This is a genomic window from Streptomyces sp. SID12501, assembly GCF_010550245.1.
In the GTDB taxonomy this organism is placed as follows: Bacteria; Actinomycetota; Actinomycetes; order Streptomycetales; family Streptomycetaceae; genus Streptomyces.
On sequence record NZ_JAAGLU010000005.1, the window covers coordinates 57,672 to 173,014 of the forward strand.

General features: G+C 69.7%; 97 protein-coding genes and 3 pseudogenes (2 of these 100 cut by a window edge). 49 read left to right on the top strand and 51 right to left on the bottom strand.

Annotated elements, in window-relative coordinates; genetic code table 11:
- The 5 genes from G3I71_RS06925 to G3I71_RS06945 all read right to left on the bottom strand — a co-directional run.
- Positions 1–311, bottom strand: partial view of a hypothetical protein gene (locus G3I71_RS06925; protein WP_164313035.1) — the 5' portion only. Its footprint begins 199 nt before the window's first position; 311 of the gene's 510 nt are visible here — the first part of the coding sequence; it begins with the start codon at positions 309–311; its stop codon lies off the left edge, out of view.
- Positions 312–524: 213 nt separating this feature from the next.
- A complete protein-coding gene (locus G3I71_RS06930; RefSeq protein WP_164313036.1) occupies positions 525–1,019 on the bottom strand; it encodes a DUF5949 family protein in 495 nt (164 codons plus the stop codon).
- Between the two features lie 152 nt (positions 1,020–1,171).
- Entirely contained in the window at positions 1,172–1,462 is a 291-nt protein-coding gene (locus G3I71_RS06935) for a hypothetical protein (protein WP_164313037.1), read from the bottom strand.
- 233 nt (positions 1,463–1,695) lie between these two features.
- A complete protein-coding gene (locus G3I71_RS06940) occupies positions 1,696–2,481 on the bottom strand; it encodes a hypothetical protein (protein WP_164313038.1) in 786 nt (261 codons plus the stop codon).
- Between the two features lie 296 nt (positions 2,482–2,777).
- Positions 2,778–3,017 (bottom strand): chaplin, encoded by a 240-nt coding sequence (locus G3I71_RS06945; RefSeq protein ID WP_006382607.1) that lies wholly within the window; start codon positions 3,015–3,017, stop codon positions 2,778–2,780.
- Positions 3,018–3,375: 358 nt separating this feature from the next.
- Here G3I71_RS06945 and G3I71_RS06950 point away from each other — a divergent pair, with 358 nt between their 5' ends.
- From G3I71_RS06950 to G3I71_RS06990, 9 genes are read left to right on the top strand one after another with little or no spacing between them, the layout of a single operon-like run.
- Complete coding sequence (locus G3I71_RS06950; protein WP_164313039.1) at positions 3,376–4,497, top strand: DUF3344 domain-containing protein; 1,122 nt, start codon at positions 3,376–3,378, stop codon at positions 4,495–4,497.
- 45 nt (positions 4,498–4,542) lie between these two features.
- On the top strand, positions 4,543–5,724 hold the full coding sequence (locus G3I71_RS06955) for a glycosyltransferase (RefSeq protein ID WP_164313040.1): 1,182 nt from the start codon (positions 4,543–4,545) through the stop codon (positions 5,722–5,724).
- Positions 5,721–7,169: an exopolysaccharide biosynthesis polyprenyl glycosylphosphotransferase gene (locus G3I71_RS06960; RefSeq protein WP_164313041.1), complete on the top strand. Its 1,449-nt coding sequence runs from the start codon at positions 5,721–5,723 to the stop codon at positions 7,167–7,169. The genes G3I71_RS06955 and G3I71_RS06960 overlap by 4 nt, the downstream gene beginning before the upstream one ends.
- A gap of 41 nt (positions 7,170–7,210) precedes the next feature.
- Positions 7,211–8,521 (top strand): O-antigen ligase family protein, encoded by a 1,311-nt coding sequence (locus tag G3I71_RS06965; protein WP_164313230.1) that lies wholly within the window; start codon positions 7,211–7,213, stop codon positions 8,519–8,521.
- A gap of 35 nt (positions 8,522–8,556) precedes the next feature.
- On the top strand, positions 8,557–10,338 hold the full coding sequence (gene murJ / locus G3I71_RS06970; RefSeq protein WP_164313042.1) for a lipid II flippase MurJ: 1,782 nt from the start codon (positions 8,557–8,559) through the stop codon (positions 10,336–10,338).
- Between the two features lie 58 nt (positions 10,339–10,396).
- A complete protein-coding gene (locus tag G3I71_RS06975; protein ID WP_164313231.1) occupies positions 10,397–11,086 on the top strand; it encodes a polysaccharide deacetylase family protein in 690 nt (229 codons plus the stop codon).
- A 5-nt stretch (positions 11,087–11,091) separates the two neighbouring features.
- Positions 11,092–12,276 carry a glycosyltransferase gene (locus tag G3I71_RS06980; protein WP_164313232.1) on the top strand — a complete coding sequence of 395 codons (1,185 nt, stop codon included), beginning with the start codon at positions 11,092–11,094 and terminating at the stop codon, positions 12,274–12,276.
- Entirely contained in the window at positions 12,273–12,926 is a 654-nt protein-coding gene (locus G3I71_RS06985) for a lipopolysaccharide biosynthesis protein (RefSeq protein WP_164313043.1), read from the top strand. The genes G3I71_RS06980 and G3I71_RS06985 overlap by 4 nt, the downstream gene beginning before the upstream one ends.
- Positions 12,923–14,089: a GNAT family N-acetyltransferase gene (locus tag G3I71_RS06990; RefSeq protein WP_343242870.1), complete on the top strand. Its 1,167-nt coding sequence runs from the start codon at positions 12,923–12,925 to the stop codon at positions 14,087–14,089. The genes G3I71_RS06985 and G3I71_RS06990 overlap by 4 nt, the downstream gene beginning before the upstream one ends.
- 22 nt (positions 14,090–14,111) lie before the next feature.
- On the opposite strand, the gene G3I71_RS06995 is transcribed toward G3I71_RS06990, so the two are convergent.
- A complete protein-coding gene (locus G3I71_RS06995; protein ID WP_203729574.1) occupies positions 14,112–15,455 on the bottom strand; it encodes a glycoside hydrolase family 26 protein in 1,344 nt (447 codons plus the stop codon).
- 196 nt (positions 15,456–15,651) lie between these two features.
- Here G3I71_RS06995 and G3I71_RS07000 point away from each other — a divergent pair, with 196 nt between their 5' ends.
- From G3I71_RS07000 to G3I71_RS07010, 3 genes are all read left to right on the top strand, one after another.
- Positions 15,652–16,977, top strand: a complete 1,326-nt coding sequence (locus G3I71_RS07000) for an ATP-grasp domain-containing protein (protein ID WP_164313235.1) — start codon at positions 15,652–15,654, stop codon at positions 16,975–16,977.
- On the top strand, positions 16,977–18,251 hold the full coding sequence (locus tag G3I71_RS07005; RefSeq protein ID WP_164313044.1) for an NAD(P)-binding domain-containing protein: 1,275 nt from the start codon (positions 16,977–16,979) through the stop codon (positions 18,249–18,251). The genes G3I71_RS07000 and G3I71_RS07005 overlap by 1 nt, the downstream gene beginning before the upstream one ends.
- Positions 18,252–18,373: 122 nt before the next feature.
- On the top strand, positions 18,374–19,096 hold the full coding sequence (locus G3I71_RS07010) for a hypothetical protein (protein WP_164313045.1): 723 nt from the start codon (positions 18,374–18,376) through the stop codon (positions 19,094–19,096).
- Between the two features lie 342 nt (positions 19,097–19,438).
- On the opposite strand, the gene G3I71_RS07015 is transcribed toward G3I71_RS07010, so the two are convergent.
- On the bottom strand, positions 19,439–19,666 hold the full coding sequence (locus tag G3I71_RS07015; protein ID WP_164313046.1) for a chaplin: 228 nt from the start codon (positions 19,664–19,666) through the stop codon (positions 19,439–19,441).
- Positions 19,667–19,978: 312 nt separating this feature from the next.
- Complete coding sequence (locus G3I71_RS07020; protein WP_164313047.1) at positions 19,979–20,389, bottom strand: rodlin; 411 nt, start codon at positions 20,387–20,389, stop codon at positions 19,979–19,981.
- Positions 20,390–20,640: 251 nt separating this feature from the next.
- On the opposite strand from G3I71_RS07020, the gene G3I71_RS07025 reads away from it, so the two are divergent.
- The 3 genes from G3I71_RS07025 (at position 20,641) to G3I71_RS07035 (ending at position 22,821) form a co-directional block, all read left to right on the top strand.
- A complete protein-coding gene (locus G3I71_RS07025; RefSeq protein ID WP_164313048.1) occupies positions 20,641–21,051 on the top strand; it encodes a rodlin in 411 nt (136 codons plus the stop codon).
- 116 nt (positions 21,052–21,167) lie between these two features.
- Positions 21,168–22,247 carry an LCP family protein gene (locus G3I71_RS07030; RefSeq protein WP_343242871.1) on the top strand — a complete coding sequence of 360 codons (1,080 nt, stop codon included), beginning with the start codon at positions 21,168–21,170 and terminating at the stop codon, positions 22,245–22,247.
- Between the two features lie 166 nt (positions 22,248–22,413).
- A complete protein-coding gene (locus G3I71_RS07035; RefSeq protein ID WP_164313049.1) occupies positions 22,414–22,821 on the top strand; it encodes a rodlin in 408 nt (135 codons plus the stop codon).
- A 143-nt stretch (positions 22,822–22,964) separates the two neighbouring features.
- Here the strand turns inward: G3I71_RS07035 and G3I71_RS07040 are convergent, their stop codons facing one another.
- Entirely contained in the window at positions 22,965–24,896 is a 1,932-nt protein-coding gene (locus tag G3I71_RS07040; protein WP_164313237.1) for a long-chain fatty acid--CoA ligase, read from the bottom strand.
- A gap of 172 nt (positions 24,897–25,068) precedes the next feature.
- Between G3I71_RS07040 and G3I71_RS07045 the strand changes: the two genes are divergently transcribed.
- Complete coding sequence (locus G3I71_RS07045; RefSeq protein ID WP_343242872.1) at positions 25,069–25,686, top strand: chorismate mutase; 618 nt, start codon at positions 25,069–25,071, stop codon at positions 25,684–25,686.
- Between the two features lie 107 nt (positions 25,687–25,793).
- Here G3I71_RS07045 and G3I71_RS07050 read toward each other — a convergent pair whose 3' ends face one another.
- The 3 genes from G3I71_RS07050 to G3I71_RS07060 form a co-directional block, all read right to left on the bottom strand.
- A complete protein-coding gene (locus G3I71_RS07050) occupies positions 25,794–27,374 on the bottom strand; it encodes a VWA domain-containing protein (RefSeq protein ID WP_164313051.1) in 1,581 nt (526 codons plus the stop codon).
- A 157-nt stretch (positions 27,375–27,531) separates the two neighbouring features.
- The gene (locus tag G3I71_RS07055; RefSeq protein WP_239148982.1) at positions 27,532–28,458 is read right to left on the bottom strand and encodes an ABC transporter permease; all 927 of its coding nucleotides are present in this window, start codon (positions 28,456–28,458) and stop codon (positions 27,532–27,534) included.
- A complete protein-coding gene (locus tag G3I71_RS07060) occupies positions 28,455–31,121 on the bottom strand; it encodes an alpha/beta fold hydrolase (RefSeq protein ID WP_164313052.1) in 2,667 nt (888 codons plus the stop codon). Before G3I71_RS07060 ends, G3I71_RS07055 begins: the two co-directional genes overlap by 4 nt.
- Before the next feature lie 162 nt (positions 31,122–31,283).
- Here G3I71_RS07060 and G3I71_RS50925 point away from each other — a divergent pair, with 162 nt between their 5' ends.
- Positions 31,284–31,967: a GNAT family N-acetyltransferase gene (locus G3I71_RS50925; RefSeq protein ID WP_343242873.1), complete on the top strand. Its 684-nt coding sequence runs from the start codon at positions 31,284–31,286 to the stop codon at positions 31,965–31,967.
- Positions 31,968–32,537: 570 nt separating this feature from the next.
- On the opposite strand, the gene G3I71_RS07070 is transcribed toward G3I71_RS50925, so the two are convergent.
- From G3I71_RS07070 to iolC, 6 genes and pseudogenes are all read right to left on the bottom strand, one after another.
- Positions 32,538–33,239, bottom strand: coding sequence for a 2-phosphosulfolactate phosphatase (locus G3I71_RS07070; protein ID WP_164313053.1), 702 nt, complete (start codon positions 33,237–33,239; stop codon positions 32,538–32,540).
- Positions 33,240–33,378: 139 nt separating this feature from the next.
- Entirely contained in the window at positions 33,379–34,881 is a 1,503-nt protein-coding gene (gene mmsA, locus G3I71_RS07075; protein ID WP_164313054.1) for a CoA-acylating methylmalonate-semialdehyde dehydrogenase, read from the bottom strand.
- 14 nt (positions 34,882–34,895) lie between these two features.
- Positions 34,896–36,800 carry a 3D-(3,5/4)-trihydroxycyclohexane-1,2-dione acylhydrolase (decyclizing) gene (gene iolD, locus G3I71_RS07080; protein WP_164313055.1) on the bottom strand — a complete coding sequence of 635 codons (1,905 nt, stop codon included), beginning with the start codon at positions 36,798–36,800 and terminating at the stop codon, positions 34,896–34,898.
- 59 nt (positions 36,801–36,859) lie between these two features.
- Positions 36,860–37,033 (bottom strand): annotated as a pseudogene (locus G3I71_RS50930) (5-deoxy-glucuronate isomerase); the annotation flags it as partial.
- 68 nt (positions 37,034–37,101) lie between these two features.
- Complete coding sequence (locus G3I71_RS07090; RefSeq protein WP_239148983.1) at positions 37,102–38,058, bottom strand: deoxyribose-phosphate aldolase; 957 nt, start codon at positions 38,056–38,058, stop codon at positions 37,102–37,104.
- The gene (gene iolC / locus G3I71_RS07095) at positions 38,055–39,020 is read right to left on the bottom strand and encodes a 5-dehydro-2-deoxygluconokinase (RefSeq protein WP_164313056.1); all 966 of its coding nucleotides are present in this window, start codon (positions 39,018–39,020) and stop codon (positions 38,055–38,057) included. Before iolC ends, G3I71_RS07090 begins: the two co-directional genes overlap by 4 nt.
- A gap of 201 nt (positions 39,021–39,221) precedes the next feature.
- Between iolC and G3I71_RS07100 the strand changes: the two genes are divergently transcribed.
- Both G3I71_RS07100 and G3I71_RS07105 read left to right on the top strand, forming a co-directional pair.
- A complete protein-coding gene (locus G3I71_RS07100) occupies positions 39,222–40,160 on the top strand; it encodes a sugar phosphate isomerase/epimerase (RefSeq protein WP_164313057.1) in 939 nt (312 codons plus the stop codon).
- Positions 40,161–40,532: 372 nt separating this feature from the next.
- On the top strand, positions 40,533–40,733 hold the full coding sequence (locus tag G3I71_RS07105; protein WP_055525705.1) for an AlpA family transcriptional regulator: 201 nt from the start codon (positions 40,533–40,535) through the stop codon (positions 40,731–40,733).
- Positions 40,734–40,824: 91 nt separating this feature from the next.
- Here the strand turns inward: G3I71_RS07105 and G3I71_RS07110 are convergent, their stop codons facing one another.
- Entirely contained in the window at positions 40,825–41,868 is a 1,044-nt protein-coding gene (locus G3I71_RS07110; RefSeq protein WP_164313058.1) for a zinc-dependent alcohol dehydrogenase family protein, read from the bottom strand.
- Between the two features lie 174 nt (positions 41,869–42,042).
- On the opposite strand from G3I71_RS07110, the gene G3I71_RS07115 reads away from it, so the two are divergent.
- On the top strand, positions 42,043–42,282 hold the full coding sequence (locus tag G3I71_RS07115) for a heavy-metal-associated domain-containing protein (protein WP_164313059.1): 240 nt from the start codon (positions 42,043–42,045) through the stop codon (positions 42,280–42,282).
- Positions 42,283–42,301: 19 nt separating this feature from the next.
- Positions 42,302–44,602, top strand: a complete 2,301-nt coding sequence (locus G3I71_RS07120) for a cation-translocating P-type ATPase (RefSeq protein ID WP_164313060.1) — start codon at positions 42,302–42,304, stop codon at positions 44,600–44,602.
- Between the two features lie 677 nt (positions 44,603–45,279).
- Here G3I71_RS07120 and G3I71_RS07125 read toward each other — a convergent pair.
- Together G3I71_RS07125 and G3I71_RS07130 are read right to left on the bottom strand one after the other, a co-directional pair.
- Positions 45,280–46,578 carry a citrate synthase gene (locus tag G3I71_RS07125; protein WP_164313061.1) on the bottom strand — a complete coding sequence of 433 codons (1,299 nt, stop codon included), beginning with the start codon at positions 46,576–46,578 and terminating at the stop codon, positions 45,280–45,282.
- 250 nt (positions 46,579–46,828) lie between these two features.
- Positions 46,829–49,093: an ATP-dependent RecD-like DNA helicase gene (locus G3I71_RS07130; RefSeq protein WP_164313062.1), complete on the bottom strand. Its 2,265-nt coding sequence runs from the start codon at positions 49,091–49,093 to the stop codon at positions 46,829–46,831.
- A gap of 216 nt (positions 49,094–49,309) precedes the next feature.
- Here G3I71_RS07130 and G3I71_RS07135 point away from each other — a divergent pair, with 216 nt between their 5' ends.
- The 5 genes from G3I71_RS07135 to rbsD all read left to right on the top strand — a co-directional run bounded on the left by G3I71_RS07135 (position 49,310) and on the right by rbsD (position 55,382).
- The gene (locus tag G3I71_RS07135) at positions 49,310–50,374 is read left to right on the top strand and encodes a LacI family DNA-binding transcriptional regulator (protein ID WP_164313063.1); all 1,065 of its coding nucleotides are present in this window, start codon (positions 49,310–49,312) and stop codon (positions 50,372–50,374) included.
- Positions 50,371–51,933 carry a sugar ABC transporter ATP-binding protein gene (locus G3I71_RS07140; RefSeq protein ID WP_164313064.1) on the top strand — a complete coding sequence of 521 codons (1,563 nt, stop codon included), beginning with the start codon at positions 50,371–50,373 and terminating at the stop codon, positions 51,931–51,933. Before G3I71_RS07135 ends, G3I71_RS07140 begins: the two co-directional genes overlap by 4 nt.
- Complete coding sequence (locus G3I71_RS07145) at positions 51,923–53,878, top strand: substrate-binding domain-containing protein (RefSeq protein WP_164313065.1); 1,956 nt, start codon at positions 51,923–51,925, stop codon at positions 53,876–53,878. Before G3I71_RS07140 ends, G3I71_RS07145 begins: the two co-directional genes overlap by 11 nt.
- Positions 53,879–54,081: 203 nt before the next feature.
- Positions 54,082–54,990, top strand: a complete 909-nt coding sequence (locus tag G3I71_RS07150; RefSeq protein ID WP_164313066.1) for a ribokinase — start codon at positions 54,082–54,084, stop codon at positions 54,988–54,990.
- Positions 54,987–55,382: a D-ribose pyranase gene (gene rbsD / locus G3I71_RS07155; RefSeq protein ID WP_164313067.1), complete on the top strand. Its 396-nt coding sequence runs from the start codon at positions 54,987–54,989 to the stop codon at positions 55,380–55,382. Before G3I71_RS07150 ends, rbsD begins: the two co-directional genes overlap by 4 nt.
- 66 nt (positions 55,383–55,448) lie before the next feature.
- Here the strand turns inward: rbsD and G3I71_RS07160 are convergent, their stop codons facing one another.
- From G3I71_RS07160 to G3I71_RS07175, 4 genes are all read right to left on the bottom strand, one after another.
- Entirely contained in the window at positions 55,449–56,096 is a 648-nt protein-coding gene (locus G3I71_RS07160; RefSeq protein ID WP_164313068.1) for a dihydrofolate reductase family protein, read from the bottom strand.
- 371 nt (positions 56,097–56,467) lie between these two features.
- The gene (locus tag G3I71_RS07165) at positions 56,468–57,265 is read right to left on the bottom strand and encodes a sugar phosphate isomerase/epimerase (RefSeq protein ID WP_164313240.1); all 798 of its coding nucleotides are present in this window, start codon (positions 57,263–57,265) and stop codon (positions 56,468–56,470) included.
- 50 nt (positions 57,266–57,315) lie between these two features.
- On the bottom strand, positions 57,316–58,473 hold the full coding sequence (locus G3I71_RS07170) for a dihydrodipicolinate synthase family protein (protein WP_164313069.1): 1,158 nt from the start codon (positions 58,471–58,473) through the stop codon (positions 57,316–57,318).
- The gene (locus G3I71_RS07175; RefSeq protein WP_164313070.1) at positions 58,470–59,627 is read right to left on the bottom strand and encodes a Gfo/Idh/MocA family protein; all 1,158 of its coding nucleotides are present in this window, start codon (positions 59,625–59,627) and stop codon (positions 58,470–58,472) included. The genes G3I71_RS07170 and G3I71_RS07175 overlap by 4 nt, the downstream gene beginning before the upstream one ends.
- A gap of 335 nt (positions 59,628–59,962) precedes the next feature.
- Between G3I71_RS07175 and G3I71_RS07180 the strand changes: the two genes are divergently transcribed.
- Positions 59,963–61,009: a LacI family DNA-binding transcriptional regulator gene (locus tag G3I71_RS07180; RefSeq protein ID WP_164313071.1), complete on the top strand. Its 1,047-nt coding sequence runs from the start codon at positions 59,963–59,965 to the stop codon at positions 61,007–61,009.
- Between the two features lie 78 nt (positions 61,010–61,087).
- On the opposite strand, the gene G3I71_RS07185 is transcribed toward G3I71_RS07180, so the two are convergent.
- On the bottom strand, positions 61,088–61,384 hold the full coding sequence (locus G3I71_RS07185) for a hypothetical protein (RefSeq protein WP_164312999.1): 297 nt from the start codon (positions 61,382–61,384) through the stop codon (positions 61,088–61,090).
- 236 nt (positions 61,385–61,620) lie between these two features.
- On the opposite strand from G3I71_RS07185, the gene G3I71_RS07190 reads away from it, so the two are divergent.
- The 7 genes from G3I71_RS07190 (at position 61,621) to G3I71_RS07220 (ending at position 67,329) form a co-directional block, all read left to right on the top strand.
- On the top strand, positions 61,621–62,016 hold the full coding sequence (locus tag G3I71_RS07190) for a nuclear transport factor 2 family protein (protein WP_164313072.1): 396 nt from the start codon (positions 61,621–61,623) through the stop codon (positions 62,014–62,016).
- Between the two features lie 868 nt (positions 62,017–62,884).
- Positions 62,885–63,325 (top strand): hypothetical protein, encoded by a 441-nt coding sequence (locus G3I71_RS07195; protein ID WP_164313073.1) that lies wholly within the window; start codon positions 62,885–62,887, stop codon positions 63,323–63,325.
- A 2-nt stretch (positions 63,326–63,327) separates the two neighbouring features.
- Positions 63,328–63,963 carry a hypothetical protein gene (locus tag G3I71_RS07200; RefSeq protein ID WP_164313074.1) on the top strand — a complete coding sequence of 212 codons (636 nt, stop codon included), beginning with the start codon at positions 63,328–63,330 and terminating at the stop codon, positions 63,961–63,963.
- A gap of 82 nt (positions 63,964–64,045) precedes the next feature.
- Positions 64,046–64,681, top strand: a complete 636-nt coding sequence (locus tag G3I71_RS07205) for a hypothetical protein (protein WP_164313075.1) — start codon at positions 64,046–64,048, stop codon at positions 64,679–64,681.
- 94 nt (positions 64,682–64,775) lie between these two features.
- Positions 64,776–65,222 (top strand): hypothetical protein, encoded by a 447-nt coding sequence (locus G3I71_RS07210; RefSeq protein WP_164313076.1) that lies wholly within the window; start codon positions 64,776–64,778, stop codon positions 65,220–65,222.
- Between the two features lie 330 nt (positions 65,223–65,552).
- Entirely contained in the window at positions 65,553–66,518 is a 966-nt protein-coding gene (locus G3I71_RS07215; protein WP_164313077.1) for a helix-turn-helix domain-containing GNAT family N-acetyltransferase, read from the top strand.
- A 10-nt stretch (positions 66,519–66,528) separates the two neighbouring features.
- Positions 66,529–67,329, top strand: a complete 801-nt coding sequence (locus tag G3I71_RS07220) for a sugar phosphate isomerase/epimerase (protein ID WP_164313078.1) — start codon at positions 66,529–66,531, stop codon at positions 67,327–67,329.
- A gap of 7 nt (positions 67,330–67,336) precedes the next feature.
- On the opposite strand, the gene aroA is transcribed toward G3I71_RS07220, so the two are convergent.
- Positions 67,337–68,590 (bottom strand): 3-phosphoshikimate 1-carboxyvinyltransferase, encoded by a 1,254-nt coding sequence (gene aroA, locus G3I71_RS07225; RefSeq protein ID WP_164313079.1) that lies wholly within the window; start codon positions 68,588–68,590, stop codon positions 67,337–67,339.
- Positions 68,591–69,085: 495 nt separating this feature from the next.
- Between aroA and G3I71_RS07230 the strand changes: the two genes are divergently transcribed.
- From G3I71_RS07230 to G3I71_RS07255, 6 genes are all read left to right on the top strand, one after another.
- The gene (locus G3I71_RS07230; RefSeq protein ID WP_164313080.1) at positions 69,086–70,933 is read left to right on the top strand and encodes a glycoside hydrolase family 3 protein; all 1,848 of its coding nucleotides are present in this window, start codon (positions 69,086–69,088) and stop codon (positions 70,931–70,933) included.
- 182 nt (positions 70,934–71,115) lie between these two features.
- Positions 71,116–71,784, top strand: coding sequence for a hypothetical protein (locus G3I71_RS07235; protein WP_203729649.1), 669 nt, complete (start codon positions 71,116–71,118; stop codon positions 71,782–71,784).
- A 232-nt stretch (positions 71,785–72,016) separates the two neighbouring features.
- On the top strand, positions 72,017–74,461 hold the full coding sequence (locus G3I71_RS07240; RefSeq protein ID WP_164313081.1) for a nitrate- and nitrite sensing domain-containing protein: 2,445 nt from the start codon (positions 72,017–72,019) through the stop codon (positions 74,459–74,461).
- On the top strand, positions 74,458–74,886 hold the full coding sequence (locus G3I71_RS07245; RefSeq protein ID WP_164313082.1) for a roadblock/LC7 domain-containing protein: 429 nt from the start codon (positions 74,458–74,460) through the stop codon (positions 74,884–74,886). Before G3I71_RS07240 ends, G3I71_RS07245 begins: the two co-directional genes overlap by 4 nt.
- Positions 74,883–75,272 (top strand): DUF742 domain-containing protein, encoded by a 390-nt coding sequence (locus G3I71_RS07250; protein WP_164313083.1) that lies wholly within the window; start codon positions 74,883–74,885, stop codon positions 75,270–75,272. The genes G3I71_RS07245 and G3I71_RS07250 overlap by 4 nt, the downstream gene beginning before the upstream one ends.
- Positions 75,273–75,297: 25 nt before the next feature.
- Positions 75,298–75,858 (top strand): ATP/GTP-binding protein, encoded by a 561-nt coding sequence (locus tag G3I71_RS07255; RefSeq protein WP_164313084.1) that lies wholly within the window; start codon positions 75,298–75,300, stop codon positions 75,856–75,858.
- Positions 75,859–75,941: 83 nt separating this feature from the next.
- On the opposite strand, the gene G3I71_RS07260 is transcribed toward G3I71_RS07255, so the two are convergent.
- The 3 genes from G3I71_RS07260 to G3I71_RS07270 all read right to left on the bottom strand — a co-directional run bounded on the left by G3I71_RS07260 (position 75,942) and on the right by G3I71_RS07270 (position 81,820).
- Positions 75,942–77,414: a S28 family serine protease gene (locus G3I71_RS07260; RefSeq protein ID WP_164313085.1), complete on the bottom strand. Its 1,473-nt coding sequence runs from the start codon at positions 77,412–77,414 to the stop codon at positions 75,942–75,944.
- 118 nt (positions 77,415–77,532) lie between these two features.
- A complete protein-coding gene (locus G3I71_RS07265; RefSeq protein WP_164313086.1) occupies positions 77,533–77,937 on the bottom strand; it encodes a hypothetical protein in 405 nt (134 codons plus the stop codon).
- Positions 77,938–78,049: 112 nt separating this feature from the next.
- The gene (locus G3I71_RS07270) at positions 78,050–81,820 is read right to left on the bottom strand and encodes an ABC transporter ATP-binding protein (protein ID WP_343242885.1); all 3,771 of its coding nucleotides are present in this window, start codon (positions 81,818–81,820) and stop codon (positions 78,050–78,052) included.
- Positions 81,821–82,014: 194 nt separating this feature from the next.
- Between G3I71_RS07270 and G3I71_RS07275 the strand changes: the two genes are divergently transcribed.
- The gene (locus G3I71_RS07275) at positions 82,015–82,230 is read left to right on the top strand and encodes a hypothetical protein (protein ID WP_164313087.1); all 216 of its coding nucleotides are present in this window, start codon (positions 82,015–82,017) and stop codon (positions 82,228–82,230) included.
- A 239-nt stretch (positions 82,231–82,469) separates the two neighbouring features.
- Here G3I71_RS07275 and G3I71_RS07280 read toward each other — a convergent pair whose 3' ends face one another.
- Positions 82,470–83,402, bottom strand: coding sequence for a GDSL-type esterase/lipase family protein (locus tag G3I71_RS07280; protein WP_239149005.1), 933 nt, complete (start codon positions 83,400–83,402; stop codon positions 82,470–82,472).
- Between the two features lie 617 nt (positions 83,403–84,019).
- The gene (locus tag G3I71_RS07285) at positions 84,020–84,880 is read right to left on the bottom strand and encodes a serine hydrolase (RefSeq protein ID WP_203729584.1); all 861 of its coding nucleotides are present in this window, start codon (positions 84,878–84,880) and stop codon (positions 84,020–84,022) included.
- A 326-nt stretch (positions 84,881–85,206) separates the two neighbouring features.
- Between G3I71_RS07285 and G3I71_RS07290 the strand changes: the two genes are divergently transcribed.
- From G3I71_RS07290 to G3I71_RS52625, 3 genes and pseudogenes are all read left to right on the top strand, one after another.
- Entirely contained in the window at positions 85,207–87,540 is a 2,334-nt protein-coding gene (locus G3I71_RS07290) for a glycosyltransferase family 39 protein (protein ID WP_343242886.1), read from the top strand.
- A gap of 234 nt (positions 87,541–87,774) precedes the next feature.
- Entirely contained in the window at positions 87,775–88,584 is an 810-nt protein-coding gene (locus tag G3I71_RS07295) for an endonuclease I family protein (RefSeq protein WP_164313089.1), read from the top strand.
- Positions 88,585–88,825: 241 nt separating this feature from the next.
- A pseudogene (locus G3I71_RS52625) lies at positions 88,826–89,304 on the top strand (transposase); the annotation flags it as partial.
- A 21-nt stretch (positions 89,305–89,325) separates the two neighbouring features.
- On the opposite strand, the gene G3I71_RS07305 reads toward G3I71_RS52625, so the two are convergent.
- The 5 genes from G3I71_RS07305 to G3I71_RS07325 form a co-directional block, all read right to left on the bottom strand.
- Positions 89,326–89,697 (bottom strand): hypothetical protein, encoded by a 372-nt coding sequence (locus G3I71_RS07305; protein WP_239148985.1) that lies wholly within the window; start codon positions 89,695–89,697, stop codon positions 89,326–89,328.
- A 338-nt stretch (positions 89,698–90,035) separates the two neighbouring features.
- Positions 90,036–90,815 carry a SprT family zinc-dependent metalloprotease gene (locus G3I71_RS07310; RefSeq protein WP_164313090.1) on the bottom strand — a complete coding sequence of 260 codons (780 nt, stop codon included), beginning with the start codon at positions 90,813–90,815 and terminating at the stop codon, positions 90,036–90,038.
- A gap of 4 nt (positions 90,816–90,819) precedes the next feature.
- Positions 90,820–94,407, bottom strand: coding sequence for a DEAD/DEAH box helicase family protein (locus G3I71_RS07315; protein ID WP_164313091.1), 3,588 nt, complete (start codon positions 94,405–94,407; stop codon positions 90,820–90,822).
- 159 nt (positions 94,408–94,566) lie between these two features.
- A complete protein-coding gene (locus G3I71_RS07320) occupies positions 94,567–94,935 on the bottom strand; it encodes a hypothetical protein (protein ID WP_164313092.1) in 369 nt (122 codons plus the stop codon).
- A complete protein-coding gene (locus G3I71_RS07325; protein ID WP_343242874.1) occupies positions 94,932–95,285 on the bottom strand; it encodes a hypothetical protein in 354 nt (117 codons plus the stop codon). The genes G3I71_RS07320 and G3I71_RS07325 overlap by 4 nt, the downstream gene beginning before the upstream one ends.
- A 207-nt stretch (positions 95,286–95,492) precedes the next feature.
- Here G3I71_RS07325 and G3I71_RS07330 point away from each other — a divergent pair, with 207 nt between their 5' ends.
- Positions 95,493–96,842 (top strand): tol-pal system YbgF family protein, encoded by a 1,350-nt coding sequence (locus G3I71_RS07330; RefSeq protein ID WP_164313094.1) that lies wholly within the window; start codon positions 95,493–95,495, stop codon positions 96,840–96,842.
- A 156-nt stretch (positions 96,843–96,998) separates the two neighbouring features.
- Positions 96,999–97,127, top strand: coding sequence for a DUF397 domain-containing protein (locus tag G3I71_RS52630; protein WP_343242887.1), 129 nt, complete (start codon positions 96,999–97,001; stop codon positions 97,125–97,127).
- Positions 97,128–97,187: 60 nt separating this feature from the next.
- Here the strand turns inward: G3I71_RS52630 and G3I71_RS07340 are convergent, their stop codons facing one another.
- The 5 genes and pseudogenes from G3I71_RS07340 to G3I71_RS07360 all read right to left on the bottom strand — a co-directional run.
- Positions 97,188–98,393, bottom strand: a complete 1,206-nt coding sequence (locus G3I71_RS07340; RefSeq protein WP_164313095.1) for a restriction endonuclease subunit S — start codon at positions 98,391–98,393, stop codon at positions 97,188–97,190.
- The gene (locus tag G3I71_RS07345; RefSeq protein WP_164313096.1) at positions 98,386–101,004 is read right to left on the bottom strand and encodes a class I SAM-dependent DNA methyltransferase; all 2,619 of its coding nucleotides are present in this window, start codon (positions 101,002–101,004) and stop codon (positions 98,386–98,388) included. Before G3I71_RS07345 ends, G3I71_RS07340 begins: the two co-directional genes overlap by 8 nt.
- Positions 101,005–101,101: 97 nt before the next feature.
- On the bottom strand, positions 101,102–101,782 hold the full coding sequence (locus tag G3I71_RS07350; RefSeq protein ID WP_164313097.1) for an RloB family protein: 681 nt from the start codon (positions 101,780–101,782) through the stop codon (positions 101,102–101,104).
- On the bottom strand, positions 101,782–103,059 hold the full coding sequence (locus G3I71_RS07355; protein WP_164313098.1) for an ATP-binding protein: 1,278 nt from the start codon (positions 103,057–103,059) through the stop codon (positions 101,782–101,784). Before G3I71_RS07355 ends, G3I71_RS07350 begins: the two co-directional genes overlap by 1 nt.
- 118 nt (positions 103,060–103,177) lie before the next feature.
- A pseudogene (locus tag G3I71_RS07360) lies at positions 103,178–103,360 on the bottom strand (thiamine pyrophosphate-binding protein); the annotation flags it as partial.
- Positions 103,361–103,446: 86 nt separating this feature from the next.
- On the opposite strand from G3I71_RS07360, the gene G3I71_RS07365 reads away from it, so the two are divergent.
- The gene (locus G3I71_RS07365; protein ID WP_164313099.1) at positions 103,447–103,623 is read left to right on the top strand and encodes a cold-shock protein; all 177 of its coding nucleotides are present in this window, start codon (positions 103,447–103,449) and stop codon (positions 103,621–103,623) included.
- 97 nt (positions 103,624–103,720) lie between these two features.
- On the opposite strand, the gene G3I71_RS07370 is transcribed toward G3I71_RS07365, so the two are convergent.
- From G3I71_RS07370 to speB, 6 genes are all read right to left on the bottom strand, one after another.
- The gene (locus G3I71_RS07370; protein WP_239148987.1) at positions 103,721–104,140 is read right to left on the bottom strand and encodes a hypothetical protein; all 420 of its coding nucleotides are present in this window, start codon (positions 104,138–104,140) and stop codon (positions 103,721–103,723) included.
- 655 nt (positions 104,141–104,795) lie between these two features.
- Positions 104,796–105,092, bottom strand: coding sequence for a DUF3349 domain-containing protein (locus G3I71_RS07375; protein WP_164313100.1), 297 nt, complete (start codon positions 105,090–105,092; stop codon positions 104,796–104,798).
- A complete protein-coding gene (locus G3I71_RS07380; RefSeq protein ID WP_164313101.1) occupies positions 105,089–105,616 on the bottom strand; it encodes a DUF1308 domain-containing protein in 528 nt (175 codons plus the stop codon). Before G3I71_RS07380 ends, G3I71_RS07375 begins: the two co-directional genes overlap by 4 nt.
- 176 nt (positions 105,617–105,792) lie before the next feature.
- Positions 105,793–108,180 (bottom strand): LamG-like jellyroll fold domain-containing protein, encoded by a 2,388-nt coding sequence (locus G3I71_RS07385; protein ID WP_239148988.1) that lies wholly within the window; start codon positions 108,178–108,180, stop codon positions 105,793–105,795.
- A gap of 143 nt (positions 108,181–108,323) precedes the next feature.
- Positions 108,324–110,018 (bottom strand): thiamine pyrophosphate-binding protein, encoded by a 1,695-nt coding sequence (locus tag G3I71_RS07390; RefSeq protein WP_164313102.1) that lies wholly within the window; start codon positions 110,016–110,018, stop codon positions 108,324–108,326.
- Entirely contained in the window at positions 110,015–111,010 is a 996-nt protein-coding gene (gene speB, locus G3I71_RS07395; RefSeq protein ID WP_164313103.1) for an agmatinase, read from the bottom strand. The genes G3I71_RS07390 and speB overlap by 4 nt, the downstream gene beginning before the upstream one ends.
- A gap of 350 nt (positions 111,011–111,360) precedes the next feature.
- On the opposite strand from speB, the gene G3I71_RS07400 reads away from it, so the two are divergent.
- On the top strand, positions 111,361–112,155 hold the full coding sequence (locus G3I71_RS07400) for a phosphatase (RefSeq protein ID WP_164313104.1): 795 nt from the start codon (positions 111,361–111,363) through the stop codon (positions 112,153–112,155).
- 10 nt (positions 112,156–112,165) lie between these two features.
- Here G3I71_RS07400 and tesB read toward each other — a convergent pair whose 3' ends face one another.
- The 3 genes from tesB to G3I71_RS07415 all read right to left on the bottom strand — a co-directional run bounded on the left by tesB (position 112,166) and on the right by G3I71_RS07415 (position 114,983).
- Positions 112,166–113,047 carry an acyl-CoA thioesterase II gene (gene tesB / locus G3I71_RS07405; RefSeq protein WP_164313105.1) on the bottom strand — a complete coding sequence of 294 codons (882 nt, stop codon included), beginning with the start codon at positions 113,045–113,047 and terminating at the stop codon, positions 112,166–112,168.
- Positions 113,048–113,129: 82 nt separating this feature from the next.
- The gene (locus G3I71_RS07410; protein ID WP_164313106.1) at positions 113,130–114,287 is read right to left on the bottom strand and encodes an acyl-CoA dehydrogenase family protein; all 1,158 of its coding nucleotides are present in this window, start codon (positions 114,285–114,287) and stop codon (positions 113,130–113,132) included.
- A 96-nt stretch (positions 114,288–114,383) separates the two neighbouring features.
- A complete protein-coding gene (locus G3I71_RS07415) occupies positions 114,384–114,983 on the bottom strand; it encodes a TetR/AcrR family transcriptional regulator (protein ID WP_164313107.1) in 600 nt (199 codons plus the stop codon).
- Positions 114,984–115,138: 155 nt separating this feature from the next.
- Between G3I71_RS07415 and G3I71_RS07420 the strand changes: the two genes are divergently transcribed.
- On the top strand, positions 115,139–115,343 hold the 5' portion of the coding sequence (locus tag G3I71_RS07420) for a carboxyl transferase domain-containing protein (protein WP_164313108.1). 1,412 nt of this gene lie beyond the right edge of the window; 205 of the gene's 1,617 nt are visible here — the first part of the coding sequence; the start codon lies at positions 115,139–115,141; its stop codon lies beyond the right edge, outside the window.

A 115,343-nucleotide genomic window follows, 5' to 3' on the forward strand; every position in this document is an offset into this window, starting at 1 on the left:
TTCCCGAGCACCTGCGGCAGCGGTGTCTGCGCCGACAGACCGGGCAGCGCGGCACCCATCGGCACCTGCGGCAGCGCGCTGTCCGGGATCATCCGCCCCTCCACGTACCGCGGTCCCTCGGGCACGCCCGGCGTCAGCAGCGGCAGTTCACCGCCGACCTTGGGCAGGCTCATGTTGAGGGACTTCTCGACGCCGTCCAGCGGTACGGGTACGGGGACCGTGCCGGCCGCGACGGCGGGGGCCGCGGAGCCCACCGCCGCCGCCACGCCGGTGAGGACAGCGGCGGCAAGAATTCGGGTGGTCGACTTCATGACAGTTACGGTCCTTTTCAGGAATCGGGGGGTGTGCGTCCGTATCGCGTAACGATCCTGGGAACCGCATCAGCTGCAGATTCCCCCGTCCGGCGCATTAGTCGTCCGATCGGCCCGGAAGGGCAACCCGGAAGAGCGGCCCGGCCCGGACGGCCGACCCGCCCGTCCGGGCCCCGGACCTCACCGCTCGCCCCGCGGCCGTCGGCTCGGCCGTCAGCGCAGGCTGCGGGCCGGGAGGATGACGTGGGCAGCGGCGGTCAGGGTCTCCTCGGCACCCGCGAAGACGGCCAGCGCCTCCGGCTCGATCGGCTTGCCGGGCTGGGCCTCGGGCCAGGCGCGAGTGGTGAACACCAGGTAGGCGAAGCCCCGTTCGGCGACCGCGGTGAGCCACTCCGGGGGCGGGGTGCACTGGGCGTTGAGCTGCGGCATGTTGAGGACGGCCGAACCGGCCTCGACCAGCAGGCTGACCGGCAGGCTCGGGCGGGTGGAGCCGTCGACGATGTCGCCGCCGACCGGCAGACCGGTGTTGGCGAGGAGCTGCTCGACGGCGACGGCCGAGGCCTCCGGGCCGCCCTCGCCGTCCCCGAGGGAGTAGGCGAGGAGGTAGGGCATGTCGCCGTCGGGGGCCTCACCGCTCCAGGCCATCACGACGAGCGTGCCCAGGTCGGCGATGCGGAAAGGGCGCGTTTCGCTTGAGGTTGAGGTCACCGCGGAACCTTATCGACGGGATTCGGGGCGGCCGGCCGCATTCTCACTCGACCGGGGGATTTCCCGCCGGTATCCACACGAAAGAGGGACGGGACTCGAACAACGCGAAGGACCGATTCCGCCGTGCGGAATCGGTCCTTTCGACAACCGTGTCAGCCCTGGAGGGGGAGTCCGCCGAGCAGCCCGCCGGTCGAGTTGAGGGCGGTCGTCGCGCCCTTCACCGTGCTGAGCGCCGAATCCTTGTTCTCGGTGTCGAGCGCGTTCGACTGGTGCTGGAGCGGCTGCACCTGGTCCAGGTCGAGGGGGCCCTTGGTGAGCGTGTTGACGGCGCCGTTGAGGCTGGTGGGCGTGAGGTCGGCGGTGTCGTAGGCGAACGCGGGCGCGGCGGCTCCGGCGATGACCAGGGACCCGGCAACAACAGCGGCAGCCTTCAGGGACTTCATCGTGTTCCTTTCTTCGGCAACTCATGTCACCAGAGGGAATTCTGTCGCCGTGCCTAACGAGCCCCGGTCGCGACGGAAACCCTGTACGCAGAAATTTCTGCGGCGCAGACGATTTCGGAACACGGAATGCGTCTCAAAGGATTGACGCACAAGCGAAATTGACGCACGGGAAAAAGTACGGCCGCCGTGCCGACCGGGTGGGGTCGGCACAACGACCGGGAGAGCTTCCCTAACTAACGGGCCGGCAGCGGGAGGGGCGGTACCGGGACCGGCAGCGGCGGCACCGCTGCCGGCAGCTTCGGCAGCGGCGGCAGACCCGCCAGGTCCGGCGCCGGCAGCCCGCCACCGAGCAGGGTGGCGGCGACGAAACCGACGAGGCTCGTCAACACGCCGGTGACGGCCGGGACGACGTTCGCGACATCCCCGGACGTGACCGCCGTGAGCAGCGTGTCGACCGACTTCTGCAGCGCGGCGAGCGCGTCGCCCTTGATGTCGAGAGGCCCCTTGGCCGGCTTGCCCGCCTTGCCGTCCTTGAGGCTCAGCGGGAGAGCGGGCGCGGGCGGCAGCGCGGGCACCGCCGGGAGAGCCGGGGTCGTCGGCAGCGCGGGGGTGGTGGGGAGTGCCGGAGCGGTCGGGAGCGCGGGAGCCGCCGGGACCTCCGGTGTCACCGGCAACGCCACCGGCGGAGTGGCCGGGGCCGCCGCCGTGGCCGCTGCGATGGCCGACTTCACGGTGTCGGCCAGCTTCGTCGCCTCGTCCAGCGGCAGCTGACCGTTGTCCGCCTTGAGTACGGCGCCCAGCAGATCGGTGACGGGTTTCAGTACGCCGCCCAGGTCGCCCAGCGACTTCACCTGTGCGAGGAGCGCGTCGGCGTTGGGTACGGGCGCCCGTGAAGCCGAGTGGCCGCGCTCGCGGGCCGCGTCGCCGTCCGCCGCCAGGGCGGCCGGTGCGCCTATGCCGAGCAGAAGGGTGGCGCAGAGCGCGGTGGACGCGAGACGCCGTGCGGGCAGAGCACGCATGGAGGTTTCCTTTCGGTGGTTCGGTGGTTCGGTGATCCGTGTCGGACCATGTCGGACCGTGTGTCCGCTGTCGGATCCACCGTCAGATCCACCGTTGCCGCCTGCAACCGGTCACGCGCGCAAAGTGACGGCCCGTCGGCCGCGTCCCGTACGTCATCGCTGGTGAGGGCCTGTATCGAGGCCCACTCGGCGAGTTGGCCGTCCGGCCCGCCATTCGGGGCAAACGCCGGAAAAGCGAACCGGCCGCCCTCCCTGGAAAGGAGAGCGGCCGGCAGAAGGGTCAGCGTCGACTGATGTCAGTCGTTGACGCAGGTGTTGCCGAACGCCGGGTTCAGCAGACCGATGACGTTGACAGTGTTGCCGCAGACGTTGACCGGAACGTGGACCGGAACCTGCAGGACGTTGCCCGACAGGACGCCCGGGGAGTGGGCAGCGGCGCCGTGCGCGTCGCTGTCGGCGGCGGCGACACCGGCGGTACCCGCCACGGCGGCGACGGCAACGGTGGAAAGGGCAAGGCCCTTCGCGATACGCGACATGGAGAAGTGCTCCTTGGAAGTTGTCACAAACATCCGGGCGGGGATGCCCGGCGCTGTGTCAACGCGTGGCACGCGCCCGGGTTGTGCCGCCAATGGGGTGATCTCTCGAATCGCTCGGCTGCACGATTACGACACAGTTGACATGAATCACCAATAAATACGCATAGCGGCTAGAGTGACCCACCTTCTGTCAGCCGCCCCGGAGCCGCCCAAAGGTCGACCGCCACCTCGAATCCGTCGCGCGAAACAGTCCGGGTGCGCCTGCGGCACACAGGCGATCTCCAGATTTTCCGTCCATCGGTCCACAACCCCTTTCCTCACTCTTTCCCGACTTTTTCCCGAAAGGGCAACGCCGGTCATGTCTGTTTCCCCGGGTCTTCTGCTGCGCCGTGCGATGGTGGGCGTCTTTGCCCTCGCCGCGATCTGGACTCCGGGAGGTACGGCGACCGCCGCGCCGCCCGTCGGCCAGGAGCCCGGCAAGGAGTCGGCGCGCCTCGCGTTCACCCAGCGGTATCGCGCTCTCCAGCACGGCGGGATCGTCCGCGCGGCCAACGCGTCCATCAGCTGCCGCGCCGCCCTCGGGACCTGCGCGGGCATCCGCAGGGGCGAGAGCCTCGTGACGGGAACGGGCGGCGCCAGGGCGGCGGTCAACGGCGACCTGGACATGTTCTACGTCGATGTCGACAGCGACCCGAACACGTACAACTCCAGCCGCGCGGAAGTCCGGGTGCCGCAGGGCGGCAAGGTCTCCTACGCGCGGCTGTACTGGGGCGGCAACCTCAAGGTCGGGGAGCAGAAGCCGCCGAAGGACAACGGGCGGGTGCTGATCGCCGAGCCCGGCGGCCAGTACAAGGAGCTGCTCGCGGACTCGGTCGTCGGGCACCGGGTGGCGCACGGCGCCGACGCGTTCCAGGCCTCCGCCGATGTCACCGAGCTGGTCCGGGACAGCGGTTCGGGGCTGTACACGGTCGCGCAGGTCAATGTGGCGATGGGGAAGTCGGCCGCCGGGGCGTGGGGCGGCTGGACGCTGGTCGTGGCGTACGAGAACGCGGCGGAGCCGCTGCGGCACCTCGTCGTGTGGGACGGATTCGACGCGCTGGGGGACCGGAAGGGTGACGGCACGTTGGTCCGGTTGGCCGAACTGAAGTTCCCGGCGGGCGCGAACGGGCGCGCGGGCCTGGTCGCCTACAACGGGGACCGCGGCAGCGCCGGCGACTCCCTGACGGTGTCCGCCGCAGGGCGTACGACAGCGCTGGGAGACGCGGCCAACCCCCTCGACGACGTGCTGAATTCCACGATCGCCGGCGCCGTCTCGGAGCGTGTTCCGGCGTACGCGAACACCCTCGGCTACGACTCCGACGTGTTCGAACTGGGTACGGCGCTACGGCGCGGCGGTGACCAGCTGGCCTTCCGGCTCGTTTGCCACCGGGACGCGGCGTGGGCGGGCGCACTTTTTGTGGCCGTCGACGCCCGGCAGTAGCCGAGGTGCGTCCGGCACCGCCACCCGTGAGCGAGGAAACCGCGCATGCAACTGATCGCACCGGACCCCGGGCCACGGGTCCTGCACGTCACCCAGCCGGTGGACGGCGGGGCGCCCCGGGTCGTGACGGACCTGGCACGGGCCCAGCTCGCCGCCGGTCTGCACGTCACGGTCGCCTGCCCGGACGGCGGTGACCTCGCCGCGCGACTGCGGGCGCTCGGCGCCGACGTACACCCCTGGCACGCGACCCGCTCGCCGGGACCCTCGCTCGTCGGGGAGGTGCGGCGGCTTCGGCGGGTGGTCGGGGCGGTGCGGCCTGACGTCGTGCACGCGCACAGCGCGAAGGCCGGACTCGCCGCCCGGCTGGCGGTACGGGGGCGAGTGGCGACAGTGTTCCAGCCGCACGCCTGGTCGTTCGAGGCGGTCGGCGGCCCCACCGCCGCGCTGGCGCTCAAGTGGGAGCGGTGGGGCGCGCGTTGGGCCTCCCGGGTGGTGTGCGTGAGCGACGCCGAACGGGCGACCGGGGTGCGCGCCGGGATCGCCGGTCAGTGGCGGGTGATCCCGAACGGGATCGACACCGAGCGCTTCCGCCCGGCTCCCGTGGACTCCGTACGGGCCGGGATTCCGCTGCTCGCGGGGGTCGATCCGGCCGCCCCGCTGGTCGTGTGCGTGGGGCGGCTGTGCCGGCAGAAGGGGCAGGACGTGCTGCTCCGGGCGTGGGACGAGATCGCGCGGCGGGTGCCGGGGGCACGGCTGGTGCTCGTCGGTGACGGTCCGGAAGACCGGCGGCTGCGGGATCTCGCCCCCGACTCCGTGCTGTTCGCGGGGGCGGTCACCGATGCCGTCCCCTGGTACCGGGCGGCCGATCTGGTCGTCCTGCCCTCGCGGTGGGAGGGCATGGCGCTGGCGCCGCTGGAGGCGATGGGCTGCGGGCGGCCGGTGGTCGTCACCGACGTGGACGGCGGACGCGAGTCCCTGCCCGCCGCTCTCGCCCCGCGCTGTCTGGTGCCGGCCGAGAACCCGGCCGCGCTGGCCGGAACCGTCTCCGAACTGCTGCTCGACCCCCTGCTGCGTGAGTCGCTGGGGCAACTGGGGCGTCGGCACGTCCTGTCCGCGCACGACGTACGGCACTCCGCCGAGGCCGTCGCGGGCGTGTACCGCGAGCTGATCACCGCGCACGCCGTGCGGCCCGTGCGCGCCGAGTACAGGGAGTCCATCCACTCGTGACTGCGGAAAGTACCGTCCCCTCCCCCGGCGGAGGGCCTCGGGAGCACGGATTCTCATCAGTGTCGGCCGTCTCGGTCATCCCGCGCCGCGGGTCGGCGGGCGGCTTCAGATTCCCGGCCGGGCGGCGCCCCGCGCCCCGGCCGGCCTCCCCGCTGCCACTGCTCGCCGTCGACAGCAGCGCCGCCCTGCTCGGCGCCCTGGCACTGGCCGAGCCCCAGCGCCACCCCGTTCTCGTCGGCGCGCTGCTGCTCGGTGTGGTCGTGCTGAACACGCGCGCCTCGCTCTACCGGCCCGATTCCGTGCCCGCGTTCCTCGACGAACTGCCCGCCGTCTGCGGCCGGATCGCGATGGGCTGGCTGGCTCTGGCCGCCGTGATCGGGGCGTACGCGTCCGCCGACGCGCTGTCCGCGCGGACCCTCGTACTGGGCTTCGCGGTACAGGCGGCGGCGAGTGCGGCGGGCCGAGCGACCGTCCACTGGCGGCGGCGCCGGGCGCTGCTGCGCCGCCCGCACACGGCCCTCGTCATCGGCCCGGCCGGCACCGCCCGGCGCGTGGCCGCCGCGTTCCTGCGCCATCCGGCGTGCGGGGTACGGCCGGTGGGGCTCGTCACCGACCACCCGGACGGCGGTGCGGGCCTGCCCGTGCTGACCACCGGTGAGGAGGTCCAGCGGGCGCTGATCCAGAACGGCGTCCGGACCGTGCTCGCCGTCCATCCCTCCGTACGGGCCGAACAAGGGCCGCTGCTAAGGGCGTTGGCGGAGTCGGGCTGCACGGTGTGGGAGATCGACGCCGAGTCGCCCTCGTACGAGAGCGCCGAACGGCTCGCCGGGTTCTCCTGCCGGCGGCTCGCGATGGTGCCGGACCGGCCGGGCAGCCTCGGCAAGCGGCTGCTCGACGTCATGGTCTCGGGCACTCTGCTCCTGCTGGTCTCGCCGCTGCTGCTGCTGTGCGCGGTGGTGCTCAGGCTGACCGGCGGACGGGGTGTGGTCTTCAGGCAGGAGCGCATCGGCCTGGACGGGCGCCCCTTCACCCTCCTCAAGTTCCGCACCCACCGCCCGGTCGACGAGATGGAGTCGGCGACCCGCTGGAGTGTCGCCGACGAGCAGCGCATGAACTGGTTCTGCCGCCTCCTGCGCCGCACCTCGCTGGATGAGTTGCTCCAGCTGTGGAACGTCCTCTGGGGCGACATGAGCCTGGTCGGGCCCAGGCCCGAACGCCCGTACTTCGTCGGCAAGTTCAGCCAGACCTACCCCGGCTACGCGGCCCGCCACCGGATGCAGACCGGGATCACCGGGCTCGCCCAGATCCACGGGCTGCGCGGTGACACCTCGATCGAGGACCGCTGCCGGTTCGACAACGCCTACATCGACAACTGGTCGTTGTGGCAGGACATCTGCATCCTGCTGCGCACCTTCGCCACGCTCGTCCGCCCGACAGGAAGCTGAGCGCAGTGAGCCACAGCCCCACGCTGACGTTGCCGCGCCGAGTGCCCTTCCCGTACGTCACGTACGTCGCGTCCTTCGCTCCGCTCCTGCCCGTGATCCTGGTGATCGCCCTGCTCGCGCTGCCCGCCGCGCAGGGCACCGACGGCGGCGCGACCCCGGCCGACGCCGTCTCCGGACTGGTGGTCCTCTACTGCGCGATCCGGCTCGTACGGGAGCGGCGGCGCCCCCTGTCCCGGACGGCCGCCGTGGTGCTCGGGATGCCGGTGGTCGGGCTCGCGGTCGCGGCCGTGGGGGCGTCCTCGCCGGCGGCCGGCCTCGGGGGCCTGGGGCGCTACCTCCAGATCTTCGTGCTGGTCCCGGCGTCCGTGGTGCTGCTGGTCCGCGACCGGCGCGACTTCCGGGTGCTGGCCTGGGCGTTCGTCGGGTTCGCCCTGTTCCAGGGGGCGGTCGGGGTGCACCAGTTCGTGACCGGGACCGGTGCCTCCTACCAGGGCGAGGAGATCCGGGCGGTGGGCACCTTCGGGCCCGCCGACGTGATGGGCATGGCGACCGTGGTGGCCTTCGGGCTGATGTGCGCGCTGGGGCTGGCCCTCGGGGCCACCGCCGCCCGGCAGCGGGCCGTCGCCGCCGGCTGCGCCCTGGTGCTGCTCGCCCCGCTCGCCGTCTCCTTCAGCCGGGGCGCCTGGATCGCCACGGCGGCGGCCTGCACGCTGCAGCTGATGCTGGCCGGGATGCGGCGCGCGCTGAAGGTGGGCGCGGTGGTGACCGCCTCGGCGGTGATCCTGGTCGGCGGCCTCGGCCTCGGCTCGGCGATGCTCCAGGAGCGGATCAGCAGCATCGGCCAAGTCACCGACGCCCCCGACCAGTCGGTCACCGACCGGTACACGATGTGGGCGGCGGCGACCGACATGTGGAGCGAACACCCGCTCACCGGCGTCGGGTTGAAGGGTTTCCCCGAACACCGCGACGGACACGCCTCGTTGGCCCTGTCCTCGGGCAGCGACACGGAGGGCGCGGGCGCCGCGTTCCGCAAGCAGCCGCTGCTGTCCCCGCACAACATGTACCTGCTGGTGCTGAGCGAGCAGGGCCTCATCGGGCTGCTGGCCCTCGGGGGCAGCTGGCTGGCGCTGCTGGTGTGCGGCCTGCGGGGGCTGGTACGAGCCCGGCGGTCGGCGTCCGGCGGCCTCGACTGCGCCCTCGCCGCCTGCGGGCTGCTGATCTGGCAGCTGATCGACTTCCTGTACGCCGACATCGGCGGGCCCGCGACCGTGCTGACCGCCGTCGTCTTCGGGTTCGTCGCCTGGTGGGCCCTCGTCGGGGGCGACGACCTGCCCGAGGCCTCGGCGCGATGAACGCGACGCCGCCTCGGACCGAGGGAGAGACCAGAGTGACGCTGCCCGCGGCACGCGCCGCCACACCGGTCGCGAAGGGACAGGGAAAGGGACAGGGAAGCGGAGACGAGGGGGGACAGGAAGAGGGCTACGACGATGGCAGCGCCGGCGACGTCGGCATCGCCGACCACGAACCCGCCGGACTCGCCCCCGTCTCCCGGAAGTTCCTCGCCAAGGCCACGCTCGTCACGGCCGTCCTCTCGGTCGCGGGCGCCCTGCTCGGGCTGGTCCGGGACCAGTCCCTGGCCCGGCTGTTCGGGGCCGGCAGCGACACGGACGCCTTCCTGGTGGCGTGGACCGTGCCGGAGTTCGCGGCGACGCTGCTCATCGAGGACGGGCTGGCCTTCATCCTGATCCCGGCGTTCAGCATGGCGCTGGCCCGGCGTGCCCAGGGTGCCCCGGGCGATCCGGTTGCGGCGCTGGTCGCCACGACGCTGCCCCGGCTGGCGCTGGCGTTCGCGGCGGTCGGCGCGCTGCTGATCGCCACCGCTCCCTACCTGGTCGAGGGGCTCGCCCCCGGCCTGCCCGACCCGTCGCTCGCCGTGGACTGCACCCGCCTCACCGCCACCTGCGTCCTCAGCTTCGGGCTCGCCGGGTACTGCAGCGCGGCCCTGCGCGCGCACCGGCGGTTCCTGGCTCCGGCGGCGATCTACGTGGCCTACAACACCGGCATCATCGCGGCGATGTTCGTGCTGGGCGGGCGCTGGGGGGTGCGCTCGGCTGCGGTCGGGGTGGCGGTGGGCGGCGCCTTGATGGTCGTAACCCAACTGCCTTCTGTTCTAAGGCAGTTGCGGCGGCGTCGATCGGCCGTGCCGGACGAGATCGTGGTGGAGGAGACGTCCGGTGCGCCGATGGCGTTCGCACTCGTCGCACCCGTCCTGCTCTTCGCGCTGACCCGGCAGTCGCAGGTGCTCATCGAGCGTTTCCTCGCCTCCACCCTCCCCGCCGGGGCCATCTCGCACCTGAACTACGCGCAGAAGGTGGCGCAGATCCCGATGACGCTGTCGCTGATGCTGTGCACGGTCACCTTCCCGGTGGTCGCGCAGGCCATCGCGGAGGGCGACACCGAGCGGGCCCGCAGCCGGGTGGAGCGGGACATCGCGCTGGCCGCCTGGGTGGTGCTGCTCGGGGCTGCCTCGGTCATCGCCTGTGCGCCGCAGATCATCGAAGTCCTGTTCCAGCGGGGCGCGTTCGCTGCCCGCGACACCGAGGCGACGGCCACCGTGATGCGCGTGTACGCGGTCGGGCTGCTCGGGCACACGCTGGTCGGCGCGCTCGTCCGCTCGTACTTCTCCTCGAACCGGCCGACCTGGTACCCGCTGGCCGCGATGGCCACGGGCATCGTCGCGACCTCGTGGATCGGCGCGTGGACGGTCGGCCCGTGGGGGGTGTGCGGGATCGCCGCCGCCAACGCCGCCGGGATCACCCTGTCGGCCGCCCTGCTGCTGTACGGGATGGGCCCGCGCAGTGTGCCGATCCGGAAGCGCCAGGTGCTGGCCGAGCTGAGCAAGCCGGTGCGCGCGGCGGTGTGTGCGACGGCTGCGGGGGCGTTCGTGACCAGCCGGATCGACGGGCCCGTGGCGGGACTCGCCGCCGGTACGGCGACCGTCACCGTCGTCTACTTCCTGCTCGGCCGGCTCATGCGGGCCCAGGCCGTGCAGAGCTTCGTCCTCGCACTCCGTTCCGTACTCTCCATGACCCGAAGGCTTCCGCATGCCCGCAAGCGCACCCGCTCCCACGCCCGCCCCCGTCCCCGCCGCCGCGACCGGGTCCGCTGACCACGACCGTGCCCGAGGCCGAAGAGACGCCCGCCCGGGTTCCGTGCCCTGGGTGGCGATGTACCACTCGGTGGGCGACTGCTCGGACGACCCGTACCGCATCACGGTCACGCCCGAACGCCTCGACGCCCAACTGCGGTGGCTGCACCGGCGCGGGCTGCGGGGCGTTGGCATGGCCGAGCTGCTCGCCGCCCGTTCCCGGGGCGAGGGGCACGGGCTCGTCGCACTCACCTTCGACGACGGGTACGCCGACTTCCTGGCCAACGCCCTTCCGGTGCTGGAGCGTTGGAAGTGCGGCGCGACCCTTTTCGTGTTGCCGGGGCGGCTCGGCGGGGAGAACGCCTGGGATCCGCTGGGCCCGCGCAAACCGCTGCTGACGGCGGAGGGCATCCGTGCCGTCGCCGGGGCCAGGGTCGAGATCGGGTCGCACGGGCTGACGCACGTCGACCTGACGAAGGCCGACGACGAGCTGCTGCGAGTCGAGGTCGCCGAGAGCAGAGCGCTGCTCTCGGAGTTGAGCGGTGCTCCGGTCGGGGGGTTCTGCTACCCCTACGGGACCGTCGACCAGCGAGCCGTCGACGCCGTGCGGGCGGCCGGTTACGGATACGGCTGCGCGATCGACCCGGGCCCGCTCAACGGCGTCCATGTCCTCCCCCGCGTCCACATCGGCGAGAACGACACCGCCGTACGCCTGCATCTCAAGTACCGGCTGCACCGGCTGCGGCGCCGGCCGATCGAGGGGGTGTGACGGCGGTGAAGGCCCTGCACATCATCACCGGCCTCGGGGTCGGCGGCGCCGAGCAGCAACTCCGGCTGCTGCTGCGGCACTTGCCGGTCGACTGCGATGTCGTGACGCTCACCAACCCGGGCTCGGTCGCCGACGGTCTGATCGCCGACGGCGTGCGGGTCGTCCACCTCGGCATGGCCGGCAACCGCGACCTCGCCGCCCTGCCCCGCCTGGTCGACGTCATCCGCTCGGGCGGCTACGACCTCGTGCACACGCACCTCTACCGGGCCTGCGTGTACGGCAGGATCGCCGCGCGGCTCGCGGGCGTGCGGGCGATCGTCGCCACCGAACACTCCCTCGGTGACTCGCAGATGGAGGGGCGGCGGCTGACCGCCGGGGTCCGCGCGCTGTACCTCGCCGGTGAACGGCTCGGCCGCACCACCGTCGCCGTGTCCCCCACGGTCGCCGAGCGGCTCCGCCGCTGGGGTGTGCCCGCGCCCCGGATCGAGGTCGTGCCCAACGGCATCGACCTGACCCGCTTCCGCTTCGACCCGGTCGCCCGCCGCCGCACCCGCGAGCGCCTCGGGCTGCCCGAGGGGGCATACGTCGTCGGCGGCGTCGGACGGCTGACGCCGGGCAAGCACTTCGCCGACCTCATCGGCGTCCTGGCTCAACTCCCGGACAACTACTGGCTGTTGCTTGTCGGCGGCGGCCCCGAGGAGCATGTCCTGCGGCGCACCGCGAGCGAGGCGGGCGTGGCCGACCGGGTGCTGTTCACCGGCGAACGGCCCTACGTACCGGACGGTACCCCCGGCCCCGACCTGCCCTCCCTCACCTCCGCGATGGACCTGCTCGCCTCCCCGTGCCCGGAGGAGGCCTTCGGCCTCGCGGTCGTGGAGGGTCTGGCCGCCGGGCTGCCCGTCCGGTACGTCTCCTGCCCGGCGATCGAGGACCTGCCCCCGGAGTCCGCCGAGGGCGCCCGGCGCGTTCCCGGGGGCGCGGACTCCTTCGCACGCGCCATCGCCGAGGCCCGCGCGCTGGGCCCACGGGACCGCACGCCCCCCGCCGCCGCCCACCACTACGACATCACCCGCAGCGCCGCCCAGCTCATGGACGTGTACACGGCGATCATCCCGGCCTTGAATCCGTCCCCCTCCCCATGCCCGTCTCCATCCCCGTCCCCGTCACCCCAGGGAGCCCCATCCTCATGACCGAGAACGCCAGCAGAGTCACCCGCCTCACTCCCTTCACCCGCACCCGCGCCCTGCCCGCGTGGTACCTCCTCGCGGCGAGCACCGTGCTCGGCGGCCTGCTCGGCGGCGCGTACGGCACCTTCAAGGCGCCCACCTACACGGCCACCAGCTACGTCGTCGCCGTACCGACCGAGAAGTCCGACCCGGCGTCCGCGCTCGGTTTCGCGCAGGCGTACGGGCGGGTCGCCACACAGCTCGCGGTGCTCGGGGACGCCCAGGTGTGGGCGGGCGTACCGATGTCGACGCTGCGCAAGAGCGTGCAGACGGCGACCTCGCCGGACGCGCCCATGGTCGCCGTTTCGGCCACCTCCGCGCGCCCCGACCTCGCCGCCGACATGGCCAACGCCGTGGCCCGCTCCCTCACCCGGCACGCGAACGACACCAAGGAGTCGACCCACGTGGAGCTGCTCCAGTTCTCGCGCGCGGCCAAGCCGGCCGAGCCGTCCTCGGCCCCGGCCACGGTGACCGGGCTGGTCGGCGCGAGCGCGGGCGGGCTGCTCGGCGGGCTGGTGCTGCTGGTGCGACCCCGGCGGCGTACCGAGGAACCGGTGCTCGCGGCCTCCGTACCGGGTCCGGCTGTCGCCGCCGACGCGCACGGCCAGCTGTGACGGTCACTATCACGGGCGCCCTGCGCACCGAAGTCGTCAGCGACGAGGCCGCCTTCGCCGAACTGGCTCCGGCCTGGGGCCGGTTGTACCGGCGGTGCGGCGCGGCGACCCCGTTCCAGAGCCATGCCTGGCTGCACTCGTGGTGGCTGTCGTACGGTGTCCCGGGCCGGCTGCGGATCATCGTGGTCCGCGATCCCGAGGGCGAACTCCTCGCCGTCGCCCCGCTGATGCGCGTACACCGCCCGCTGCCCGCCCTCGTGCCGCTCGGCGGCGCGATCTCCGACTACGGTGACGTGCTCCTCGACGACGACATGGCCGACGAGGCCGCAGCCGCCCTCACCGAGGGCCTCTCCGACGCCGCCCGCACCGCGCTGATCGACCTCCGCGAGGTCCGCCCGGGCGGCGCGGCCGAACGTGTGTACGAGCGCTGGCGTGGCCCGCGCCGCCAGGTCAGGGACTCCGTGTGCCTGGAGCTGCCCGCCGTCTCGATGGACGGCCTGGTCTCCCGCCTCCCCGCCGCCAAGGCCCAGCGGGTCCGCGCCAAGCTGCGCAAGCTGACCGCGCTCGGCGTCGAACGTCGCGTCGTCGGCCCCGACGAGGTGGACGCGGCCCTGGCCCGCCTCCTCGAACTGCACCAACTCCAGTGGCAGGGCAGGAAGGTGACGTCGGAACACCTCCAGCCCCGGTTCCGTGAACACCTCGCCCGGTCCGTCGGGCCGATGGTGCGCTCCGGGGACGCCGTGGTCACCGAGTTCCGCCTCGACGACAGCGTGGTCGCCGTCGATCTGACGCTGCTGTCGGGACGCCTCGCGGGCGGCTATCTGTACGGCGCCCATCCGGGCCTGCGGAAACGCAAGGCCGACGTCGCCGTGATGCTCCTCGACGCCTGCGCCCAGCACACCGGGGCGGGCGGGCACAGCACGCTGAGCCTGCTGCGCGGGGACGAGCCGTACAAGCACCACTGGCGCCCCGAACCCGTCGTCAACCAAAGGCTGTTGCTGGCCCGGAGGCTGACGGCACCGCTGATGTCGGCGGTCGTGTGCGATGTCGCCGCCCGCAGCCGGGGCAAGGAACTCCTGCGCCGACTGCGGGAACGCGACGGAAACGGAAACGGTGGCGGTGGCGGCGGAGGGGAAACCGGAAACGGTGGCGGCGGATCGTGAACGACCCGCCGCCACCGGGCGGTCACCTGTTGCGCGACCACCAGTCGAACTTCAGGCACAGCTTCCCGCCCATCCAGTACTCCACCCAGTCGCCCAGATCCAGCGGCGAGCAGTTGGGCGGCGGCAGCGGAGCCGGCGGGGTGACCGGATCCGTGGGCTTCGGCGGCTCGGGGGTCGGTACCGGCGTCGGGACCGGCGGCACCGGGGTCGGCTCGGTGTCCTTACGGCCCGTCAGGATCTGGCGGTACACCTCGGACGCCTTCGGATTGCTGCCGCACTGCCACACACCGTGCGGGCAGTAGTCGGTCAGCGTGTTGTACAGCGGCTTGTGCTCGTCCATCCACCCGAGCATGCGCCGCATGTACTCCGGATTGTCGCCGTTGCGGAACAGTCCCCATTCCGGATAGGAAATGGGCTTTCCGTGCGCCTTGGCGAAATCCACATGCGCCTGAAGTCCGTAGGGCTCACTCACCTGCTCGTCGAATGAGAGTCCCCGGGGCTGGTCATAGGCGTCCATGCCGATGATGTCGACCGTGTCGTCCCCCGGATAGCACTGCGGCCACGGAATGGCGTCCCTGCCCCGGGTCGGATTGAAATCGAACCGGAATTTCTGGCCCGGCACCGCCCGCATGGTGGTGACGATCCTGTTCCAGTACCTCTTCCAGGCCTCCGGGTCCGGCCCGCAGCGATGGGTGTACGTGATGCCGTTCATTTCCCAGCCGAGCACGATGACCGTGTCCGGAATGTTCAGCGCGACCAGCCGCTCGGCCAGGGCGCGGAAGTGGTGATCGTAGAGACCGGCCGCGCCGCGCCTCAGCTGCACCTGGACCTGACGGTCGGAGACGCCCTCCTCGTTGCGCTCCAGCATGGGCACGTTGAGGACGAACAGCCGGTCCGCCTCGGCCCGCCGCCAGTCCGCCCACACGTCGAGGAAGCCTGGCACCCCCTCGATGTTGCTCCATCGGTCGCCCGGCAGATAGGTGTGGCCGACCTTGAGATCGGCGCCGCCCAGCCAGCGGCTGAGCTCGGCGATCCTGGCCGTGCCCCGTTCGCCGTCGTAGTCGACGTACGCGCCGAAGGCGGGGAGCTTGGGCGGCTCCGGTGGCTCGGGGGGTTCCGGCGGCTCGACCTTGGGAGGCTCGGGAGCCACCGGGGGTTCGGGGGTCACGGGTGCGACCGGGGCCACGATCCCGGTGGGCGGTGTCGGCTGTGTGACCGTGACCGTGTCCGGTACGGGGACGGGAGGATCGGCCACCCCCGCGCCCACGGCGTGTCCCGGCCCCGTCGCCAGGACGGTCGCCGCGGCGACCGCAGCCGCCAGGAACGCCAGCCGTCCGGTGCGGGCCCGTCGCTTTTGTGGGGCCATGCCTGCTCCTTCCTCCACGCGCGTACTCCCTGTTCTCACACTGCCTGTTTTCGCACTGCCTGTTCTCGTCCTGCCTTTTCACCTACTGACACTCAGTCATATCAGTATGAATTCCGCCACCGCGCTTGAGACTTTCGAGTGTTCCGCTCGCCCGCACGAGTGAACCGACCCGAAGGAAACCCGAAAACACATGTCCGTGTCGCTGCTCGACACCCGCGTCCCCGCCGTCCTCGTGCGGACCGACCGGAATCCCTTTCACCACGGAACACTGGGCGCCGTGCGCTCCCTCGGCCGGGCGGGCGTCGACGTACACCTGATCGCCGACGTCGGCGGAAGTCCCGTACGCAGATCCCGTTTCGTACGACAACTGCATCCGCCGCCGCTGCCCGGCGCCACCTCCGCCGACATCGCCCGCGCCCTGCTGCGGGTGGCCTCCCAGATCGCGCGGCCCGCCGTGCTGATCCCGCTCGACGACGCGAGCGCCGTCGCGGTGGGCAGGGCCCGGGCCGAGCTGGCGCCCGCCTTTCTGCTGCCGCAGCAGCCCGGCGCGCTGGCCGAACGGGTGGCCGACAAGGCAGAACTGGCCGCCGTGTGCGCGGCCGTGGGCGTGCCGCACCCCCTGACACTCATCCCGGACAGCGCGACCGAGGCCGCCGCCATGGCCTGGCACCTCGGGCTGCCGGCCGTGGCGAAGTGGAGCCGGCCCTGGCTGCTCCCGGCCGACAGCGACCTGCGCAGCACGGTCGTCGTACGCTCGGCGCGGCAGGCACGGGAGCTGTACCTCCGTACGGAGGAGGCCGGCAGTCGGCTGCTCCTCCAGGCGTTCCTGCCGGCGGGACCGGACCTCGACTGGTTCTGCCACGGGTACGTCGACCGCACCGGGACCGTGCGCGGCGGCGGCCCCGGCCGCAAGCTGCACGCCTGGCCGCGCGGCGCCGGACTGACGGCGGTGGGCCACTGGACCCCGAACGCGTCCGTGCAGGCGCTCTCCGAACGGGTCGTCGGTGAACTGGGCTACCGGGGCATCTTCGACCTCGACTTCCGCCGCTGCGCCACCACCGGCGACTACCACCTGCTCGACTTCAACCCGCGCCCCGGCGCCCAGTTCCGGCTCTTCACCGACACGGCCGGGCTGGACGTCGTACGCGCCCAGCACCTCGACCTGACCCACCGTCCGCTGCCCGAGGGGGCGCCGCGGCCCGGGCGGGCGTTCGTGGTCGAGAACTACGCGCCGCTCAGCGCGCTGCGACCGGCGCCGGCCGGCCGCGAGCTGGCCTGGCACGCGCCGGACGACCTCGGACCCGGCTGGGCGATGTGGGCCCTGTGGGCCCGGCACGCCGCCCGCCGCCTGCCGACCCGGCTGCGCCGGCTGTGCGAACGCCCCGGACCGGACGACACACAGGCACGCGTGGTCCGGCAGGCGGTGGCCGACGCGCCGCAGCCACTGACCGACGACCGCCTGACCGACAGTTCCCTTGCTGACGGCTCCCTCACCGACGACGAGAAAGCGAACAGTTACTGATGTACGACCTGCTGGTGGTGGGCGCGGGCCCCTACGGCCTGTCCATCGCCTCCCACGCCGCCGGCGCCGGGCTCCGGCTGCGCGTCCTCGGCCGGCCCATGGCCTCCTGGCGCGACAACATGCCCCGGGGCATGTTCCTCAAGTCGGAGCCGTGGGCGTCGAACCTGTCCGACCCCGACGACCGCTGGCGCCTGGACACCTACTGCGCCGGTCAGGGCGTCGAGGCACGGCACGGGCAGCCGATCCCGCTGGAGATGTTCGCCTCGTACGGTCAGTGGTTCGCGCGCAACGCCGTGCCCGAGGTCGACGAACGGACGGTGACCCGGGTGGCGCCCACACCCGGGGGCTTCGAGGCGGTGACGGAGGACGGCGAGACAGTGCGCGCCCGGACCGTCGCCCTGGCCGTCGGTGTGCTGCCCTTCGTCGAGATCCCCGCCGCGCTGCGCGGCCTCGGCCCCGACCTGGTCTCGCACAGCAGCCACCACGGCGACCTCGACCGCTTCCGCGGCCGGGACGTCACGGTGATCGGCGGCGGCCAGGCAGCCCTGGAGACGGCGGCCCTGCTCGCCGAACAGGGCTCCCGGGTAAGGGTGTTGGCCCGCGCGGAACAGCTGAGCTGGAACGACGTACCGCCGCCCTGGGAGCGCTCCTGGTGGCGCTCGGCCCGCGCCCCGCACAGCGGCCTGGGCTGCGGCTGGCGCAACTGGTTCTACGCGGAACGCCCCAACCTCTTCCACCGGCTCCCGGAACCGACCCGCGCCCGGATCGCCGCCACGGCCCTGGGCCCGGCGGGTGCCTGGTGGGTACGCGACCGCGTCGAGCCGGCGGTGGAGGTGCTCCTCGGCCAGGAGGTGTCACGGGCGCAGGAGTTGACGGGCGCCGGCGGCGGCGTACGGCTGGACACGGTGACCCGGTCCGGCGAGCGGCGCTCCCTGGAGACCGAACACGTCATCGCGGCAACGGGGTTCAGGGCGACGTGCGACCGGATGGGTCTGCTGGACCCACGGCTCGGCGCCGGCCTGGGCGCGTCGGCGGACGGTTCCCCGGCGGTCGGGCGGCACTTCGAGTCCTCGTACCCCGGCCTGTTCCTGGCGGGCCTGGTGACGGCGTCCGGCTTCGGCCCGTCGATGCGCTTCGTGCACGGCGCGACATTCACCGCGGAGACACTCGTACGAGGGGTTCGGCGCCGGCTGCGGACAGGGGCCCGGGCGGGCGGCGCGACGGTGCCGGGGCAAGGGCGGCGCGAGGGGGTGCGGTCCGCGTCCGCGGGGTAGGCGGTTCGTTCACCGCGGGCCGGTGGGGTCTGGTCGCGCCCACGTGGCGGAGCCGTATATCGATACGGCCCCGCGCCCCTGGATGAGTCCCGCGCCCCTTACGGGGCGCGGGACTCATCCAGGTGTCCGCAGCCTTACACGTGCCTCACTCGTGGGCGCCGGGCTGGCCGCGCCTGCCCCGTCGGTACAGGACGACACCACCGGCGATCATCACGACGCTGACGGCCGAGGCCGCGATCAACTCCTCACGACTGCCGGTCGGCGGCAGGTGGGGCGGCTTCGTCGGCGGCGCGGTGGGAGGCGTCGTCGTGGGCGGACCCGTGGGGGGCTTGGTCGGCGGCTTAGTCGGCGGCTTAGTCGGAGGCGTCGTCGGGGGCTTGGTCGGCGGCTTCGTCGGCGGCGTCGTCGGGGGCTTGGTCGGCGGCGTCGTCGGAGGCTTCGTCGGAGGCTTCGTGGGCGGCTTCGTCGGAGGCGTCGTCGGAGGCTTGGTCGGCGGCGTCGTCGGGGGCTTCGTCGGCGGCTTCGTCGGAGGCTTGGTGGGCGGCTTCGTCGGAGGCTTGGTCGGCGGCTTCGTGGGCGGCTTCGTCGGAGGCTTCGTCGGAGGCTTGGTCGGCGGCTTCGTCGGCGGCTTCGTCGGCGGCTTCGTCGGAGGCTTGGTGGGCGGCTTCGTCGGAGGCTTCGTGGGCGGCTTGGTGGGCGGCTTCGTCGGAGGCTTCGTGGGCGGCTTCGTGGGCGGCTTCGTCGGAGGCTTCGTCGGAGGCTTCGTGGGCGGCTTGGTCGGGGGCTTCGTCGGAGGCTTCGTCGGAGGCTTCGTGGGGGGCTTCGTCGGCGGGGTATCGCCGTAGCCGCCGGAGGTGTTGCCGTAGCCGTTGTCGTGGCCGTAACCGTGGCCATTCCCCTGGCCGTGGCCGTTTCCGTTGCCGTAGCCGGGGTCGTCGTGTGGGGCGCCGGGGGCTCCGTGTGCGGCCGAGCCGTTGGGGGCCCTGCCCGCGTCCGCGTCGGCCAAGGCGGAAATGCCGTAGAGGGACAAGAGGCTCGTCGCGGCGGCCGCCACGACCATCCCCCTGCTCAGACTCTGTCGCATTCTGATTATCTTCCTGCTGGGAGAGGTGAGAAAAAGCCGGCCTTGGCACCGAGAGGCTCTCCAAGACCGGCCCAGACACCGCCGAACGGCTGGTGCTACGACGTCAGTCGTTGACGCAGGTGTTGCCGAACGCCGGGTTCAGCAGCGCGATGACGTTGATCGAGTTGCCGCACACGTTGACGGGAATGTGGACGGGCACCTGGACCACGTTGCCGGAGAGCACACCCGGGGAGTTGGCGGCGAAGCCCTCCGCCTCGGCGTCCGCGAAGGCCGGGGCGGCCATTCCGAGCGCCATGATGGCGCCCGCGATGACAGCAACGCTCTTCTTCATAAGGTTTCCCTTCTCTGCGGTCATGCCCCTATGTCGGCCGAAGACCGAGCGAGCACAGCATGAACGGCTCGCACCATGACCGGCAGTTGTAAAACGAGGGATAGACAGCCGAAGAAACTACGGAACGTGGTCCCATGGTTAATTCACTCGAACGCCCCGAAGCAGCGGAAAACACAGTCCACACGAAAGGCTGAAGGAAATCGGGGAGATGACAAAACGCGGACAGCCCCCGCACCGTGTGCGGAGGCTGTCCGAGCTGCGTTTATGGGCGACCGGACCACTGTTGACGAACGGTCAGCAGATGGCGACAGATCAGCTGTTGCCGACACCGTTCCCGGAGAGGACCGGAATGTCGCTGAGAACGCCGGCCAGCGGCTCGTCACCCTTGGCCTGCGTCGAGTTCTCGGCGCACTGCTGGTTCTGCGGGGCGGACAGGATCGGAATGTCCTGGAGGGCGACCGGCACGACGCCCACGACGGAGCCCACGTTGCCCTTCACGGGCAGACCGACACAGAGCTTGTTCAGCGCGCCCTGCGCCAGGCTCATCTGAGGGCTCATGTCGCCCTTGGTCACGGAGTTGCCGAACTTCGAGACAGCACCGTTCCCGCTGACGGACGTCGTGCCGCCGTCGTCCGCTGTGGCAAGCGCCTGAGTGGCGGTCGCCGCCGAGACTCCGACGACAGATACGGCTACCGCCGCCGCGGCCATTGCCTTCTTCAGCATTTCGCTTTCCTTTCCTGGCAGAGACACATGTTCCTGCTCTCGCATCAACCGGATGGACGGGGATTGGTTTCGCCGCTTCACCCGATTGGCCCGTTCCGGACTCGGAAATTCATGGAAACGCCCGGTTCACGAACCCCTCGTGAACGACCTCCGCCATGGGCCATCAGAGTGAATCGGAGCAACCATGCGCGCCGGAGACAGTTGATCCTGGCGGCTCCGGTGGACGGGGTTTCTTCCGAAGGGACTAGCAAGTGATCAAGAAGGTTATGGCTGCCGCGGCGGTCGCCGCTTCCGTCGTCGGTGTCTCCGCTGCGGTTGCGGCCCCGGCAATGGCGATCGCGAACGACGGTGGCACGACGTCCACCAGTGGCAACGGCGCCATCCAGAAGTACGGCAACTCGGCCACGTACGGCAACATGAGCCCCCAGATGGCGCTCATCCAGGGCTCGCTCAACAAGCCCTGCATCGGTCTGCCGGCCAAGCTCAACGTCGGTTCCGTCGTCGGCGTCGTACCGGTCGCCCTCCAGGACATCCCCGTCCTGTCGGCCCCGCAGAACCAGCAGTGTGTCGAGAACTCGACGCAGGCCAAGGGCGACGAGCCGCTGTCGCACATCCTCAGCGACATCCCGGTCCTGTCCGGCAACGGCGTCGGCAACAACTGACCGGCATCACCAGTACCACCGGCGACGACTGAGCCGGGCGTACGTCCGGGCTCTCTTCGAGCCTTCACCAGCGGGCCGTCGAACTCTCGGCGGCCCGCTGGCCTACGTTGCGTCAGGTGACGACGAGACACCCTTTGTTCCGGTTTTCCCGTCCTTCCCGCCTCCCCCGGCTGTGCGGGATCGCGCTGCTGTGTGCCGCGACCGCGATCGGCTGCGGCACACCCCAGGCGCCGCCGCTGAAACCCGCGGGCGGCGCCACCCTCGCCAAGGCCACCGACATCCTGCTGCTGGGCACGGACGGCCGCGGCACCATCACCGAGAAGGAGCGCCGCAAGTTCCACGCGGGCGGCTTCGCCTGCAACTGCGCGGACGTGATGATGCTCGTCCACGTGTCCGCCGCGCGCGACCGCGTCAGCGTGATCGGCCTGCCGCGCGACTCCCTCGCCACGATTCCGGCGTACAGACCCACACCGTCCTCGAAACAACGCCCCGCGCATCCCGCGAAGCTCAACGGCGCGTACGCGGAAGGCGGCGCCCAGCTCATGGAGCGGACGGTGGAGGCGGCGACCGGGGTGAGTGTCGAGCAGTATCTGCAGCTCGACTTCCGGCGGTTCATCGACGCCGTCGACCAGGTCGGCGGGGTCGAGGTGTGCACGAAACGGCGCCTCAAGGACTCCAAGACCAAGCTGGACCTGGCGCCGGGACGGCATCTGCTCAAGGGTGGGCAGTCCCTGCAGTACGTCCGCTCCCGGCATGTCGACCAGAGCGCCGACCTGGGACGGATCCAGCGGCAGCAGCGGTTCCTGGTCGCGGCGCTGCAACAGCTGACCGCCCGGAAGGTGCTCACCGACCCGGTGGCCATGGGCAAGGTGGCCCGGACACTGCTCGGCCCGGCCAAGGTCCAGCAGGGCTTCGGGAAGGACGGCGCGCAGACCCTGGTCACGCTCGCCGCGGCGCTGAGCAAGGTACCGGCCACGCGGACCGAGTTCGCCACCGTGCCGATCGCCGGGTTCAACCCGCCGATGAAGGACGTCGGTTCGACGCTGCGCTGGGACGCGGCGAAGGCGAAGGCGATGTTCACCAAGGTGCGCGAGGACCGGCCCCTGATCGCGGCCGGTACGGATCCCAAGCCCGGCGATCCGCCGGTGTTCGGGAAGGACGTGCCGGTGCGCGGCAACCGGCTGGCTTGCCCCTGAGCAGGATGGCCGGGCGGACGGACAAGCGGTCTCGTTTCCCCCGTACGGCCGCTCGTACACCTCACCCGCTGGGCCAAATGGGGCAATCACCGCAACCCCGGACGGGGTTGAGCCGTTCTTGATCACGCAGCTCCTCACCGGAGTCCGCTTTTCGAAGGGAATGAACATGAAGAAGCTGTGGGCTACCGCGGCCATCGCCGCCTCCGTCGCCGGTATCTCGGCGACGGCAGCACCCCAGGCCCTGGCGATCGCCAATGACGGTGGCACCACCTCCGTCAGCGGCAACGGCGCCGAGCAGGAGTTCGGCAACTCGGCCACGTTCGGTGACATGAGCCCGCAGCTCTCGCTGGTCCAGGGTTCGCTGAACAAGCCGTGTGTCGGCCTCCCGGCCAAGCTCAACGTCGGTTCCGTCGTCGGCGTCGTGCCGGTCGCCCTCCAGGACATCCCCGTCCTGTCGGCCCCGCAGAACCAGCAGTGTGTCGAGAACTCGACGCAGGCCAAGGGCGACGAGCCGCTGTCGCACATCCTCAGCGACATCCCCGTGCTGTCCGGCAACGGCGCCGGCAACAGCTGAGTCTCCCCGCTCGGTTGCGGCGGCGGGTCACCGGTTCTCCGGTGGCCCGCCGTTCGGCGTTCGTGGCACTGCCTCGGGCTCACGTGCCGTCGACTTCACCTGCCGTCGGGCTCGCTTGCTGTCGGGCTCACTTGCTGTCGGGCTCACTTGCTGTACAGCGCCTCGATCTCGGCCGCGTACGCCTCCCGTACCGCGTGGCGTTTGACCTTGAGGGACGGGGTGAGCAGTCCGTTTTCCTCGGTGAACTCGCCCTCGACCAGGGTGAAGGCGCGGATCGACTCCGCCCGGGAGACCGCCGCATTGGCGTGGTCCACGGCCCGCTGGACGTCGGCCCGCATCCCGGGGTCGCCGATCACCTCGGGCATCGGGGTGTCGACGGGCATCCCCCGGACGGTGAGCCAGTGGGCGACGGAATCGGGGGCGAGGGTGATCAGGGCGGCGACGAAGGGGCGGTTGTCGCCGACGACCATGCACTGGCCGACCGGCGCACGGCTGCGCAGCCGGTCCTCCAGGACGGCCGGGGCGACGTTCTTGCCGCCGGAGGTGACGAGGATGTCCTTCTTGCGGCCGGTGATGGTGAGGTAGCCGTCGTCGTCGAGAGCGCCGAGGTCGCCGGTGGCGAACCAGCCGTCGCTCAGTACCGCGTCCGTCGCCGCCGGGTTGTTCCAGTAGGAGCCGAAGACGACCGCGCCCTTGAGGAGGACCTCACCGTCGTCGGCGATCCGGACGGCGGTGCCGGGGACGGGGAGGCCGACCGTGCCGGGGCGGGGGGCCAGGGGTGGGACGAGGGTGGCGGCGGAGGTCGTCTCGGTCAGGCCGTAGCCCTCGTAGACGATGATTCCGGCGGCGTAGAAGAAGAGGCTGAGGTCGCGGTCGAGCGGGGAGCCGCCGCTGATGGCGTAGTGCATACGCCCGCCCAGCTCCTTGCGGATACGGCGGTACACGAGCAGGTCGTACAGGGCCCAGGCGGCGTACAGGGCGGGGCCGGGGCCCTTGCCGGTACCGGTGCCGAGGAACTTCTCCAGGTACGCCTCCGCGAAGCGGACGCCGATGCGGTGGGCCCGGTCGAAGGAGGCGGCGCGGCCCATCTTCTCGGCGGTCGCGCGGCCGGCGGCGTGGATCCGCTCGAAGAGGTACGGGACGCCCACCAGGAAGGTCGGCCTGAACTCCCGCAGCATCGGGCGGAGTTCGTCGGGCTTGATGCTCGGGAAGTGGCCGATCTCGATGCGGGCCATCAGACAGCCGATCTGAAGGGCCCGGCCCATGATGTGGGCGAGAGGGACGAAGAGGAGGGTCGAGGCGGTCTGGCCGGTGACCTCCTTGAAGATCGGGTGCAGCAGTTCGACGACGTTGGCCGCCTCGGCGTGCAGGTTCGCGTGGGTGAGGACGCAGCCCTTCGGCTGTCCGGTGGTGCCGGAGGTGTAGCAGATCGTCGCGGTGGTGTCGGGGGTCAGGTCCGTGCGCCGCTTGGTCACCTCCTCGTCCGGCACCTCCCGTCCCAGAGTGGTGAGTTCGGCCATCGCGTCCTCGTCCAGGGTGAGGACGCGCGGGGGTTCGGGGTGAGCGGCCGTGCCGGTGATGACGGTGGCCGTGTTGTCCGGCGTTTCCGTGACGACCAGGTGGACTCCCGAGTCCCTTACGATCCAGTCCACTTGGGCTGCGGACGAGGTGGCGTAGACGGGGACGGTCTGGCCGCCGGCCGCCCAGATCGCGAAGTCCAGGACCGTCCACTCGTAGCGGGTACGGGACATCACCGCGACCCGGCCGCCCGGTTCGAGGCCGGCGGCTATCAACCCCTTCGCGGTGGCGATGACTTCGGCGGCGAAGGCGGCGGCGGTGATCGGGCGCCAGGTGCCGTCGTCCGTACGGCGGCGCAGGACCACCGCGTCGGGGGCCTCGGCCGCGTTGGTGTGGGGCAGGTCGGCGATGCTGCCCGTGGTGGGGGTCGTCACGATGGGGGCGGCGCGGGCTTCGCGGACGGTGCCGGTCTTCTCGTCGCGGATCAGCTCGACGCGGTGACGGGCCGCCAGATCGGGGCGCCGCTTCGCCTGCTTCAGATCCCTGCGTACGCCCATGACGCTCGCTTCCGGTGGCTGGTGCTGCTCGTGATCCCGGGTCAAATTACCCGTGCGTAGCGGAAGTTCAATGGGTCGCGCGAAAGCAGATCATTCGGGGCGGATATTTTGCTGCCTGGCGCAGGGCTTCGGTCCGGCGCCGGCTCGACCTCCCCCCACCGAAAGGAACCCCGTGCGGTCTGTTCTTCTCGCCGTGTGCGCGTCGGCCGTCCTGGCCGTCTCCGGCGCGGCACCCGCTGTGGCCGACACCTCGACTCCCGTACGGGCAGGCGCCGTTGCCTCCTCCCCCACGTTCTCTTCGACGTCGCTGACTTCCCTGACGTCGCTGACCGACCTGTTCGCCGAGCGGCTGCTGGTGGCCGACAAGGTCGCCGCCGCCAAGTACGGCACCGACAAGCCGATCGACGATCCGGTGCGCGAGCAGCAGATCCTGGCCGACGTCTCCGCGCGGGCCGTCGGGCTCGGCCTCGACCCGGAGGCGGTGGCCGCCGTGTTCCGGGACCAGATCGAGGCGAACAAGGTGGTCCAGCGTGGGCTGTACGCCCGTTGGGACGCACATCCCGAGCTGCGGCCCGCCGAGCGGCCCGATCTGGTCAAGGAGGTTCGGCCGATTCTGGATCGGATCACCAATGAGTTGCTGGATGCGCTGAGAGAGACGGTGGGGGTTCGGGCGGGAGACTTGTGTGAGGTGCGGCTTGTGCTTGCCGCGGGGCGCTCCGCTCGGGGGTACCGGTTGGATGGGTTGCATGTGGAGGGGCTTGGGAGGGCTGTTCCGTCTGTGTGCGGTTAGCGGGCCTTGGGTTGTCTGTTGCCTGCAGGCCCGCGGGGGCTGGTCGCGCAGTTCCCCGCGCCCCTAAAAGAGGGGAGCTCGTCGCATCCGGTGTTCACCAGCACCGGCTAGTTCTCATAGCGGCCTGCCTGGTCTATTGCCTCGGCCAGTTGGCGTACCGCCTTGTCCTCTGTCTTGTCCGCCAACTTGTTTGCCTTGCTTGCCAGTTCACTCAGGGACGGGGCGCCCGGCAGGGTGGTCCAGTCGTCGGCGCCCTTGCGCAGGGCGTCGGCGAAGTAGGCGGCCACCGCTGTGATCTGGAGGCGGGACGGGGCGTTCCAGAGCGCTTCGTCCAGCGCCTTCGACTCCAACTGGCCCGATTCCTCGTGGGGTTCGCGGGTGTCGGGGTCGAGCCAGCGGACCGTTGCCGTTGCGAGGTGACCCGAGGCGGAGTCTTTGGTGCGGACGGCGTACAAGGCGGTGACCGTGTGGCCGGGGCCCACCTCGCCGCCGTCCACGCGGTCGTCGCGGAAGTCGTCGTCGGCGACCCGGCGGTTGTCGTAGCCGATCAGGCGGAACTCGGCGACGGTCTCCGGGTCGAAGGCGACCTGGGCCTTGGCGTCGCGGGCCGTGAGGTCGATGTTGCGCGGGAGCTGCTCGCAGAACACCTCGCGGGCGTCGGTCTCGTTCGAGACGTAGGTGGTGTGACCGTCGCCCTTGTCCGCGAGGCGTTCCATCAGGGCGTCGCCGTAGTCGCTGCCGACACCGACGCCGAAGAGGGTGATGCCGTGTTCGCGGCGGGCGTCGGAGATGCGGTCGAGGATCGAGTCGGCGTCGGTGTCGCCGGTGTTGGCGAGTGCGTCCGAGACCAGTACGACCCGGTTGGTGGCGCCCTCGCGCAGGCCCTCGACGGCGGTGGCGTAGCCGGTGCGCACGCCTGCGCCGAGGTTGGTCGAGTCGGTCGGTTCCAGTTCGTCGATCGCGTTGTGGACGCGGTCGCGGTGGTCGTCCAGGCGGGTCATCGGGAGGACGGTCTCGGCCTCGTCGCTGAAGGTGACGATGGCTACCGAGTCGTCGTCGCGCAGCCGGTCCGTCATCACGCCGAGGGAGTCCTTGGCGAGGTCGAGGCGGCCGGGCTCGGCCATGGAACCGGAGATGTCGATGACGAAGGTGAGGGCGGCCGGCGGGCGTTCGCTCTCCTGCTCGGCGGTGCGGGTGGCGAGGCCCACGCGGACCAGGGACCAGTCCGCGCGGTCGGTGCGGGCGCCGTCGACGGTGACCGAGAAGCCGTTGCCGTCGGGGCGTTCGTAGTCCTGGCGGAAGCTGTTGACGAACTCCTCGGGCCGGACCGTCGACGGGTCGGGGCGGTGGCCGTCGGCGAGGGTGCGGCGCGCGTAGCCGTACGAGGCGGTGTCGACGTCGAGGGCGAAGGTGGAGAGGTAGTCGGGGGACGGGGCGAAGTCGCCTTCCGTCTCACCTTCCGTGTCGCCTTCTTCGCCGTCGCGGTCGCTCTGTTCGCCGGAGCCGTTGCTCTGGGCCGGCGCGGGGGCGTAGCCCGAGCCGCCGCCGGAGTTCTGGTTGGTGCCCCGGCTGCTGTCGCCGCTGTCCCCCGTCGCACTGCACCCGGTGAGCAGCAGCCCGCTCGCGGCCGTCACCGCTATCAGCGCACCCCGCAGGCGTCGTGTTCGGTGTGTCCGGTTCCGCTCCATCTGCCGTGCCCCCTCCGTCCGTTGGCGTCGGACGACGTCAACTTCTGTGACTGTGACGGTGGAAGGGGCCGGAATGTGCGGTACGGGGTGTTGCGGATGGATCTCGAAGTGGCCACGAGAGGCGGCCGTCGAGACCGGTAGGTGATCCTCCGGTGACCTAGGAGACGACGTCCTTGCGGGCAAAACCCCGGAAGGCCAGGGCGAACAGGATGAGGGCGTACGTTACCGAGACGGCCGTCCCCTGGATCATGCCGCCCCACTCCGGGCGGGGCTGAATGGCGTCGGCCCACGCGAACTGCCAATGCGCGGGCAGGAAGTCGCGCCAGTCGCCGAGAGCGGTCACGGCGTCCAGGACGTTGCCGACGATGGTCAGGCCGACGGCGCCGCCGACCGCTCCCAGGGGGGCGTCGGTCTTCGTCGACAGCCAGAACGCCAGTCCGGCGGTGACCAGTTGGGACACGAAGAGGTATCCCACGACCACCACCAGTCGCTGGGCCGCCGTGCCCGCGGCGAGCGAGCCGCCGGTGGGAATCTCCAGTGGTCCCCAGCCGTAGGCCGCCGTGCCGACCGCGAGGGCCACGACCGGCAGCAGCACCATCGCGGCGAGGCTCATACCGAGGGCGACCGCGAGCTTGGACCAGAGGAGGCGGGCGCGCGGCACGGGGGCCGCGAGCAGATAGCGCAGGGAGGACCAGCTGGCCTCCGAGGCGACCGTGTCCCCGCAGAACAGGGCGACGGGGATGACCAGCAGGAAGCCCGCGGAGACGAAGAGGTTGACGGCGACGAAGTTGGCGCCGGACGCGGTGGCCGTGTCCATCAGGGTGACCTGGCCGCCCGGCCTGCCGGGCTCGCCGCCGATCGCGAAGGCGGCGACGAGGATGAACGGCAGCGCGGCGAGGATGCCGCCCATGACGAGCGTACGGCGGCGCTTGAGCTGGCGGACCAGTTCGACGCGCAGGGGCAGTGTCCGCCGGGCGCGGTACCCGTCGGCCGTCTCCGCCCGCTCCACGACCGTGTTCGTCGCCTTCGACGTGTCAGTCTTATCTGTCGCGTTCGTCGTGTCCGTCGTGTCCGTCGTGCTCATGCGGAGCCTCCGATCAGGGTGAGGAAGGCGTCTTCGAGGCGGCGGTGGGGGCCCACCGACGCCACGGGCACTTCGAGGCGGACGAGTTCGACGACGAGGCGCTGGGCGCTGCCGTCCTCGGGGGCGAGGCGGACCAGGAGGCCGTCGTCGGTGCGTACGGCGGAGACGATGCCGGGCAGGGCGGCGACCTTCTCGACGACCGGCTCCTCCACCGGGGTGGTGGTGCCGACGAGCAGGGTGTCGCCTGAGCCGATGATCTCGCTGACCGGGCCGGCCTGGACCAGCTTGCCGCGGTCCATGACGACGAGGTGCGTGCAGGACTGCTCGACCTCCGCCAGCAGGTGGCTGGAGACGATCACCGTGCGGCCGGCCTCCGCGTACCGGATCATGACCTCGCGCATCTCGCGGATCTGGGGCGGGTCGAGGCCGTTGGTCGGTTCGTCGAGGATGAGGAGGTCGGGCATGCCGAGCATGGCCTGGGCGATGGCGAGCCGCTGGCGCATGCCCTGGGAGTACGTGCGGACAGCGCGCGCGAGTGCGTCGCCGAGGCCCGCGATCTCCAGGGCCTCCTCCATGTGGGCGTCCCCGGCCGGGCGGCCCGTGGCCTGCCAGTACAGCTCCAGGTTCTCGCGGCCGGAGAGGTGCGGGAGGAAGCCGGCGCCCTCGACGAAGGAGCCGACGCGGGAGAGGACGGGGGCGCCGGGGCGGATGGCGTGCCCGAAGACGCGGATCTCGCCGCCGTCGGGCCTGATGAGGCCCATCAGCATGCGCAGGGTGGTGGTCTTGCCTGCGCCGTTGGGGCCGAGGAGTCCGAGGACCTGGCCCTTCTCGACGCGGAACGACACGTCCCGTACGGCGTACCGGTCCGACGACTTGGCGTACTTCTTGCTCAAGTCGGTGATCTGGAGCGGGACTTCGGCCAGTTCGGGGTCCGGGGCGGACGGTGCCGCCGTGCGCCTGCGTCCTGACAGGAGCAGGGCCAGGGCGATCGCGGCGCCCGCGAGGGGCAGCCACCACACCCAGGCGGGCAGCCCGGCCGAGGCCGTGGTGACGCCGGGGGCGGTGGGGATCTTCAGGTCGCTCGTGACAGAGACCGTGTACGTGGCCGGGGCGACCGGTGACGCGTAGCCGAGGTCCGTGGAGGCGAGGACCAGTCGGAGCCGGTGACCCTGTTCGACCTCGTGGTCGATGGCCGGGAGGGTGATCGTGACGTCCTTGCCCTGCTTGGCGCCCTCGACCCTGAGGGGGGTGACCAGCTGGCCGGGCAGCACCTGCTGCCTGCCGTTGGCCGAGACGTCGTACACCTTGGCGAAGAGGACGGCGTCCTCGCTGGTCGACTTGACGTGGACGGTGACCGTGGGGGAACCGGTGATCCGTACGTCGTCGGCGACCGGGGCCGATTCGAAGCTCGCGTTCTGCCCGGGGAAGTCGATCGAGACGCCGACTCCGAGCGAGGAGAGCTGGGACAGGCCGCCCGCGGCGCCGAGGCCGGGCAGGGAGGAGACGGCGGGCGGGGCGGCGCCGGCCGGGTTGTCGAACGACTGCTCCCTGCCGGTCAGCGTGACCTCACGCTGCCCGTTCTCCAGCCCCGGGTAGGTGTCCGAGGTGGCGCCGCGCAGGGTCGCCGCCCCGTCGGTGGAGTCGATTCCGCCGGTGCGGGTGACGCGGAAGGCGGGCCCGGTGTCGGCACCCTTGTCGTCCTTCAGGTACCGGTCGAACCACGAGTTGATCCGGGACTCGACGCGGCTCGTCTCCATGTCGCCGCCGTCATGGCCGCCCGCGATCCAGTCGACGTCCACGGGGGCGCCGTTGGCACGGATCGCCTTCGCGGCGGCGTCGGCCTGGCCGAGGGGGAAGAGGGAGTCGGTCTGGCCCTGGATCAGCAGGGTGGGCACCTTGATGCGGTCGCCGACGGCGGAGGGCGACCGTTCGGTGAGGAGTTCGGTGGCTGCCGTGTCCGGCTTGCCGGCCTCGGCGACCCGGTCGTACATCTCACACAGCGTGGCCTCGAACCGGTCGCAGCCGCCGCCGGTGTTGATGAAGATGCCGGCCCACTGCTTCTTGAAGACGCCGTTCGGGAAGAGTGCGTCCGCGAGGTTCCAGTAGGTGATCGCGGGCGCGATGGCGTCGACCCGGTCGTCGTAACCGGCGGCGAGGAGCGAGATCGCGCCGCCGTAGGACCCGCCGGCCATGCCGACGCGCGGGTCGCCCTTCTTGTCGAGCTGGACCTCGGGCCGCGCGGCCAGCCAGTCGATGAGTTTCGAGACGTCGGCGACCTCGGTCTTCGGGTCGTTCAGCCCGATCTTCCCGGTCGATCTGCCGAAGCCCCGGGCGGACCAGGTCAGCACCGCGTAGCCGTCGCGGGCGAGTTTCTGGGCCTGGGCTCGTACGTCGTCCTTGCTGCCGCCGAAGCCGTGTGCGAGGAGGACGGCGGGGCGGCGGTCGGAGTCGGACCCCGCGGTGAAGTACGAGGTGTCGACGCGCACCCCGCCGCCCATGTCCATGACCCGGTCGGCTTGGTGCACCGCGGGCGCGTCGTCCGAGGCGACGGCCGTCCACGTACCGGCACCGGCGAGCAGGACGACAGCGGCGGCCACGACGGCGACCAGCCGCCGTGACCACCGGGGCCGCGCTCCCCGCAGTCCGGGCATTCGAAGATCCATACGTCAACGGTACGGGCCGCCACCGACATCCGGGGCAACCGCCGGTCGGAACCTTCCGCCATCCTGCGGGCGTACGGCACGGGTCCGGCGTACACCAGGCGTGGTACGGACGGGCCCGTGAGGATCCGGTCCGTGGAGGTTCGGTCCATGGAGGTTCGGTCCGTGGAGATTCGGCGCGCGATGACAGTCGCCGAGGTGGCCGCCGCCGAACACCTCTTCGACCACCCGGTCCGCACGGAGCGGGCGGAACGTTCCCTGACGTCGGCCGGGCATCACCTGTACCTGGCCTACGAGTCCGCCGAGACGGTAGCCCCCGTCGGCTTTGCGAGCGGCGTCGAGACCGTCCACCCCGACAAGGGTGCGGAGATGCTGCTGTACGAGCTGGGGGTGGCCGAGTCGCACCGGCGCAGGGGGATCGGGCGGGCGCTGGAGCCGTACGGCGCCGAGCGGTACGCCTCCAACGGCCAACGCGCGGCCGTCCGGCTCCGCTGCTATCGGCGGCCGTTTCGTTCGCGCTCGCTGTGGCGCAGTGCGCGACGCTGTTCTCCCGGCAGGGTGGCGGCCAACTCGCCCACCGGGGAGACGTCGTGGAAATTGCCGTCCCGGCCGCCCCGGCACCACCACACCGGCGGGCCGGCCTCGTCCCTTGGGCCCTCGGGCCAGTCGGCAGTGGTCCCTGCGGGACGAAGGTGCGTTCCGGTCCTGTGTTCCCAGCAGACCGGCCAGACCTGCCAGAGCAGCTCCATGATCGTCGACTGCGCCGCGTCCGCGACCACGTCCAGGACCGTCATCGCATCGTCCGGCTCCGGCGGGTCGCCCTCCTCCGGGTCGCACGCGTTCACCTGATTGCCGTGCCAACGGCCGTCTGGCATCGCCACGTAGACCCGCCCCCAGTCGATTCCGCTCGGGGGCGACGGCTGCCAAGGCGGCTCAAACAGCAGTATCAGCGCGTCCTGACCCGGCAGGGTCGCCACCAGATCGCGGTTGACCACCGCGAGCGCGGCCTCCAACTTCGGCCACTGACCGGGCTCGGCCGGCCCGGGCTCCGGGGGATGCTGCCGGTCATGACCAGGACCGATGCTGAAATGCGAGAAGTAGTTCACATGGTCATCGTTCCAGCCTCACCGTCCTTCACCGGTGGCGGAGGGCGAAATCAGCTCAGGTCTCCGGCCGGCAACACTGATTGCGCGCAACCTTTCTGGTGCAGCCGGTCGGTATGCCGCTGCACCGTCCATCGCGTCGCCGCATCAGACCAGTCTCACGCACGTGCCGGACCTCGGCGAGCGGCGTCTCTCGATCGTCCTGCGGGCGATGATCAGCCTGTCGGGGATCGACACCCTCGCCGTTGGCACACGTCTCTGGACTCTCGCCGGCGGCAGGGTGCGCGTCCCGGTGCGAACTGGACCTCGCCGGCGATCAGACCGGAGCGTCGCCGGTCAGCGGAGGCACGGCGTGCGGGCGTACGACCATGAGTGAGTCCTCCTGGCTCGCCGTCATGGCGAAGGGGAAACGGTCGAGCTCAAGGCAGAGTGCGACGTCGTCGGGATGGGCTCCTTGACGCCTGCCCGACGCCAGTTCGGTGGCGGCGCGTGACTCGGCGGCTCGGTGGAGGAACTCGGCGGGATCCGTCGCGGCCTCGGTGGCTCTTCGGGCGATGTACTGAGCACACGCCAGGTCTTCGTCCGCCTGTCCGTCCTCGCCGGTGACCACGAACGTGACGCTGTCACTCGCGCGGGTCCGCAGGAGCCGGGCCGTCGCCTCCGCCACCACGAAGCCGGCGCACAGCACCAGCGACGCCTCCCTGACAGCGAGGGCGCCGACCGTCCCTGCCGTGGTCTTCTGTACGACGGTCCGTCCGCGAAGGTCGGCAGACCGCAGCATGCCGGGTGAGTTGACCATGTCGAATCCGGGTGCGGGCGGCCCGTCCTTGAGCGCCATCCAGTCCGGGTGGGCGGCCTTGAGTGCCAGCGCGTCGTCCAGCGACTCGGCGAGAACGATCTTTTCGGCCCCCTGGGCGAAGACCCAGGCAGCCACAGTGAAAGCACGCATGACGTCGACCACGACCGCCACGGACGGGGCTTCGGTCAACTCGGGGATACCGAGGAAGTGAGCGTCCATGGTCATCATGATCGCGTACGCCCGACCCGGAGTATCCGGGATCATGCGATCCGGTGCCGATCCAGTGCGGAACGGCAATGCCCGCCGACCTGGAAGTAGCAGGTCAGCGGGCATGCGTGGCGGATTTCCCAGTGGTCGCTCAGTGGTTGCGCGGGAAGCCCAGGTCGACGCCCGAGGGGCCGTCCGCCGGGTCCGGCCAGCGGGTCGTGACGACCTTGCCGCGGGTGTAGAAGTGGGTGCCGTCGTTGCCGTAGATGTGGTGGTCCCCGAAGAGGGAGTCCTTCCAGCCGCCGAACGAGTGGTAGCCCACCGGGACGGGGATCGGGACGTTGACGCCGACCATGCCGGCCTCGACCTCCAGCTGGAAGCGGCGGGCCGCGCCGCCGTCCCGGGTGAAGATCGCGGTGCCGTTGCCGAAGGGGGAGGCGTTGATCAGCGCCAGGCCCTCCTCGTACGTGTCGACGCGCAGGACGGTCAGGACCGGGCCGAAGATCTCGTCCTGGTAGGCCTTCGCCGTCGTCGGCACCTTGTCGAGGAGCGAGATGCCGATCCAGTGGCCGTCCTCGAAGCCCTCGACCGTGAAGCCGCTGCCGTCGAGGACGACCTCCGAGCCCTCGGCCGCCGCGCCGGTGACGTACGAGGCCACCTTGTCGCGGTGCACGGCAGTGATCAGCGGGCCCATCTCGCTCGTCGGGTCGTTGCCGGGGCCGATCTTGATCTTCTCGGCGCGCTCGCGGATCTTGTCGACCAGTTCGTCGCCGATCGCGCCGACCGCGACCACGGCCGAGATCGCCATGCAGCGCTCGCCCGCCGAGCCGTAGGCGGCGGAGACGGCGGCGTCGGCCGCCGCGTCCAGGTCCGCGTCCGGGAGGACCAGCATGTGGTTCTTGGCGCCGCCCAGGGCCTGGACGCGCTTGCCGTTCGCCGAGGCCGTGGTGTGGATGTAGCGGGCGATCGGCGTCGAGCCGACGAAGGACACCGCCTTGACATCCGGGTGGTCCAGGAGGCGGTCGACCGCCACCTTGTCGCCGTGGACGACGTTGAAGACGCCGTCGGGCAGGCCCGCCTCGGCGAACAGTTCGGCGAGCTTCATGGCCGCCGACGGGTCCTTCTCGGACGGCTTCAGCACGAAGGTGTTGCCGCACGCGATGGCGATCGGGAACATCCACATCGGCACCATGGCCGGGAAGTTGAACGGCGTGATGCCCGCGACGACGCCGAGGGGCTGGCGGATCGACGAGACGTCGACGCGGCTTGCCACCTCCGTCGACAGCTCGCCCTTCAGCTGCACGGTGATACCGCACGCGAGTTCGACGATCTCCAGGCCGCGGGCGACCTCGCCGAGCGCGTCGCTGTGCACCTTGCCGTGCTCGGCGGTGATCAGCTCGGCGATCGCGTCGCGGTTGGCGTCGAGCAGCGCGCGGAACTTGAAGAGGATGGCGCTCCGCTTGGCGAGCGACGAGGTGCCCCAGGTCGCGTACGCGTCCTTGGCGGCGGCTACGGCCGCGTCGACCTCGTCGACCGTCGCGAAGGCGACGTTCGTGGTGACCGCGCCGGTCGCGGGGTCGGTGACCGGCCCGTACGTGCCCGACGCGCCCTCGACGGTCTTGCCGCCGATCCAGTGGTTGACGATCTTCGTCATGCCCAGGTTCTCCTTCACAGATGGCGGCGTCGGGTAGAGACGTGCCGTTCGTACAGCTCACGTGCCTTGACCGCTGACGGGCGGGTCGCGGTCTCGGCCACAGGAACATCCCACCAGGCCTGCGCCGGAGGCGCGCCCGACACTGTGTCTGCCGTTTCCGTCTCGACGTAGACACAAGTGGGAGTGTCGGCGGTACGGGCCTCGGCGAGCGCCGCCCGCAGCTCCCGTACCGTCTTCGCGCGCAGGACGCGCATGCCCAGGCTCGCCACGTTGGCGGCCAGGTCCACGGGCAGCGGGGCCCCCGTGTACGTACCGTCGTCCGCCTGATAGCGGTAGGCGGTGCCGAAGCGCTCGCCGCCCACCGACTCCGACAGACCGCCGATGGACGCGTAGCCGTGGTTCTGGATCAGGAGGAGCTTGATGGCGATCCCCTCCTGTACGGCCGTCACGATCTCCGTCGGCATCATCAGGTACGTGCCGTCGCCCACCAGCGCCCATACGGGACGGTCGGGCGCCGCCAGTTTCACACCGATCGCGGCCGGTATCTCGTATCCCATGCAGGAATAGCCGTATTCGAGGTGGTATTGGTCCTGCGACCGTGCACGCCAGAGTTTGTGCAGGTCGCCGGGGAGTGAGCCAGCCGCGTTGATGATGATGTCCGACTCGTCGGCGAGGGCGTCCAGCGCGCCCAGCACCTGCGGCTGCGTCGGGCGTACGTCCGGCTCATCGGCCTCGTAGGCGGCGTCGACGCGCTGTTCCCAGCGTTCCTTGTCCTCGGTGTACTCGCGGGTGTACTCGTCCGTGACCCGGTGGTCGTGGAGCGCGAGCGCCTCCGTCAGCTGCTCCAGGGCGCTGCGGGCGTCCGCGATCAGCGGGGTGGCGGACAGCTTGTGGCCGTCGTACGGGGCGATGTTGAGGTTCAGGAAGCGGACGTCGGGCGCGGCGAACAGGGTGTTGGAGGCGGTCGTGAAGTCCGTGTAGCGGGTACCGATGCCTATCACCAGGTCGGCCAGGCGGGCGAGTTCGTCGGCCGTGGCTGTTCCCGTGTGGCCGATGCCGCCTACGTCCTGGGGGTGGTCGTGGCGCAGGGAGCCCTTGCCGGCCTGGGTGGAGGCGACGGGGATACGGGTCGCCGAGGCGAACTCCGCCAACACCTCCTCGGCGCGGCTGTGGTGGACTCCGCCGCCCACGACGATCAACGGGCGACGGGCGGTTCGGATCGCCCGTACCGCTTCCGTCAGTTCGTCGGCGTCTGCGGCCGGACGGCGTACGTGCCACACGCGGTCGGCGAAGAACTCGTCGGGCCAGTCGTACGCCTCGGCCTGAACGTCCTGCGGGAGAGCGAGAGTTACGGCGCCCGTCTCGACCGGGTCGGCGAGGACCCGCATCGCCTGCAGCGCCGCCGGGATCAGCGCCTCGGGGCGCGTGACCCGGTCGAAGTACCTGGACACCGGGCGCAGACAGTCGTTGACCGACACGTCACCGGCGTACGGGACTTCGAGCTGCTGGAGGACCGGGTCCGCCGGGCGGGTCGCGAAGGTGTCGCCGGGGAGGAGCAGTACCGGGAGGTGGTTGATCGTGGCGAGTGCGGCGCCGGTGACGAGGTTGGTCGCGCCGGGGCCGATGGACGTCGTCACGGCGTGCGCGGAGAGGCGGTTGGACTGCCTCGCGTAACCAACTGCCGCGTGCACCATGGACTGTTCGTTGCGTCCCTGGTGGAACGGCATGTCGTCGGCGTACTCGACGAGCGCCTGGCCGAGCCCGGCGACGTTCCCGTGGCCGAAGATGCCCCAGGTGGCCCCGATCAGACGGCGGCGGACGCCGTCCCGCTCGGTGTACTGGGCGGCCAGGAAGCGTACGAGCGCCTGCGCGACCGTGAGTCTCGTCGTCGGGATGGAGATGGATGCGGGCGGGGTCATCGGTGTCCCCCTGTGCTGTTCGTTGTACTGGCCGTTGTGTTGTCCGGGTGTGCCAAGTGGACCTCCGGCGCGGGGCCGTAGCGAGCGGGGAGTGGTCGCCCACACTTCGCTCCTGCCAGGGCGAAGCGGCCTCCCGCGCCGGAGGCGATCAGTGCCCGGGCATTCCGGGGTGCGTGCGCGAGGTCGGCGACCGACGCGAACACCCTTTCTCCGCCCAGGAGTTGGAAGTCGTTGTGCGTCGTGCCGGACTCCGCCCGCACGGTACGAGTACAGCCGCCGTACCCCTCGCCCATCGCGCGCCTCACAGCAGTCCGACGGCGGTGTCCACGGCGGCGGACACATCGCCGTCCGCCGGGTACAGCAGCGAGCGGCCGACCACGAGGCCCTGGACGGTGGGGAGTTGGAGCGCGCCGCGCCACTTCTCGTACGCGCCGTCCTGGTCGTCCCCGACCTCGCCGCCGAGCAGCACGGCGGGCAGGGTGGAGGTCTGCATGACCTCGGCCATGTCGTCCGGATTCTCGGTGACGGGGACCTTCAGCCAGGTGTACGCCGAACTGCCGCCCAGGCCGGACGCGATGGCGATGGACTTGGTGACGGCCTCGGCGGAGAGGTCGTTGCGGAGCTTGCCGTCGGGGCCGCGTCTGCTGATGAACGGCTCGACGAAGAGCGGGAGTCGGCGCTCGGCCATCGCGTCGATCGCGTGGGCCGTGGACTCCAGGGTGGTGAGGGAGCCCGGGTCGTCGAAGTCGATGCGCACGAGCAGCTTGCCGGCGTCGAAGCCGAGGCGTGCCATGTCCTCGGGGCGGTGGCCGGTGAAGCGGTCGTCGAGTTCGAAGCTGGCGCCGGAGAGGCCGCCGCGGTTCATCGACCCCATGACGACCTTGCCGTCGAGGGCGCCGAGGAGGAGCAGGTCGTCCAGGATGTCGGCGGTCGCGAGGACCCCGTCGACACCGGGGCGGGAGAGAGCGAGGCACAGGCGTTCGAGCAGGTCGGCCCGGTTGGCCATGGCCAGCTTGCGGCTGCCGACCCCGAGGGCGCCGCGGGCCGGGTGGTCGGCGGCGACGATCATCAGCCGGCCGGAGTCCCCGAGGAGGGGTCGGCGGGTCCGCCGTGCGGCGGCTTCCGCGACGGCCTCGGGATGCCGGGCACGGGTGGCGGCGAGGGCGGAGATGTCCACGGAGGCGAGGGGGCTGGTGCCTGTACGGATACCGGTGCCTGCACCTGAGCCGTTGCCGATGGATGCGGTGGAACTACTCATCGCACCGCTCCCGCCGCGAGTGCCGCCTCGACCTCGGTCGGGGTGGGCATCGCCGACGAGCACTCCAGGCGGGAGGCGACGATCGCGCCGGCCGCGTTGGCGTACCGCATGATGCGCTCCAGGTCCCAGCCTTCGAGGAGGCCGTGGCAGAGGGAGCCGCCGAAGGCGTCACCGGCGCCGAGGCCGTTGAGGACGGTCACCGGGAGCGGGGGCACCTCGGCCGTCTCGCCCTCGCTGTTGACGGCGAGAACACCCTTCGGGCCCTGCTTGACGACCGCCAGTTCGACTCCGGCGTCGAGGAGGGCGCGGGCGGCGGCGTGCGGCTCGCGTACGCCGGTCGCCACCTCCACCTCGTCGAGGTTGCCGACGGCGACGGTGGTGTGGCGCAGGGCCTCGGCGTAGAAGGAGCGGGGGGACTCCGGGTCGCCCCAGGCTGTGTCTTTCCAAAACATGGGGCGCCAGTCGAGGTCGAAGACCGTCGTACCGGACTTGGCGCGGTGGGCGAGGGCGGCCAGGGTCGCCGTGCGGCTGGGCTCCTCGCTCAGGCCGGTGCCCGTGACCCAGAAGATGCTCGCCTCGCCGACCGCGTCCAGGTCCAGCTCGTGGGCGTCGATCTCAAGATCCGGCGCCTTGGGCTGCCGGTAGAAGTACAGCGGGAAGTCGTCCGGCGGGAACACCTCGCAGAACGTGACCGGGGTGTTGAGGCCGGGTACCGACGTGACCCAGCGGTCGTCGACGCCGAAGTCGCGCAGGGCGTCGTGCAGATAGCGCCCGAAGGCGTCGTCACCGGTCCGGGTGATCACCGCGGTGCTGCGCCCGAGTCGGGACGCGGCGACCGCGACGTTCGTCGCCGAGCCGCCGAGGAACTTTCCGAAGGACGTCACCTGGGCGAGCGGCACACCGGTCTGCAGTGGATACAGGTCCACTCCGATCCGCCCCATGGTGATCAGGTCGTACGCCATCGACTTCCCTTCGCGTTTCCTCGGCTCAAGCGACTCAAGCGGCTCACGTGGTCGGCACGGCTCGCACGGTGGTCGGCACAGCGGTCGGCAGAGCGGCTCGTAGTCAGGTCTAGCCCGCCTCACGGAGCCCTGTCAATACTTTGTCCGGACATTCGGACCAGACCTTGACACGCATCCTGGCGTCGGCTGAAGCTGATGCTCATGACTACGCCGTCCCCTTCCTCCCCTTCCTCCCTGTCCAGCCCCCCGCTGTCACGCATCCGGGTCGGCTCGGCGCCCGACTCCTGGGGCGTGTGGTTCCCGGACGACCCCCAGCAGGTTCCCTGGCAGCGCTTCCTCGACGAGGTCTCACAGTCCGGCTACGAGTGGATCGAGCTGGGCCCGTACGGGTACCTGCCGACCGATCCGGCCGTCCTCACCGAGGAGACCGCCAAGCGCGGGCTGAAGGTGTCCGCCGGCACGGTCTTCACCGGGCTGCACCACGGCGAGGCCGTCTGGGAGAAGACCTGGGCACACGTCGCGGACAACGCGGTGCTCACCCAGGCCATGGGCGCGTCCCACCTGGTGGTCATCCCGTCCTTCTGGCGGGACGACAAGACCGGTGAGGTGCTGGAGTCGGACACACTGACGCCCGAGCAGTGGCGCAACCTGACCACGCTGACCGAGCGGCTCGGACACGAGGTGCGGGAGCGTTACGGCCTCCAGATCGTCGTCCACCCGCACGCGGACACGCACATCGACAGCGAGGCGAACGTCACACGCTTCCTCGACGGCACCGACTCCTCGCTCGTCTCGCTGTGCCTGGACACGGGCCACTACGCCTACTGCGGCGGCGACAGCGTCAAGCTGATCGAGACCTACGGCGAGCGGATCGGCTACCTGCACCTCAAGCAGGTCGACCCCGAGATCCTCGCGGACGTACGGGCGAACGAGGTCCCGTTCGGCCCGGCGGTCGCCCGCGGTGTCATGTGCGAACCCCCGGCCGGCGTACCGGAGTTGGGGCCCGTCCTGGCCGCCGCCCAGAAGCTGGACGTGGACCTGTTCGCGATCGTCGAGCAGGACATGTACCCGTGCGAGCCGGACGCTCCGCTGCCTATCGCACAGCGGACTCGGGCGTTTCTTCGGTCCTGCGGGGCGTAGCGCTCCACAGGAGGGGCGGTAAGGGGCAGTCGGGCGGCTGCGGGGCGGTCGTGGCTGGTCGCGCAGTTCCCCGCGCCCCTAGCGGGGGGCGCCGGCGCCCGCCCGCTTTATCGGCGTACGCCCCGCAGGTCAACGTGCCACTCCGGTCTGCGGGCGTGCGCCTTTGCGTCACTCGTGTCACAAAAACTCCCCCCGTGTCACACATGTCGCGTGTACGCGGGTTCTGAGTCACACCGCGTCAACAGACACTTACCCAGGGTCACCAAAGGTCGTTCAACGGGCAATGGCTTTGTGATCGCCAAGCGCAGCGTCCGGCTCCCCCGACGGCCGACCCTGGCCGACCCCGTGACGCACGCGCAGGGAGGTGCACCGATGACCGACCGACGGCTCTGGTCGTACAAAGAGATCGCCGCACACATCCGCGTCCAGCCGGACACCGTGCGCTCGTACCGCAAACACGGCCTGCTGCCCGCACCCGACCACGTGGAGAGCGGCAAGCCCTACTGGTACGCCGACACCGTCAGGGCGTGGGTCGCGGCCCGCCCGGGCAACCGCGGCCGAAGAGACGACTGAGACACCCCCCGCTCCCCCTGCTCCCTCTACTCCCTGCACCCCTGTGCCCCACTCACCGGTGGGGCACAGTTCATGGCCGGCACCGCCCGGGTCAGCGCCACGGCTCGATGACCGTGACCCCTGCCCCCGGCGTCGCCCCCATCTTCGCCAGTGCGGCCGGGGATTCGGTCAGCGGGATGGTGGATGTGACCAGTAGGTCCGGTCGAAGGATGCCCGCTCCTACCAGTTCGAGCATCGGCGGGTAGGTGTGGGCGGCCATGCCGTGGCTGCCCAGGAGTTGGAGCTCGAGAGCTACAACGCGGGCCATCGGGACGGGTGTCGAGCCGGTGGGTGACGGGAGCAGGCCCACCTGGACATGGCGGCCCCGGCGGCGCAGGCCGTTCACCGAGGCCGCGCAGGTGATCGGTGAGCCGAGCGCGTCCAGCGACAACTGGGCGCCGCCACCCGTCAGTTCACGTACCGCCGCCGCCGTGTCGTCGGTGGTGGCCGCGTTCACGCACTCCACCGCGCCGAACTTCCGCGCCAGTTCCAGTGCCCCGGGGGACACGTCGACCGCGACGACCCGGGCGCCGGAGGCCACCGCGATCATCACGGCGGAGAGGCCCACACCGCCGCAGCCGTGCACGGCGACCCACTCCCCCGCCGCCACCCGCCCCTGCTGGACCACCGCCCGGTAAGCCGTCGCGAACCGGCAGCCCAGCGCGGCCGCCGTCCCGAAGGACATCTCCTCCGGCATGGCGACGAGGTTCACGTCGGCGTGGTCCAGCGCCACGAACTCCGCGAACGAACCCCAGTGCGTGAAGCCGGGCTGGGTCTGCCGCTCGCACACCTGCTGGTCACCGGCCGCACAGGACGGGCAGCTCCCGCAGGCGCAGACGAAGGGCACCGTGACCCGGTCACCGGCCCGCCAGCCGCTCACTCCGGCGCCGACGGCCTCGACGACACCGGCGAGTTCATGGCCGGGCACGTGCGGCAGCGCGATGTCGGGGTCGTGGCCCATCCAGCCGTGCCAGTCGCTCCGGCACAGCCCGGTGGCCTCGACGCGCACCACGACCCCGTGCGGCGCGGGCACCGGGTCCGGCACCTCCCGCACCTCGGCCGGTTCCCCGTACCGCTCGAACACCACCGCACGCATACGCGCTCGCCCTCGCTCTCAACGTCACCGTCGCCGTCCCCCGTACCGGAGATCTTGCCACCGACATGAACGAAGTACCCCCCAGGGGTATAGTAGTGTGAGACTCACAGGGCACGTGCGCCACGACGGCGTCCTTGATGACACCTCGATGAGACTTCGAAGAGGAGCAACGACATGACCGCCCAGACCGACACCCCCGGTTCCGTCACCGCCGTCTACCAGGTGACCGGCATGAGCTGCGGGCACTGCGAAGGTTCGGTTTCGAGTGAGCTCTCCGAGCTCGCCGGGGTCACCTCGGTGAAGGCCGTCGCCGCCACCGGCGAGGTCACCGTGGTGTCCGAGACCCCGCTCGACGAGGCAGCCGTGCGCGCCGCGGTGGACGAGGCCGGCTTCGAGCTCGCCGGCCGGGTCTGACCGTACGGACGCGGCGACCATGACCAGTACCAGTACCGGTATCAGTACCAGCACCGAGACCCCGATAGTCACGCCCCATGAGGTCGAGCTGGCCATCGGCGGGATGACGTGTGCCAGCTGCGCGGCCCGCGTCGAGAAGAAGCTCAACCGCATGGACGGCGTCTTCGCCACGGTCAACTACGCGACGGAGAAGGCGAAGATCGCGTACGCCGACGGGGTCGGGGTCGACGACCTGATCGCCACCGTCGTGAAGACGGGGTACACGGCCGAGGAGCCGCCCCCACCGGCCGTGACGGAGGCGCCCGCGGCCGCGCGGGACGCGGACCCCGAACTGGCCGGTCTGCGGCAGCGGCTCGTCGTCTCCGTGCTGCTCGCCGCGCCCGTCGCCTTGATGTCCATGATTCCCGCGCTCCAGTTCGACAACTGGCGGTGGCTCGCGCTGACGCTCGCCTCGCCGGTCGTCGTCTGGGGCGGACTGCCGTTCCACCGGGCCGCGTTCACCAACGCGCGGCACGGCGCGGCCACCATGGACACCCTGGTGTCGGTCGGCACGCTCGCCGCGTACGGCTGGTCCCTGTGGGCGCTGTTCTGGGGCGACGCGGGCAAACCCACGATGCCCGGGATGCCGGGCATGGAGGGCATGGGGGTACGGGAGAGCTTCTCGTTCACCGCCGCCCGCACCGGCGGCACCTCGGAGATCTACCTCGAAGTCGCCGCCGGGGTCATCGCGTTCATCCTCCTCGGACGCTACCTGGAGGCCCGCGCCAAGCGGCGCTCGGGCGCGGCTCTGCGAGCGCTCATGGAACTGGGCGCCAAGGACGTCTCCGTGCTGCGCGGAGGGCGTGAAGTGCGCATCCCCGTGGGCGAGTTGACGATCGGCGACCGGTTCGTCGTACGGCCCGGGGAGAAGATCGCCACCGACGGCACCGTCGTCGAGGGTGCCTCGGCGGTCGACGCGTCGATGCTGACCGGCGAGTCCGTACCGGTCGACGTGGGCGTCGGGGACGCCGTCACGGGCGCGACCGTGAACGCCGGGGGCCGGCTGGTCGTCGAGGCCACCCGCGTCGGTACGGACACCCAGCTCGCACGGATGGCCCGGCTGGTGGAGGACGCACAGAACGGCAAGGCCGAGGTGCAGCGGCTCGCCGACCGGATCTCCGGGATCTTCGTGCCGGTGGTGCTGCTGATCGCGCTCGGTACGTTCGGCGTCTGGCTCGGCGTCACGGGCGACACCGTCGCCGCTTTCACCGCCGCCGTCGCCGTCCTGATCATCGCCTGCCCGTGCGCGCTGGGGCTCGCCACGCCGACCGCGCTGATGGTCGGCACCGGGCGCGGGGCCCAGCTCGGCATCCTCATCAAGGGCCCCGAGGTCCTGGAGTCCACGCGCCGCGTCGACACGATCGTCCTGGACAAGACGGGCACGGTGACGACCGGCCGTATGACCCTCCAGGAGGTGTACGTCGCCGAGGGCACCGACGAGAAGCAGGTGCTGCGGCTCGCGGGCGCCCTCGAACACGCCTCCGAGCACCCGGTCGCCCGAGCGGTGGCCGCGGGGGCCGCTGAGCGGGTCGGGACGCTGCCGGAGGCCGAGGACTTCGAGAACGTGCCCGGGCGGGGCGTACGCGGGCGCGTCGACGGGCACGAGGTGGTCGTCGGACGACTCGTGGACGGCCTGTCGGGGCCGCTCCCGGATGAACTGGCCCGCGCGAAGGCGGAGGCCGAGAGCAACGGACGTACGGCCGTCGTGGTGGCCTGGGACGGCGTGGCACGCGGCGTCCTCACCGTCGCCGACGCGGTCAAGGAGACCAGCGCCGAGGCCGTGCGCGAGCTGCGCGCGCTGGGGCTCACGCCGGTACTGCTGACCGGGGACAACCGGGCGGTGGCCGAGGCGGTGGCGAAGGCCGTCGGGATCGAGCAGGTGATCGCGGAAGTCCTGCCCGAGGAGAAGGTCGACGCCGTACGTCGGCTCCAGGGCGAGGGGCGGATCGTCGCGATGGTCGGCGACGGGGTGAACGACGCGGCGGCGCTGGCCACCGCCGATCTGGGCCTGGCGATGGGTACGGGCACGGACGCGGCGATCGAGGCGAGCGATCTGACGCTGGTGCGCGGGGATCTGCGGGTGGCCGCCGACGCCATCCGGCTGTCCCGGAAGACGCTCTCGACCATCAAGGGCAACCTGGTGTGGGCGTTCGGCTACAACGTGGCCGCGTTGCCGCTGGCCGCGGCCGGACTGCTGAACCCGATGATCGCGGGGGCCGCGATGGCCTTCTCCTCGGTGTTCGTGGTGACGAACAGCCTCCGACTGCGCACGTTCCGCTGAGATCGGCCCCTGACCGGCCGAAGTTACCGGCAGTACGCACAAGTAGGTGTCATAGTCCCTATGGAGTCCCACGCCAGCCTCACATAAGCTCTTCACAAGGCTCGCGCATCATCCTTACGCTTGGGCCCCGGTCGCGACAACCGGGATCTGGCGTACCTAAAGGACATTTGCGCGAGACGCAGATCACAGTGCTGTGAACGTAACCACCGAAGGGCTTCGAGCGTCTAAGTTGGCGATGTCAGACAGCGTCTTGGGGGGCGTTGGATGACGTCTGAGGATGTCTTGGGGGACGTCCTCGGAGATGCGTTGCCGGGACACGTACACCGGGAAGCTTGAGCGGCCCACCCCAGCGTGCGCGTCCCGGCAGACCGCACACAGCATGAGTACGGCGAGTTTTGCTCGTTTTGCTCAAAGCCGTCAGTATGGCGGTTCGCACAACAACGGTTGCTTCGGCGGCCTGCACACCAGTGATAGCGAATTCAGGCGCTGTCCTCTCGAAACGCCCGGCCGGATCCCGTGGGGGGAATCCGCACCGGGACATGGGAAGGCGCCCTGTACGCCGGCCCGTGGGGGGACCGTCGGCAGGGCGCCTTCCGCTTTTACGTCTTGTTCTCAAGGCCTGCTCGCCGGGTGAACTGGCGTGAGCCGCAAGCCCACCCGGCGAGTGCGAACTCAGGTCAACGCTGCTCGACCGGCACGAAGTCCCGCTCCACCACGCCCGTGTAGATCTGGCGCGGGCGGCCGATGCGCGAGCCCGGCTCCTTGATCATCTCGTGCCACTGCGCGATCCAGCCCGGGAGACGGCCCAGGGCGAACAGGACCGTGAACATCTCGGTCGGGAAGCCCATCGCACGGTAGATGAGACCCGTGTAGAAGTCGACGTTCGGGTAGAGGTTGCGCGAGACGAAGTAGTCGTCGGAGAGCGCGTGCTCCTCCAGCTTCAGCGCGATGTCCAGCAGCTCGTCGGACTTGCCGAGGGCCGAGAGGACGTCGTGCGCGGCAGCCTTGATGATCTTCGCGCGCGGGTCGAAGGACTTGTACACCCGGTGGCCGAAGCCCATCAGGCGGACGCCGTCCTCCTTGTTCTTCACCTTGCGGATGAAGGCGTCGACATCGCCGCCGTTCGCCTTGATGCCCTCCAGCATCTCCAGGACGGACTGGTTGGCGCCGCCGTGCAGCGGGCCCCAGAGCGCGGAGATGCCGGCCGAGATCGACGCGAACATGTTGGCCTGCGAGGAACCGACCAGACGGACCGTCGACGTCGAACAGTTCTGCTCGTGGTCGGCGTGCAGGATCAGCAGCTTGTCCAGGGCGGAGACGACGACCGGGTCGAGGTCGTACTCCTGCGCCGGCACCGAGAACGTCATGCGGAGGAAGTTCTCGACATAACCGAGGTCGTTGCGCGGGTAGACGAACGGGTGACCGATCGACTTCTTGTACGCGTACGCGGCGATCGTCGGAAGCTTGGCGAGCAGCCGGATCGTCGAGAGGTTGCGCTGCTTCTCGTCGAACGGGTTGTGGCTGTCCTGGTAGAAGGTCGACAGCGCCGAGACGACCGACGACAGCATCGCCATCGGGTGCGCGTCACGGGGGAAGCCGCGGTAGAAGTTCTTGACGTCCTCGTGCAGCAGGGTGTGCTGCGTGATCTCGTTCTTGAACACGGAGAGCTCGTCCACGGTCGGAAGCTCACCGTTGATCAGCAGGAACGCCACCTCGAGGAAGGTGGAGCGCTCGGCGAGCTGCTCGATCGGGTACCCGCGGTACCGGAGGATGCCCTGCTCACCATCGAGGTAGGTGATTGCGGATTTATAGGCGGCGGTGTTTCCGTAGCCGCTGTCCAGCGTCACCAGACCGGTATGAGCGCGGAGCTTCCCGATGTCGAAGCCCTTGTCGCCGACGGTGCTGTCGATCACCGGGTAGGTGTACTCGCCGTCGCCGAACCGCAGTACTACAGCGTTGTTGGTGTGCTCGCTCACGTCATCCCTCACCGACGTTGTGCCTCTTCTTCGAGGTGCCCTGACTGTCTCTACCATCCCCCATTTGGCGCAGGAGAGTGCACTCGGGGTCGACCATTGGGCCTATTGGCGGCACTGAGTGCCGCCAAGCTACTCATCCTGCCCCCCTTCGCCCTGGTTCCGGAAGCCTCCTGTGACCTTTGTGACTCATTTGATCGATCATTTTTCGCGATCGTTGCGCCGGGCACGACGGCGGCCACGGCTGTCTCGGCTACGACCGCAGCCTGAAGTCCAGTGCGGTGCAGCGCCGTCCGGCCGACACCGTGCGCACCGCCTGACCTATCGCCTTGCGTGAACCGACGAGGACCACCAGCTTCTTGGCGCGGGTGACGGCCGTATACAAAAGGTTGCGCTGGAGCATCATCCACGCGCCCGTGGTGACCGGGACGACCACCGCCGGGTACTCGCTGCCCTGGGAGCGGTGGATGGTCACGGCGTACGCGTGGGCGAGTTCGTCCAGCTCATCGAAGTCGTACGGCACTTCCTCGTCCTCGTCCGTCAGTACGGTGAGCCGCTGTTCGACCTCGTCGAGGGAGGTGACGACGCCGACGGTGCCGTTGAAGACGCCGTTCTCACCCTTGTCGTAGTTGTTGCGGATCTGCGTGACCTTGTCGCCGATGCGGAAGACCCGGCCGCCGAACCGCTTCTCGGGGAGGTCGGGGCGGCCCGGTGTGATCGCCTGCTGGAGCAGCCCGTTGAGGTTTCCGGCGCCGGCCGGACCCCGGTGCATCGGTGCGAGCACCTGGATGTCCCGCCGGGGATCGAGACCGAACTTGGCCGGAATTCGTCGTGCGGCCACATCCACGGTGAGCCGGCCGGCCTCCTCCGTGTCGTCCTCGACGAAGAGGAAGAAGTCCTTCATGCCGTCGGTGACCGGATGCTGCCCGGAGTTGATCCGGTGCGCGTTCGTCACCACGCCCGACTGCTGGGCCTGCCGGAAGACCTTGGTGAGCCGGACGGCGGGGACCGGGCTGCCGTCGGCCAGCAGGTCCCGCAGGACCTCGCCGGCGCCGACGCTGGGGAGTTGGTCCACGTCCCCGACGAACAGCAGGTGCGCGCCCGGCGCGACCGCCTTCGCCAGCTTGTTGGCGAGCAGCAGGTCCAGCATCGAGGCCTCGTCCACCACCACCAGGTCGGCGTCGAGGGGGCGGTCCCTGTCGTAGGCCGCGTCGCCGCCGGGCTTCAGTTCCAGGAGGCGGTGGACGGTGGAGGCCTCGGCGCCGGTGAGTTCGGCCAGGCGCTTGGCGGCGCGGCCGGTCGGGGCGGCCAGTACGACCTTGGCCTTCCTGGCGCGCGCCAGCTCCACGATCGAGCGGACCGTGAAGGACTTGCCGCAGCCGGGACCGCCGGTGAGGACGGCGACCTTCTGCGTCAGCGCGAGCCGGACGGCGGCCTCCTGCTCGGGGGCGAGATCGGCCCCCGTACGCCCCTGGAGCCACGCCAGCGCCTTGTCCCAGGCCACGTCGTGGAAGGCGGGCATCCGGTCCTCGCCGGTGCGCAGGAGGCGCAACAGCTGGGCGGAGAGGGACAGTTCGGCGCGGTGGAAGGGGACGAGGTAGACGGCCGTCACGGGCTCCGAGTCGCCGTCGGGGCCGGGGACCTTCTCCCGTACGACTCCCGGGTCCTCGCCCTCCTCCGGGGGCGCCGCGAGTTCGGCGAGGCACTCGATGACGAGGCCCGTGTCGACCTGGAGGAGCTTCACCGCGTCCGCGATCAACCGCTCCTCGGGGAGATAGCAGTGGCCCTGGTCGGTGGACTGCGAAAGGGCGTACTGGAGGCCCGCCTTGACGCGCTCGGGGCTGTCGTGCGGGATGCCGACGGACTGGGCGATCTTGTCGGCGGTGAGGAAGCCGATACCCCAGACGTCGGAGGCGAGGCGGTAGGGCTGGTTCTTGACGACGGAGATCGAGGCGTCGCCGTACTTCTTGTAGATGCGCACGGCGATGGAGGTGGAGACCTCGACGCTCTGGAGGAAGAGCATGACCTCCTTGATCGCCTTCTGCTCCTCCCAGGCGTCGGCGATCTTCTTCGTGCGCTTGGGGCCGAGGCCCGGTACCTCGATGAGCCGCTTGGGCTCCTCCTCGATGATCCGGAGGGTGTCCAGACCGAAGTGCTGGGTGATGCGGTCCGCGAAGACCGGGCCGATGCCCTTGACCAGGCCCGAGCCGAGATAGCGGCGGATGCCCTGGATCGTGGCGGGCAGGACGGTCGTGTAGTTCTCGACCGTGAACTGTTTGCCGTACTGCTGGTGGGAGCCCCAACGGCCCTCCATGCGCAGGGACTCGCCCGCCTGGGCGCCGAGCAGCGCGCCCACGACCGTGAGGAGGTCACCGGCACCGCGGCCGGTGTCGACCCGGGCGACCGTGTAGCCGTTCTCCTCGTTGGCGTACGTGATCCGCTCCAGGACGCCCTCGAGGACGGCCAGGTGCCGTTCCCCCTGCGCCGCCTGCTTCGGACCGCCCGCCTGTTTCGACATGATCCGACGCTACCGCCCGGCACCGACAGGCCGTGGGTGCCTGTGGACAAGTCACCCGCGTCCCGGTCTCCGCGTGCCGCGCGCCTCGCATCACGATCCGGTATCGGGAAGCGGTCGGGGGCTTGTTTACTCGCGTGTAATCGATTCCAATCTGTCTCCAGTCGGTCGTGTAAACGATTCCACACGACTACGGAACCACAAGGAGGTGGTCCGGCGATGGCCAGCATCAAGGACGTCGCCGCCGAGGCGGGCGTGTCCGTCGCCACGGTGTCGCGGGTCCTGAACGAGCATCCGTCGGTCAGCGTGGACGCACGCGCACGCGTGCTGGCCGCCGTCGAGGCGCTGGGCTACCGCCCGAACGCCGTCGCCCGCTCCCTGCGCACCGACCAGACCCGCACCCTCGGCCTGGTCATCAGCGACGTGATGAACCCCTACTTCACGACCCTGGCCCGCTCGGTCGAGGAGGAGGCCCGCGCTCTCGGCTACAGCGTGATCATCGGCAATGCCGACGAACGCCCCGACCTCCAGGACCACCACGTACGGACCCTGCTGGACCGCCGTATCGACGGCCTGCTCGTCTCCCCCACCGACGGCGGCTCCCCGCTGATGCTGGACACCGCGCGCGGGGGCACCCCGATGGTCTTCGTCGACCGCTGGATCCCGGGCCTGGACGTGGACGTGCCAGTCGTGCGGGCGGACGGGCGCCAGGCGGTCCGGGACCTCGTCGCCCACCTGTACGGGCTCGGCCACCGGCGGCTCGCGATCATCGCGGGCCCGGCGGCCACCACCACCGGCAGTGAGCGAGTCGAGGCCTTCAGGGAGGCCCTCGCCGAGTACGGGCTGCCGCTCCCCGACGCCTACACAGGCCAGGGCGACTTCCAGGCCGAGAGCGGGCGCCGGGTGACGGACGCCTTCCTCGACCTGGCCGAGCCGCCCGAGGTCGTGTTCGCTGCCGACAACCTGATGGCGCTGGGCGCGCTGGACGCCGTACGCGCGCGTGGGATGCGGGTTCCGCAGGACATCGCGCTCGCTGCCTTCGACGACATCCCGTGGTTCGTGCACACCGATCCGCCCGTCACGGCCATCGCGCAGCCGACCGGCGAGCTGGGTCGGGCCGCCGTCCGGGCGCTGGTCGACATGATCGAGGGACGACCTCCGCAGTCCGTGACGCTGGCCGCGCACCTCGTCGTACGGCGGTCGTGCGGCGAGCCGGCCCCGGCCACGACCCCGACCCCGATCTCATCCGAAGAGCCACCCGTGACGAACAGGAGCCAGTCGTGAGCAACCAGGACGAGTTGCTGCGCATCGAAGGCATACGGAAGTCCTTTCCCGGTGTGGTCGCGCTCGACGGCGTCGACTTCGAGCTGCGCCGGGGCGAGGTGCACGTACTGCTCGGTGAGAACGGCGCGGGCAAGAGCACCCTCATCAAGATGCTCTCCGGCGCGTATCGCCCCGATGCCGGCCGCGTCCTCGTGGACGGCGAGGAGACCCGTATCCACGGGGCGCAGGACTCCGAGCGTCTCGGGATCGCCACCATCTACCAGGAGTTCAACCTCGTACCCGATCTGACGGTCGCCGAGAACATCTTCCTGGGGCGGCAGCCGCGCCGCTACGGGATGATCGACCGCAAGCGGATGGAGGCCGACGCCGCCGAGTTGCTGGAGCGGGTCGGCGTGAACGTGTCTCCACGCGTGCGCGTGCGTGAACTCGGCATCGCGCGGCTCCAGATGGTCGAGATCGCGAAGGCGCTGAGCCTGAACGCACGCGTCCTGATCATGGACGAGCCGACCGCCGTCCTCACCTCCGAAGAGGTCGAGAAGCTGTTCGCGATCGTGCGCTCGCTGCGCGAGGACGGTGTCGGGATCGTCTTCATCACCCATCACCTGGAGGAGATCGCCGCCCTGGGAGACCGGGTGACGGTCCTCCGCGACGGCAAGAGTGTCGGGCAGGTGCCGGCGGACACGCCCGAGGACGAGCTCGTACGGCTCATGGTCGGGCGGTCGATCGAACAGCAGTACCCGCGAGAGGCCGCCGAGGCGGGCGCCGCCCTGCTCAAGGTGGAAGGGCTCACCCGGGACGGTGTCTTCCACGACGTGAGTTTCGAGGTGCGGGCCGGTGAGGTCGTCGGCATCGCGGGGCTGGTCGGGGCCGGGCGTACGGAGGTGGCGCGCGCGGTGTTCGGCGCCGATCCGTACGACAGGGGATCGGTTTCCGTGGCGGGCGCCGCCGTGCGCGGGAGTGACGTCGGGGCCGCCATGTCCGCCGGGATCGGGCTCGTGCCCGAGGACCGCAAGGGGCAGGGGCTGGTGCTCGACGCCTCGGTCGAGGAGAACCTCGGCCTGGTCACCCTGCGGGCCGCGACCAGGGGCGGGCTGGTCGACCTCAAGGGGCAGCGGGCCGCCGCCGCGAAGGTCGCCGAGCAGCTGGGCGTACGGATGGCCGGGCTCGGCCAGCAGGTGCGCACCCTCTCCGGGGGCAACCAGCAGAAGGTCGTCATCGGCAAGTGGCTGCTCGCGAACACCCGGGTGCTGATCCTCGACGAGCCGACGCGCGGTATCGACGTCGGCGCCAAGGTCGAGATCTACCAGCTGGTCAACGAGCTGACGGCCGCCGGCGCCGCCGTACTGATGATCTCCAGCGATCTGCCCGAGGTGCTCGGAATGAGCGACCGGGTGCTCGTGATGGCACAGGGCCGGATCGCCGGTGAACTCACGGCCGCCGAGGCCACCCAGGACTCCGTGATGGCGCTCGCCGTCAGCACGAACATCGGCACTGACATCAGCACTGACATCAGCACTGACAATGGAACTACTGCTGTGGAGGGCTCCCGTGGCCACTGACACGCTCAAGAGCACGACGGGCGCGAGTGGCGCCACGAGCGGCCTGCGCCGCGTTCTGCTCGACAACGGCGCGCTGACCGCGCTCATCGTCCTCGTCATCGCGATGTCGGCGCTGTCCGGCGACTTCCTGACGACGGACAACCTGCTCAACGTGGGCGTCCAGGCGGCCGTGACGGCCGTTCTCGCCTTCGGCGTCACCTTCGTGATCGTCTCGGCGGGCATCGACCTGTCGGTCGGTTCCGTCGCCGCGCTGTCGGCCACCGTCCTTGCCTGGGCGGCGACTTCGGAGGGCGTGCCGGTCGCGATAGCGGTCGTCCTGGCCGTCGTCACCGGCATCGCGTGCGGCCTGGTCAACGGCTTCCTGATCTCGTACGGCAAACTGCCGCCGTTCATCGCGACGCTCGCCATGCTGTCGGTGGGGCGCGGTCTGTCGCTGGTGATCTCGCAGGGTTCGCCGATCGCGTTCCCGTCGTCGGTCTCGCACCTCGGTGACACGCTGGGCGGCTGGCTGCCGGTGCCGGTGCTGGTGATGGTGGCCCTGGGGCTCGTCACCGCGTTCGTTCTCGGCCGTACGTACCTGGGTCGCTCCATGTACGCGATCGGCGGCAACGAGGAGGCGGCCCGGCTGTCCGGGCTGCGGGTGAAGAAGCAGAAGCTGGCGATCTACGCGCTGTCCGGGCTGTTCGCCGCCGCCGCGGGCATCGTGCTCGCGTCGCGGCTGTCCTCCGCGCAGCCGCAGGCCGCGCAGGGGTACGAGCTGGACGCCATCGCGGCGGTCGTCATCGGTGGGGCTTCGCTGGCCGGTGGTACCGGTAAGGCGTCCGGGACACTGATCGGCGCGCTGATCCTTGCGGTGCTGAGGAACGGCCTCAACCTGCTGTCCGTGTCGGCGTTTTGGCAGCAGGTCGTCATCGGTGTCGTGATCGCGCTGGCGGTGCTGCTCGACACTGCGAGGAGGAAGAGCGGGGCTACCGTGGCACCGGCCGGGGCGGCCGGTGGCGGGGACCGGCGCAAGCAGGCACTGACGTACGGGCTGGCCGCGGTGGTCGCGGTGGCTGTCGTGGGGGCCACCTCGCTGCTGCACAACGGCTCGTCGTCCGCGACGAACCGGAAGGTGGGTCTGTCCCTGTCGACGCTGAACAACCCTTTCTTCGTGCAGATCCGGGCCGGCGCGCAGGCGGAGGCCAAGAAGCTGGGCGTGGACCTGACCGTCACGGACGCCCAGAACGACGCCTCCCAGCAGGCCAACCAACTGCAGAACTTCACCAGTTCGGGCCTCGGCGCGATCATCGTCAACCCGGTGGACTCGGACGCGACGGGGCCTGCCGCGCGGGCCGTGAACAAGTCCGGAATCCCGCTCGTCGCGGTCGACCGGTCGGTCAACAACGCGGACACCGCCACACTCGTCGCCTCCGACAACACGGCCGGCGGCAGGCTGGCCGCGAAGGCGCTCGCCGAGAAGCTGGGCGGCTCGGGCACGATCGTCGTCCTCCAGGGCCAGGCGGGCACCTCCGCGAGCCGTGAGCGCGGCGCCGGCTTCACCGAGGGGCTGAAGGCCTACCCGGGCATCAAGATCGTCGCCAAGCAGCCGGCCGACTGGGACCGCACCAAGGGCCTCGACGTCATGACCAACCTGCTCCAGGCGAACTCCGGCATCAGCGGTGTCTTCGCCGAGAACGACGAGATGGCACTCGGCGCGATCAAGGCGCTGGGCAGCAAGGCGGGCAAGTCGGTACAGGTGATCGGCTTCGACGGTACGACCGACGGGCTGAAGGCGGTCGCGGACGGTTCGCTGTACGCGTCGGTCGCCCAGCAGCCCAAGGAGCTCGGGAGGATCGCGGTGGAGAACGCGCTGCGGGTCGCCGAGGGCAAGGACGTCGAGAAGGCGGTGATGGTGCCGGTGAAGGTGGTCACGAAGGAGAACGTGGCGGCGTTCGGCGGCTGAGCCGGATCTCTCTCCGGGGAGCGCTTCAGGGCGCACCTCCGGGAGCGCTTCGGGGATCGTGAGGAGTGGGCAGGCCGGGCGCCTTTTGTCGAGGCTGCCCGGCCCGCCCGGCGGCAGACCGGCCTACCGGCTGACCGAACTTGGCAATCGGCCGACTCACCGGCTGTCGGCCGGTACAACTGACGACTATGGGGAGACTGTTCATGTACGACTACGACCTGCTGGTCGTGGGATCGGCCAACGCCGACCTGGTCACCGTGGTCGAGCGGCGGCCCGCCGCCGGTGAGACGGTGCTCGGATCCGACCTGGTCGTCCACCCTGGCGGCAAGGGCGCCAACCAGGCCGTCGCCGCAGCCCGGTTGGGGGCCCGTACGGCGTTGCTGGCCCGGGTCGGCAACGACGGCCACGGCCGCCTGCTGCTCGACTCGATACGGGAAGCCGGTGTCGACACGGTGGGCGTCCTGGTGGGCGGGGCGCCGACGGGGGTCGCGCTGATCACGGTGGACCCGTCCGGCGACAACAGCATCGTGGTGTCGCCGGGCGCCAACGGGCGGCTGTCGCCCGAGGACATCAGAGCCGCGGGGAGCCTGTTCCAGGCCGCGCGGGTGGTGTCGGCGCAGTTGGAGATTCCGCTGGAGTCGGTCGTGGAGGTCGTACGGAACCTGGCTCCCGAGGGCCGGTTCGTCCTGAACCCGTCCCCTCCCCGCCCGCTGCCGCGTGAAGTCCTTTCTGCCTGCGACCCGTTGATCGTGAACGAGCACGAGGCCCGGGTGATCGCCGGTGCGGACGCCGAGTTGGGCGACTCGCCGGAGGACTGGGCGAAGACGCTGCTCGCGCTCGGGCCGCGCTCGGTCGTCATCACCCTGGGCGCGGAGGGCGCGTTGGTCGCCGTACGGGCCGGGGAGCGGGTACGGGTGCCGTCGGTGCCCGTGGAGGCCGTGGACACGACGGGGGCGGGCGACGCGTTCACCGCCGCGCTGGCGTGGCGGCTGGGCGCGGGCGAGTCGTTGGCGAAAGCCGCGGCGTACGCGGCCCGGGTGGGCGCGGCTGCGGTGACTCGGCCAGGGGCCCAGGATTCCTTCCCCACTGCCGCGGAGGTCGAGGCGCTGTGAAGCGAGGCGGAATCCTGAACCGTCATCTCGCGGGCGCGCTGGCCGAGTTGGGCCACGGCGACGGGGTGCTGGTGTGTGACGCCGGTATGCCGATCCCGGCCGGGCCGCGCGTCGTCGACCTGGCCTTCCGGGCCGGGGTGCCGTCCTTCGCGGAGATCCTCGACGGGTTGCTGACCGAGCTGGTGGTGGAGGGGGCTACGGCGGCGACAGAGGTACGGGAGGTGAACCCGGGGGCTGCGAAGCTGCTGGACGGGTACTTTCCCGACCCCGCACTCACCCTCGTCCCGCATGAGCGGCTCAAGGAACTGTCGGCGGGAGCACGGCTGGTCGTACGGACGGGAGAGGCTCGGCCGTACGCGAACGTGCTGCTGCGGTGCGGGGTCTTCTTCTGAGCCGGGGCTGTGTTGAAAGTCGGGGTTGCGTCTGAGCCGGGGTTGCGTCCGAGTCGGGTTGGAGGTTCAGAGACTCGCACGCGTGAACGTCACATGGGTGACTCCGCTGGGCGAGGAGGTGGCCTCGACCTCGTAGTCCTTCTGGAGGTCCTCCAGGCCGTCCCAGAGGCGTACGCCCCGGCCGAGCAGGATCGGGGCCACCACGATGTGCAGGTGGTCGATGAGCCCTGCGGCGAGGAAGTCGCGGAGCACGGTGGGCCCACCGCCGATGCGTACGTCCTGGCCGCCCGCTGCCTCGCGGGCCGTCTCGAGCGCCTTGGCGGGCGACGTGTCGAGGAAGTGGAACGTCGTGCCGCCCTCCATCTCGATCGACGGGCGCGGGTGGTGGGTGAGGATGAAGGTCGGTGTGTGGAAGGGCGGGTTGGGCCCCCACCACCCCTTCCAGTCCGGGTCCTCGTGCCAGCCGGGCGGGCCGAACTTCCCGGCGCCCATGATCTCGGCACCGATCCCGGGCGTGAACTGCCGCGCGAAGGCGTCGTCGAGGCCGCCGGTCCCGCCTGGCTCGCCGACCATGTCGTGCCAGAACCGGGTGGTGCGCATCCACTCGTGGAGCCTTCCGCCGGCGTGGCCGAAGGGCGCGTCGTGGCTCAGTCCCTCACCGGTGCCGAAGCCGTCGAGCGAGATGGAGAAGTTGTGGACGCGGGCGAGTGACATGTGCTGCGACTCCGTTCCTGCGGCTGGTCGAGTCCTGCCGGCGGTCGAGCTTCGCCAAATCTTCCCAGGACCTCAAGCTAGCCGGAGGTGGTGTCTTCCGCCGGTCGGGTTCAGCATCGAGGGGGCCCGGTCCGTCGACCGGGCCCCCTCGGCTTCCCCTCCACATCAGAACCCCCGCGATCCCCCCGGATCCCCCTCCAGACGCCCTGATGACAAGTACGACCGGCGAGGTGGCGGGAGGGTTGTACGGGAACTGAGAATTTCTTCGGCCGCCCTCGCCGGCACCCCAGCACCTCCGAAACCCCGAAGCAAGGAACCGTCCGCACCCGGCGTCCCACCGGATACGGACGGTTCCCGCCGCCAGGCTGCTGTTACGCCGCGTGCTCCACGAACCGCGCCGCGGTCTCCGCGAGTACCTCGCGCCCGTCCCGGGCCCACAGCGCGTCGTTGAACAGCTCGACCTCGATGGGACCGGTGTAACCGGCCGCCTCGACGTACGTCCGCCACTCCCGCATGTCGATCGAGCCGTCGCCGATCTGACCACGGCCGTTGAGGACGCCCTCCGGCAACGGGGTTGTCCAGTCGGCGAGTTGGAAGGTGTGGATACGGCCACCGGCGCCTGCGCGGGCGATCTGCGCGGGCGCGTTGTCGTCCCACCAGATGTGGTACGTGTCCACCGCGACGCCGACCTGGTGGGCGGGAAAGCGTTCCGCGAGGTCGAGGGCCTGGGTGAGCGTCGAGACCACGCAGCGGTCGGCGGCGTACATGGGGTGGAGCGGCTCGATGGCCAGCCGTACGCCGTGCTTCTCGGCGTACGGGCCCAGCTCGGTGAGCGCGTCGGCGATGCGCTCCCGGGCGCCGTACAGGTCCTTCGAGCCGGCCGGCAGGCCACCCGACACCAGGACGAGGGTGTCCGTGCCGAGCGTGGCCGCCTCGTCGATCGCCCGGCGGTTGTCGGCCAGGGCCTCCGCGCGCTCCGTCGGGTCGATCGCGGTGAAGAAGCCGCCCCGGCAGAGGGTGGTGACGGCGAGACCCGCGTCGTGGAGCAGTTTCGCCGCCGCCTCGACGCCGTACTCCTGGACCGGAGCGCGCCACAGGCCAACCCCTGGGACGCCCAACTCCAGGCAGGCGTCGGCCAGTTCGGGCAGCGACAGTTGCTTCACCGTCATCTGGTTGATGCTGAAGCGCGAGAGATCCGCGGTGCCGCTGCTCACTGGGCTCACTGGGTCACTCCGTACAGGGACAGCAGGTTCTTCATCCGTTCCTCCGCGAGCTTCGGGTCCGGGAACAGGCCAAGTCCGTCGGCGAGTTCGTAGGCGCGCGCGAAGTGCGGGAGGGAGCGGGCCGACTGCAGCCCGCCGACCATGGTGAAGTGCGACTGGTGGCCGGCCAGCCAGGCCAGGAACACCACGCCCGTCTTGTAGAAGCGGGTCGGCGTCTGGAAGAGATGGCGGGACAACTCGACGGTGGGGTCGAGGAGTTCACGGAAGCCCGCCGTGTCCCCGGTGTCGAGGACGCGGACCGCTTCGGACGCCAGCGGGCCCAGCGGGTCGAAGATGCCGAGGAGGGCGTGACTGAAGCCCTGCTCGTCGCCCGCGATCAGCTCGGGGTAGTTGAAGTCGTCGCCCGTGTAGCAGCGCACGCCCTGCGGGAGGCGGCGGCGGATGTCGATCTCGCGCTGGGCGTCGAGGAGGGACACCTTGATGCCGTCGACCTTGTCGGGGTGGGCGGCGATGACGTCGAGGAAGGTCTCGGTCGCCACGTCGAGGTCGCTGGACCCCCAGTAGCCCTCAAGCGCCGGGTCGAACATCGGGCCCAGCCAGTGCAGGACCACCGGCTCGGCGGACTGGCGCAGCAGATGGCCGTAGATGTCGAGGTAGTCCTCGGGGCCCTTCGCCGCCGCGGCCAGGGCGCGGGACGCCATCAGGATCGTCCGGGCGCCCGCCTCCTCGACGAGGCCGAGCTGCTCCTCGTACGCCTTGCGGATGTCCGCCAAGGAGGCGCCGGGGGTGGTCAGTTGGTCGGTGCCGACGCCGCAGGCGATGAGACCGCCCACCGACTTGGCCTCGGCCGCGGACCGGCGGATCAGTTCGGCCGCGCCCGCCCAGTCCAGGCCCATGCCGCGCTGGGCGGTGTCCATGGCCTCCGCGACGCCGAGGCCGTGGGACCACAGGTGGCGGCGGAAGGCGAGGGTGGCGTCCCAGTCGACGGCGGCCGGGGAGTCCGGGGACACGTCCGCGTACGGGTCGGCGACGACATGGGCGGCCGAGTAGACCGTACGGGAGGTGAAGGGGGTGCCGGGGGTGAGGGCGAGGGGGGTGGCGCGTGGCTCGTACGCCCGCAACACCCCCGTAGCGTCCGGGAGTCGGATGGTCACAGCGAGATCTCCGGTACGTCGAGACGGACGCCCTCCGCCGAGGACTTCAGGCCCAGTTCGGCGAGCTGGACACCGCGGGCGCCGGCCAGCAGGTCCCACTGGTAGGGCGCGTCGGCGTAGACGTGCTTCAGGAACAGCTCCCACTGGGCCTTGAAGCCGTTGTCGAACTCGGCGTTGTCCGGGATCTCCTGCCACTGGTCGCGGAAGGAGTAGGTCGCCGGGATGTCCGGGTTCCAGACCGGCTTGGGCGTGGAACTGCGGTGCTGTACGCGGCAGTTGCGCAGACCGGCGACGGCCGACCCTTCCGTGCCGTCGACCTGGAACTCGACGAGTTCGTCGCGGTTGACCCGTACTGTCCAGGAGGAGTTGATCTGGGCGATGGCGCCGCCCTCGAGTTCGAAGATGCCGTAGGCGGCGTCGTCGGCCGTGGCGTCGTACGGCTTGTCGTTCTCGTCCCAGCGCTGCGGGATGTGCGTGGCGGTGAGGGCCTGGACGGACTTCACCCTGCCGAACAGCTCGTGCAGCACGTACTCCCAGTGCGGGAACATGTCGACAACGATGCCACCGCCGTCCTCGGAGCGGTAGTTCCAGCTCGGGCGCTGGGCGGACTGCCAGTCGCCCTCGAAGACCCAGTAGCCGAACTCGCCCCGGATGGAGAGGATGCGGCCGAAGAAGCCGCCGTCGATGAGGCGCTTGAGCTTCAGCAGGCCCGGGAGGAACAGCTTGTCCTGGACGACGCCGTGGCGCACACCGGCCGCGTTCGCCAGCCGGGCCAGCTCCAGCGCGCCGTCGAGGCCGGTGGCGGTGGGCTTCTCCGTGTAGATGTGCTTGCCCGCCGCGATGGCCTTCCTGATCGACTCCTCGCGCGCGGAGGTGACCTGCGCGTCGAAGTAGATGTCGACGGTCGGGTCGGCGAGGACCTCGTCCACGTTGGTGGAGACGTTCTCCGGGTCCAGGCCGTGCTGCTCGGCGAGCGCCTTCAGCGCGTGCTCGCGGCGGCCGACCAGGATCGGTTCCGGCCACAGCACGGTACCGTCGCCGAGGTCGAGGCCGCCCTGCTCGCGCAGGGCGAGGATCGAGCGGACCAGGTGCTGGCGATAGCCCATGCGCCCGGTCACGCCGTTCATGGCGATACGCACCGTCTTGCGTGTCACGTCTTTCCCTTCGTAGGTGCCACAGGGGGCGGGGTACGCGGTGTACGCGCCGCGTACGCCCGGTGGAAGAGCTGCCCCCTGGCGGCCCTACTGGCAAGCGTTGCAGCAAGCGCTTTCTATCTAGGGAGAAGCTAGCCTCTGTGCAGCGGTCTGGACAAGAGCACAGAGGCGCCGAAATGTTCGAGGGGGCGAACGGCGAGGGCCAAAGGTCATAGGGTCTGCATCGGTATGGACCTGAAGACGCAAAATACGACAACTTACAGCGACGCGATAGACGACAAGTTGTTGAACGGCTTGTTGCCGGACGACAAGTCGCGCGACCGGAGGACAACGAGATGACGGTGACCCTGGCGGACGTGGCGGCCCGCGCGCAGGTCTCGCCCGCGACGGTGTCGCGCGTACTGAACGGGAACTATCCCGTGGCCGCATCCACCCGTGAGCGGGTGCTGCGCGCCGTGGACGACCTGGACTACGTGCTCAACGGCCCCGCGAGCGCGCTCGCCGCGGCCACGTCCGACCTGGTCGGGATTCTGGTCAACGACATCGCCGACCCCTTCTTCGGGATCATGGCGAGCGCGATCCAGTCGGAGGTCTCGGGCCCTGGCGGGCGCGCGGGCGGCGAACGGCTGGCGGTCGTGTGCAACACGGGCGGCTCGCCGGAGCGCGAGCTGACGTACCTCACCCTGCTGCAGAGGCAGCGCGCGGCGGCGGTCGTACTGACCGGCGGCGCGGTGGAGAACCCGGCGCACCTCGCGGCCGTCTCGGCGAAGCTGCGGCGGCTCGCGGAGGCGGGCACGAGGGTGGTGCTGTGCGGGCGCCCGCCGGCGCCGGACACGTCGGCGATCGCACTGACCTTCGACAACCGCGGGGGCGGGCAGGAGCTGACCGAACACCTGATCGGGCTCGGGCACCGGCGGCTGGGGTACATCGCGGGGCCGGAGGAACGGACGACGACCCGGGACCGGCTGGAGGGGCACCGGGCGGCGCTGGCGGTCCACGGGATCGACGAGGACCCCCGGTGGACCGTTTACGGGCGGTACGACCGCCGGTCGGGGTACGAGGCCACGCTGGAGCTGCTGCGCCGGGACCCGTCGCTGACGGCTGTCGTCGCCGCGAACGACTCCGTCGCGATCGGCGCGTGCGCGGCACTGCGGGAGTCGGGGCGGCGGATCCCGGACGACGTGTCCGTCGCCGGGTTCGACGATCTGCCGTTCAGTGTGGACGCGGTGCCTTCGCTGACGACGGTGCGGTTGCCGTTGTCGGAGGCGGGGGCCCGGGCGGGGCGGATCGCGATGGGACGTGAGGATCCACCGCCCGGGGGGATCGCCACGGTTCGGGGGGAGCTGATGGTCCGGGGGTCCTCGGGGGTGCCTCGGAGGTAGGGGGTGGCGCGGGCGGGGGCGGTTTCCCGCGTGGGTTCGGGGTGTCGCCGAGTCGGGCCCTCAAGCCGAGTCGGGCTCTCACAGGGACACGCCTCGACTCGGCGGTGGGTTGTCGTCCTCGGGAGGCTCCTCGCTCCGCCAGGTGAAGCCGTCCAGGGAGCCACCTGACGTCTCCTCGGCCTTCACCGGCGGATGCCGCCACCACGTGACCAGCGACACCCCCGAGGCCAGCATCCAGCCCGCCAGGATCATCACGACCAGGCACCCCAGGACCAGCCCCGTCATCCCCAGGAACCCGAACTTCGCCAGCATCCAGGGGATCTGGTCCTCACCGCAGCCACAGGCCAGGCGGCCGTCCGCCAAAGAGGTCGTCATAGGGGCAGCGTGCCCACGCCCCACACCGCGAGCACACACGGCGTGGAACCGTCGCCCGACGGTTACGGTTCCGAGATCCCGTGTCCGGGAGATGACCTACTGAATGTTCCGCTCCGGTCCGGCAAGCCGCGCCGGAGCGATCAACGGGCTTGAACAACAGGCGTCCCGTCCCGAACCAGAGGACAATGGGCCCCGTCGGTCGGACATCGCCCACACACCGAAAGGTGGCGATCACCATGACTGAGCACCCGCACGCAGCCCTCGTACGCAAGGGCTTCGACGCCTTCTCGCGCGGTGACATGGACACACTGCGCGGAATGATGGCGGCGGACGCCACGCACCACGTACCCGGAAGCCATCCTCTCTCCGGGGACTTCAAGGGGCAGGACGCGATCATCGACATGTACCGTCGGCTCGGCGAGGAAACGGCCGGGACCATGCGCGTCATGCTGATGAACGTCCTCGTCGACGGCCGGGGGCACGCGGTCGCCGTGCACCGTTTCACCGCCGAGCGCCAGGGGCGGCGGATCGACGAGGTCGGCGGCATCGTCTTCCGGGTCGTCGGGGACAAGATCACCGACCTCGACGAGTGCGTCGAGGACATCGACCGCAGCAACGAGTTCTGGGGTTGAGTCACCGCCTCCGGACCGTCCAGATCCTTCGGCGGGGTGCCTCGGCGTGATGCCGGGCATCCCGCCCTTCATACGCCGCTCCCATACCGGCCGGCCGGCACTGTGGCGAAGCGGCAGCAGCCTGCCGAGTGTGTTGCTGACGCCGTCTCAGACTCCTCCGTCACGCCGGGAACCCGGATCCCGCGAACCCGACCACCCTACCAAGTCACGGAGTTATTGACCGTCAACTCCCGCGCCTGAGTGCGTAGTTACCGTACGGTTCGGTAATTCCCGGTAGTGACTCCTCGGTAGCGTTTCGTTCATTGAGTCCGTTCACGCCTGATCTTGACGGCCGCACCGCATGGCTGCATGATCAGCGCTGAACCAGAGCCGCATAACCCCGAAGAAGTCTCCCCACAGGACTTGACCAGTCCCACGCGACTTCTTCACATCGGAAGACGGGGCACGAGGTCTTCGGACGGGGGCACTAAAAAGTGCTGCCCTCCCTCGATGCTGCGCTTCTTCCTTCATCGCCCTTCCGTGCGATTACGGAATCACCTCCAAAGACCCCCCACCTTCTTTTGGAGTCGTACATCACCCGTTCCCCACCCCTCGCCTGATCAGCGTCCCCTTCTTCCTTTTTCGTGAGCTCTCCCCTCTTTCCTCTTCCCTCTTTCCACACCTTCCCGCTATTTCTTTACGGGTGTGAAAGGGGCGTCTACGCCTGCCCGAAAACAGAATTGAATCAGCGTTTTAAGAAGTTACGGCCGAACGGTTTCCAAAGTATTGACTTCACATCCGGGGAGCTCCATATTGATGGCCACCACCCCCCAACCTTCGAATTCGGATCTCACTGGAGGTCCGTTCTCGTGGACAGTCAGGAGACAAAGTGGCGATCACGCTCCCGTTCAACCGCAAGGCGGTCCTGGCCGCTCTCGTTATCACAGCAGCGGCGGCCACCACGGTCACGGTGCCCGGAACGGCGGAAGCCCAGTCGGGCTCCCGTATCTGCGGGAATTACTGGGAGGCCCGGGCCAACGGAAAGACGGTCGGGATCATCGCGAAGGTTCTGGAGGTGCCCAAGGTCGACTTCGGTATCTGCCTTCGCGTCATCGACAAGACGAACAGCATCAGCGGCCGGAGCCTGCCGGGCTACAACGGCACGGTGACGTGGAACCCGCGTCACGCCATGCGGTCCTGGACCTGCGAGGAGGCCGGCGATCTGTTCAACGACAAGTACGGGAACGACCCCTGCCTCGACATGAACCGGGTAGACCTCATCGGCCAGGTGGCGAACCGCACGCCCCGCGAGTTGTCGCAGGTGTACTGAGCATGTTCAAAACCACATGGCTGAATCGCGTGCTGATGTGCGGGGCTCTCGCCGTCGCAACGCTGGCCACGACAGAGGGCACGGCTAGCGCCGCCACCCAGTGCTTCAGCCAGAGCTATTCCGACGGCGCGAATATCGTCCCCGGAACCGGCGGCGGAAACGTCACCCGCTCGATCACCCGGCAACGGGCCGCCAACACCTGGGACGACTGGGTATGGCGCGGCACCGAATTCCAGTGCCCGCGAGGCCGGACCTGCGACTACGCGTGGGAGAAGTCGAAGACGACGACCACCGGCTGGGCCATCGGCGGCGGAATCGAACTCGGTAATGCCAGCTCACCCTCCAAGAAGTGGTACAACGCCACGGTTCCCCTCGTCGTCGGCTATCAGAGAACCACGCAGCTCACCACCGCATTCACCTGGACCGTGCATCTCAACGGCGGTGACGTCGCACAGCCCGTTCAGGTAGCGGTCCGCCGCTGGACCCAGGGCGACTTCGCCGGCGGCTGGGTCAGGACGAACCGCGGCTGCCAGGGCGGCACCACCTACGAATGGAACGGGAACACCAGGTTCGGCGACTGGACCCGAAACGTCTTCGAGAAGGAAAAGGTCGGCTACGCCGTCAACGGCCGTATGTGACCCGGCTCATCGACGTATCGCGTATCTCCCGATGCGCTCAGAAGTCATTCAGGGAATTCCATTTCCAGGAAAGGGCACAACCATGCGCAGTAGAACTTGGTTGAATCGCGTTCTGATGTGCGGGGCTCTCGCCCTCGCAACGCTGGCCACGACAGAGGGCACGGCTAGCGCCGCCACCCAGTGCTTCAGCCAGAGCTATTCCGACGGCGCGAATATCGTCCCCGGAACCGGCGGCGGAAACGTCACCCGCTCGATCACCCGGCAACGGGCCGCCAACACCTGGGACGACTGGGTATGGCGCGGCACCGAATTCCAGTGCCCGCGAGGCCGGACCTGCGACTACGCGTGGGAGAAGTCGAAGACGACGACCACCGGCTGGGCCATCGGCGGCGGAATCGAACTCGGTAATGCCAGCTCACCCTCCAAGAAGTGGTACAACGCCACGGTTCCCCTCGTCGTCGGCTATCAGAGAACCACGCAGCTCACCACCGCATTCACCTGGACCGTGCATCTCAACGGCGGTGACGTCGCACAGCCCGTTCAGGTAGCGGTCCGCCGCTGGACCCAGGGCGACTTCGCCGGCGGCTGGGTCAGGACGAACCGCGGCTGCCAGGGCGGCACCACCTACGAATGGAACGGGAACACCAGGTTCGGCGACTGGACCCGAAACGTCTTCGAGAAGGAAAAGGTCGGCTACGCCGTCAACGGCCGTATGTGACAAGGCAGTTCAGCCTCCCCTCTCCCCCCACTCTCCCTCTCCCCCCACTCCCCCTCTCTCCTCTCCCCTGTCTTCACTCCTCAAGGAGGTACGCATGAAGGTCAAGTTCATGAAGCGGCGCACGGCGACGATGGTGGCCGCCGCCTTCGCGGCCGGAGCGCTGTTCGCGGTCGCGGTCCCCGGCACGGCCGAGGCCCAGTCGGGCTCCCGTATCTGCGGGAACTACTGGAAGGGCTACTACAACAACGGCCAGAAGGAAGTCACCTGGTCCCGGGTGATCGAGGTCCCCAAGAGTGACGGCGTCTCCTGCGACGTCGCCATCAACAGGACCGACAGGGTCGGGAACCCTCCGCAGGAGACCGTGAACCTCGGTGTGAAGTGGGGTGCCCGACAGCGGCTGCAGAACGTGACCTGCGAGTACTTCTCCCAGGAGATCCTCGACTCCAAGCACGGGGACGACGTCTGCAACAGCATGCTGCGCGCTGACAACGTGTTCCAGGTCAAGAACCGCACCATCAGCCAGTTCTACGTCAAGGCCTGATCCTGCGGCCCGGTTGCCCGACTCCCGCCCCACCGGGAGTCGGGCAACCGCCGGTTCACAGCTGGGAGGCTCTCACCTCGCCTCCACTGCCTTCATCCACATGAGCGCAACGGCCGGCATGGGGTTGGCCAAGCCATGGGACACCGAAACCGCGCATTGCCGCCCGGTTGCCGGGCCTTGAGAAACGCATCGCCCGGGCTCTACCCTCAGGGCAGCGATATCTCTGACTGAGTCAACTGTCTCTGCCTGTGCGCCTGCCCCTGCCCCTGCCCCTGCCCCTGCCCCTGCCCCTGCCCCTGCCCCTGCCCCCAGTCGTCAGCAAGGTGGCCCGTGACCGTTCAGGACATCCGTTCCTTCAACCGCTTCTACACGAACGTCATCGGCGCCCTCGACTACAGCAGCCGCCTCTACGCCCCCTACACCCTCACCGAGGCCCGCGTCCTCTACGAGCTCGCGCACTCCACCCGTACCGACGCCGTCGATCTCCGCGCCGAACTCACCCTGGACGCCGGGTACTTGAGCCGCATCCTCAACAGGTTCGAGCAGGACGAGCTGATCGAGCGGGCGCCCTCCGAGCGGGATCCCCGGCGGCGGCATGTCACGCTCACCGTGCGCGGGCGCGAGACCGCCCACCTGTTGAACGAGCGGTCCGCCGAGGCCATCGCCTCCCTGCTCGCCACCGTCCCGGCCGCCGACCGGCCCCGGCTCACGGAGGCACTGCACACGGTCCGCTCGCTCCTCTCGGACGGCCGGCCCCCGCGCCGCGAGGACGTCGTGCTGCGTGAGCCCGACCCCGGTGACCTGGGCTGGATCGTGCAGCGCAACGCGGCGCTGTACGCGGCCGAGTACGGCTTCAACACCGACTACGAGGGCCTGGTCGCCCGAATCGTCGCCGACTTCGCCGAGGACCACGACCCGCACCTCGAACGGGTGTGGATCGCCGAGCTGGACGGGCGGCCCGTCGGGTGCGTGATGTGCGTACGGGACGAGGCGCCCGGGACGGCCCGGCTGCGGCTGCTGCTCGTCGAGCCGGAGGCGCGCGGGCTCGGTATCGGCGACCGGCTCGTCGAGGCCGTCGTCGGCTTCGCTCGCGAGGTCGGCTACCGCGAACTCGTCCTGTGGACCAACGACGTACTCACCGCCGCTCGCCAGATCTACCAGCGCCACGGCTTCGTCCTCGCCGACGAGAAGCCCCACCGCTCCTTCGGCAGGGATCTGGTCGGCCAGGACTGGCGACTGGATCTCCACGCGGCGACGGAAACGATGGAAACGACTGAAAGGTGGAGTGACGGATAGGGTCCCCTGTATGAAACTGGCGTTCTCCACCCTCGGCGTGCCCGGTCTCCCCGTCACCGATGTCCTGCGGCTCGCGACCACCCACGGCTACCACGGCATCGAACTGCGCACGCATCCCGAAGAACCCGTCCACCTCGGTCTCGGCCTCGCCGAGCGAGCCGATGTGGCCGCCGAGTTCAAGGCGTCAGGCGTCGAGATCCTCGGCCTCGCCGGGTACGTGCGCGTCGCGGCCCCCGGCGACGACGAGCCCGTGCTCGCGGAGCTCCGCGCGCTTCTCGAACTCGCCCGCGACCTGGGTGCCCCCTTCGTGCGCGTCTTCCCCGGCGGCGGCACCGACCAGAGCCCCGAGGAGGCTGACGCGACGGCGGCCCGGAGGCTCGGCAGGGCCGCCGAGTACGCGGGCGACTACGGCGTACGCATCCTCCTGGAGACCCACGACTCGCATCGCACGGGCGCCGACGCGATCCGCATCCTGGGCCCGGTCGGCCACCGTCAGGCGGGCGCGCTGTGGGACGTCATGCACACCTGGCTCGGCGGTGAGCAGCCGTCGGACAGCTTCGCGGCCCTCTCCCCACACCTTGGATACGTGCAGGTCAAGGACATCGTCTCGGCCGAGGACACCACCCCGGTGGCACTGGGCGCCGGAGTCCTGCCGCTCGCCGAGTGCGTCGAGGTCCTCTCCCGGCACAACTGGGACGGCTGGCTGTGCTGGGAGTACGAGAAGCGGTGGTACGAGGCCGCCGCACCCCTGGAGGGCCTGCTGAGCGCCGGCCGCGAGCACCTCGCGCGGCTGCTCAACGAGTCGGCCTGATACAGGGTCAGGGCCGGCCGAGTACGGTCCGCAGCTCCGCGAACGCCTCGTGGAACCCGGGGAACGTCTTCCGTACGCACCCCGGGTCGTCGAAGGTGATCCCGGGGGTGCGCAGGCCGGTCACCGCGAAGGACATGACGATGCGGTGGTCGCCGTACGACTTGATGTCCGTGTCCGGGGCGGGAGCCGTGCCGGGCGGACAGGGGTGGATCTCGATCCAGTCGGGGCCAGTCTCCACCCTCACCCCCAGCCGTCGGAGGTTCTCCGCGCAGGCCTCCAGACGGTCGCACTCCTTCACGCGCGTGTTGGCCACGTCCTCGATGCGTACGGGGCCGGAGGCGAAGGGGGCGAGGGCGGCCAGGGTGGGCATGGTGTCGGAGATGTCCCGCATGTTGACCGTCAGGCCCCGAAGCTCGCCGGTTCCGGTGACCGTCGTACGGTCGTCGGCGATCTCCACCCGTGCGCCCATCCGGCGCAGTACGTCGACGAAGCCCAGGTCGCCCTGGAGCGCGCCGGTGCCGAGGCCGGGGACCGTCACCTCGCCGCCGGTGAGGGCCGCCGCCGCGAAGAAATAGCTGGAGGTCGAGGCGTCGGGCTCGATGGCGTAGGTGGTGGCCCGGTAGCCGCCGGGCGGGACCACGAACACGTTGCCCTCCCTTCGTACCTCCGCGCCGAACGCCCGCATCATCGCGATGGTGATCTCCACATAGGGCGCCGAGACGAGGTCCGTCACATGGATGCGCAGGCCCTCGCGGGTCAGGGGGCCCAGGAGGAGAAGTGCGGTGAGGTACTGGGAGGACTGCCCGGCGTCCAGGGTGACCTCCCCGCCCTCCACGCCCGCCGCGACGACGGTCAGCGGGTGGTGTCCCTCCGCCTCCTCGTGCCGCAGGTCCACGCCCAGGTCGCGCAGGGCGCGGGTGAGGGGGGCGAGGGGGCGGCGGCGCATCTGGGGGGAGGCGTCGAAGCGGTAGGTGCCGTGGCCGGCGGCGGCGAGGGTCGGGAGGAAGCGGGCGGTCGTGGCGCCGTCGCGGCAGTGGACGTCGGCCTCCCTGGCCGCCGGGCCCTGTGGGCGGCCGTCGATCTGCCAGGCGCCCGGTGTCCGTCCGACCCGGTAGCCGAGGCGGACCAGGCCCTCGGCGAAGCCCTCCGAGTCGTCCGAGCGCAGCGGGCGTACGAGGGTGGTGACCCCGTCGGCTGCCGCGGCGAGGAAGAGGGCGCGCGCGGTGATGGACTTGGAACCGGGAATCTCTACGACGGCCATGGCCCCATGCTCGCCCGCCACGCGCCCCACGCGCCGGAACGTCCGCGAAATGGACCATGAACGGTCGGCGCTCCGCGGGAAGTGCCACGAGGGTTGACAGTCGTCTGCGGCGCCGTCGTGGCTGGTCGCGCAGTTCCCCGCGCCCCTTTGGGGGGCTTCGCCCCATCATTCACTCCCGTACCTACTTTCCGGAACGGGCCGCTATCCGGGAACCCACCTCCACCCCGCCCCGTCCAACCGGCACGACTGCCGGATGAGTCACCGCTGTGCGGTGTCGGCCTCGCTGCTGGCTGCGATCGCTGACGCACCCTCTCCAAACCGCCTGCGGCCGGCAGCGAGCCGTCACCGGCGCGCCCCCCTCCGATGCGCCGGTGACGGCCCCTTTCCGGGGGCATTCGGCCATCTCGCGTTAGCGCCCGCCCCCTTGACTGGAAGAAACTTCCCGGTTATTCGTGACTTCTCGGAAGTTTCCTTCACGAGGGAAGGAGCGCCTTCGTGCGCGACCAAGCTGAGCAGAACGCTGAGCAGAACGGGACCGGTGCCCGCCCTTCCAGACGCGCTCTCCTCGCCGCGACCGCCGGCACCGGTGCCGCGCTCGCCCTCGGCGGTGAGGCGCATCCGTCCGACCGTCACGACAGCGACGCGCGACTCCGTCGGATCGTGTCCCGTATGACCCTGGAGGAGAAGGTCGGTCAGCTGTTCGTCATGCGGGTGTACGGGCACTCCGCCACCGCGCCCGACCAGGCCGACATCGACGCCAACCTCACGGAGATCGGCGTACGGACGGCGGCCGAGCTCGTCGCCAAGTACCGGGTCGGCGGGATCATCTACTTCTCCTGGGCGCACAACACCCGCGATCCGCATCAGATCGCCGACCTCAGCAACGGGATCCAGCAGGCCTCGCTCGCCGTTCCGCGCGGGCTGCCGGTCCTCATCTCCACCGACCAGGAGCACGGCATCGTCGCCCGCGTCGGGCGGCCCGCCACCCTCCTCCCCGGGGCCATGGCCCTCGGCGCGGGCGGCTCACGCACCGACGCGCTGACCGCCGGCCGCATCAGCGGCGCCGAACTGCGCGCCCTCGGCATCCGCCAGGACTACGCGCCGGTGGCCGACGTGAACGTCGACCCGGCCAATCCGGTGATCGGCGTACGGTCGTTCGGCGCCGATCCGAAGGCCGTCGCCGGGCTGGTCGCCGCGCAGGTCAGGGGATACCAGCGGTCTTCCGTCGCCGCCACCGCCAAGCACTTCCCGGGGCACGGGGACACCGCCGTCGACAGTCACTACGGCTTCCCCGTCATCGAGCACACGCGCGAGCAGTGGAGCACCGTCGACGCACCGCCGTTCCGCGCCGCGATCCGCGTCGGCATCGACTCGATCATGACCGCGCACATCATGGTCCCGGCCCTCGACGACTCCGGCGACCCCGCCACCCTCTCCCACCCGATCCTCACCGGCATCCTGCGCGGGGAACTCGGTTACGACGGAGTCGTGGTCACCGACTCGCTGGGCATGCAGGGCGTACGGGAGAAGTACGGCGACGACCGCGTTCCGGTGCTCGCACTGAAGGCCGGGGTCGACCAACTGCTCAACCCGCCGTCGCTCGACATCGCCTGGAACGCCGTCCTGACGGCCGTACGGCAGGGCGAGTTGACCGAGGCGCGGCTCGACACGTCCCTGCTGCGCATCCTCCGGCTCAAGAACCGGCTCGGGCTGCTCGACCGCCCGTACGTCACCCATGCCGGGGTCGACCGGGCCGTCGGTGTCCGTGGCCATCTCCTGGCCGCCGACCGGATCGCCGAGCGGACCACCACCCTCCTCGTCAACGAGGGGAAGCTGCTGCCCCTTTCCCGGGTGACCCACAAGCGGGTGCTCGTCGTCGGGGCCGATCCCGCGTCGCCGTCCGGTACCACCGGGCCGCCGACCACCGTGCTGGCGAACGCCCTCACCGAACTGGGCTTCACCGCGACCGCCCTGTCGACCGGCACCGCCCCCTCCGCCGCCGTCATCGCCCGGGCGGTCGCCGCCGCCGGAGAGGTGGACGCGGTGGTCGTCGGGACGTACAACCTCAGCGGCACAAGCAGTCAGCGAACCCTCGTCACCCAACTCCTCGCCACCGGGCGGCCCGTGGTGTGCGTCGCCGTCCGCAATCCCTACGACGTTGCCCAACTGCCCGCTGCACAGGCCTACTTGGCCACCTACTCCTGGACGGACGTCGAACTCCGGGCTGCCGCACGGGTGATCGCGGGACAGGTCCGGCCGCGCGGAAAGCTGCCGGTGCCGGTGCTGCGCGCGGACGATCCGACGCGGATTCTGTATCCGATCGGTCACGGACTGTCGTACTAGAGGCGGGAGGTAAGGAGGCGTACACGTCGTACGCCGCACAACCGGCGCACCACCCCCAATAGGCGCAAATCCGCTGAACTTCCGGCGTGGCCCTGGCGTCGCGGGCCACGCTGGGCGCGGGTACTCGGGGGGATGCGATGCGCACAGTGCGTTCTGTGGGGTCCGTGCGTTCCATGGGGTTCATGGGAGTGGTGCGCGGGCGGGTGACCGCCTACGCGCTGCTGATCCTGGTCGCGGTGTTCACGGCGACCGGGTGTCAGCTGTCGCCGGACGGTTCGGCGGGCGACTCGGCGGAGGGGGCGGCCTCCGGGGCCGCCGAGGGTACGGCGGTCGGTCAGCGGCCCGCGACGCCCCGGCCCACCGGCTACGGCACCGTCTTCCTCTCCATCGACGAGTGCAGTTCCTTCGGCATCACCAGTTTCACCGAGGTGCCCTGCACCAGCGAGCGGGCGGCGGCCCGGGTCGTGGCCCGGTACGACGGCAGGGTGACCGACGGTCCGTCGTGCCCGGCGACCACCGACTTCGTGCTGCACATCAGCGAACAGCGCCCCGCCGCCGACGAGGACGGCGACGGAGCCGTCCCGCAGGGCTACGCCTGTATGCGCAACCTCCAGGCTCCGCACCCCGGCGACCCGGGCGGCGGCGGCGGGCCGCGCACGATCGTCGGCGACTGCGTGTACAGCGCCGGACGCGGGGAGGTGCGCGAAACGGCGTGCGACGGGAAGAGCGAGAAGAAGCCGGAGTACCGGGTCACCGAGGCCGTCGGCAAACGCTTCAACTGCCCGACTTCCACCGCCCTTTACGTGCAGTTGGGCGGGGAGCGGCCGGTGGGATGCGCGAAACCGGTATGAAGGATTCCATTTCATCGGCTTCATCGGCCGAGTAACGAGTCGTTCCCATTCACCGGAACATCTGTTGTGATGAATTCGTGAATCGGTAGGCTCCCCCCTGTCATGGCGCGGACCACTTATTTTCGGACAGTCCGTCAGCACTCACAGGCCGGGAACCTCTGTGGCACTCCACGCACGCACGGCGCGACAGCCGCAGGACCGGGCTCCGAAGCGCCAGTTGTCCGTACGGACAATGCTCCTTGTCCTGGCTCTGGTGCCCTGTCTGGCCCTGGTCGCTCTGGGCGGTATGGACTCGAACCACCTCTACGGCGACTGGCGGACCGTCCATGACCGCAACGCCGAGGGGAAACGCTTCGGCCCCCCACTCGTCACCGTCTTCTTCAACCTCCAGGAGGAGCGGCGGCTCAGCGCGGCGATGCTCGCGGACCCCGGGGCCGACCGGTCCGACCTGACGCGTCAGCGTGAACTCACCGACAGGTCCGTACGGAACCTCGTCGCGGTCGGCGCCGCCCCGAGCGCTCTTCGCGAGCCCTTCCAGAAGGTCACCCGAGGGCTGAAGAAGCTGCCGGGCTACCGGGACTCCGTGGACCGGCGGTCGACCTACCAGCAGCAGACGTTCGACGCGTACACCGACGTGATCGCGTCGAGCATGGAGCTGTTCGAGGACTTCAGCAACGTCGGCTTCGGCGAGACGGCCGTCCTCACCCGGCCGGCGCTCGACGCCCAGTGGGGCCAGGAGATGATCTCGCGCGAGGACGCGATCATCACCGCCGGAACGGCGGGCGGCAGGCTCACCGGTGAGCAGCGCTTCCAGATCGCCGAGATGATCGGCAGCCAGCAGCACATCTACAGCGACAAGGTCGTGCCCCAGCTCCCCGACACCCGGGCCGAGACCTACCGGGCGGTGCTGACCAGCGCCGACTGGAAGCGGAAGACCGCGGTCGAGCAGGACATCCTCAACACCGAGGGCACCGGCGCCGACGACCGGACCGTCGTCTCCGCCGCGCTCGGCAAGAAGTGGCGGCAGAGCATCACGGGGATCACCCCGCAGCTGCTGAGGGCCAGCAACACGTACTCCGGCGACCTCGTCGCGTCCACCGAGGACGAACTCGACGGCCTGATGACCGACATGATGGTCAACAGCGCCGTGAGCATCGCGGCCGTACTGCTGATGCTGGTCCTCTCGCTGCGCCTGACCGGAACGCTGCGCCGCCGGATCTTCGGTCTGCGCGCCGAGGCCCTCGAACTCCAGGAGCGGCTGCCCGACATCGTGGAACGGCTGCGCAAGGGCGAGAAGGTCGACACCGACGCCGAACTGCCCGAGATCCGCCACGGCAACGACGAACTCGGCCAGCTCGGCCAGGCCCTCAACCAGGCCCGCGGCTCGGCCCTGGAGACCGCGGTGCGGGAGGTCGAGCTGTACCGCGGCTTCGAGCGGCTGCTGCAACGCATCGCCCGGCGCACCCAGTTGCTGATCGGCATGCAGCTGAAACGTCTCGGCGAGATGCAGCGCCGGCACGAGGACCCCGAGGTCCTGGAAGGCCTCTTCGACCTCGACCACCTGGCGGCCCGGCTGCGCCGCTACGAGGAGAACCTGGTGATCCTCGGCAGCGGAACACCGCAGCGGCGCTGGCGCAGGCCCGTCCTCCTGCTCGACATCCTGCGCTCCGCCCAGGGCGAGGTGCAGGACTACCGGCGCATCCGGATCGACACCGACGGCGAGACCTGGCTCTCGGAGCGGGCCGTCGGCCCGATGGTGCACCTCCTCGCGGAGCTCATGGAGAACGCGGTGTCCTTCTCCCGGCCGCCGACCCCGGTCGAGGTGACCGCCTCCCAGGTGGGGCGCGGGATCGCGATCGAGATCGAGGACCGCGGCATGGGCATGGACCCCGAGCAGTACGCCGAGGCCAACGCGCTGATGGCCGCGCCGCCCCGTATGGACGTGATGTCCCGCGCCGACGACGCCCGTCTCGGCCTGTACGTCGTGGCGCGGCTCGCCGCCAACCTGGGTATCCAGGTCGAGTTGCGGCCCTCGTCGTTCGGGGGCACCCGGGTCGTCGTCCTGGTCCCGGCGGAGCTGATCTCCGCCGGTCAGCAGGCGCAGGGGCAGCCGGTCCCGCTTCCGGCGGCCCCGGCTTCCCCGCCCGCCGCCGTCCCGGACCGGCTGGCGCTGCGTGGCGCGACCTCCCGCCCCGGACCGGCGGCCGTCAGCCCCGGCCCCCGGCCGCACTCCGGGCACTCCGGGCACTCCGGGCACTCCGGGCACTCCGCCGACCATGAGGCGTACGCGCGTCCGCTCATCGGCCCCTGGATCGCACCGTCGTCACCGCCGGCCCGCCCCACGCCGACCCCCGCGCAGACCCCCGCCCAGGCATCCGCTCCGGCCTCCACCGCGAGCCAGAACCCCCTGCCCCGGCGCGTCCGGCAGGCCAGTCTCGCCACCGAACTCCGGGAGGTTCCGCCCTCGTACGACACCGAACCGCAGCGCACCGGCCCCAGCACCTCCGCACAGCCCCTCCCCCGCCGGACGGGCGCCCGCTCCGGTGCCACCGTCGGTGCCTTCCAGCGCCAGTCCAAGGCCGCCCGGCTCAGGCCCGACGCCAATCACCAGCCCAGCCACCAGCCCACGAACCCCTCACCGGGACCCGACCGGGCCCGGAAGGAAGACGGACGATGACTCTGCGAACCACTGCCACCAACTCCGACCTCGACTGGCTCCTCGACCGTCTCGTCGACCAGGTTCCGGGCACCCTGAACGCCATCGTGCTGTCCGACGACGGGCTGGTGGTGAGCCAGTCCAGCAGCATCGCCCGGGTTGACGCGGAACGCCTGGCCGCCATCGCCACCGGTCAGCAGAGCCTGGCCCGCGGAGTCGGCGAGGTCTTCGGCGGCGGGGCCGTCCGCCAGGTCATCATCGAGCTCGACGAGCTCTGGCTGTTCGTCAGCTCGGCCGGCCGGGGCACCCATCTGGCGGTCGTGGCGGACCAGGAGGTCGACGCCGAGGTGATGGCCGTGGCGATGGACACCCTCGTCCAGCAGGTGGGGCAGCGGCTGGGGACCGAGGTGCGGGTCCAGCGGCTGGAGGGCGGGGGGCGTGAGTGAGTCACTGGGCGGACGCGTCGCCGGACGACGATGAGGCCGAGGAAAGCCTCGTCAGGCCGTACACGATCACCCATGGCCGTACGGCCTCGGCGCGCGACGACCTCACCCTCATCACGGTGATCGCCACCGTCGCGCGGGACGAACGGCACGGCGACCGGGGACTGCAGCCCGAGCACCGGACGATCCTCCGGCAGTGCCGTACGCCGGTGGCCCTCGCGGAGGTCGCCGCCGGGCTGAACCTGCCCGTGGCGGTGACGAAGATCCTCGTCGGCGATCTCATCGCGCTCGACCGGGTGACGGCCCGGCCGCCGCTCGCGTTCGCGGACGGCCAGGAACCCGACATGACTCTTCTTCAGGCGGTGAAGGATGCCCTACTCAGACTCTGACGAACAGACCGGGTCACAGGTGTCCGTGACCGGGACGCCCACCGCGCCCGCCGCGGTGAAAATACTGATCGCGGGCGGCTTCGGCGTCGGCAAGACCACCATGGTCGGCTCCGTGAGCGAGATCCCGCCCCTGCACACCGAGGAGCAACTGACCGTCGCGGGGCTGGGCGTGGACGACCTCGACGGGGTCGAGCGGAAGACCACGACGACCGTGGCGCTGGACTTCGGCCGGATCACGGTGAACAGCCAGCTCGTCCTCTATCTGTTCGGCACGCCGGGCCAGGAACGTTTCTGGTTCATGTGGAACGACCTGGTGCACGGGGCGCTCGGCGCGGTCGTCCTCGCGGACACCCGGCGGCTGGAGAGCAGTTTCGCGTCGATCGACTTCTTCGAGAGCCGTGGCGTTCCGTTCGTGGTCGGCGTCAACTGCTTCCACGGGCTGCGGGACCGCACCGTGGACGAGGTACGGGACGCGCTCGACCTCGACCCGAACGTCCCGGTCGTCATGGGCGACCTCCGGACACGGCTGGACAGCCGGGACGTGCTGGTGGCCCTGGTCAACCGGCTGATGGCGGGCAGTAACTGACATGACGAGGTGATCAGGGTGAGGCCCGGTGGCAGCTGTCACCGGGCCTCACCCTGGATCAACGCCCGTACTCTCCACGGCCGTTACGGCCGCAGGGCGGGCTCCCGCTCGATGTTGCGCTTGTCGAGCCTGGCGTCGTACGTCGCCAGCGGCCTGGCCACCGACGGGTTGGACCGGACGGCGGTCGAGGCGACGCCGGCCCACTCCAGGATGCGGGCCGTGGCGAGCGCCTTCTGCTCGGGGACCAGACCCGCGACGTTGGCGCCGTGGTTCAGGCCGGGGGCGGCGAAGACGTACGAGTCCTTCGCGCCCTTGCCGAGGCGGAACCGCTCGGCGCCCCACGGGTCGTTCTGCCCGTACACGAACAGCATGTGCTGGGCACGGCTCCTGACCCAGTTGTCGACGTCACGCATCGCCCGCGGCTGGAACTTCATCGAGATGTCCCGGGGGACGAAGTTGCGCGGCGGCTGGTAGCCGTAGCGGATGTACGTCTTCTCGATGTGCGGGAACTTGATGGTGGGCGCGCCGAGTTGGGTGCCCGCCTGGTAGTAGTACGGCGTGTACGGCTCCAGGCCCTGGTCGGTGTAGAAGGAGAACCCGGAGATCGTGTCGATCGAGGTCCAGATGTCGTCGTCGGTCGCGTTCTTCGCGTCCGCCGGGATGGACTCGCAGTCGGCGAGCAGGCTGTACTGCCAGAAGCCCCAGACGTAGTCGAGGACGACGGCCTCGTACGCGCGGTCAAGGCTGCCGATGGTGTCGAAGGTGAAGCCCTCGGCTGCGGCGACCTCCGCGTACTTCTTCTCCAGCGGCTCCCGGCGGACGAGCGCCTCGCGCTGTACGGCGTTCAGCCGGTGGCGGCACTCCTTGGTGCCGACGCCCGCGAAGAACCGGTCGTACGCCGAGTCCTCCTTGTTCACCACGTCGTTGGGGGCGACGTACGCGACGACGCCGTCCATGTCGCTCGGGTAGAAGCGCTCGTAGTACGTGGCGGTCATGCCGCCCTTCGAACCGCCCGTGGACAGCCACTTCTTGGCGTAGATCTTCTTCAGCGCCGTGAAGACGCGGTGCTGGTCACTGGCCGCCTGCCAGATGTCCAGCTTGGACCAGTCGGCCGGGTCGGGCCGGGACGGCGTGAAGAAGCGGTACTCCAGGGAGACCTGGTTGCCGTCGACGATCCGCGTCGGCTCACTGCGACTGGGGTTCGTGTTGACGAAGTACCCGCTGGTGAAGAAGACCGTCGGGCGCGCGACGTCCTTGTGCAGGACGGTGATGCGCTGCTGGAACGTGCCCTCGGACGGGTGCCGGTGGTCGATCGGCTGGGTGTAGTCGAGCACGAAGTACCGGTAGCCGGTGTACGGCTTCTCCTGGATCAGGCTCATGCCCGGGATCGCGAGGAGCTGGTCCTTGATGTCCGAACCGGCGGTGCTGGTACTGCTGCTGGTACTGCTCTTGGTGCCGGATATGGCTTCCGGCTGAGCGGCGGTCGCCGCTCCCGCCGTACTCACCGTGCCGATGAGCACGGCCAGCGCGAGCAGCCATCGGAGCGCCTTGCGCATGCACCCTCCCCTATGAAGCATCTGTGCGCCGGAAGCTATCGGAGCAACTTCCGGCGCACCAGGGGACATAGGGAAACCCCTCGGGCGAGGGCTCGGTAAATAGGGTCCGGGACGGGGCTCAGCACCGAATCCAGCCGGAACTGACCGATCCCCGCCCGACCGCGCCCTCGATCCACACCTGCCGTCGACCCGCGTGCACGGTCACCGGGCCGGCCCGTTTCGAGAACAGTCCTTCGTCGACGACCGGCCGCCCGCCCCGCGCCCGTACGCTCACCGACATCCACTGGCGGGCACCCGGGCGCTTGGGCACGGTCACCGCGCAGACGTAGCCGCTGCGCCGGTAGATGCGCACCTCGCCGGTGGAGAAGGTCAGCGTCCGCGCCTTACGGCCGGAGCACGCGGAGGCCGCCGACGTCGCCGCGGCTGCTTCGGCCGTACCGGGACTCACGAGGGAGAGCATCCCGGACGCGGTCAGCACGGCCAGCCCGAGCGCCAACCGCCGCCGTACCGAACCACCACTCACCGTGTCCCCCTCCGGCCACCGCCGCCCATGACTCTAACCGTGCGTCCGTACTGATGTACGGACGCACGGCACCTGTCGAACGGTTGCGCCAGCCGCAAGACCCACTGGCCGGTCAGCGGGACGAGGTGACCGGCTCCTCCTGCTCCGGTGCGCCCACGAAGGTCCGCCACAGTTCGGCGTACTGGCCGTCCAGGGCGAGCAGTTCCTCGTGGGTGCCGTCCTCCGCGACGCGGCCGTGATCCATGAGGACGACCCGGTCGGCGCGGGCGGCGGTGGTCAGCCGGTGGGCGACCACCAAGGTCGTACGGCGGCCCGCCAGGCGGTCCGTGGCCTGGTTGACCTGGGCCTCCGTGGCCAGGTCCAGGGCGGCGGTCGCCTCGTCGAGGAGCAGGATGTCCGGGTCGACCAGCTCGGCGCGGGCCAGCGCGATCAGCTGGCGCTGCCCCGCCGAGAGGTTGCGTCCGCGCTCGGCGACCTCGTGCAGGTAGCCGCTCTCCAGCGTGGCGATCATGTCGTGCGCCCCGACCGCCCGGGCCGCCGCCTCCACCTGGGCGTCGGTGGCGTCCGGCCGCCCGTACGCGATGGCGTCCCGCACGGTCCCCTGGAACAGGTACGCCTCCTGCGGCACGACCCCGAGGCGATGCCGGTACGAGGTGATGTCGAGGTCGCGCAGATCGGTGCCGTCGACGGTGACACGGCCGCCGGTCGGGTCGTAGAAGCGGGCGACCAGCTTCACGAGCGTCGACTTGCCGGCGCCCGTCTCCCCGACGAAGGCGACGGTCTGCCCAGCCGGAATCGTCAACTGGACGCCGCTGAGGGCCTCTTCGGCGTCATCGCCGGACCCGTACGCGAAGTCCACGCCCTCGAAGGCGATGTCGCCGCGCAGGGAGAGCACGTCCAGCGGCTCCTCGGCGGCCTCCGTCGAGGTCCGCTCCTGGAGGAGTTCCTGGATGCGGCCAAGCGAGACCGTCGCCTGCTGGTACCCGTCGAAGACCTGCGAGAGCTGCTGCACGGGCGCGAAGAACAGGTCGATGTAGAGGAGGTAGGCGACCAGCGCGCCGGTCGTCAGCGTCCCGTTGTCGATCCGCCCCGCCCCCACGACCAGCACCGCCGCACCCGCGACCGAGGCCAGCAGCTGTACGAAGGGGAAGTACACGGAGATCAGCCACTGCCCCCGGACGCGCGCCTGACGGTAACTGTCACTGCCCTCCGCGAACCGCTTCGCGCCTGCCCGCTCGCCCCGGAAGGCCTGCACGATCCGCAGCCCGGCCACCGACTCCTGGAGGTCGGCGTTGACCACGGACACGCGCTCACGGGCGAGTTCGTAGGCCTTGACGCTGGCCCGGCGGAAGTAGAACGTGCCGACGACCAGCACCGGGATGGTGACGAACACGACGAGGGCGAGCTGTACGTCGATCACCACCAGGGCGACCATGATGCCGAAGAAGGTGACGACGGCGACGAAGGCGGTGACCAGCCCTGTCTGCAGGAACGTGGAGAGGGCGTCGACGTCGGTCGTCATCCTCGTCATGATCCGCCCGGTCAACTCCCGTTCGTAGTAGTCGAGTCCGAGGCGTTGCAGCTGGGCGAAGATCTTCAACCGGAGTGCGTACAGGACGCGTTCGCCCGTACGGCCGGTCATCCGCATCTCGCCGATCTGCGCCGCCCACTGGACCGCGACGGACACCAGGGCGAGCGCGGCGGCCACCCACACCGCGCCGAGGGCGAGTCGGGAGACACCCGAGTCGATGCCGTGCCGGATCAGGATCGGCAGGAGCAGCCCCATCCCGGCGTCCACGGCGACGAGCCCGAGGCTCACCAGCAGGGGCGTACCGAAGCCGCGCAGCAGCCGCTTCAGCCCGTACGACTCCTCGGGCGTGACCGCGCGTGCCTCGTCGATGGCCGGGAGGTCGGCGGCCGGGGGCAACGCCTCGACCTGGGCGAGGAGTTCGGGCGTGGCCGGCATCCCGGCGAACGCGGTGTCCTTGGGCTCGCGGTCACCGTTCCACAGCCTGGGCGTGACCCCGCGCTCGGCGTCGAACTCGGCGTCCAGCTCGTCCCGTACGGAGGTGTCCTCGGGCGGAACGGAGGAGGGCAGGGCGCGGCCGGGCGAGACGCCGCCCAGCTCGTCGGGGTCGGTCAACAGCCGCCGGTACAGGGCGGAACGGGCCTGGAGTTCGTCGTGGGTGCCGAGGTCGGCGAGGCGTCCGTCGTCGAGGACGGCGATGCGGTCGGCGAGGCCGAGGGTGGAGCGGCGGTGGGCGATGAGGAGGGTCGTCCGGCCCTCCATGACGTGCTTCAACGCCTCGTGGATCTCGTGCTCGACGCGGGCGTCCACGGCGGAGGTGGCGTCGTCGAGGACGAGAAGTCGGGGGTCGGTGAGGATGGCGCGGGCGAGTGCGACGCGCTGCCGCTGGCCGCCGGAGAGGGTGAGGCCGTGCTCGCCGACCTTGGTGTCGTAGCCGTGGGGCAGCTCGGCGATGAAACGGTCCGCCTGGGCGGCGCGCGCGGCGACCAGGATCTGTTCCTCGGTCGCGTCCGGACGGCCGTACGCGATGTTGTTGCGGACGGTGTCCGAGAAGAGGAACGAGTCCTCGGGGACGAGCCCGATCGCGGACCGCAGCGAGTCGAGGCTCAGCTCGCGGACGTCGTGCCCGCCGATGAGGACCGCGCCGCGCGTCACGTCGTAGAAGCGCGGCAGGAGGAGGGAGACGGTCGACTTGCCGGAGCCGGAGGAGCCGACGACGGCGAGGGTCTCGCCGGGCCGGATCTCGAAGCTGAGCCCGGAGAGTACGGGCCGGTCGTCGTCGTACCCGAACGACACGTCGTCGAACTCGACGGTGGCGGGGGCGTCGGCGGGCAGGTCCTTGTCCCCGTCGGTCAACGACGGCCGGGTGTCGATGAGTTCGAGGACGCGCTCGGTACCGGCCCGTGCCTGCTGCCCGACCGTCAGCACCATGGCGAGCATGCGCACGGGCCCGACGAGCTGGGCGAGATAGGTGGAGAAGGCGACGAACGTACCGAGCGTGATGTGCCCGCCCACAGCCAGCCACCCGCCCACCGCGAGCATGGCGACCTGCCCGAGCACGGGCACGGCCTGCAGGGCCGGCGTGTAGACGGAGTTGAACCGGATGGTCCGCAGCCGCCCCGCGAAGAGCCGCCGCCCGACCTCCCTGAGCTTCCCGGTCTCCTGGTCCTCCTGCCCGAACCCCTTCACCACGCGTACGCCGGTCACGGCGCCGTCCACGACACCGGCGACGGCGGCGGCCTGGGCCTGCGCGTACCAGGTGGCTGGGTGGAGCTTCGTACGGCTGCGCTTGGCGACGATCCAGAGGGCGGGGGCGACGGCGAGGGCGACCAGGGTGAGCGGGAGCGACAGCCAGGCCATGATCGCGAGGGAGATCACGAAGAGCAGCACGTTCCCGAGGGTCATCGGGAGCATGTAGAAGAGGCTCTGGATCAGCTGGAGGTCGCTGGTGGCCCGCCCGACGATCTGCCCGGTCGACAGCTCGTCCTGGCGGCGCCCGTCGAGCCGGGTGATCGTCTCGAACATCTCCGTCCGCAGGTCGTACTGGACGTCGAGGGCGAGCCGGCCGCCGTAGTAGCGGCGGACGTAGGTGAAGACGTAGACGAGGACGGCGGAGACGACGAGCGCGCCCGCCCAGGGGGCCACGGAGCGGCTCTTGGCACCGATGACGTCGTCGATGATCACCTTGGTGATCAGCGGGACCAGCGCCATGAGGGCCATACCGCCGAGGGAGGCGCCCAGGGACAGCACGACGTCCTTCGGATACCGCCAGGCGTATCCGACCAGCCGCCGCGCCCATCCCGGTTCAGGTACAGGTACAGGTACCGATGCCGACACCTGTGCCGGTTCCGGCACCTGTTCCGGTTCGTGTCCTGGCTTCCGCCCCCGCTGCTCTGCCACTCCGGCGCCTTCCGTAGATCCGCGATTCCGCACTCCGCCGGTAAGCACCAACACGAGCGGAAGGGGATTTCATCCCTCCGCAACAAAACCCGGGCCACCCCCGGAACCCGTCCTTGGCAGCGAGTACTGTCACCTGCCAGGATCAGGCCGTGATCAACCTGTCGAAGATCGCGAGGCAGGCAGACGCCTTCCTCGACCTGATGGGCGTGGTGGTCGGCTCGCTGCTGCTGGTGATGGGCCTCCAGACCTACCGCGACGGCGGATCCGTGGGCTGGCTCATAGCCGGATCAGCACTGTTCCTGATCAACCTCTGGGTAGCCGGGCGTCGATTCGTCCGGCGCAGGAGGCCGGTTTCGCCGCAGTAGTGGCGCACCGGACGGGATACAGGCCGACCGGGCCGACGGGACCGGCAGTCACCGAGCACCGGCCACGCCCGAGCGCCACTATGCGCGGGGTGGAACGTCCGGGGCGGGGCACAGCCTGCCCCGGACGTCCCACCCCGCGCCCCCGCTGCCCCGCACCCCCGCAGGGACCCGTCAGGCCGCGATCACCTCCGCGATCACCTCCGTGATCACCTCCATGTTCCGGCAAGCCGTACTCGGGGTCAGGACGCCGAACACGTGGCCGTCACCGAAGGTGTGCCCGCCGCAGCCGGCGTACTCGCGAGGAAGCCGAAGGCAGTGCTCGCCCCCGCCGCCACCGTGCCGTTCCAGCCGGCGTTGCGCACCGTCGTCCCGGTCAGCGCACCGTTCCAGACCTGGGTGAGCCGACTGCCCGTGGGGAATGTGAGGGTCACCGCCCAGGACGAGATCGGTGCCGTGGACGAGGTGTTGGTGACCGTCACCTCACCCTGATAGCCGCCCTGCCACACCGACACCGCCCGGAAGGCCGCCGAGCAGCCACCGCTCCCCGGGTCCCCGGGATCCCCCGGATCGCCCGGAGTGAGCAGGGCCGACAGCGCCGGGAACCAGCGGGCCGCCATCTTGGCGTCGCCCGAGGCGTTGGGGTGAACGCCGTCATTGGTGTCGGTGGCCGAGTCGAAGCCCGTCCACTGGTCGACGACGGTGACCGGCGACTGCCCGGTGGTGATGCCCTGCGCCCAGGCCGGAACGCGCTGGTTGAAGGCCACCGTACGAGCGGCGCACTCGGCACAGCTGCTCGGGTTGATCGGGATGAGCTGGGCGACCAGCACCTTCATCGCCGGGTTACTGGCCCGCATCTGGCCGACCAGCTTGGTGTACGCGGCGAGGATGGTGTCCGGCGCGATGCTGCTCCATACGTCGTTGGTGCCGAAGTGCATGACAACGATGTCCGGCCGGGTCGCCGCCAGCCAGCCGGGCAGCAGGTTCTGATCGGCGGTGGCGGTGGCCTGGAACCCACCGTGACCTTCGTTGTCGGCGTCGTGCGTGAGGGCGCAGCTCTGGGCGTTCAGTGTGCCGACGAAGTCGATGTCGGTGTAACCGGCGCTCTGCAACTGGTTCCAGAGGAGCGAGCGCCAGCAGCCCGGGGAACCGGTGATGGAGTCACCGAGCGGCATGATCCGCACCGGGGTCGCGGCGGCGGCGGACGGGGCGCCGGCCAGGCCCAAGCCGGCGACGAGAGCGAGCAGGGCGGCCAGGAAAGCGGCGAGGAGGGGGTGACTGCGGGGCCGGTCGTGAGGGTGGGGGTGGCTGTGGTGTCTGCTGCGCACGGGGTGTCCTTCCCGAAGTGGGGCGGGAGCGGGAGTGCGAGTGTGAGTGCGGTATACACGCGTGGGAGCGCTCCCATGTCTGCGTACCGTTCATCAAGCCACCGTTGTCACTGACACGTCAATAACCTGGACGGGGTCGGACAGGCTGGGCCGGGCCGGGCTCGGACGGGCCCGGCCCGGGTGAAACCGCGGGCGACCCCCGGGTGAAGCGGCGGGCGACCCGGCAGTCCCGCTCCAACACCGCGTCCAGGGAGGGCGGTTCACTGGCGGTTCACTGGTCCGACGTACTGCCGAGGGAGTTGGCGTTCGCCGGTCCGGCGGCGGCCGGACAGCTGGCCACCGCCGGACCGGCGGTACGTGGATCGGGTGGGTGACGGCCGGGAGGCGCCGCGGTGAAGTCGTCTGACGATCGGCTCGGAATCGATTCACGACCGGCTCGCGACCGGCTCGCGACCCGCTCGCGATCAGCTCGCGGCGAGATCCCGGTGGACGACCTTGGCGATGCCCTCGATGGTCGTGATGCCGTAGTTCCAGGTGCTGTTGCCCTGCGTGAGCACCGTGATCATGTAGTCGTGGCCGCCGCCCTTGAACGTACCGACGCTGTGCACCCGCCAGCCGTTCGTGGCGCGTTGCAGCCAGCCGTTCTTGACGTGCACCGAGACACCCGTGGGCGCGCCCTTCGGCGTGCCCCAGCGCTGGGACGAGATGACCTCGCTCATCAACTGCTGTATGTACGCACGGGAGTTGTCGGTCAGGACCGTGTTGGTGATGGTGGTGAGCGCCAGCAGCTTCTGCTCGTCACGGGCGGTGATCTGGGTGAGACCCCAGTAACCGTTCGCGCCGGGCTTGGTCTGCGTCATGCCCGCGGCCGCGACGAAGGCCTTGATCTTCGTCAGGCCCAGCTGGTTCCACAGCTTCGTGGTCGACGCGTTGTCCGACTTGGTGATCATGGCCTTCGCGAGGCTCTTCTCGGTGGCCGTCAGCGCGCGGTTGGTCTTCTGGGCGTCCCAGAGCAGCGTCGACAGGACGGTCACCTTGACGACACTGGCGGAGTCGTAGGCGGTCTGCGCCCGGTACACGCAGGTCGTCTTGGTGGAGCGGTCGAACACACCGACGCTGATGGAGCCTCGACGGCCGGAGAGGGCCGTGGTGATGTCCTTCTTCAGCTTGGTGGCGAGGGCGGACTTGGCGGACGTACAACTGACGGCCGCCGTGGCCGCGTTGGCGGGTGTCGCGGTGGCCACGAGCGACAGCACGGTCGCGGCGCAGACGGCGGCGCCGCCGAGTACGCGGGTGCGCGCGGATCTGGATATGTGGTGAGTCATGGAGGTTTCCCATCCCAGTGAAGGACATCAACGCGCCCCCGGCACGCTGGTGTTCTTCTGACTCACATGCACATGCGAATGGTTGTACGTCAGTCGCACTTTTTTTCGAGACCTACTTCGAGACCTACTTCGAGCTTACTTCGAGGCTCGCCCAGGGGCTCGATCGAGGGCTTCCTCGGGGGGTCCTTGAGGGCTTACCTGGGGGCTTCCCTGAGGGATCACTTGGGGAAAGCCCGCACCGCGCGTAACGCAGTGTTGCCTTGATTCACAGGTGGCACCCAGTCGCGCCACAGCGCGCACCCACCCCCCGTCCGGACGATTCGATGGTGACATCTGCCACCGACCCACACCCCCACGCCCCGGAGATCCCCGCCGCGGCCGCCGATCCCGCGGCCCCCGAGGCTCCGCCGGCCCCCGCCGAGTCAGGCACGCCCGAGAAGGCGCCGCGCTGGTCGCTGCCCGCGTTGCTCGCGATCATGCTGCTGGCCGGAGTCCTGTACTCCTGGAACCTCTCCTCCTCCAGCCTCAACAGCTTCTACAGCGCCGCGATCTACAGCGGTACGCAGAGCTGGAAGGCCTGGTTCTTCGGCTCGCTCGACGCGGGCAACTTCATCACCGTCGACAAGCCACCGTTCGCGATGATGCTCATGGGCCTGTCGTGCCGCGTCTTCGGCTTCGGGACCTGGCAGATGATGGTGCCCGAGGTCGCGGCCGGCGTCGGCACGATCTGGATCCTGCACTCCTCCGTGAAGCGGGTCTTCGGGCACGTGGCGGCCACGATCGCCGCGCTCGTCCTCGCGCTCACCCCGATCACCGTCGCGATCAACCGCGACAACAACCCCGACACCATCCTCGTCCTGCTGATGGTCGGCGGCGCGGCCCTCGCCCTGCGCGCGGTGCACAACGACAAGCTGCTGCCGCTCATCGGCTCCGCGGTCCTCTTCGGGCTCGCCTTCAACACCAAGATGCTCCAGGGTTACATCGCCCTGCCCGCCGTCTTCGCCGTGTACGTGTACGCGTCGAAGCTCGGCTGGAAGAAGAAGGTCGTCAACCTGGCCCTGGCCTCGGTCGCCCTGGCCGTCTCCAGCTTCTGGTGGGCCACGGCGGTCTCGCTCGTCCCGGCCGACGACCGCCCGTACATCGGCGGATCGACCGACGGCTCCGCCTGGAACCTGATCATGGGTTACAACGGCCTGGGCCGCGTCCTCGGTGGCGTGGGCAACGGCGGGGGCGGCGGAGGCGGGGGCGGCACCTTCGCCGGCACCGCGGGCATCGGCCGGATGTTCAACGACGTCCTCGGCGGCCAGATCTCCTGGCTGATCCCCTTCGCGTTCCTCGCGCTCGCCGCCGGCCTGGTGCTGTGCGGACGGGCCCCGCGCACCGACATGACGCGCGCCGCGCTCGTCCTGTGGGGCGGCTGGCTGGCGCTGCACTACGTGACCTTCGCCATGGCCGAGGGCACCATGCACCCGTACTACACGACCGCGCTCGCCCCCGGCATCGCGGCGCTGACCGGCGCCGGCGGCGTCATGCTGTGGCGCGCCTTCCGCAGCGGTGACGCCCGCTGGTCCTGGGTCCTGCCGGCCGGCCTCGCGGTCACCGGCGTCTGGGCGATCGTGGTACTGCGCCGTGCCACCGGCTGGAACACCTGGCTGTGGCCGACGATCGCCGTACTCATGGTCCTCGCGATCGCGGGCCTGTTCGTCCTGCGGACCGCGAGCTCCGGTACGAGGGTCCGGCTGCTCGGCGCCTCCGTCGTCGCGGCGATCGTGGCGGCCCTCGCGGGTCCGACGGCCTACGCCGTCTCGCCCGCCTTCTCCTCCACCAGCGGCGGCATGGGCGGCACCAACCCGACCGCGGGTCCGTCGAGCGGTGGCGGCATGGGCGGTCCCGGCGGCGGTGGCGGCCGGGGCGGCTTCGGCGGCGGCAGCAGCGGCGGTCCCGGCGGCCAGCAGAGCAGCACCCAGCAGGGCGGCCAGGCGAACGGGGAGCTCCCCGGCGGCGGTAACGGCCAGATGCAGCCGGGTGGCGGCAACGGTGAGCTCCCGCAGGGCGGCGGCGCACCCAGTGGCGCACCCAGCGGCACGAACGGGGGCTTCCCGGGCGGCGGTACGGCTCCCGGCGGCGGGACCACCGGCCAGAACGGTGGGACCGGTACGGCTCCCGGCGGCAGCAGTGGCACGAGCGGCGGCTCCGGTGGCGGCGGCGGTGGCGGCGGTATGGGTGGCAGCGTCAGCAACGAGCTGATCTCGTACCTGGAGAAGCACCAGGACGGCGCCAAGTGGCTGATCGCGGTGTCCAACTCGCAGGGCGCCGGCCAGATGATCCTCAGCACCGGCAAGCCCGTCATCTCGATGTTCGGCTTCACCGGTCAGGACAAGGCGATGACCCTGGCCAGGCTCAAGGAGTTGGTGAAGAAGGGCGAGCTGCACTACATCCAGCTCGGCGGTGGCATGGGCGGCGGCATGGGCGGCGGCGACCAGGAACTCACCACCTGGGTGCAGAAGTACGGCACGGCGGTGAAGGAGAGCGACTACAGCACGAGCAACAGCGACAGCTCGACCTCCGGCTCCTCGTCCTCTTCGTCGTCCTCGACCTCCACCTCGACTACGACAAACCAGTCGACGATCTACCGCTTGGACGCGTCGGACGTCAACTGAACCCGACAGGCACCGAAGTGGCCCCCGACCGGAACGCCGGTCGGGGGCCACGCCCGTTTCCAGACCACCTCATGGCCTCTCCTTGGCTCTACGCGCGTCAAATCGGGCCGAAATCGGCCGAGTTGCCGGTTCACGTCACGCAACAGACACGCGCAGTTCATTGCCGGAAACGCATGTCCATGTCACGCTCCCGGATGTCTCCCTCATTCGACACGCGTAGAACGGACACCCCCGATGCCCGCGACGCAGATACGCACCCGCCGTTGGAAGGCCGTGGCGCTCGCCACATCGACCGTCCTGGCGGCCCTCGCCATCCCCACGATGACGGCCACTCCGGCCGGCGCGACGACGACCGCGTACGACACGACGTACTACAAGAACGCGGTCGGCAAGACCGGTACGACGCTCAAGTCCTCGCTGCACACGATCATCAGCAGCCAGACGAAGATCTCGTACTCCGCGGTCTGGAACGCGCTCAAGGTCACCGACCAGGACCCGAACAACAGCAGCAACGTGATCCTGCTGTACAGCGGCGTCTCGCGCAGCAAGTCCCTCAACGGCGGCGACGTCGGCGACTGGAACCGCGAGCACACGTGGGCCAAGTCCCACGGCGACTTCGGCGAGGCGACCGGCCCCGGCACGGACCTGCACCACCTGCGCCCCTGCGACGTGACGATCAACAGCACCCGGGGCAACCTGGACTTCGACAACGGCGGCAGCACCGTCACCAACGGCGGCGGCAGCACCGTCGACTCCGACTCCTTCGCGCCGCGCGCCGCGGACAGAGGCGACGTGGCCCGCATGATCCTCTACATGGCCGTGCGCTACGAGGGTGACGACGGCTGGGCCGACCTGGAGCCCAACGAGAAGGTGGGCAACGGCAGCAACCCGTACATGGGCAAGCTCGCCGTACTCAAGGCGTGGAACGAGGCGGACCCGCCCAGCGCCTTCGAGGAGACGCGCAACCAGGCGATCTACGACACCTACCAGCACAACCGCAACCCGTTCATCGACCACCCGGAGTGGGTCGAGGCGATCTGGTAGACGATCCGGCGACGGACGCACGTCACGCCCTGAACTCCACCTGATTCAAGGGGAGTTCAGGGCGCTGCCATGGAAGCGCGTGAACCGGCCGGAGCGCTGGAACCCGGCTGTCAGACCTTCTGCAGCCGCAGCTGCATCTGGCAGCCGCCGGAGCGTCCGTCGGTGTCGATGCCGATGGTCACCGGGCTGCCCGTGCCCCGAACTGCCCTACGCGCACCGCTACGACTGCTAGGCAGTGGCCCCCGAGTGGGAGCCGCGACCGCGCCACAGGGCCACCTACACCCGCCCGCACGGCGTCCGCCATCTGTTCGCCGCCTACGACCTGGGCAATGACCAGTTCTACGGGCACATCGAGAAGACCAAGAACCGGGCAAGTTCCTGGAGTTCTGCTGCTACCTGCGCTCCTTGCACCCGACCGAGAAGCACATCGCAATCGTGAGCGACAACTACTCGCCCCAACGGACCACCAAGCGGTGCCGCCGAATCGCCGACCGGGCCGAGGCCAACAACGTCAAGATTGCCTACGCCCCGACGAACTCCTCGTGGCTGAGCCGTATAGAGGCCCAGTTCACCGCCTTGCGCTACTTCACCCTTGACGGCACCGATCACGCCAGCCACAAGGAGCGGGGCAGCATGATCCGCCGCTACATCATCTGGCGGAACAAGCACGCCACCGACGAACACCTCCGCCAGGTCGTGGCCGGGGCGAACGTTGCCTGACTCGCACTGCAGCAGCCAGCCTCACCAGAGGCGCAGGAAGCTCCGGACGTCGTCGAGGCCGTCGAGCGCTCGGCCGTCCACGTCCGACGGATCCACCCCAGCACGCGCCGCCAACGATTGCGCCAGTGCGAGGGCTTCATCGCTGAGATGCCCGAACCGTCGAGCGGTATGTCCCAGGCACAGGCCGGCCAGCCCAAGCAGCGGGCTGCCGGACACAGCCCGCGTCCCGACCTGCACACACCAGTGTTCAACGAACTCCCGATCGTCGTCCTTCAAGGCGCTCCCGACCAAGACGCTCGCTGCCTCGAACTCATGCGCCCGGTCCCCGAGCGCCCGCTCCAATGCCTCGACCACCACGTCATGCGGCAGGGCAGGAGGGTTCTGGAAACGCATGTGTGAATGCATGCCGCGAGACTACGCACCCCGCTGCAACGCCCACCCCCGCCCTGCGGCTCGACCGGGCGACCGTAGACTGATGCGGCTTACGCGACGGTCGGAGCAACAGCTACCACCATGCTGCTGATCGAGCCCGTATCGACGGCGGTTGTGGTGGGGTTGATGCTGCACTCCTCTGCGACCGTCGTCGCCCAGCAATCCCCCCAGGTCGCAGCCCAGTCGCCGGCCAGGTCGCTGCTCGGGTCGAGGTCCTCGGCCGCGGAATCTCGTGCTTGCAATCCGGTAGCTATTGCCGTGGCTGAACTCATCTATGCATACGGGCAGTTCAGTCTGACTCACCGGATATCGCCCATCCAGAGTCGCCGCCCCAGCTCGTCAAGGTCCGTCCGCCGCTCTTCGTACTCGGGCAGCGCGATCCGCAGCAGCCGCCAGAAGTCCTCTCGGTGCCCGGACACTTTCACGTGGGCCAGTTCGTGTGCGATGACGTAGTCGATCAGATGCATGGGCAGCTGGAAGAGCGGCCACCCGAGACTCATCAGCCCGTTGGCGGCCGCCCCGTGCTGCGGCGGCCGGTAAGAACCCCATCGGTCCCCCAGGTCCCGAACCTCCAGTTCCGGCTCGGTCACACCCATGCGGGCCGCCCAGGGCTGAAGCCGATGTCCCGTCCAGTTCCGGCCGGCCCGGCAGTACCAGTCGACGAGCGCTGCCCGCCCCGCCTGCGGCTCCGCCGCCAGATCCGGGCCCATGACAAGGCGCCCCGCAACCAGCCGGACCCCTCCGGCCGCCCCCTCCTCACCGGACACGGCCAGCCGATACGTCCGCCCCAGATAGCGGAAGACCTCTCCGTCGGCGAGCTGTTTGACGGGGCTGAGCGGGCGTGTGTGCTCCCGCTCCCGACGCTTGGTCACCAACCAGTCCCGGTGCGCGCGTACGAACTGCTCCGCCTCGGCCGTCGAACGCCCGGCAGGGGTGTGCAGGGTGAGGGTCGCGTCAGCCTCGACAGTCAGCGCGAACCGTTTCCTGCGGGCGCTGGCGCGCACCCGCAGCGCCAGCCCGTCCACAGTGAGCAGGGCTTCGGGGGCGGAGTACGTCGAAGGATCGGCCGGCGCGGTCACCGGTCTATTGTCCCCTCGCTCTTCCCCGAAACTGCCGAAGGTTGTCCTGCGCGAAGGACGCCAGGCGCTCAGCCGCGTTGTCCAACGGCGCCCAGTCAGCGCCTACGGGCCGGACACCGCCACTGAGCAGGACATCGTGGAGGTCTCCGGCCAGCATGCTGATGTCCTGGTGCTGCCCCTGGTACGACGCCCTGGCCATGGCCCGAGTCGCCACGTCGCACACCTTGCCCGTGAGCTGCCTGACGTCGCCGTTGCCTGCCAGCCTGATCCCCGGAGTGTCCTCCAGGATCTGCTCCACCAGCCGGTACACCCTCTGTTCGAGCGGCGTGAGACCGACGAGTTCCGGGGACTCCTCCTGCTCCTGTCTGGCCTCCTCGATCAGCGCGCCGAACTCCTCCATCTGCTCCTCGAAGCGGCCCGGCATCGTGCGCAGGATCTCTTCCAAACGCTTGGAGAGCCGCTCGTACTTCGCGGGGTCCTCCCGCTTCGTCCGCTCCTCCAGATGGAAGCGGAGCGCATGGCCCATCTCCGCCGCGGCCTCCTGCGGCGGCAGCCGCCGCACGGCGTCGTCGAAGGTGAGTGCGGTGAGCCAGACCGGCGGAATGACCTGATCGATCTCCGGGCCCTCAAGGTGGTCGGCAATCATGGCCCGGACCTTGCGCCCGTACCGGCGCAGCGTGAACGTGCCACCCTCGTCGTCCCGGCACAGTCGCCGCACCCGCTTCTGGAGCAGGCTCCAGCGCCTGGCGTCCGCGACGTAGTCGAGGGCGTCCTCGTGCGGAAGAACGCGCTCAAGGGTGGCGAGGAACGTGTGCAGCACCTCGTCGAAACCGAACCGCAGGGCTTCGGGTCGCAGTGCGAGAGCGGCCGGCCCCAGCTTGGCGAGCTGGTCGAGTTCCGCGTCGTCGATGCCGTTGCGACGCAGGAAGGCGCGGACCTCTTCGGCAGCGGGAGCGAGATCGCCCACCTCGTCGGACAACTTGCGCATGGTGTCGGCGACATCGGCGTTCCGGTACCCGGCGAGTGCGCTGGAGAGGTGCTCGAAGACGCCGTAGTAGTCGACGACGTAGCCGACTTCTTTGCCGGGCGAGGTGCGGTTGACGCGCGCGACGGCTTGGAGCAACTCGGCGTCACGGATAGGCCGGTCCAGATAGAGCACCTGTTCGCGCGGAGCGTCAAATCCCGTGAGCAGCATGGACTTCACGATCAGGAACGCGATGGGGCTGTCAGCGTGCACGGGGTCGGGCACCGTGGTGGAGAGTGGCTGTGGCTCACTGATCGTGGCATCGGACCACGGGGCGTTCATGCCTTCGACGTAGTCGGTCGGCGGAGTCGGGGCCTGCGGCGGATTGAAGGGCGTCACGGCCACCCACTCCGGATCCGGCGCCAGCTCGGGGAACGCCTTCTGGAAGCGCTCGGTGTACGCCTCCTGGCGACCGGCGTCGGTCCACTCCCTCCACTCCCCCCGCTTGTGACCCGAACCCGGCGAGATGACCGGCACGAAGTCGACCCGGCGCAGCACCGCCCGGAACTGATGGGCCTGGTGGAGATAGCGCAGTCTGGCGGACAGCTTCTCCAGCGGGATCCCGGCCACCGACTCCGGGTCGAACTCGGCGAGCTCGGCGAGCAGTTCGTCACGGGCCTTGCGCAGAGCGTGGTGGTACTGCACGGCCGCCTTCCGACTGACGGCCGCGACCTGTGCCTTGAACCCGCCGGGCAGCACCGCGGTCACCCAGTGCTCCAGCATGTCCTCGGCCTTGGCCTCGATCATGGGAACCGACTCGGCGACGTCTCGCTCGGTGGGCCAGCGCTTGAGCAGCGCGGCCCGCTCCTCGGGGGTGCGGTCCCGTACGAGGTCGTCGAACCCTTGGTCGAGGACTTCTCCGTCACGGACCTCGCCTTCCCCGGTCCGCCCCTCGTAGCGGATGCGGACGACGACGCCGTCGTGCTCGGCGTCCTCCATCCGGTACTCGTCGAGGAATCCTCGCGGCGAGTCACCCCGCCCGAAGATCCGGCGCGTGTCCTCCTCACGCCCGGTGATGATCGGCGTACCCGTGAACCCGATCTTGGCGGCGTTCGGGATCGCCTTGCGGAGGGCGGCATGCAGGACGCTGGTGTGCGAGCGGTGTGCCTCGTCGACGAGGACGAGGATGTCCGGGGAGGTGTTGCACTCGGGGAAGTCCGGTACGGGTCCCTGGGTCTCGCCCTGCCTCTGCGCGGTTTCCTCGCCCTCCCCGACCAGATCCCGGTCGTCCCCGCTGCCTTCCGTGTCCCCGGCGAAGGTGAAGCCGGTCCCGTACTTCTGGATCATCCCGAAGACGACGCGCCGCCCACCGTCGCGCAGCAGCCCTTCCATCTGCGTCCGGGTCTTCGCCGTCTCGACATCGGACTCGCTGAGCTTCAGCGTCCGCGAGAGCTGGGTCTGCAACTGGGTGCGGTCGGTGACCACGACCACCATGAACTCACTGAGCCGGTGGTGCAGATGGACCCGCCGCACCAGGAACGTCATGGTCAGCGACTTACCGGAGCCCTGCGTATGCCAGATGACACCGCCACGCTCGTCATCGGTGTCCCGTCCGGCACGAGCACGCCCGGTCAGCAGTCTGCGTACGGCCTTCTCGGCAGCCCGGTACTGCTGATGCCGGGCGACAGCCTTGACGGTCCGCACGGCACCGCCGTCCGCCCCCGACTCGACGGCCATCGGGATCACGTAGTGCCGTACGACATTGAGCAGGGCAGCCGGCCGCAGGATCACACCGACGAGCTTCTGCTGTTCGCCGAGCGGTGCGGGTGCGGATTCGGAGGCGGATGCGGCGCCGTCCGCGAGCAGCCCGGCGCTACGCAACTCCCGCCGCAGCGTGCCCTCTTCCTCCGGTTCGACACTGCGCCACGGGTGGAAGTGCTCGGGCTCGGAGGTGACGGTACCCAGGTGGGCGGTCTGGCCGGTCGCGGCGACGAGGAGCTGCACGGTCCGGAACAGTTCCGGCACACCGGCGGGGACCGGAGTACTGGTGGCGTCGAGGTCCAGAACGGGGTTCCCGGCGTAGTGCCGAAGATCGATTACGGCGCTACGGACGGGCTCGGCGAGATCGGCGCTCTTGCACTCGACGGCGACGAGCGGGATGCCGTTCACGAAGAGGACGAGGTCGAGTATCGACAGCTCACCGGAGCGGCTACGCACACGGAGCTGATCGACGACAGTGAAGGTGTTGCGCGTGACATGGTCCGGGTGCCACTCGACGTACTGGACGGTGGCTGACGGACCACCGTGCGCGGCGGAGGGCGAGGGGAGCATCCAGCCGTGGAGCAGCATGTCGGTGGCGGCGAGGTTCGCGTGGACGACGCCGTTGCCGAGGGAGAGGGAGGCCAGCTCATTGACCGCCCGCTGGATGTCGTCGTCGCCCATCCAGGGCTGACCGTCACCACCCCGAAGGTTGATCCCCCTCAGCGCGGGCCCGAGTTGGTCGACGAGTAACGGCTTGGCCGCGTCAAGCGTGTCCAACTCCGCGCCCGGGACGTGCGTCCACCCCATGGCCTCCAACTGCGCGACGAACGGCCGCTCCACCTCGTCCCGCTCGACGTGCACCACCACAGCCCCGCGCCTCTCTCCGTACGTCCCACTGTTCCCCGGAGATCCATTCTGTGCCCAGGGAGCGAGGTAAGGGAAAGGGATCAGGACGTAGGACATGGCTGAGCGCGCGGACGTACGGGGCTTTGTGGCGGTACGTCCGCACGCTCGGCGGGGCGGGTCTCAGGTGCTGGGGTCCTCCTCCGAGGCGACGTCGTCGGGGTCCTCGTCGTCGCAAGACTCGGGAAGGCGGGCGCCCCGGCTCCGGGCGACGCGACGCACGTCGTGGAGTGATTCAGTCAACCTGGCGGCCAGGAAGCGGAGTTGGGGCGCGGTGGCCTTGCCGTCCCCGAGGAGATCGGCGGCGTGGTCGAGGAGATCGTCGGCCATGTCCAGCTGGACGGCTTCGATGCCGTCGGCGATCCGGGAGAGGTGGCTGGTGCCGGTGCTGTCGGTGAGGAGGTAGCAGGGGTTGCCGTCGAGGTTGGACCAGGGGAGGAGACGGGGGCGGGTGGCTGTGGTGGCGGCGGTGTCGTGGCTCGCGTAGATCATGCGGCGGCCACCCCGGTGCCGTGAATTCGACGCGAGCCGACGTCGACGCCGTGAATGCGCCGTGGCCCTACGTCGATGCCGTGCACGGCAAGCCAGAGGGCTCGGCGGCGGGAGCGCTGCTGCCTGGCCAGCTCGCGTTGTTCGTGGGCGAGGAGGTAGGGGCGGACGAGTCGGGAGTCCTCACCCCGGAGGGAGGCTTCATGCGGGGAAGGCCAGCGGCTGGGTGCGGCGGGGGCGGCAGGCACAGGGGCAAGCGCCGACCCTCCCCCGGTGGAGTACCGGTGACGCCCCGATGCGGGCCGTACCAGCCTCAGCAGCGGCCGGATGAGGCGGGCGATATGGTGCAACACGTCTTCAACTCCAGTGTGGTTGAGGGCCATGCCCCCGGGCCGTCGCAAGCGGTCGCGGGGGTCCTTCCTTTCGGCCGAGATCACTCGGTGCCTGTGCAAGAGGTAACCGCTCGGACACCCTCCGCAGGTACCGTTGGAAGACGGTCAGACCGTGAACGCCGTGAACGCCGTCGTTGAACACCATGCAAGCCGTCGGGAGTTGAGGACATGGCACGGAAACGCACCCCCAACCGCGCCCTGGACAACCTGCTTGACCAGGCACGATGGACCAGAACGCAGCTCGCACAGCAGGTGAATCGCCTCGGCCCCCAGGCAGGACTCGACCTGACGTACGACCGCACCGCAGTCGCGCACTGGATTGCAGGAGTTCAACCAAAACTCCAGGTCAGGGCTTTGATCGTCGAGGCCCTCTCGGCACGTCTCGGACGACCCGTCACTCACGCGGAGGTCGGCCTGGAGCCCGCACCATCACTCACGGACACCCAAAGCGCCGACACTGTCGAGGAGTTGATCGACCTCGGAAGGGCAACAATGGATCCGTCCCGCCGCAGCATGCTGGCTGCCACGGTCTTCTCCGCCGCACTGTCAGTTCCCGCGTTCACCCTCCCTGCGCGAGCGGCGGAGGAATCGGTGACTCCCGGCAAGAAGACCGTTCGTATCGGTTCTTCACAGGTGCAGTCGATCCGCACCATGACCGATCGGATCGCGGACATCCTCGACGAACTGGGTGCCGGGCACGCGATGCCCATGGCGTCCGCGTTCCTCGTCAACACCGTCGGTCCCTGGCTCAAGGCACAGGCCGCGGAATCCGTCCGCAAGGACATGCTGGCCGCCGCGTCCGACCTCACGTACCTGACCGGCTGGATGGCCATGTACGAGAAGGCTCACGGCCTCGGACAGCGCTACTACGTCCAAGCCCTCGGCCTAGCACGCGAGGCGGAGGACCACATCACCTACTGCAGGACCCTGCGCGGCATGTCCCTCCAGGCCTCCAACCTGGGCTACGGCCCGAAGGCTCTGGAACTCGCGAACTCCGCAGCAGAAGCTGCCCCCTCTGCGGGCCCACGTCTCGTGGCGTTCCTACGCGGTCAGCAGGCGCATTCCGCGTCCATGGTGGGCCTGAAGCAACAAGCCCACGCCCGCCTGAAGGAGGCGGAGGACGCTCTATCGAAGGCGGACAGCCGCAGGGATGCGATCGGCGGCTACGACCAGACCGCCTACCTCTTCCACGTCTCCCACGTCCTGTACGAGGAGAAGGATTTCGCAGGCTCGATCAAAGCCCTGAAACAGTCGATCCGCCTCCAGCCAAAACAGGAACGCCAAGGCCGCGTACACGCCTATGCGCTTCTCGCGCAACGCCAACTACGCGTCGGCCACTTGGACGCGGCCTGCGAGAGCTGGTCACGGTTCCTGGACGAGTACGAACACGTCTCGTCCAACCGCGGTGACGACCACTTCCACACGATGAACACGGAACTACGCCGACGCCCAACCGCCCCACCTGTTCGGGAACTCGCGCTCCGTGCGCGGGATGTGGCTGCGGCCAAGGCGGCCTAATTTTCGCAGAAGCCAGGAGCTTGGGCACATGCGCCGGACGACAGTGAAGGACTACGAACACGATGACTGACCGAACCATCCTGAACGCAGCGATGCTGAACGGCTGGCGAAAATCCTCACTACAGCGGCAATGAGGACGGCAGTCGCCTGGAGGTCCTGGGCAACCACCCCGAAGATGTCTCTGCCCGCGACTCCAAGACGCCTCATGGGTCCACACTGATCTTCCCGCCGATTATCTGGACATCGTTCGTTGCAAGGGTCAAGAATGGAAGCCTCACCGCCTAACCGCTCCACACCACGATTCGTCCGGCCCTCGCACCACTGCGAGGCCCGGGCGTCGTTCGCTTAGACCGCCACAGCAGATACCACAACCCGCCCCGACAACAGGTCATCCATAAACCCCTGCTTGAGTCGACGCAGCTTTGAAAGCTCTGCGACCTCCGTTAGTCTCTGGTCTTCCACGGCATCGAGCGATTCAACGATACGTCGCTGCGCAGCCACCGGAATCAACGGGAACAACAGTGCCCCGAACCTGCTCCCACCCAGGTGCGAGATGCTCGTCTTCTCCGCGATCCCTGCGAACACTGCATTCATGCGCCACCAGACAAAAACCGCCTGCGCGAACTCAGGAACGACAGCCGGGCCGGGCCGGAACCGAATCAGCGTGTTCTGAAAACCGAATTCGCCAGGCGCGCCGTCGTACAGCGCACTTCGCCCCACCATCATCAGGTTCTCCTGTCCTTCGTTCAGCAGGATGTCACCTGACATGAGCCCATACGTGTCGCGCTCCGCAGCCGAGAAGGCCATGGCGTTCACGTCCGAGTAGTCGATACGCCCCTCGTACACATTCGCAACCCGGAGGTAGGGCCATTGCCCCGCACCCATCCGGCTCGCCGGTGAGAGCTGCTTACCCATGCGGACTTCACCGAGATCACGCACGGGCGCCCATTCGGGCTGAATCCGACTCATGGAATCCAGCAACGCCCCTTGCCGCACACTCTGCAGCTTGGCGATCGATGCCTCGACTCCCCGCTCCAATGCACTGAAATTTTCGATCACTTCAACGATCCGCCGCTGTTCCGCCAGATCGGCTGGATGCACGACGAGATGTTCCGCAAACTTGTCCTGCGGCAGGTGCGCGATACTCGTCTGCCCCACCGAATCCGTGAACATCTGCCAACGCGCCGCATAGTTCATGTAATGCAGCATGTACCGGGGATCGATCTGCCCACGGGACCTCAAACGGTGTAGCGACTTCTGGAAGTAGCATTCGTCGCGCTCTCCCTGCCAAATCGCCGTCCGCCCGACCTCTCCTCCCTCCGTAACTAGCAGATCGCCTTGACCCAGACGAAATTTCTCACGCTCAGCCGAGCTGAAGCTCATATAGTTCAGCGCTTCAAAATCGATCCTATTCCACTGAACGTTCTTGTTGGTCAGATACTGCCGCTGCTCAAGCCCCGCCGATGCTTCTTTGCTAAGCATCTTGCCGAGCTGCATATCGAAGAGGTCACCAACTCTGCTCCACGTCCACCCGGGGGCCAGCTCACGCATAACCCAGCTCCTTCAAGAACCCGTCCAGCTCACTGGCCAGCCGTTCCCGCCCCGCCCGAATCTCTCCCAACGACACCGCGTACTTCCGCTCCCACGTCTCATAAGACGCCGCCAACTCCCGCTGCCACCGCACCACATGGCCATCCAGCTTCGCCGCCAGGTCGTCCCGCAACAAGTCGAGCACCACCCGACGCTTCCCCTCCGCGTCCAACTCCTCCCGCGCCCGGAACAACCACGGCGGCTCCTCCCCCAGTGTCGGCGGGTTGCTCGGATACGGATACCGGTGGAAGTCCGCCTCAAGGCGTTTGATGTCCGCACCCGCCTTCGCGCGCGCCTTCTTCACCTTGGCCAGCTCAGTCGTAAGCTCGGCCAACTCCTCGATACTCAGAGCGACTTCCTCCGACTCAACCTCACCATCGGACGGGTCACCGTCGGCCTCCGGCTCCTCCCCGCCCTCGGAAAGCCGCGCACCCAGCTCCTTGAACCGCGCGTCGGCCTCCGCCTTGCGCGCATCTGCCTCCGCCAGCTCCTCCAGGAACCGCGGAGCAATGGCGGCGACCACCTTGTGGTCGTACGCCTGCCGCCGCTCCGCAGCTGACCTCGTACGCAACTTCTTTGTCCGCGCGTCCTGTTCAGGTGCAAGCATGGTGTCGACGTTCTCGACCCAGCCGTCGACCACACCCCCGAACCCGTTCTCCGACAGTGCGAGCAAGTCGTACTTGGCGTCGTACCACCAACCCGCGACCGCCCCGGCCAACGCATACCGGTCCAGCAACCCGACCCGACCCAGCCGTTGCCCGAACGCCTCCATCAACTGCCCCCGCACCGCCATCAACGCGGCCTTGCGCTCGGAGGACGTGGACGAAGCAAGAGCTTCAGGTGTGGCCGCCACCGCCTCCAACCGGCGGGCAGCCTCTTCCTCCCACCACTTACCGAACTCCGCCCGCAACGCCTCCTCTCGAGGCTGGGCCAGCTCCCCCAACTCGGGACGGCCACCCGCCGACTCGTCCCGGAAGTCCACATACGCGGGGTCCGCCGGCTCCCGCTCCACGAACAGATCGGTCATCCCGATCCCGTACGAGTCGAGCAGCGGCTTCTTCGCCTCGATCTCCGCACGCGGGACGCCGCCCACCAGATGCGCCCGAACGTCCTGCGGCTCGGGCGGCGGCGTGTTGTCGACGTACCGGCGGATGTTGAGGTTGTCGTCGTTCAGGGCGAGTTCCTCGCGGGTCACGATCCGCGAGAAGCCGGGTACCTCCGCGTACGCGTGGAACGTCGAGACGATCTTTTCGGCGTGCTCGGGCAGCAGCACGTTCTGCGCCCGCTCCGAGTGGAACTCCCGGTCGGCGTTGATGAACAGCACCTTCCCGTCCCGCGCCGGGTCCTTCCGCCCCGGCGGGCGCAGCACCAGGATGCACGCCGGGATACCGGTCCCGTAGAAGAGATTCGGCGCGAGACCGATGACCGCCTCGATGGCATCCTCCTCCAACAGCGCGGTGCGAATGGCCTGTTCACCACCCCCACGGAACAGCACTCCATGAGGCATGACCGTGATCACCATGCCGCCACGAGCGCTGTCCCGCTTGGCCTCCCACAGCATGTGCTGGAGGAACATCAGGTCGGCCTTGCCACGCTCGCTCGTCTTCCCGTACTTGGCACGCTCAGCCGGATGTGCCAGGTCGGCGAGGACGTAGTCCAAGGAGAACGGCGGATTGCTGAGCACCCCGTCGAACCGGTCCTCGTCCGAGCGCGGAACGTGCGCCGGCTGCGAGAGCGTGTCCCCGGTGGCCAGGTCGAAGCGGCGTACCCCGTGCAGGACCATGTTCATCGTCGACATGATCCAGGACCCGGAGTTGGCGTCCTGTCCGGCGAAGAACATCGACGACGTGTCGCCGCCATGCTCCTCCACGTACTCCGCCGCGTGGATGAGCATGCCGCCCGAGCCGACACACGGGTCGTAGATCCTCATGTCCTCGGTGGGGGCGAGGAGTTCGACCATCATGCGGACCACGGCGCGCGGGGTGTAGAACTCGCCGCCCTTGCGTCCGGCCGTGTCCGCGAACTCCTTGATCAGGTACTCGTACGCGGCACCGATCAGGTCGGGGAACTCGAAGTCCTCCGTACGCAGCCGGATCCGACCGAAGTGCGCGATGAGGAGCTTGAGGCGCTGGTCGGCAAGCTTCGCCGCGCCGGACGCGGCGCCCGAGCCGCCGATGCGGTTGAAGTCGAGGTGGTCGAAGAGGCCCTTGAGCTTGGTGTTCTGCCTCTCAAGTGCCTGCAGCGCGGGACGCAGGGTCATCTCGTTGATGTTGTGGGTGGCGGCGGAGACCTCGTCCCAACGGGCCTCCCCCGGCACGTACAGGACATCGCGCTTGCGGTACGGCCCCGCCTGCTCCAGGTAGCCGGGAAGGTCTTCGTCGCTGAGCTTCAGCTCCTCGACCGCGTACTCCCTGAGCTTGTCCCTCGCCGCCTCGAACTCGTCGTTGGCGCGCTTCAGGAAGAGCAGCCCGAAGATGTAGTCCTTGTATTCGGAAGCGTCCATCGCGCCGCGCAGGATGTCCGCGGCGGCCCACAGATGCCGTTCGAGCTGGGCGAGCGTGAGCTTGGCCATGTACTACGACTCCCTACGGCCCGACCTGAGATGACGGAGAGACCCTATTGCCCGGCCGGGGTCATACCGAAATCAGCGCGCAGTCGCGGCCGACGGGTCAGTACGAGTCGATGTGCAGCGCCTTCTCCACGAACTCGTGCACGTCCGTGTACGGGTCCCTGTCCCACCTGTCCACATGCGCCGCATGCTGGTTGTTCATCCGTTCGGCGTTCTTCCGCGCCGCCTTGTAGCGGCCCAGGACCTGGTCCGGCAGGACGACCTTGGGAGTCTTGGCGTCCTGGGAGCCACGCTGGAACGGGAGCCGGTCGGCCACCCCGCCGCACACCCCGGCGAACGAGCCGCTGACCGGCTTGTAGTGGGCGAGGCGCCACACCTCGAAGCACGGATGCGAGAAGGCGACTCCGATGCCCGCCCTCTCCGCCTGCTCCAGCGCATCGCGAACGTACTTGTAGTTGTCATGGTCGAAGAGGCACCAGACTTCAGGCAGGTACTTCGCGTCCAGTTTGGCCCGCTTCGCCTTGCGGTCCTCTTCGCGCTTCAGCTTGATCGCCTGCTCGACGAGGTCGAGCGGCTTGCGCCCACTGTCCGCCCTGCGGTTGGCGATGTGCATCTCCACCGGGACCTCGCCGGCGAGTGGGACGCCCTGGTCCTTGAGGATGTCGAGATACGAGGGCTCGGTCACCTTTCCCTCGGTGAAGACGAAGATCTGGCGCCTGCGCTGTCCACCCGGTCGGGCCGGACGCTCCCACGAGTCCTTGCCCTTCTGCGCCCGCCCCATCAGTCGCGCCCCGCCCGGTCCGCTCGATCGCCCGTCTCGTCGTACGTGCCGGCCTCACGCGCCATCAACAGCCGGCGCGCGATCTGCCCTTCCAGAAGGGCCGGAACCCCGCCGAAGGCCCCCGCGAGGTACGACTGCGTGAGGTCCTCGTCCTCGCCCGGCTCCACATCGGTGAGCGGATACAGCTCGGTCGCCCCGTCCTTGTCCTTCTGCGTCAGCCACACCTGTCCGGGGTCGAGGAGCCGTTCGCCGCTCGGGGTGGTGAGCACCGTCGCATCATGCGACGTGAAGACCAGCTGGGCGCCCTTGGGATTCGCGTGCGGGTCGTGGAAGAGCCGGACGACCTCAGCCGCGAAGCGGGAGTGGAGGCTCGCGTCGAGTTCGTCGACGAGCAGGACCGCGCCTTCGTCGAGGGCGAGGAGCAGAGGGCCGAGGAGCGCGAACCAGGAGCGCGTGCCGTAGGACTCCTCCTGCCAGTCGAAGGACACGTCCCCGGCAGCCGAACGGTGCGTCAGCTTCACCGCGTCCTGGCCCGGGCCGTCCTGGACGACCGTCGCTCCGGTGATGCCGAGGTCGGCGACTCTCAACAGTTCCTGGATCCTGGTGGCCCTCGGACCGGACAGTTCCTTCGTGGTGTAGCGGGCGCGCTCGTCCCGCTCGGTCTCCGGGCTGATCATCCAGAAGTTGCGGCGGAACCAGTGGAAGAGCGGAGAGAGCTGCGGGTGGTTGTCCGTGCCGGCCGTGGAGAGCAGCAGTGCGTTGGGCCGTGTACGCCGTACGAGCTGGGCCCGGTCCCTGACACGTCCGCCGGGCCACTTGAAGACATCCGGCCGGGAGGCGTCGCGGTCGAGCCATTCCTGACGGCGCCCGAGCGGGTAGCTGTGCAGCCATTCGGACTCGACTCGGGTGGCGCCGAGCTCGAAGCCGTACGTCCAACGGACCGAGTCGATGACGACGTCGACCTCGAAAAAGGAGGGTTCGCTCTCGCTCTTGGGATTCAGGGCGAAGACCTGGCGCGGGATGCCGTCGTAAGAGGCCCAGCGCGCGTAGGAGTTGAGGACCGCGTTGCGCATGTCCGTCATGGCGGTCAGCACATTCGACTTACCGGAGGCGTTGGCCCCGAAGATGCCGACCAGCGGGAGTACGGAGATGGATCCGCCGCCTGCGAGATCCATCGGATTCGCCGACCCGCCCTGTTCGTCACCAGGCGCGACGAAGGACAGCTCCTGCTCGTCTCGCAGGGACCGTACGTTCGCGACGCGGAACCTCAGCAGCACGCTGTCCTCCTCTCCGGGCTCAGGGTAATGGCCGCATCTGACATCGGCTCGGCCGGGGATGCCCGCAGCCTCACGGAACATATCCCGTACAGGTCACCGAGAACCGCTGATCGGGTGATCAGTCCGAGTCCGGATGCGTCGCCGCGAACAGCCGCAGTACCGCCGGAAGCACCACCACACACGGCCTCGGCTCCGCCAACGCCTTCGCGAGGTCCGTCGCCAGCGTCTCCGCCCACGTCCGCATCCCCGGCTCCCCGAACGACTCCGCCAGCGCCACGAAATCCGGCCGCGTCAGCTCCGTTTCCCACGAGCACGCAGCTTCCCAAGCTGAGGTGCCAGGTGCCAGGTGCCAGGTGCGTCGGCGCAGAGAGCCGTAGGGTTCCGTCCATGGTGACTGCGACTGTCCGCGAGTGGTACGACGAGGAAGGGTGGGGCGTTCTCGACTCCCCCGAGACCCCCGGTGGCTGCTTCGGCCACTACGCCGAGATCCAGGCGACCGGCTTCCGCACGCTTTCGCCCGGACAGCAGGTCGACCTCACATGGGAAGCCCTTGGCTTCAAGTAGGACGGGTACGACTACCGCGCGGTGAACATCGTGCCTCGGCCTGCCTGACAGCGCTCCCACCGGCCCCGAAGTGCCGCAGTTTCCCGAGCTGAGGGCACTACCTGGCAACAGATCGTTGCGCAGGCCCAGTCCGGAGGCGACGGCTCAGCCAGACATACGCAGCCATGGCCAACGAGCCGCGCGCCATGAAGTCGGCCCACAGGGGAAGGATTTGGGCAGCGTGGCCTGCCCCCAGAGCTCCCCACAGAACAACGGCCGTGAGCACACCCGCCACCGCCAGGACGAGCACGTAACTGACGCCGGCCGTACGGTTCCGACCAAGCCAGGTACCCAGCAGTCCCGAAGGGATCTGCACCGCCACGTGGAAGCTCACGCAGCCGAACACGACCGCCAGGAAGATCATGAAAGGCGGCACGTCCGCCGGAGGATCACTGGCCGGAGCCGCCCCGTAGGCGTCCAGAACCCAGCCCGGTGGCACAAGGAAGGTGAGCAGCAGCAGCGCTCCACTCAGATGCATGGCAGCGAGGTGTTCTGCCGCTCGGCGAAGCACCGCCTTCGTACGCCTCGTTGTAGACGTCGACTCAAGGTCTCCTACCCTCATGGTCCCCCCTCGGCATCTCGTGCACTCTGCCTCACCGCAACACCGGTAGCACCGCACGTCGTACCACTCCTGCCACACCCGCCTGCCTCGGTTTCCGTCTCGTCCGGCCCGGTTCACGGCCGTTCGGCCGAGACTCGAAGCCGCCCATGAACTCAGGTGAACACCCCCGTACGCAGCCCAACACCCCACCACCACAGTGGGAAAGCGTGCGCAGCACACTCCAGGGGCATCGCGTGTCACCATCGGGTGGAGGGCCCGCGATGAGCTTCGCGGCACGTGCGGCGTAGTGAGGGAATCGTGGCAGCACTGACCTGGGGCGTCGTGGGCATAGGAGCCCTTTTGTCGTAGCCGCTGCATACTGGCGCTTCGTCGAGCAGGAACGGATACGTCTGGGTGAGGCTCCCCATCAGACCCATCTCGGCCTCGGTCACCTCACCACCGACAACTGTTCCCTCACTCTCAATGGGTGCGAGTTGAGGATCCCTTGGGAGTCGCGACCTCGGTATCCAGAGCGCCCCGGCGTCGTCCGCCGGGGCCACTCGATCACGTTCGTGTCCTCGGAGGCGAGACCTCAGTCCTCGTCATCCTCCAGGTGCCACCCTCTCTCGACGATCTCCTCCTTCAGTTTCTCCACCTGCTCAACAGACGGTTTCCTGATGGAGAGCGCCGCTGCCGCCTGGTTGCGAGCCACATGCCGGTCGAGCCCGAAGGCGGCTTCCACCACCACACCGAGATTTCGCTCCGACAGGAGGTCCGAGAGGATCACGAGCAACGGCCCGTAGTTTTCGTCGTCCTCCTGGATCCCGTCAGGGAATACCTGTCGGAGCTGGTCCACGACTTCGGCGAGGTGGGGTTCGAGATTCGTCATTTTCCAATCCACGACGCTGGTGCGTGCACGATCGCGTTGAACGATACGCCTTGGATTCCGGCGGCTCTCACGAATTTGGCATCGGCGGTGAAGATCGGAATACCCATCGCATCGGCTGTTCCGAAGATCTGGATGTCCTCGGCCCCGACCCTCTTACTGGGTTTGAGCGCGGCGGCATGGCCGAGGACATCGACCTTGGCGCGGGCCGGCACAGCCGCCTGGGCGGACCGGGCAGACCCGGTGCTGCTCATGGGTCGGCCGATACGGACCGGAAGTGAACCGGCCTGCCGCTTGGCGGACTTGGCCGATACGTCGGGCAGGAGCACGGTGGCACTGCCAGGCCTGGGCCAGGTGGCCTTGGGCCGCAGCGGACTGCCGTACCCCTTCAGGTGTCTGAGCGAGGCCGCCGGGGTATCCGCCTCGACCACCGGGGTGGAGACGACGTCCTGGGTTTTCGGGCGCCGCTGCTCCCGGGTTTCGTCGGCGTCGTCGCCGAACGCGGGCGTGCCCTGGAGCAGGGTCACCGCCAGTGCGGATGCCGCCGTTACAGAGACGACTTTCGCCCACCTGTAAGGCTTATGTCTATTTGATGCGCGCACGCGCGCTCCCCTCCCGTGTGATGTGGATCGTGCCCGGGTGCCCGACGAGTTCGGGCACCCGGCGCTCAGGCCTTGGTCAGAGGACCTGTTGGGCAGTTCCGCTAGTTGTTCGCGAGCCGGTAGATCTCGGTACCGGAGAGGAGTCCGGGGACGAGGCGTACGTCGTCGATGTCACCGGTGAAGTAGTCGGACCACTCCGCGCCGTACTTGGCGCGGCCGATACCGAGGCCCTTGGTGGCGTTCCAGACGTCGGTGACGGCCGCGCTGCCCTGCTCCTCCCCGTCGACGAAGAGGGTGAATTTCCGGGCCACCGGGTCGTAGGCCCCGGCGAGATGGGTCCACTTGTTGACGGTGGCGGGCCGCTCACCGGCGGCCATGGCGCGCACGAGGTCGGAGCCCGCCGCGTCGGAGACATGGCGGCCGAAGATCCAGCGCTTGTATGCAGTCGAGTAGTAGAGGTTGAAGCCATTGCCCTGCTCCCCGGCCTGGCTGAGCACCGAGATGTTCTTCGCGAGCGAGGTGGGGCGGACCCACACCGACACGGTGAACGCCTGACCGGTGTGGACGGACGAGACCGCGGTGGCGTGGTCACTGGTGCCGTTGAAGCGCAGCGCCTTGTCGGCCACGTTGGCTGCGGACTGGTTGCCGGCCACCCAGTCGGCGCCCTTGATCGTCAGCTCACGATCGTGGCCGGACGAGTCCGGGGCGGTGGCACCGGAAGTCTGATCAAGGCCATAGACGGCGGCGGCGCAGGTGTCGGCGAGGACGTCGGCACAGGCGCGGTCCGAGACGAAGAAGTACTTCTCCAACGGGCCGCGGTTGCCGGCCCGGTCGACGCTGCGCACGTAGAGGACGTTCGGACCGAAGACGGACGGGGCAACCGCGATCTCCGCTTCGCCGCCGAGGGACTTCGGGACGGCCTTGCGAGTGGGGGTGTCGCTGCCGAGGTCCCACTCGTAGTACTCGACGTCGTTCTTGAAGACGGAGTCCGAGTTTCCGTTCGCCGTGACCTTGAAGTGCCGGGTGCGGCCCACAGGCAGATCGGCTTCCTCGGGCACGACCTCGACGTGCGGCTTGGCGTCGGGGCGCTCCACGTCCACCACGAACTCGCACCAGTCGGACCAGTCGGAGTAGCCGGAGGCCTCGAGCTTGCCCTTGGAGCCGTCGTAGGTCTGGGCACGCCACTTGTAGCCGTCGCCGTGCTTCAGCTCCTTGACCGGGATGTTCTCCTCGAAGACGCCTTCGTTCTGCGGCCCGTCCTTGCCCTCGTACACCTTGGGCAGGTCGCTTTTCTGGTTCCACACCTGGAAAGTGGCGGTGAGGTTCTGGCCGGTGCCGTCGGTGTACGAGTCGGCGTCGGTTCCGGTGACCGCCATGGTCGGGGTCGCGTCACGGATCCAGGGGCGCTTGCTGTTGTCCGTGGTGCAGGTCTTCTCTTCCGGGCTGCTCAGCCGCTCGTTGTACGGCTTGCCAGGGGTGGTGTTGTACGTGAGGACGAGCTTGGCGTTGTCGCCCCGGAACCGCTTCCAGGAGTTGGCGTCGTCCTCGTCGGCGGCGCGCAGCGAGAAGGCGATCGGGTCCTCGGCTGCGGCCTTCTTACGAACGCTGGAGGTGAGGTTCTCGTTGGTCTCGTCGGGGTTGTCCTGGAAATCGACCCAGCTGGCGGGTGCGTCGGGACTGCAGCTGTCGCCACGCCCGTAGGCCACCTTGCGGTCGACCATCAGGTCGCCGTCCTTGGGCTTGTTGTTCCAGTTGGTGGCCGAGTCGACACCGCCCTCGGCGACCATGTGCAGGTTGACGGTGCTTTTCTCGCAAGAGAAGGAGAAGGTCTCGTAGACCTCGAAGACCGCCTTGGAGATAGTGCGGTTCTTCCAGCCGTTGGTGGAGAACTGGAAGTACATCCGGTTCGTGTACGGCGATGTGCTGCACACGTAGTAGGTGCCGCCGATGCTCTTGTACGAGCACCGGCCGACGCCTTCGTCGTCCTTGAACTTGTGGAATTCGGTGCTGGGGTGAGCGCTGGAAACGTACAGCCACTCGCTCTTCGACATGCCGGCCTCCGGGTCGATGTAGACCGGGAAGTCGGTGTCGGCGGCGGCCAGGAGCGAGGGGTCCGGCTCGACGCTTACCGCGGACGCGGAAACGTCGAGGGCCATGTCGGCGACCTTGGCCCCGGCGCCGGGCGCGTCCTGGACCGTCCGGGCCGTGACGTCGGCGCCCGAAGCCGGAACGGCGTCGGCCGACAGATCCACCGGAGCAGCGCCGGCGGTCGCGGCGAAGGTGGAGGAGTCCCACATCTTGGGGGCCTGACCACCGAAGACCCGGATGCCGGAGGCGTCCACCGCCTGAAGTCCGCCGGTCGGGCCGGTGCCCAGCGTCAGCCCCTCGGACCGTACGGGCAGCCGCAGTTCGGCGAGCTCCGGGTTGCGGGCCGCCTCCGCTCCCCCGGAACTCTCCCCAGAGCTCCCTCGTGAATTCCTGCACCCCAACGCATGGGGCCAACATGGTCTTTTGGACCGTAAGGGGCGAGCGGGATTCAGGGAACCCTGATTAATTCAGGACAATGAGGCGAGTACTTGCCCGAACCTTTACCAAGTACCATGTGATGCCCGCCACACCGAGGAATGCGTCCTCAACTACCGTGCGTCGCCGCGAACATCCGCAACACCGCCGGAAGCACCACCACCGACGGCCCCGGCTCCGTCAACGCCTTCGCGAGGTCCGTCTCCAGCGTCTCCGCCGACGTCCGTACCCCCGGCACCCCGAACGACTCCGCCAGCGCCACGAAATCCGGTCGCGCCAGTTCCGTGCCCGTCGTCTCCCCGAACGCGTCGGTCATGTACTCGCGCAGGATGCCGTAGCCGCCGTCGTCGACAATCAGCCAGGTGACGTCGAGGTCGTACTGCCGGGCCGTCGCCAACTCCGCGATGCCGTAGAGGGCACCGCCGTCGCCCGAGACCGCGAGCACCGGGTACGTCGGGTCTGCCACCGCCGCTCCCAGGGCCGCCGGGAAGGCGTAGCCGAGGCCGCCCGCGCCCTGGGCCGAGTGCATGGTGTTCGCACCGCGGGGGTCGAAGGCCGACCAGGCCCAGTAGGACAGGATCGTCATGTCCCAGAAGGAGGGGGCGCGGGGCGGCAGGGCTCTCCTGATTGACTTCAACAGGCCCTGCTCCAGGGTCAGTTCCTGGGCGGCGAGACGCGCGGCCACCCGGTCCAGCACCCCCCGAACCCGGTCCCCCGCCGTCTCGTCCTCCCTCACCACCACCGTCTCTACCGTCTCCAACAGCGCCTGCAGCGCCAGCCGTGCGTCCGCGTGGATGCCGAGCGCCGGGTGATTGGACTCCAACTTGCCCAGGTCCGCATCGACTTGGATGATCCGGCCTCGCGGCTTGAACGTGTGGTAGTTGGAGGAGAGTTCGCCCAGGCCCGAGCCGACCACCAGCAGGACGTCCGCGTCCTCCAGGAAGTCGGTCATGTGCCGGTCCTCCAGCCAGGACTGGAGGGAGAGCGGGTGTGTCCACGGGAACGCGCCCTTGCCGCCGAACGTCGTCACCACCGGCGCCTGGAGACGCTCCGCCAGCGCCCTCAGCTTGCCCGAGGCGTCCGACCGTACGACTCCGCCGCCCGCGATGATCGCCGGGCGCTCGGCGTTCGACAGCAAGTGGGCTGCCAGCGCCGTCAGTTCGGGGCGCGGGGGCAACTCCTCGGGGAAGGCGTCGCCGCCCGTCACCACGGGAATCGGGGTTTTGGCCATCAGTACGTCCTGCGGGATCTCCACCCACACCGGTCCGTGCGGGGCCGTGAGCGCCGACTTCCAGGCGTCGGCGATCGCCGAGGGGATCTGGGACTGCGTACGGACCGTGTGGACCGACTTCACCACACCCCTGAACGAGGCCTGCTGGTCCGGGAGTTCGTGCAGGTAGCCATGCCGGCCGCCGCCCAGCCCCGCCGTCGGGATCTGGCTGCTGATCGCCAGGACAGGGGCCGATGCCGACGCCGCTTCCTGAAGTGCCGCGAGCGAGGTGAGCGCGCCCGGGCCCGTCGACAGGAGCAGCGGCGCCGCCTCTCCCGTGATCCTGCCGTACGCGTCCGCCGCGAACCCCGCGTTGTTCTCCACCCGTAGGCCGATGTACCGCAGGCCGGAGCGGCGCAGCGCGTCGAACAGGCCCAGGGCGTGCTGGCCGGGGAGGCCGAAGACCGTCGTCGTGCCGAGGCCGGCCAGCGTCTCCACGACCAGGTCTCCGCCGTTGCGGCCGGGGGGCGGATTGAGCGCGGCCTCCGTCTGGGCGACGGTCGGCTTCAGCACCAGGTCGTGGTCGTGAGTCACTTCGCTGCCTTTTCCTGCTTCTTCTGCGCGATCTGGCGGGACATGATCGTCGTCAGTTCGTACGCCGTGTGCGACGCCGCGACCGACGTGATCTCGGCGTGATCGTACGCGGGAGCGACTTCCACGACGTCCGCCGAGACCAGGTTGCACGACGCCAGGCCCCGCAGGATCTCCAGCAGTTCCCTCGACGTCATTCCGCCGGCCTCAGGCGTGCCCGTGCCGGGGGCGAACGCCGGGTCTAGGCAGTCGATGTCGATGGAGATGTAGAGCGGACGGTCCCCGATGCGCTGGCGGAGCTGGTCGGCGACCTCGTCGACACCGCGTCGCATCACGTCCGCCGACGTCACGATGCCGAAGCCCATCTTCGCGTCGTCGTCCAGGTCCTGCTTGCCGTACAGCGGGCCGCGCGTGCCGACGTGCGAGAGGGCGGAGGTGTCGAGGATGCCTTCCTCCACCGCCCGCCGGAACGGCGTCCCGTGCGTGTACTCGGCGCCGAAGTAGGTGTCCCAGGTGTCGAGGTGCGCGTCGAAGTGGAGCAGCGCCACCGGGCCGTGCTTCTTCGCCACCGAGCGCAGGAGGGGCAGCGCGATCGTGTGGTCACCGCCGAGGGTCATCAGCCTCGCCCCCGTCCCCAGCAGTTCGTCGGCCGCCGCCTCCACCGTCTCCACGGCCTCATGGATGTCGAACGGGTTCACCGCGATGTCTCCGGCGTCCGCGACCTGGGCCAGTGCGAACGGGGACGCGTCCTGCGCCGGGTTGTACGGGCGCAGCAGCCGCGACGCCTCGCGGATCGCGTTGCCGCCGAACCGGGCCCCCGGCCGGTACGAGACCCCCGAGTCGAACGGAACCCCGACCACGGCGACATCCGTACGTCCGCCGACCTCGTCGAGGCGCGGCAGCCGTGCGAAGGTCGCGGGACCGGCGTACCTCGGGATGCGGGAGGAATCGACGGGGCCTCGGGGCGTCTCGTACGCCTCGTAACTGCTGGTCATGCCGTTTTGCCTTCTTTCCTGTGCCTCGGGGCCGGTTTGGATATGGATTCGGATCTGCGGATACGGGTTCGGGTGCGAGTTCGATGGTGCGCCCGACGAGCCGCTCGCGCCAGCGTAGGTGGTGGCCGAGGGGCGACGGTGCACGACCGGGAGCCGCGGGCGCTGGGCACGGCCCTCCTCGGCACGGACCTCGACGACCCGGACGTACGGATGAAGTTGTGGTTCGCCGCTGCAGCAGTACCGAAGGAGCGCCGAAGGAGCACTGGAGCAGTATTGAGGTCGCGTGACCTGCGTCCCAGCGGTCGGGACGTCCGGGTGCTCGCGGTGTCGCCTGCCTCACAATGGGAGGCATGCCGATACCCGGGATTCCCAGCCGCGCCGAGCTTGTCGATCACCTTGTGAAAACCCGCATCGCGGGTGATGTCGCGACGCCCCGCGAGAACAACCTCTCCCACTACCGCAAGCTGGCGAACGGCGAACGGCACTACTGGCTCGGGCTGGAGCTGGGCGACCGCTGGAGCGACGAGCAGGACGTGCTCGCGGTGATGGCCGAGCGGGTCGGCGTGAACGACGATCCCGAACACCGGTACGGCCAGGACACCATCGACCCCGAGCTGACGGTCGCCGGGCTGGAGCGGTTGGCGGCCCGGCTGCGCAAGGCGGCCGACGGGCAGCAGCGGGTGCTGTTCGCGACCGGCCACCCGGGCGGCCTGCTCGACGTGCACCGCGCCACCGCCGACGCGTTGCGGAGTGCCGGCTGCGAGATCGTCGTCATCCCGGACGGTCTGACGACGGACGAGGGGTACGTGTTCCAGTTCGCGGACGTGGCGGTGCTGGAGCACGGGGCCTCGCTGTGGCACACGCACTCCGGCGAGCCGATGCGCGCGATCCTGACGGGACTCGAGCGCGCGGGCCGCCCGCTGCCCGACCTGGTCGTCGCCGACCACGGCTGGGCGGGGTACGCCGCACAGCACGGCATCGACTCCGTCGGTTACGCCGACTGCAACGACCCGGCGCTGTTCCTGGCCGAGGCGGAGGGCACCCTCCAGGTGGCCGTTCCGCTCGACGACCATGTGACGAGCCCGCGCTTCTACGACCCGCTGACGGCGTTCCTGCTGAACGAGGCCGAACTGCTCGGCGAGTAGGAACTGTCGATCAGGGGGTGCGGGGGACCCTGATCACGCCCTCCTGGATGACCGTGATGGCCAGTTGTCCGTCCTGCGTGTAGATACGGCCCTGGCCGAGACCCCGGCCGCCGGACGCCGACGGTGACTCCTGGTCGTACAGCAGCCATTCGTCGGCGCGGAACGGGCGGTGGAACCACATCGCGTGGTCCAGGGAGGCGCCGACCACGTCGTTGACCGCCCAGCCGCCCCGTCCGTGCGCGAGCAGGATGGAGTCGAGCAACGTCATGTCGGAGACGTACGTGGCGAGGCAGACGTGCAGCAGCGGTTCGTCGACGGCGCCGCCGAGCTTGCCGTTCGTACGGAACCAGACCTGGGAGCGCGGTTCGCGGGGCTCGCCGAACCTGCCGTAGGGCGGGTCGTCGACGTAGCGGAGGTCGACGGCCTCACGGGACTGCAGGAACTTCTCGACGACCGCCGGGTCCAGGTGCGCGTACCGGGGGAGCTGTTCCTCGGCCGTGGGGAGGGTCGCCGGGTCGGGGGCGGCGGGCATCGGGGCCTGGTGGTCGAGGCCCTCCTCGTGCCGCTGGAAGGACGCGGAGAGGTGGAAGATCGGCTGCCCGTGCTGGACGGCGACGACGCGACGGGTGGTGAAGGAACGGCCGTCCCGGATGCGGTCGACGGTGTAGACGATCGGCACACCGGGGTCGCCGGGGCGCAGGAAGTACGAGTGGAGCGAGTGGGCGGGGCGGTCCGCCGGGACCGTCCGCCCGGCGGCGACGAGCGCCTGGGCCGCGACCTGCCCGCCGAAGACACGCGGGACGATGGCGGGCCGGGACCGGCCGCGGAAGATGTTCTCCTCGATCTGCTCAAGGTCGAGCAGATCGAGGAGAGACTGAAGTGCCTGACTCATACAGTCATTTCTACGGGTCAGTAATTGCGAAAGCCTTACGGGCCCATGTCCTTACAGGCCCATGTCTTACATGGCTCGTGTCTTACAGGCCCATGTCCTTGGCGATGATCGACTTCATGATCTCGCTGGTGCCGCCGTAGATCCGGTTGACGCGGTTGTCGGCGTACAGGCGGGCGATCGGGTACTCGTTCATGAAGCCGTAGCCGCCGTGCAGCTGGAGGCAGCGGTCGATCACGCGGTGCGCGACCTCGGTGCAGAACAGCTTGGCGCTGGCGGCCTCGGCCGGGGTCAGCTCGCCCGCGTCCAAGGCCTCGGTCGCGCGGTCGGCGACGGCCTCGGCCGCGTCCACCTCGGCCTTGCAGGCGGCCAGCTCGAACTTGGTGTTCTGGAAGTGCGCGACCGGCTTGCCGAAGACGACGCGCTCCTGGACGTACTGCTGGGCGAACCGGACGGCCGCCTTGGCCTGCGCGTACGCGCCGTAGGCGATGCCCCAGCGCTCGGAGGCGAGGTTGTGGCCGAGGTAGGAGAAGCCCTTGTTCTCCTCACCGAGGAGGTTCTCCACGGGCACCTTGACGTCGACGAACGCCAGCTCGGCGGTGTCGGAGGTCTTCAGGCCGAGCTTGTCCAGCTTGCGGCCGATCGAGTAGCCCTCGGACTTGGTGTCCACCACGAGGAGGGATATGCCGTGGCGGCGGTCCTCGGCGCTGGGCGCGTCGGTGCGGGCACAGACGATCATCTGGTCGGCGTGGACGCCACCGGTGATGAAGGTCTTGGAGCCGTTGAGGACGTAGTGCGTGCCGTCCTCGCTCAGCTTGGCGGTGGTCTTCATGCCCGCGAGGTCGGAGCCGGTACCCGGCTCGGTCATCGCGATCGCCCACATCTCCTCACCGGAGACGAACTTCGGCAGGTAGCGCTTCTTCTGCTCGTCGGTGGCGAGCAGCTTGACGTACGGCAGACCGAGCAGCACGTGCACACCGGAGCCGCCGAAGGACACACCCGCGCGCGCGGTCTCCTCGTACAGGACGGCCTCGAACTTGTACGAGTCGATGCCGGCGCCGCCGTACTCCTCGTCGACGCGGATGCCGAAGACGCCCAGCTCGGCGAGCTTGTAGTAGAACTCGCGCGGCGCCTGGCCGGCGGCGAACCACTCGTCGTAGACGGGAACGACCTCGGCCTCGATGAAGGCGCGAAGGGTCTCCCGGAACGCCTCGTGGTCCTCGTTGAACACAGTACGGCGCACCGCCGCCTCCTCGATTCGAACACCTAAGCGCTTGCTCAGATCAACCGTACCGGCGAGTACGAAGCCCCGTCCAGTGGAGTTGGGCCGTAACGCTCATCACTCCCCCCGCTCCCCCGCCGCCGCGAACGCCCCCCTGGCCATCCGGTGCAGCAGTTCGGCCGTGACGCCCCGGCCCGGCAGCGCGCCCGGGCGGCCCAGGTGCGGGGTCGAGTTCAGGAGGCCGAACACCGAGTGGACGGCCGAGCGGGCGGTCGGTTCCGTCAGCTCCGGGTAGACCTCCCGGACCACCTCCACCCACAGCTCGACGTACTGCCGCTGGAGCTGGCGCACCAGCTTGCGGTCGCTGTCGCGCAGCCGGTCCAGTTCGCGGTCGTGGAGGGTGATCAGGGGTCGGTCGTCGAGGGCGAAGTCGATATGGCCCTCGATGAGGGAGTCGAGGAGCGCCCCGGGGTCCCCGTCGGCCTCCGCGACCCGCCGCTTGCCGCCGGTCAGGAGCTGGCCGCTGATGCCGACCAGCAGTTCGGCGAGCATCGCGTCCTTGCCCGGGAAGTGGCGGTAAAGGCCGGGGCCGCTGATGCCCACGGCCGCCCCTATCTCGTCCACGCCGACGCCGTGGAAACCGCGCTCGGCGAAGAGCCTCGCGGCCTCCTTGAGGATCTGTTCGCGGCGGGTCGGGGCGTCGGTTCTGGTGGCCATGCAATTGATTCTAGACACGGAGGTTAGCGGTCGTTAACCTGAGGGAAGCAGGTTAACGCTCATTAACCAGTCGACCACTGGTGGGCTACTGGATGACCACCGGCTCGACCACAGGCTCGACCACTGGGCCGACCACTGGGTTAGGGGACCGCAGGATGCAGGAGGCACCGGAGCTCCACAGCGCGGCGGACCCCGCGTCGGAGGCCTGGCGGGCCAACGAGGCGGCTCACCGCGCGCTGGTCGGGGAACTGCACGGCAAGCTGGCCGCGGCCCGGCTGGGCGGGGGCGAGAAGGCCCGGAACCGGCACACCGCGCGCGGGAAGCTGCTCCCCCGGGAGCGGGTCGACCGGCTCCTCGATC

Coding starts and splice junctions, on each gene's coding strand:
- G3I71_RS06935 (WP_164313037.1), bottom strand. CDS start 1,462: ATGAAGTCCCTGAAGGCTGCCGCTGTTGTTGCCGGGTCCCTGGTCATC.
- G3I71_RS06940 (WP_164313038.1), bottom strand. CDS start 2,481: ATGCGTGCTCTGCCCGCACGGCGTCTCGCGTCCACCGCGCTCTGCGCC.
- G3I71_RS06945 (WP_006382607.1), bottom strand. CDS start 3,017: ATGTCGCGTATCGCGAAGGGCCTTGCCCTTTCCACCGTTGCCGTCGCC.
- G3I71_RS06950 (WP_164313039.1), top strand. CDS start 3,376: ATGTCTGTTTCCCCGGGTCTTCTGCTGCGCCGTGCGATGGTGGGCGTC.
- G3I71_RS06955 (WP_164313040.1), top strand. CDS start 4,543: ATGCAACTGATCGCACCGGACCCCGGGCCACGGGTCCTGCACGTCACC.
- G3I71_RS06975 (WP_164313231.1), top strand. CDS start 10,397: ATGTACCACTCGGTGGGCGACTGCTCGGACGACCCGTACCGCATCACG.
- G3I71_RS06985 (WP_164313043.1), top strand. CDS start 12,273: ATGACCGAGAACGCCAGCAGAGTCACCCGCCTCACTCCCTTCACCCGC.
- G3I71_RS06995 (WP_203729574.1), bottom strand. CDS start 15,455: ATGGCCCCACAAAAGCGACGGGCCCGCACCGGACGGCTGGCGTTCCTG.
- G3I71_RS07005 (WP_164313044.1), top strand. CDS start 16,977: ATGTACGACCTGCTGGTGGTGGGCGCGGGCCCCTACGGCCTGTCCATC.
- G3I71_RS07015 (WP_164313046.1), bottom strand. CDS start 19,666: ATGAAGAAGAGCGTTGCTGTCATCGCGGGCGCCATCATGGCGCTCGGA.
- G3I71_RS07020 (WP_164313047.1), bottom strand. CDS start 20,389: ATGCTGAAGAAGGCAATGGCCGCGGCGGCGGTAGCCGTATCTGTCGTC.
- G3I71_RS07035 (WP_164313049.1), top strand. CDS start 22,414: ATGAAGAAGCTGTGGGCTACCGCGGCCATCGCCGCCTCCGTCGCCGGT.
- G3I71_RS07040 (WP_164313237.1), bottom strand. CDS start 24,896: ATGGGCGTACGCAGGGATCTGAAGCAGGCGAAGCGGCGCCCCGATCTG.
- G3I71_RS07050 (WP_164313051.1), bottom strand. CDS start 27,374: ATGGAGCGGAACCGGACACACCGAACACGACGCCTGCGGGGTGCGCTG.
- G3I71_RS07055 (WP_239148982.1), bottom strand. CDS start 28,458: ATGAGCACGACGGACACGACGGACACGACGAACGCGACAGATAAGACT.
- G3I71_RS07060 (WP_164313052.1), bottom strand. CDS start 31,121: ATGGATCTTCGAATGCCCGGACTGCGGGGAGCGCGGCCCCGGTGGTCA.
- G3I71_RS07070 (WP_164313053.1), bottom strand. CDS start 33,239: ATGGACGCTCACTTCCTCGGTATCCCCGAGTTGACCGAAGCCCCGTCC.
- mmsA (WP_164313054.1), bottom strand. CDS start 34,881: ATGACGAAGATCGTCAACCACTGGATCGGCGGCAAGACCGTCGAGGGC.
- iolD (WP_164313055.1), bottom strand. CDS start 36,800: ATGACCCCGCCCGCATCCATCTCCATCCCGACGACGAGACTCACGGTC.
- G3I71_RS07090 (WP_239148983.1), bottom strand. CDS start 38,058: ATGAGTAGTTCCACCGCATCCATCGGCAACGGCTCAGGTGCAGGCACC.
- iolC (WP_164313056.1), bottom strand. CDS start 39,020: ATGGCGTACGACCTGATCACCATGGGGCGGATCGGAGTGGACCTGTAT.
- G3I71_RS07100 (WP_164313057.1), top strand. CDS start 39,222: ATGACTACGCCGTCCCCTTCCTCCCCTTCCTCCCTGTCCAGCCCCCCG.
- G3I71_RS07105 (WP_055525705.1), top strand. CDS start 40,533: ATGACCGACCGACGGCTCTGGTCGTACAAAGAGATCGCCGCACACATC.
- G3I71_RS07110 (WP_164313058.1), bottom strand. CDS start 41,868: ATGCGTGCGGTGGTGTTCGAGCGGTACGGGGAACCGGCCGAGGTGCGG.
- G3I71_RS07115 (WP_164313059.1), top strand. CDS start 42,043: ATGACCGCCCAGACCGACACCCCCGGTTCCGTCACCGCCGTCTACCAG.
- G3I71_RS07120 (WP_164313060.1), top strand. CDS start 42,302: ATGACCAGTACCAGTACCGGTATCAGTACCAGCACCGAGACCCCGATA.
- G3I71_RS07130 (WP_164313062.1), bottom strand. CDS start 49,093: ATGTCGAAACAGGCGGGCGGTCCGAAGCAGGCGGCGCAGGGGGAACGG.
- G3I71_RS07135 (WP_164313063.1), top strand. CDS start 49,310: ATGGCCAGCATCAAGGACGTCGCCGCCGAGGCGGGCGTGTCCGTCGCC.
- G3I71_RS07150 (WP_164313066.1), top strand. CDS start 54,082: ATGTACGACTACGACCTGCTGGTCGTGGGATCGGCCAACGCCGACCTG.
- G3I71_RS07160 (WP_164313068.1), bottom strand. CDS start 56,096: ATGTCACTCGCCCGCGTCCACAACTTCTCCATCTCGCTCGACGGCTTC.
- G3I71_RS07165 (WP_164313240.1), bottom strand. CDS start 57,265: ATGACGGTGAAGCAACTGTCGCTGCCCGAACTGGCCGACGCCTGCCTG.
- G3I71_RS07180 (WP_164313071.1), top strand. CDS start 59,963: ATGACGGTGACCCTGGCGGACGTGGCGGCCCGCGCGCAGGTCTCGCCC.
- G3I71_RS07185 (WP_164312999.1), bottom strand. CDS start 61,384: ATGACGACCTCTTTGGCGGACGGCCGCCTGGCCTGTGGCTGCGGTGAG.
- G3I71_RS07190 (WP_164313072.1), top strand. CDS start 61,621: ATGACTGAGCACCCGCACGCAGCCCTCGTACGCAAGGGCTTCGACGCC.
- G3I71_RS07200 (WP_164313074.1), top strand. CDS start 63,328: ATGTTCAAAACCACATGGCTGAATCGCGTGCTGATGTGCGGGGCTCTC.
- G3I71_RS07205 (WP_164313075.1), top strand. CDS start 64,046: ATGCGCAGTAGAACTTGGTTGAATCGCGTTCTGATGTGCGGGGCTCTC.
- G3I71_RS07210 (WP_164313076.1), top strand. CDS start 64,776: ATGAAGGTCAAGTTCATGAAGCGGCGCACGGCGACGATGGTGGCCGCC.
- G3I71_RS07220 (WP_164313078.1), top strand. CDS start 66,529: ATGAAACTGGCGTTCTCCACCCTCGGCGTGCCCGGTCTCCCCGTCACC.
- aroA (WP_164313079.1), bottom strand. CDS start 68,590: ATGGCCGTCGTAGAGATTCCCGGTTCCAAGTCCATCACCGCGCGCGCC.
- G3I71_RS07235 (WP_203729649.1), top strand. CDS start 71,116: ATGGGAGTGGTGCGCGGGCGGGTGACCGCCTACGCGCTGCTGATCCTG.
- G3I71_RS07240 (WP_164313081.1), top strand. CDS start 72,017: ATGCTCCTTGTCCTGGCTCTGGTGCCCTGTCTGGCCCTGGTCGCTCTG.
- G3I71_RS07245 (WP_164313082.1), top strand. CDS start 74,458: ATGACTCTGCGAACCACTGCCACCAACTCCGACCTCGACTGGCTCCTC.
- G3I71_RS07260 (WP_164313085.1), bottom strand. CDS start 77,414: ATGCGCAAGGCGCTCCGATGGCTGCTCGCGCTGGCCGTGCTCATCGGC.
- G3I71_RS07280 (WP_239149005.1), bottom strand. CDS start 83,402: ATGCCGCTCGGTGACTCCATCACCGGTTCCCCGGGCTGCTGGCGCTCG.
- G3I71_RS07285 (WP_203729584.1), bottom strand. CDS start 84,880: ATGACTCACCACATATCCAGATCCGCGCGCACCCGCGTACTCGGCGGC.
- G3I71_RS07295 (WP_164313089.1), top strand. CDS start 87,775: ATGCCCGCGACGCAGATACGCACCCGCCGTTGGAAGGCCGTGGCGCTC.
- G3I71_RS07305 (WP_239148985.1), bottom strand. CDS start 89,697: ATGCGTTTCCAGAACCCTCCTGCCCTGCCGCATGACGTGGTGGTCGAG.
- G3I71_RS07320 (WP_164313092.1), bottom strand. CDS start 94,935: ATGATCTACGCGAGCCACGACACCGCCGCCACCACAGCCACCCGCCCC.
- G3I71_RS07330 (WP_164313094.1), top strand. CDS start 95,493: ATGGCACGGAAACGCACCCCCAACCGCGCCCTGGACAACCTGCTTGAC.
- G3I71_RS07340 (WP_164313095.1), bottom strand. CDS start 98,393: ATGCGTGAGCTGGCCCCCGGGTGGACGTGGAGCAGAGTTGGTGACCTC.
- G3I71_RS07345 (WP_164313096.1), bottom strand. CDS start 101,004: ATGGCCAAGCTCACGCTCGCCCAGCTCGAACGGCATCTGTGGGCCGCC.
- G3I71_RS07350 (WP_164313097.1), bottom strand. CDS start 101,782: ATGGGGCGGGCGCAGAAGGGCAAGGACTCGTGGGAGCGTCCGGCCCGA.
- G3I71_RS07365 (WP_164313099.1), top strand. CDS start 103,447: ATGGTGACTGCGACTGTCCGCGAGTGGTACGACGAGGAAGGGTGGGGC.
- G3I71_RS07370 (WP_239148987.1), bottom strand. CDS start 104,140: ATGCATCTGAGTGGAGCGCTGCTGCTGCTCACCTTCCTTGTGCCACCG.
- G3I71_RS07375 (WP_164313100.1), bottom strand. CDS start 105,092: ATGACGAATCTCGAACCCCACCTCGCCGAAGTCGTGGACCAGCTCCGA.
- speB (WP_164313103.1), bottom strand. CDS start 111,010: ATGACCAGCAGTTACGAGGCGTACGAGACGCCCCGAGGCCCCGTCGAT.
- G3I71_RS07400 (WP_164313104.1), top strand. CDS start 111,361: ATGCCGATACCCGGGATTCCCAGCCGCGCCGAGCTTGTCGATCACCTT.
- tesB (WP_164313105.1), bottom strand. CDS start 113,047: ATGAGTCAGGCACTTCAGTCTCTCCTCGATCTGCTCGACCTTGAGCAG.
- G3I71_RS07415 (WP_164313107.1), bottom strand. CDS start 114,983: ATGGCCACCAGAACCGACGCCCCGACCCGCCGCGAACAGATCCTCAAG.